This is a genomic window from Enterobacter sp. YSU (assembly GCF_016082135.1).
GTDB lineage: Bacteria > Pseudomonadota > Gammaproteobacteria > Enterobacterales > Enterobacteriaceae > Enterobacter > Enterobacter hormaechei_C.
Map to the genome: position 1 here is coordinate 4,586,586 of NZ_CP059487.1, position 101,561 is coordinate 4,688,146.

The 101,561-nt window shown below is 55.1% G+C and carries 105 protein-coding genes, 2 tRNA genes, 1 other RNA gene and 1 pseudogene; 46 read left to right on the plus strand and 63 right to left on the minus strand.

Going from position 1 to position 101,561, the window contains the following annotated elements:
* Nucleotides 1-1,165: pseudogene (gene icd / locus H2Z33_RS22040) on the minus strand (NADP-dependent isocitrate dehydrogenase); the annotation flags it as partial.
* Between the two features lie 117 nt (nt 1,166-1,282).
* Between icd and rluE the strand changes: the two are divergent.
* From rluE to purB, 5 genes are read left to right on the plus strand one after another with little or no spacing between them, the layout of a single operon-like run.
* Complete coding sequence (gene rluE / locus H2Z33_RS22045) at nt 1,283-1,945, plus strand: 23S rRNA pseudouridine(2457) synthase RluE (protein WP_017693618.1); 663 nt, start codon at nt 1,283-1,285, stop codon at nt 1,943-1,945.
* A complete protein-coding gene (locus tag H2Z33_RS22050; protein WP_015570797.1) occupies nt 1,945-2,418 on the plus strand; it encodes an NUDIX hydrolase in 474 nt (157 codons plus the stop codon). The genes rluE and H2Z33_RS22050 overlap by 1 nt, the downstream gene beginning before the upstream one ends.
* Nucleotides 2,419-2,458: 40 nt before the next feature.
* Nucleotides 2,459-3,571, plus strand: a complete 1,113-nt coding sequence (gene mnmA, locus H2Z33_RS22055) for a tRNA 2-thiouridine(34) synthase MnmA (RefSeq protein WP_032103856.1) — start codon at nt 2,459-2,461, stop codon at nt 3,569-3,571.
* Nucleotides 3,572-3,598: 27 nt separating this feature from the next.
* A complete protein-coding gene (gene hflD / locus H2Z33_RS22060; RefSeq protein ID WP_006809213.1) occupies nt 3,599-4,228 on the plus strand; it encodes a high frequency lysogenization protein HflD in 630 nt (209 codons plus the stop codon).
* 19 nt (nt 4,229-4,247) lie between these two features.
* Entirely contained in the window at nt 4,248-5,618 is a 1,371-nt protein-coding gene (gene purB, locus H2Z33_RS22065) for an adenylosuccinate lyase (RefSeq protein WP_017693620.1), read from the plus strand.
* An 86-nt stretch (nt 5,619-5,704) separates the two neighbouring features.
* Here the strand turns inward: purB and H2Z33_RS22070 are convergent, their stop codons facing one another.
* The gene (locus H2Z33_RS22070) at nt 5,705-6,169 is read right to left on the minus strand and encodes a hypothetical protein (protein WP_169805005.1); all 465 of its coding nucleotides are present in this window, start codon (nt 6,167-6,169) and stop codon (nt 5,705-5,707) included.
* A 45-nt stretch (nt 6,170-6,214) separates the two neighbouring features.
* On the opposite strand from H2Z33_RS22070, the gene H2Z33_RS22075 reads away from it, so the two are divergent.
* The 4 genes from H2Z33_RS22075 to H2Z33_RS22090 all read left to right on the plus strand — a co-directional run bounded on the left by H2Z33_RS22075 (nt 6,215) and on the right by H2Z33_RS22090 (nt 9,920).
* Nucleotides 6,215-6,523, plus strand: a complete 309-nt coding sequence (locus H2Z33_RS22075) for a hypothetical protein (RefSeq protein ID WP_045338859.1) — start codon at nt 6,215-6,217, stop codon at nt 6,521-6,523.
* 48 nt (nt 6,524-6,571) lie between these two features.
* A complete protein-coding gene (gene phoP, locus H2Z33_RS22080; protein WP_026094318.1) occupies nt 6,572-7,243 on the plus strand; it encodes a two-component system response regulator PhoP in 672 nt (223 codons plus the stop codon).
* Nucleotides 7,244-8,707: a two-component system sensor histidine kinase PhoQ gene (gene phoQ, locus H2Z33_RS22085; protein WP_045141472.1), complete on the plus strand. Its 1,464-nt coding sequence runs from the start codon at nt 7,244-7,246 to the stop codon at nt 8,705-8,707.
* A 91-nt stretch (nt 8,708-8,798) separates the two neighbouring features.
* Nucleotides 8,799-9,920, plus strand: coding sequence for a cupin domain-containing protein (locus H2Z33_RS22090; protein ID WP_017384706.1), 1,122 nt, complete (start codon nt 8,799-8,801; stop codon nt 9,918-9,920).
* Nucleotides 9,921-10,008: 88 nt separating this feature from the next.
* On the opposite strand, the gene H2Z33_RS22095 is transcribed toward H2Z33_RS22090, so the two are convergent.
* Both H2Z33_RS22095 and pepT read right to left on the minus strand, forming a co-directional pair.
* Nucleotides 10,009-10,500 (minus strand): REP-associated tyrosine transposase, encoded by a 492-nt coding sequence (locus H2Z33_RS22095; RefSeq protein ID WP_017384707.1) that lies wholly within the window; start codon nt 10,498-10,500, stop codon nt 10,009-10,011.
* 97 nt (nt 10,501-10,597) lie between these two features.
* Entirely contained in the window at nt 10,598-11,821 is a 1,224-nt protein-coding gene (gene pepT / locus H2Z33_RS22100) for a peptidase T (RefSeq protein WP_006809220.1), read from the minus strand.
* Between the two features lie 237 nt (nt 11,822-12,058).
* Here pepT and potA point away from each other — a divergent pair, with 237 nt between their 5' ends.
* From potA to potD, 4 genes are read left to right on the plus strand one after another with little or no spacing between them, the layout of a single operon-like run.
* The gene (potA, locus tag H2Z33_RS22105) at nt 12,059-13,207 is read left to right on the plus strand and encodes a spermidine/putrescine ABC transporter ATP-binding protein PotA (protein ID WP_165505914.1); all 1,149 of its coding nucleotides are present in this window, start codon (nt 12,059-12,061) and stop codon (nt 13,205-13,207) included.
* Complete coding sequence (gene potB, locus H2Z33_RS22110; protein ID WP_017693625.1) at nt 13,191-14,048, plus strand: spermidine/putrescine ABC transporter permease PotB; 858 nt, start codon at nt 13,191-13,193, stop codon at nt 14,046-14,048. Before potA ends, potB begins: the two co-directional genes overlap by 17 nt.
* Nucleotides 14,045-14,836 carry a spermidine/putrescine ABC transporter permease PotC gene (gene potC, locus H2Z33_RS22115; RefSeq protein WP_015570805.1) on the plus strand — a complete coding sequence of 264 codons (792 nt, stop codon included), beginning with the start codon at nt 14,045-14,047 and terminating at the stop codon, nt 14,834-14,836. Before potB ends, potC begins: the two co-directional genes overlap by 4 nt.
* Nucleotides 14,833-15,867 carry a spermidine/putrescine ABC transporter substrate-binding protein PotD gene (potD, locus tag H2Z33_RS22120; protein ID WP_015570806.1) on the plus strand — a complete coding sequence of 345 codons (1,035 nt, stop codon included), beginning with the start codon at nt 14,833-14,835 and terminating at the stop codon, nt 15,865-15,867. Before potC ends, potD begins: the two co-directional genes overlap by 4 nt.
* Before the next feature lie 34 nt (nt 15,868-15,901).
* Here potD and cobB read toward each other — a convergent pair whose 3' ends face one another.
* The 5 genes from cobB to lolC are packed head-to-tail and all read right to left on the minus strand — an operon-like array spanning nt 15,902 to nt 20,841.
* Nucleotides 15,902-16,723, minus strand: a complete 822-nt coding sequence (gene cobB / locus H2Z33_RS22125) for a Sir2 family NAD+-dependent deacetylase (protein ID WP_006809226.1) — start codon at nt 16,721-16,723, stop codon at nt 15,902-15,904.
* A 14-nt stretch (nt 16,724-16,737) separates the two neighbouring features.
* Nucleotides 16,738-17,649: an N-acetylglucosamine kinase gene (gene nagK / locus H2Z33_RS22130; protein WP_063135243.1), complete on the minus strand. Its 912-nt coding sequence runs from the start codon at nt 17,647-17,649 to the stop codon at nt 16,738-16,740.
* Nucleotides 17,650-17,703: 54 nt separating this feature from the next.
* Nucleotides 17,704-18,948 (minus strand): lipoprotein-releasing ABC transporter permease subunit LolE, encoded by a 1,245-nt coding sequence (gene lolE / locus H2Z33_RS22135; protein ID WP_032619921.1) that lies wholly within the window; start codon nt 18,946-18,948, stop codon nt 17,704-17,706.
* On the minus strand, nt 18,948-19,649 hold the full coding sequence (lolD, locus tag H2Z33_RS22140) for a lipoprotein-releasing ABC transporter ATP-binding protein LolD (RefSeq protein ID WP_015570809.1): 702 nt from the start codon (nt 19,647-19,649) through the stop codon (nt 18,948-18,950). The genes lolE and lolD overlap by 1 nt, the downstream gene beginning before the upstream one ends.
* The gene (gene lolC, locus H2Z33_RS22145) at nt 19,642-20,841 is read right to left on the minus strand and encodes a lipoprotein-releasing ABC transporter permease subunit LolC (protein ID WP_017384712.1); all 1,200 of its coding nucleotides are present in this window, start codon (nt 20,839-20,841) and stop codon (nt 19,642-19,644) included. Before lolC ends, lolD begins: the two co-directional genes overlap by 8 nt.
* A gap of 256 nt (nt 20,842-21,097) precedes the next feature.
* Here lolC and H2Z33_RS22150 point away from each other — a divergent pair, with 256 nt between their 5' ends.
* From H2Z33_RS22150 to ldtC, 3 genes are all read left to right on the plus strand, one after another.
* A complete protein-coding gene (locus tag H2Z33_RS22150) occupies nt 21,098-22,171 on the plus strand; it encodes an acyltransferase family protein (RefSeq protein ID WP_063135244.1) in 1,074 nt (357 codons plus the stop codon).
* A gap of 567 nt (nt 22,172-22,738) precedes the next feature.
* On the plus strand, nt 22,739-26,185 hold the full coding sequence (mfd, locus tag H2Z33_RS22155) for a transcription-repair coupling factor (RefSeq protein ID WP_063135245.1): 3,447 nt from the start codon (nt 22,739-22,741) through the stop codon (nt 26,183-26,185).
* Between the two features lie 145 nt (nt 26,186-26,330).
* On the plus strand, nt 26,331-27,296 hold the full coding sequence (gene ldtC / locus H2Z33_RS22160; protein WP_063135246.1) for a L,D-transpeptidase LdtC: 966 nt from the start codon (nt 26,331-26,333) through the stop codon (nt 27,294-27,296).
* A 77-nt stretch (nt 27,297-27,373) separates the two neighbouring features.
* Here ldtC and bhsA read toward each other — a convergent pair whose 3' ends face one another.
* On the minus strand, nt 27,374-27,631 hold the full coding sequence (bhsA, locus tag H2Z33_RS22165) for a multiple stress resistance protein BhsA (protein ID WP_006809234.1): 258 nt from the start codon (nt 27,629-27,631) through the stop codon (nt 27,374-27,376).
* 245 nt (nt 27,632-27,876) lie between these two features.
* On the opposite strand from bhsA, the gene H2Z33_RS22170 reads away from it, so the two are divergent.
* Entirely contained in the window at nt 27,877-28,512 is a 636-nt protein-coding gene (locus tag H2Z33_RS22170) for a TetR/AcrR family transcriptional regulator (RefSeq protein WP_015570813.1), read from the plus strand.
* A 60-nt stretch (nt 28,513-28,572) separates the two neighbouring features.
* Here H2Z33_RS22170 and H2Z33_RS22175 read toward each other — a convergent pair whose 3' ends face one another.
* The 8 genes from H2Z33_RS22175 to hinT form a co-directional block, all read right to left on the minus strand.
* Nucleotides 28,573-29,112 (minus strand): glycine zipper 2TM domain-containing protein, encoded by a 540-nt coding sequence (locus tag H2Z33_RS22175; RefSeq protein ID WP_017384715.1) that lies wholly within the window; start codon nt 29,110-29,112, stop codon nt 28,573-28,575.
* Nucleotides 29,113-29,305: 193 nt separating this feature from the next.
* Nucleotides 29,306-30,610 carry an NAD(P)/FAD-dependent oxidoreductase gene (locus H2Z33_RS22180; RefSeq protein ID WP_017693633.1) on the minus strand — a complete coding sequence of 435 codons (1,305 nt, stop codon included), beginning with the start codon at nt 30,608-30,610 and terminating at the stop codon, nt 29,306-29,308.
* Between the two features lie 236 nt (nt 30,611-30,846).
* On the minus strand, nt 30,847-31,389 hold the full coding sequence (gene ycfP / locus H2Z33_RS22185) for an alpha/beta hydrolase YcfP (protein WP_006809239.1): 543 nt from the start codon (nt 31,387-31,389) through the stop codon (nt 30,847-30,849).
* 31 nt (nt 31,390-31,420) lie between these two features.
* Nucleotides 31,421-32,446 (minus strand): beta-N-acetylhexosaminidase, encoded by a 1,026-nt coding sequence (nagZ, locus tag H2Z33_RS22190; RefSeq protein WP_063135247.1) that lies wholly within the window; start codon nt 32,444-32,446, stop codon nt 31,421-31,423.
* Nucleotides 32,447-32,457: 11 nt separating this feature from the next.
* The gene (gene thiK, locus H2Z33_RS22195) at nt 32,458-33,282 is read right to left on the minus strand and encodes a thiamine kinase (RefSeq protein WP_017384718.1); all 825 of its coding nucleotides are present in this window, start codon (nt 33,280-33,282) and stop codon (nt 32,458-32,460) included.
* Complete coding sequence (gene lpoB, locus H2Z33_RS22200; protein ID WP_085929697.1) at nt 33,263-33,907, minus strand: penicillin-binding protein activator LpoB; 645 nt, start codon at nt 33,905-33,907, stop codon at nt 33,263-33,265. Before lpoB ends, thiK begins: the two co-directional genes overlap by 20 nt.
* Before the next feature lie 13 nt (nt 33,908-33,920).
* Nucleotides 33,921-34,295: a YcfL family protein gene (locus H2Z33_RS22205; RefSeq protein ID WP_003857939.1), complete on the minus strand. Its 375-nt coding sequence runs from the start codon at nt 34,293-34,295 to the stop codon at nt 33,921-33,923.
* A gap of 1 nt (nt 34,296) precedes the next feature.
* Nucleotides 34,297-34,656: a purine nucleoside phosphoramidase gene (gene hinT / locus H2Z33_RS22210; protein WP_006809243.1), complete on the minus strand. Its 360-nt coding sequence runs from the start codon at nt 34,654-34,656 to the stop codon at nt 34,297-34,299.
* Nucleotides 34,657-35,009: 353 nt separating this feature from the next.
* Here hinT and fhuE point away from each other — a divergent pair, with 353 nt between their 5' ends.
* Nucleotides 35,010-37,199: a ferric-rhodotorulic acid/ferric-coprogen receptor FhuE gene (gene fhuE / locus H2Z33_RS22215; protein WP_063135249.1), complete on the plus strand. Its 2,190-nt coding sequence runs from the start codon at nt 35,010-35,012 to the stop codon at nt 37,197-37,199.
* Between the two features lie 141 nt (nt 37,200-37,340).
* Here the strand turns inward: fhuE and ptsG are convergent, their stop codons facing one another.
* The 14 genes from ptsG to yceD all read right to left on the minus strand — a co-directional run bounded on the left by ptsG (nt 37,341) and on the right by yceD (nt 49,667).
* On the minus strand, nt 37,341-38,774 hold the full coding sequence (gene ptsG, locus H2Z33_RS22220; protein WP_003857942.1) for a PTS glucose transporter subunit IIBC: 1,434 nt from the start codon (nt 38,772-38,774) through the stop codon (nt 37,341-37,343).
* 297 nt (nt 38,775-39,071) lie between these two features.
* Nucleotides 39,072-39,866 carry a metal-dependent hydrolase gene (locus tag H2Z33_RS22225; RefSeq protein WP_032670936.1) on the minus strand — a complete coding sequence of 265 codons (795 nt, stop codon included), beginning with the start codon at nt 39,864-39,866 and terminating at the stop codon, nt 39,072-39,074.
* A gap of 10 nt (nt 39,867-39,876) precedes the next feature.
* A complete protein-coding gene (gene holB, locus H2Z33_RS22230; RefSeq protein ID WP_032104504.1) occupies nt 39,877-40,881 on the minus strand; it encodes a DNA polymerase III subunit delta' in 1,005 nt (334 codons plus the stop codon).
* Nucleotides 40,878-41,519, minus strand: a complete 642-nt coding sequence (gene tmk, locus H2Z33_RS22235; RefSeq protein WP_063135250.1) for a dTMP kinase — start codon at nt 41,517-41,519, stop codon at nt 40,878-40,880. Before tmk ends, holB begins: the two co-directional genes overlap by 4 nt.
* Nucleotides 41,509-42,531: a cell division protein YceG gene (gene yceG, locus H2Z33_RS22240; protein WP_017384722.1), complete on the minus strand. Its 1,023-nt coding sequence runs from the start codon at nt 42,529-42,531 to the stop codon at nt 41,509-41,511. The genes tmk and yceG overlap by 11 nt, the downstream gene beginning before the upstream one ends.
* A 2-nt stretch (nt 42,532-42,533) precedes the next feature.
* Nucleotides 42,534-43,343, minus strand: coding sequence for an aminodeoxychorismate lyase (pabC, locus tag H2Z33_RS22245; protein WP_063135251.1), 810 nt, complete (start codon nt 43,341-43,343; stop codon nt 42,534-42,536).
* Nucleotides 43,344-43,463: 120 nt separating this feature from the next.
* Nucleotides 43,464-44,705 carry a beta-ketoacyl-ACP synthase II gene (gene fabF / locus H2Z33_RS22250; protein ID WP_032104090.1) on the minus strand — a complete coding sequence of 414 codons (1,242 nt, stop codon included), beginning with the start codon at nt 44,703-44,705 and terminating at the stop codon, nt 43,464-43,466.
* A 91-nt stretch (nt 44,706-44,796) separates the two neighbouring features.
* Entirely contained in the window at nt 44,797-45,033 is a 237-nt protein-coding gene (acpP, locus tag H2Z33_RS22255) for an acyl carrier protein (protein WP_003857954.1), read from the minus strand.
* 154 nt (nt 45,034-45,187) lie between these two features.
* Nucleotides 45,188-45,922 carry a 3-oxoacyl-ACP reductase FabG gene (fabG, locus tag H2Z33_RS22260; RefSeq protein ID WP_003857956.1) on the minus strand — a complete coding sequence of 245 codons (735 nt, stop codon included), beginning with the start codon at nt 45,920-45,922 and terminating at the stop codon, nt 45,188-45,190.
* Nucleotides 45,923-45,934: 12 nt separating this feature from the next.
* Nucleotides 45,935-46,864 (minus strand): ACP S-malonyltransferase, encoded by a 930-nt coding sequence (gene fabD / locus H2Z33_RS22265; RefSeq protein ID WP_015570824.1) that lies wholly within the window; start codon nt 46,862-46,864, stop codon nt 45,935-45,937.
* 15 nt (nt 46,865-46,879) lie between these two features.
* Nucleotides 46,880-47,833 carry a beta-ketoacyl-ACP synthase III gene (locus H2Z33_RS22270; RefSeq protein ID WP_017384725.1) on the minus strand — a complete coding sequence of 318 codons (954 nt, stop codon included), beginning with the start codon at nt 47,831-47,833 and terminating at the stop codon, nt 46,880-46,882.
* A 6-nt stretch (nt 47,834-47,839) separates the two neighbouring features.
* Complete coding sequence (plsX, locus tag H2Z33_RS22275; protein ID WP_017693638.1) at nt 47,840-48,874, minus strand: phosphate acyltransferase PlsX; 1,035 nt, start codon at nt 48,872-48,874, stop codon at nt 47,840-47,842.
* Between the two features lie 81 nt (nt 48,875-48,955).
* Complete coding sequence (gene rpmF, locus H2Z33_RS22280) at nt 48,956-49,129, minus strand: 50S ribosomal protein L32 (RefSeq protein WP_003857964.1); 174 nt, start codon at nt 49,127-49,129, stop codon at nt 48,956-48,958.
* 16 nt (nt 49,130-49,145) lie between these two features.
* Complete coding sequence (gene yceD / locus H2Z33_RS22285) at nt 49,146-49,667, minus strand: 23S rRNA accumulation protein YceD (RefSeq protein ID WP_003857966.1); 522 nt, start codon at nt 49,665-49,667, stop codon at nt 49,146-49,148.
* A gap of 140 nt (nt 49,668-49,807) precedes the next feature.
* Here yceD and H2Z33_RS22290 point away from each other — a divergent pair, with 140 nt between their 5' ends.
* Nucleotides 49,808-50,392: a Maf family protein gene (locus H2Z33_RS22290; RefSeq protein ID WP_032670934.1), complete on the plus strand. Its 585-nt coding sequence runs from the start codon at nt 49,808-49,810 to the stop codon at nt 50,390-50,392.
* Between the two features lie 78 nt (nt 50,393-50,470).
* On the opposite strand, the gene rluC is transcribed toward H2Z33_RS22290, so the two are convergent.
* Complete coding sequence (gene rluC / locus H2Z33_RS22295) at nt 50,471-51,418, minus strand: 23S rRNA pseudouridine(955/2504/2580) synthase RluC (RefSeq protein WP_032670933.1); 948 nt, start codon at nt 51,416-51,418, stop codon at nt 50,471-50,473.
* A 570-nt stretch (nt 51,419-51,988) separates the two neighbouring features.
* Here rluC and rne point away from each other — a divergent pair.
* Complete coding sequence (gene rne, locus H2Z33_RS22300) at nt 51,989-55,105, plus strand: ribonuclease E (RefSeq protein ID WP_047057621.1); 3,117 nt, start codon at nt 51,989-51,991, stop codon at nt 55,103-55,105.
* A 40-nt stretch (nt 55,106-55,145) separates the two neighbouring features.
* Here rne and H2Z33_RS22305 read toward each other — a convergent pair whose 3' ends face one another.
* Complete coding sequence (locus tag H2Z33_RS22305; RefSeq protein ID WP_047733702.1) at nt 55,146-56,099, minus strand: LysR family transcriptional regulator; 954 nt, start codon at nt 56,097-56,099, stop codon at nt 55,146-55,148.
* 94 nt (nt 56,100-56,193) lie between these two features.
* Between H2Z33_RS22305 and H2Z33_RS22310 the strand changes: the two genes are divergently transcribed.
* Entirely contained in the window at nt 56,194-57,405 is a 1,212-nt protein-coding gene (locus tag H2Z33_RS22310; RefSeq protein ID WP_063135252.1) for an MFS transporter, read from the plus strand.
* Between the two features lie 75 nt (nt 57,406-57,480).
* Here the strand turns inward: H2Z33_RS22310 and flgL are convergent, their stop codons facing one another.
* The 11 genes from flgL to flgB form a co-directional block, all read right to left on the minus strand.
* The gene (gene flgL, locus H2Z33_RS22315) at nt 57,481-58,434 is read right to left on the minus strand and encodes a flagellar hook-associated protein FlgL (RefSeq protein WP_032670130.1); all 954 of its coding nucleotides are present in this window, start codon (nt 58,432-58,434) and stop codon (nt 57,481-57,483) included.
* A 15-nt stretch (nt 58,435-58,449) separates the two neighbouring features.
* Entirely contained in the window at nt 58,450-60,090 is a 1,641-nt protein-coding gene (flgK, locus tag H2Z33_RS22320; protein ID WP_032670131.1) for a flagellar hook-associated protein FlgK, read from the minus strand.
* Between the two features lie 75 nt (nt 60,091-60,165).
* On the minus strand, nt 60,166-61,119 hold the full coding sequence (gene flgJ, locus H2Z33_RS22325) for a flagellar assembly peptidoglycan hydrolase FlgJ (RefSeq protein ID WP_017384732.1): 954 nt from the start codon (nt 61,117-61,119) through the stop codon (nt 60,166-60,168).
* Nucleotides 61,120-62,217, minus strand: a complete 1,098-nt coding sequence (locus tag H2Z33_RS22330; protein WP_017384733.1) for a flagellar basal body P-ring protein FlgI — start codon at nt 62,215-62,217, stop codon at nt 61,120-61,122. It lies immediately after the preceding gene.
* Nucleotides 62,218-62,229: 12 nt separating this feature from the next.
* Entirely contained in the window at nt 62,230-62,928 is a 699-nt protein-coding gene (gene flgH, locus H2Z33_RS22335; protein WP_063135253.1) for a flagellar basal body L-ring protein FlgH, read from the minus strand.
* A gap of 57 nt (nt 62,929-62,985) precedes the next feature.
* Complete coding sequence (gene flgG, locus H2Z33_RS22340) at nt 62,986-63,768, minus strand: flagellar basal-body rod protein FlgG (protein ID WP_000625853.1); 783 nt, start codon at nt 63,766-63,768, stop codon at nt 62,986-62,988.
* Between the two features lie 11 nt (nt 63,769-63,779).
* Entirely contained in the window at nt 63,780-64,535 is a 756-nt protein-coding gene (locus tag H2Z33_RS22345; RefSeq protein WP_003857990.1) for a flagellar basal body rod protein FlgF, read from the minus strand.
* 20 nt (nt 64,536-64,555) lie between these two features.
* On the minus strand, nt 64,556-65,764 hold the full coding sequence (flgE, locus tag H2Z33_RS22350; RefSeq protein WP_063135254.1) for a flagellar hook protein FlgE: 1,209 nt from the start codon (nt 65,762-65,764) through the stop codon (nt 64,556-64,558).
* A 26-nt stretch (nt 65,765-65,790) separates the two neighbouring features.
* Nucleotides 65,791-66,501 carry a flagellar hook assembly protein FlgD gene (gene flgD, locus H2Z33_RS22355; RefSeq protein WP_063135255.1) on the minus strand — a complete coding sequence of 237 codons (711 nt, stop codon included), beginning with the start codon at nt 66,499-66,501 and terminating at the stop codon, nt 65,791-65,793.
* Between the two features lie 11 nt (nt 66,502-66,512).
* Nucleotides 66,513-66,917 carry a flagellar basal body rod protein FlgC gene (gene flgC, locus H2Z33_RS22360; protein ID WP_003857997.1) on the minus strand — a complete coding sequence of 135 codons (405 nt, stop codon included), beginning with the start codon at nt 66,915-66,917 and terminating at the stop codon, nt 66,513-66,515.
* Nucleotides 66,918-66,920: 3 nt separating this feature from the next.
* On the minus strand, nt 66,921-67,337 hold the full coding sequence (gene flgB / locus H2Z33_RS22365) for a flagellar basal body rod protein FlgB (RefSeq protein ID WP_003857999.1): 417 nt from the start codon (nt 67,335-67,337) through the stop codon (nt 66,921-66,923).
* 157 nt (nt 67,338-67,494) lie between these two features.
* Here flgB and flgA point away from each other — a divergent pair, with 157 nt between their 5' ends.
* From flgA to flgN, 3 genes are all read left to right on the plus strand, one after another.
* The gene (gene flgA, locus H2Z33_RS22370) at nt 67,495-68,154 is read left to right on the plus strand and encodes a flagellar basal body P-ring formation chaperone FlgA (RefSeq protein ID WP_023296301.1); all 660 of its coding nucleotides are present in this window, start codon (nt 67,495-67,497) and stop codon (nt 68,152-68,154) included.
* Nucleotides 68,155-68,247: 93 nt separating this feature from the next.
* Entirely contained in the window at nt 68,248-68,541 is a 294-nt protein-coding gene (gene flgM / locus H2Z33_RS22375) for a flagellar biosynthesis anti-sigma factor FlgM (RefSeq protein ID WP_003858002.1), read from the plus strand.
* Between the two features lie 4 nt (nt 68,542-68,545).
* Nucleotides 68,546-68,971 carry a flagella biosynthesis chaperone FlgN gene (gene flgN, locus H2Z33_RS22380; protein WP_003858003.1) on the plus strand — a complete coding sequence of 142 codons (426 nt, stop codon included), beginning with the start codon at nt 68,546-68,548 and terminating at the stop codon, nt 68,969-68,971.
* A 59-nt stretch (nt 68,972-69,030) separates the two neighbouring features.
* On the opposite strand, the gene murJ is transcribed toward flgN, so the two are convergent.
* From murJ to rimJ, 4 genes are all read right to left on the minus strand, one after another.
* Nucleotides 69,031-70,566, minus strand: coding sequence for a murein biosynthesis integral membrane protein MurJ (gene murJ / locus H2Z33_RS22385; protein ID WP_023303424.1), 1,536 nt, complete (start codon nt 70,564-70,566; stop codon nt 69,031-69,033).
* Nucleotides 70,567-70,695: 129 nt separating this feature from the next.
* Nucleotides 70,696-71,619: a Gfo/Idh/MocA family protein gene (locus H2Z33_RS22390; RefSeq protein ID WP_017384736.1), complete on the minus strand. Its 924-nt coding sequence runs from the start codon at nt 71,617-71,619 to the stop codon at nt 70,696-70,698.
* 2 nt (nt 71,620-71,621) lie between these two features.
* Nucleotides 71,622-72,272, minus strand: a complete 651-nt coding sequence (locus H2Z33_RS22395; protein WP_047637437.1) for a YceH family protein — start codon at nt 72,270-72,272, stop codon at nt 71,622-71,624.
* A 9-nt stretch (nt 72,273-72,281) separates the two neighbouring features.
* On the minus strand, nt 72,282-72,866 hold the full coding sequence (rimJ, locus tag H2Z33_RS22400) for a ribosomal protein S5-alanine N-acetyltransferase (protein ID WP_003858007.1): 585 nt from the start codon (nt 72,864-72,866) through the stop codon (nt 72,282-72,284).
* Nucleotides 72,867-73,102: 236 nt separating this feature from the next.
* Between rimJ and mdtH the strand changes: the two genes are divergently transcribed.
* The 9 genes from mdtH (at nt 73,103) to H2Z33_RS22445 (ending at nt 79,766) form a co-directional block, all read left to right on the plus strand.
* Nucleotides 73,103-74,311, plus strand: coding sequence for a multidrug efflux MFS transporter MdtH (gene mdtH, locus H2Z33_RS22405; protein ID WP_006809273.1), 1,209 nt, complete (start codon nt 73,103-73,105; stop codon nt 74,309-74,311).
* A 99-nt stretch (nt 74,312-74,410) separates the two neighbouring features.
* Complete coding sequence (locus tag H2Z33_RS22410; protein WP_058686326.1) at nt 74,411-74,971, plus strand: lipoprotein; 561 nt, start codon at nt 74,411-74,413, stop codon at nt 74,969-74,971.
* Nucleotides 74,972-75,099: 128 nt separating this feature from the next.
* On the plus strand, nt 75,100-76,146 hold the full coding sequence (gene pyrC, locus H2Z33_RS22415; RefSeq protein ID WP_017384740.1) for a dihydroorotase: 1,047 nt from the start codon (nt 75,100-75,102) through the stop codon (nt 76,144-76,146).
* Between the two features lie 74 nt (nt 76,147-76,220).
* Nucleotides 76,221-76,466: a DNA damage-inducible protein I gene (dinI, locus tag H2Z33_RS22420; RefSeq protein ID WP_003858011.1), complete on the plus strand. Its 246-nt coding sequence runs from the start codon at nt 76,221-76,223 to the stop codon at nt 76,464-76,466.
* A 275-nt stretch (nt 76,467-76,741) separates the two neighbouring features.
* Nucleotides 76,742-76,996 (plus strand): biofilm formation regulator BssS, encoded by a 255-nt coding sequence (gene bssS / locus H2Z33_RS22425; RefSeq protein ID WP_015570838.1) that lies wholly within the window; start codon nt 76,742-76,744, stop codon nt 76,994-76,996.
* A gap of 114 nt (nt 76,997-77,110) precedes the next feature.
* Nucleotides 77,111-78,229: an N-methyl-L-tryptophan oxidase gene (solA, locus tag H2Z33_RS22430; protein ID WP_058686327.1), complete on the plus strand. Its 1,119-nt coding sequence runs from the start codon at nt 77,111-77,113 to the stop codon at nt 78,227-78,229.
* 50 nt (nt 78,230-78,279) lie between these two features.
* Nucleotides 78,280-78,393, plus strand: coding sequence for a YceO family protein (locus H2Z33_RS22435; protein WP_003858014.1), 114 nt, complete (start codon nt 78,280-78,282; stop codon nt 78,391-78,393).
* A gap of 226 nt (nt 78,394-78,619) precedes the next feature.
* Entirely contained in the window at nt 78,620-79,186 is a 567-nt protein-coding gene (locus H2Z33_RS22440) for a cytochrome b (RefSeq protein ID WP_017384743.1), read from the plus strand.
* Nucleotide 79,187: 1 nt separating this feature from the next.
* On the plus strand, nt 79,188-79,766 hold the full coding sequence (locus tag H2Z33_RS22445; RefSeq protein WP_017384744.1) for a YceI family protein: 579 nt from the start codon (nt 79,188-79,190) through the stop codon (nt 79,764-79,766).
* Between the two features lie 38 nt (nt 79,767-79,804).
* Here the strand turns inward: H2Z33_RS22445 and H2Z33_RS22450 are convergent, their stop codons facing one another.
* Complete coding sequence (locus H2Z33_RS22450) at nt 79,805-80,854, minus strand: rhodanese-related sulfurtransferase (protein WP_063135256.1); 1,050 nt, start codon at nt 80,852-80,854, stop codon at nt 79,805-79,807.
* 218 nt (nt 80,855-81,072) lie between these two features.
* On the opposite strand from H2Z33_RS22450, the gene H2Z33_RS22455 reads away from it, so the two are divergent.
* The 3 genes from H2Z33_RS22455 (at nt 81,073) to H2Z33_RS22465 (ending at nt 83,830) form a co-directional block, all read left to right on the plus strand.
* Nucleotides 81,073-81,999: a Kdo(2)-lipid IV(A) acyltransferase gene (locus tag H2Z33_RS22455; RefSeq protein ID WP_003858019.1), complete on the plus strand. Its 927-nt coding sequence runs from the start codon at nt 81,073-81,075 to the stop codon at nt 81,997-81,999.
* Nucleotides 82,000-82,140: 141 nt separating this feature from the next.
* Complete coding sequence (gene mdtG / locus H2Z33_RS22460) at nt 82,141-83,376, plus strand: multidrug efflux MFS transporter MdtG (protein ID WP_063135257.1); 1,236 nt, start codon at nt 82,141-82,143, stop codon at nt 83,374-83,376.
* Between the two features lie 79 nt (nt 83,377-83,455).
* Complete coding sequence (locus H2Z33_RS22465; protein ID WP_015570844.1) at nt 83,456-83,830, plus strand: MysB family protein; 375 nt, start codon at nt 83,456-83,458, stop codon at nt 83,828-83,830.
* A 7-nt stretch (nt 83,831-83,837) separates the two neighbouring features.
* Here the strand turns inward: H2Z33_RS22465 and H2Z33_RS22470 are convergent, their stop codons facing one another.
* From H2Z33_RS22470 to mdoG, 3 genes are all read right to left on the minus strand, one after another.
* Nucleotides 83,838-84,065: a YceK/YidQ family lipoprotein gene (locus H2Z33_RS22470; RefSeq protein ID WP_003858030.1), complete on the minus strand. Its 228-nt coding sequence runs from the start codon at nt 84,063-84,065 to the stop codon at nt 83,838-83,840.
* Nucleotides 84,066-84,149: 84 nt separating this feature from the next.
* Nucleotides 84,150-86,678, minus strand: coding sequence for a glucans biosynthesis glucosyltransferase MdoH (mdoH, locus tag H2Z33_RS22475; protein WP_003858032.1), 2,529 nt, complete (start codon nt 86,676-86,678; stop codon nt 84,150-84,152).
* The gene (mdoG, locus tag H2Z33_RS22480) at nt 86,671-88,224 is read right to left on the minus strand and encodes a glucans biosynthesis protein MdoG (protein ID WP_015570847.1); all 1,554 of its coding nucleotides are present in this window, start codon (nt 88,222-88,224) and stop codon (nt 86,671-86,673) included. Before mdoG ends, mdoH begins: the two co-directional genes overlap by 8 nt.
* A gap of 255 nt (nt 88,225-88,479) precedes the next feature.
* On the opposite strand from mdoG, the gene mdoC reads away from it, so the two are divergent.
* Entirely contained in the window at nt 88,480-89,619 is a 1,140-nt protein-coding gene (gene mdoC / locus H2Z33_RS22485) for a glucans biosynthesis protein MdoC (RefSeq protein WP_063135258.1), read from the plus strand.
* Between the two features lie 41 nt (nt 89,620-89,660).
* On the opposite strand, the gene ymdB is transcribed toward mdoC, so the two are convergent.
* The 5 genes from ymdB to csgB all read right to left on the minus strand — a co-directional run bounded on the left by ymdB (nt 89,661) and on the right by csgB (nt 92,091).
* Nucleotides 89,661-90,197 (minus strand): O-acetyl-ADP-ribose deacetylase, encoded by a 537-nt coding sequence (gene ymdB, locus H2Z33_RS22490; protein ID WP_015570849.1) that lies wholly within the window; start codon nt 90,195-90,197, stop codon nt 89,661-89,663.
* 80 nt (nt 90,198-90,277) lie between these two features.
* A complete protein-coding gene (locus H2Z33_RS22495) occupies nt 90,278-90,598 on the minus strand; it encodes a type 1 fimbrial protein (protein WP_017384751.1) in 321 nt (106 codons plus the stop codon).
* Between the two features lie 153 nt (nt 90,599-90,751).
* Complete coding sequence (gene csgC, locus H2Z33_RS22500; RefSeq protein WP_062932050.1) at nt 90,752-91,084, minus strand: curli assembly chaperone CsgC; 333 nt, start codon at nt 91,082-91,084, stop codon at nt 90,752-90,754.
* A 56-nt stretch (nt 91,085-91,140) separates the two neighbouring features.
* The gene (csgA, locus tag H2Z33_RS22505) at nt 91,141-91,596 is read right to left on the minus strand and encodes a curli major subunit CsgA (protein ID WP_003858043.1); all 456 of its coding nucleotides are present in this window, start codon (nt 91,594-91,596) and stop codon (nt 91,141-91,143) included.
* A 39-nt stretch (nt 91,597-91,635) separates the two neighbouring features.
* Nucleotides 91,636-92,091, minus strand: a complete 456-nt coding sequence (csgB, locus tag H2Z33_RS22510) for a curli minor subunit CsgB (protein WP_032647963.1) — start codon at nt 92,089-92,091, stop codon at nt 91,636-91,638.
* 743 nt (nt 92,092-92,834) lie between these two features.
* Here csgB and csgD point away from each other — a divergent pair.
* Genes csgD through csgG form a run of 4 tightly spaced genes read left to right on the plus strand, consistent with a single transcriptional unit; the run spans nt 92,835 to nt 95,182 of the window.
* Nucleotides 92,835-93,485 carry a biofilm master transcriptional regulator CsgD gene (gene csgD, locus H2Z33_RS22515; RefSeq protein WP_063135259.1) on the plus strand — a complete coding sequence of 217 codons (651 nt, stop codon included), beginning with the start codon at nt 92,835-92,837 and terminating at the stop codon, nt 93,483-93,485.
* A gap of 4 nt (nt 93,486-93,489) precedes the next feature.
* The gene (csgE, locus tag H2Z33_RS22520) at nt 93,490-93,879 is read left to right on the plus strand and encodes a curli production assembly/transport protein CsgE (protein ID WP_058689476.1); all 390 of its coding nucleotides are present in this window, start codon (nt 93,490-93,492) and stop codon (nt 93,877-93,879) included.
* A 26-nt stretch (nt 93,880-93,905) separates the two neighbouring features.
* Nucleotides 93,906-94,322 carry a curli production assembly/transport protein CsgF gene (gene csgF, locus H2Z33_RS22525; protein WP_003858054.1) on the plus strand — a complete coding sequence of 139 codons (417 nt, stop codon included), beginning with the start codon at nt 93,906-93,908 and terminating at the stop codon, nt 94,320-94,322.
* Nucleotides 94,323-94,348: 26 nt separating this feature from the next.
* The gene (gene csgG, locus H2Z33_RS22530; RefSeq protein WP_003858055.1) at nt 94,349-95,182 is read left to right on the plus strand and encodes a curli production assembly/transport protein CsgG; all 834 of its coding nucleotides are present in this window, start codon (nt 94,349-94,351) and stop codon (nt 95,180-95,182) included.
* 43 nt (nt 95,183-95,225) lie between these two features.
* On the opposite strand, the gene H2Z33_RS22535 is transcribed toward csgG, so the two are convergent.
* The 4 genes from H2Z33_RS22535 to ghrA all read right to left on the minus strand — a co-directional run bounded on the left by H2Z33_RS22535 (nt 95,226) and on the right by ghrA (nt 98,139).
* A complete protein-coding gene (locus tag H2Z33_RS22535) occupies nt 95,226-95,708 on the minus strand; it encodes a DUF1097 domain-containing protein (protein ID WP_072159654.1) in 483 nt (160 codons plus the stop codon).
* Between the two features lie 96 nt (nt 95,709-95,804).
* A complete protein-coding gene (locus tag H2Z33_RS22540) occupies nt 95,805-96,359 on the minus strand; it encodes a molecular chaperone (protein WP_003858059.1) in 555 nt (184 codons plus the stop codon).
* Between the two features lie 19 nt (nt 96,360-96,378).
* On the minus strand, nt 96,379-97,116 hold the full coding sequence (locus H2Z33_RS22545) for a phosphatase (RefSeq protein WP_063866916.1): 738 nt from the start codon (nt 97,114-97,116) through the stop codon (nt 96,379-96,381).
* Between the two features lie 84 nt (nt 97,117-97,200).
* A complete protein-coding gene (gene ghrA / locus H2Z33_RS22550; protein WP_017384758.1) occupies nt 97,201-98,139 on the minus strand; it encodes a glyoxylate/hydroxypyruvate reductase GhrA in 939 nt (312 codons plus the stop codon).
* A gap of 229 nt (nt 98,140-98,368) precedes the next feature.
* On the opposite strand from ghrA, the gene H2Z33_RS22555 reads away from it, so the two are divergent.
* A tRNA-Ser gene (locus H2Z33_RS22555) sits at nt 98,369-98,456 on the plus strand.
* 44 nt (nt 98,457-98,500) lie between these two features.
* A non-coding RNA gene (locus H2Z33_RS22560) (RtT sRNA) lies at nt 98,501-98,637 on the plus strand.
* Between the two features lie 120 nt (nt 98,638-98,757).
* On the opposite strand, the gene H2Z33_RS22565 is transcribed toward H2Z33_RS22560, so the two are convergent.
* Nucleotides 98,758-99,663 carry a LysR family transcriptional regulator gene (locus tag H2Z33_RS22565; protein ID WP_017384759.1) on the minus strand — a complete coding sequence of 302 codons (906 nt, stop codon included), beginning with the start codon at nt 99,661-99,663 and terminating at the stop codon, nt 98,758-98,760.
* Between the two features lie 109 nt (nt 99,664-99,772).
* On the opposite strand from H2Z33_RS22565, the gene H2Z33_RS22570 reads away from it, so the two are divergent.
* From H2Z33_RS22570 to H2Z33_RS22580, 3 genes are all read left to right on the plus strand, one after another.
* Nucleotides 99,773-100,633: a pirin family protein gene (locus H2Z33_RS22570; RefSeq protein ID WP_063135261.1), complete on the plus strand. Its 861-nt coding sequence runs from the start codon at nt 99,773-99,775 to the stop codon at nt 100,631-100,633.
* Nucleotides 100,634-100,652: 19 nt separating this feature from the next.
* Nucleotides 100,653-101,330, plus strand: a complete 678-nt coding sequence (locus H2Z33_RS22575; protein ID WP_003858068.1) for an isochorismatase family protein — start codon at nt 100,653-100,655, stop codon at nt 101,328-101,330.
* A 137-nt stretch (nt 101,331-101,467) separates the two neighbouring features.
* A tRNA-Ser gene (locus tag H2Z33_RS22580) sits at nt 101,468-101,555 on the plus strand.
* Nucleotides 101,556-101,561: the final 6 nt, after the last annotated feature.

Below are 101,561 nucleotides of genomic sequence, written 5' to 3' on the forward strand. Positions count from 1 at the left end.
CGGTTTTCGCGTTAATCGCGCCTTCCATACCCTTAACGATCAGGTCTGCGGCTTCGAACCATTCCATATGACGCAGCATCATCTCTGCGGATAGAATGATAGAGCCTGGGTTGACTTTGTCCTGGCCTGCGTATTTAGGTGCAGTACCGTGAGTTGCTTCGAACAGGGCGCACTCGTCACCGATGTTCGCGCCCGGGGCGATACCGATACCACCCACCTGTGCGGCCAGCGCATCGGAGATGTAGTCACCATTCAGGTTCATACAGGCGATCACGTCATACTCAGCAGGTCGCAGCAGGATCTGTTGCAGGAACGCATCGGCAATCACATCTTTAATGATGATCTCTTTACCGGTGTTCGGGTTCTTAATTTTCTGCCATGGGCCGCCGTCGATCAGTTCACCGCCGAACTCTTCGGTCGCCAGCTGGTAGCCCCAGTCTTTGAACGCGCCTTCGGTGAACTTCATGATGTTGCCTTTGTGAACCAGGGTCACAGAGTCACGATCGTTGGTGATAGCGTATTCGATGGCGGCACGCACCAGACGCTTGGTCCCTTCTTCGGAGCATGGCTTGATGCCGATGCCGCAATGCTCAGGGAAGCGAATTTTCTTCACGCCCATCTCTTCGCGCAGGAATTTAATCACTTTTTCTGCATCAGCAGAGTCCGCTTTCCATTCGATACCGGCGTAGATGTCTTCTGAGTTTTCACGGAAGATAACCATGTCGGTCAGTTCCGGGTGCTTAACCGGGCTTGGGGTGCCCTGGTAGTAACGCACCGGACGCAGACACACATATAGATCCAGTTCCTGACGCAGCGCCACGTTCAGGGAGCGAATGCCGCCGCCAACTGGCGTGGTCAGAGGGCCTTTGATAGCAACGCGATAGTCGCGGATCAGGTCCAGCGTTTCGGCTGGCAGCCAGACGTCCTGGCCATAAACTTGAGTCGATTTTTCACCGGTGTAAATTTCCATCCAGGAAATTTTACGCTCGCCTTTGTAGGCTTTCTCAACAGCGGCATCAACCACTTTCAGCATTGCCGGGGTAACGTCTACGCCGATACCGTCGCCTTCAATGAACGGGATAATCGGGTTGTGAGGAACGTTAATCTTGCCGTTTTGCAGGGTGATCTTTTTACCTTCCGCCGGAACAACTACTTTGCTTTCCATTAACCTCTCCTTCGAGCGCTTCTGGTTGTTACTGATCTTATGTTAATAAATTGTAATGAGCCTTCCGATAGTACCTGATTGTCCGACGCCATGAAAGGTCTTCGTTATTAGGCTATAATGCGGCAATTGATAACGCCTGAAAATACCATGACGAAAACTTCTTTTAGAAAACACCGGGTTGAGCGATTCAGCTCACGACAAGCCACCAGAAGAACGCCAGAACCCCAGCCAACGCGGGTCATACTGTTCAATAAACCCTACGATGTATTGCCGCAGTTTACCGACGAGGCCGGGCGCAGCACGCTGAAGGACTTTATTCCCGTTCAGGGAGTGTACGCGGCGGGACGTCTGGATCGTGACAGCGAAGGGTTGCTGGTGCTCACCAATGACGGCGTGCTCCAGGCCAGGCTCACTCAGCCGGGCAAGCGTACCGGGAAAATTTACTTTGTGCAGGTTGAAGGCGAGCCGGACGACGCGTCGCTGGCAAAACTGCGTAACGGCGTAACGCTGAACGACGGTCCCACCCTGCCGGCTGGTATTGAGCGCGTGAATGAACCCGAGTGGCTATGGCCGCGCAACCCGCCGATTCGTGAGCGGAAATCCATTCCCACCAGCTGGCTTAAAATCACCCTTTATGAAGGCCGCAACCGACAGGTCAGGCGCATGACTGCGCATGTGGGCTTCCCTACCCTGCGACTCATTCGCTATGCCATGGGCAGCTACACGCTGGACTCGCTGGCAAACGGGGAATGGCGGGATGTTACCCCTAAGGAGAACTGATGTTTAAACCTCATGTTACGGTCGCCTGCGTGGTCCATGCGCAGGGGAAATTCCTGGTGGTGGAAGAAACCATCAACGGCAAAGCGCTGTGGAACCAGCCTGCCGGGCATCTTGAAGCCAATGAAACCTTACGCCAGGCGGCAGCCCGTGAGCTGTGGGAGGAGACGGGTATCCGCGCCGAACCGCAGCATTTTATCCGTATGCATCAGTGGATAGCGCCTGACCAGACGCCTTTCCTGCGCTTCTTATTCGCCGTTGAACTTAACGAAACGTGCGCCACTGAACCGCACGACGACGATATCGATCGCTGCCTGTGGGTGACTGCCGAGGAGATCCTGAACGCGCCAAACCTGCGTTCGCCGCTGGTGGCGGAAAGCATCCGCTGCTGGCAGTCTGCGGCGCGCCTGCCGCTGGATATCATTGCAGAGTTTAACTGGCCGTTTACAGAGGGTGTCAATGGTGGGGGGGCGTGATAGAATACGCCGCCTTGAAGTTCAATGTCGTGAGTATTCCATGTCAGATAACAGCCAGAAAAAAGTAATCGTCGGCATGTCCGGCGGTGTCGATTCCTCCGTTTCCGCCTACCTGTTGCAGCAACAGGGCTATAAGGTGGAGGGCCTGTTCATGAAGAACTGGGAGGAAGACGATGGCGAGGAATACTGCACTGCCGCTGCGGATCTCGCCGATGCGCAGGCCGTGTGCGATAAGCTCGGCATCGAACTGCACACCGTTAACTTTGCCGCAGAATACTGGGACAACGTTTTTGAACTCTTCCTCGAAGAGTACAAAGCGGGCCGCACGCCAAACCCGGATATCCTGTGCAACAAAGAGATCAAATTCAAAGCCTTCCTCGAATTCGCCGCGGAAGACCTGGGCGCAGACTACATTGCGACCGGCCACTACGTGCGTCGCGCGGATGTGAATGGCAAAAGCCAGCTGCTGCGCGGCCTGGACGGCAACAAAGATCAGAGCTACTTCCTCTATACGCTGAGCCACGAACAGATTGCCCAGAGCCTGTTCCCGGTCGGCGAGCTGGAAAAGCCGGAAGTGCGTAAGATTGCTGAAGATCTGGATCTGATTACCGCGAAGAAAAAAGACTCCACCGGTATTTGTTTTATCGGCGAGCGTAAATTCCGCGAGTTCCTGGGGCGCTACCTGCCTGCACAGCCGGGCAAAATCGTCACCGTTGACGGCGATGAGATTGGTCAGCACCAGGGGCTGATGTACCACACTCTCGGCCAGCGTAAAGGTCTGGGAATCGGCGGCACCAAAGAGGGCAGCGAAGATCCGTGGTACGTGGTCGACAAAGACGTCGAAAACAATATTCTGGTTGTGGCTCAGGGTCACGACCACCCGCGCCTGATGTCCGTTGGACTGATCGCGCAACAGCTGCACTGGGTCGATCGCGAGCCGCTGAAAGGCACGCTACGCTGCACAGTGAAAACGCGCTACCGCCAGACGGACATCCCTTGCACCGTAACCGCACTGGATGACGATCGCATTGACGTGCGTTTCGACGAGCCGGTTTCCGCCGTTACCCCTGGCCAGTCTGCTGTTTTCTACAGCGGCGAAATTTGCCTCGGCGGTGGGATCATTGAACAGCGCCTGCCGCTGCCTGCTGTTTAAACCGTTTGCACACATAAAGGAGACCGTGTGGCGAAGAACTATTATGACATCACCCTGGCGCTGGCGGGAATTTGCCAGTCAGCCCGTCTGGTGCAACAGCTGGCGCATCAGGGTCATTGCGACGCTGATGCCCTGCACGTTTCACTCAACAGCGTTATCGATCTTAACCCAGGCTCCACGCTGGGCGTCTTTGGCGGCAGTGAAACCAATCTTCGTCTCGGTCTTGAAACTCTGCTCGGCGTGCTCAACGCCAGCAACCGTCAGGGGTTGAACGCGGAACTGACCCGCTACACCTTAAGCCTGATGGTGCTGGAACGTAAGCTTAATGCGGCAAAAGGCGCAATGAATACCCTGGGCGACCGCATCGCCGGGCTACAGCGCCAGCTCGACCACTTTGACCTCCAGTCTGAAACCCTGCTCAGCGCGATGGCCGGTATCTACGTTGACGTGATTAGCCCGCTAGGCCCGCGTATTCAGGTCACCGGTTCGCCTGCCGTATTGCAAAGCCCACAGGTACAGGCGAAGGTACGCGCTTCGCTGCTGGCAGGCATCCGTGCCGCCGTGCTGTGGCAACAGGTCGGCGGTGGCCGCCTACAGTTAATGTTTTCTCGTCATCGCCTGACGACTCAGGCAAAACAAATTCTTGCTCATTGTTAACCTCCCGGAGTTGCGAATTATGGAATTATCCTCACTGACCGCCGTATCCCCTGTCGATGGACGCTACGGCGATAAAGTCAGCGCGCTGCGCGGGATCTTCAGCGAATATGGCCTGCTGAAGTTCCGTGTTCAGGTTGAAGTACGCTGGCTGCAAAAGCTGGCCGCCCAGACAGCAATCAAGGAAGTTCCTGCTTTTGACGCAAAGGCAAACGATTACCTTGATAAAATCGTTGCTGAGTTCAGCGAAGAAGATGCCGCGCGCATTAAAACCATCGAACGCACCACCAACCACGACGTGAAAGCGGTTGAATACTTCCTGAAAGAGAAAGTGGCAAGCGTCCCTGCCCTGCACGCGGTATCTGAATTTATTCACTTCGCCTGTACGTCTGAAGATATTAACAACCTGTCTCACGCGCTGATGCTCTCTACCGCGCGGAAAGAGGTAGTACTCCCTTACTGGCGTAAAATCATTGATGCGGTGAAAGCGCTGTCCGTGGAATACCGCGACATTCCGCTGCTGTCCCGTACTCACGGCCAGCCAGCAACCCCATCCACCATGGGTAAAGAGATGGCGAACGTGGCGTACCGCATGGAACGCCAGTATCGTCAGCTGGAGCAGGTTGAGATCCTCGGCAAAATCAACGGCGCGGTGGGTAACTACAACGCCCACATCGCCGCGTACCCGGAAGTGGACTGGCACCAGTTCAGCGAAGAGTTTGTGACCTCTCTGGGGATCCAGTGGAACCCGTACACCACCCAGATTGAGCCGCACGACTACATCGCCGAGCTGTTTGACTGCATTGCGCGCTTCAACACCATCCTGATCGACTTCGATCGTGACGTATGGGGTTACATCGCCCTGAACCACTTCAAGCAGAAGACCATCGCCGGGGAAATCGGTTCGTCCACCATGCCGCACAAAGTGAACCCAATCGACTTCGAAAACTCCGAAGGTAACCTGGGTCTGGCGAATGCCGTGTTGCAGCATATGGCGAGCAAGCTGCCGGTATCCCGCTGGCAGCGCGACCTGACTGACTCCACGGTGCTGCGTAACCTGGGCGTAGGTATTGGCTACGCGCTGATCGCCTACCAGTCCACCCTGAAAGGTGTGAGCAAACTGGAAGTTAACCGCGACCGTCTGCTGGACGAGCTGGATCACAACTGGGAAGTGCTGGCGGAGCCGATTCAGACCGTGATGCGTCGTTACGGCATCGAAAAACCGTACGAGAAACTCAAAGAGCTGACCCGCGGTAAACGCGTTGATGCTGAAGGTATGAAACAGTTTATCGACGGTCTGGCGCTGCCAGAAGAAGAAAAAGCGCGCCTGAAAGAGATGACCCCGGCAAACTATATTGGCCGTGCCATCGCTATGGTTGACGAGCTGAAGTAATCGCCCTTCCCCCTTTCCACCCGGAAAGGGGGCTGCTTTTCATCATCGAGCCGACATTTCACGTCACATTATCTGTTTTGCCGGGATTAGAGCCTGCCGTCAGGCTGATTGTTATTTTTTGCCGTGGAATAACTTTCCGGAATATACCGTTTTAAGCCGAACGGGCACAGTTTGAACTGGCACGGGGTTTCAGCCGTGCACGGGCGATCCATCTCCTGTCGGTTGCCTGGACACGCGTTTTTCTGTTTGAACCCCATCCAGCCTATTGATGTAAAGGGCATTGCCTGCGCTATCCATACTCTACGCCGCCGATCGTTAATCAGGATCCCCTGGTTTGAAGTGGTGATGATTTCACCTGTACGAACGTAATAATCTCCCTTTAACCACAGGATATAATTCAGGCCATACTGTGTTTCAACTTTGCAAAAGATGGTTCCGCTTTCCGGGCTCGCAATAGTCTCAACAACCTTCCATTCCATAAAGTCCTCTTTACTCGCTATATTGCTGTTTTGTTGTGTAAAAATGCTGCTTTTCTGGCACATCTTATGCAAATCTAATTTCGCACCATAAAATAAGCGTAGACAAAGCCAGGCATAGTGAGAACATCCTTACAAAAAAAAGGGCAATATTTACAAAACTGGCGTGCCCGTGCTGTCCAAAAAGCGACTCGCCTTCAACAGTTCATAAACGGATGGCTGTTTTATCGGGATTGCGAAAGCTTGCGAAAACAAGTCAGTTTATATTACCCGCGCCTGCTGGGGGCGCATGAGGCTTACGTGAGTTGGGTGGGTGATATGAACCAGGCTCAGGTCAACATACTTAATAATCAGGTGCCTGGCGTCATCCCCCCTGTGTTCGGGAGCATGAAAAAATCATTTAATTTCATTGCGCTGGTGTCAACCTGAATAATCAGCGTTAAACTATTCATACCATTTATAAAGGGAGAAGTGATGATGCGCGTACTGGTTGTTGAGGATAACGCATTGCTACGTCATCACCTGAAAGTTCAACTTCAGGAGATGGGTCATCAGGTGGATGATGCTGAAGACGCAAAAGAGGCCGATTATTATCTCAATGAACACCTGCCGGACATCGCCATTGTCGATTTAGGGCTGCCGGATGAAGACGGATTGTCCCTTATCCGCCGCTGGCGTAGCCATGACGTTTCCCTGCCGGTGCTGGTGCTGACTGCCCGCGAAGGCTGGCAGGACAAGGTTGAAGTCCTGAGCGCTGGCGCGGATGACTACGTGACCAAACCCTTCCATATTGAAGAAGTCGCTGCGCGTATGCAGGCGCTGCTGCGCCGCAACAGCGGGCTGGCGTCACAGGTTATCTCTCTGCCGCCGTTCCAGGTGGACCTCTCTCGCCGCGAATTTTCTATTAATGATGAAGTGATCAAGCTGACCGCATTCGAATACACCATCATGGAAACGCTGATCCGTAACAACGGTAAAGTGGTGAGCAAAGATTCCCTGATGCTTCAGCTCTATCCGGATGCCGAGCTGCGCGAAAGCCACACCATTGACGTACTGATGGGTCGCCTGCGTAAAAAAATTCAGGCGCAGTACCCGCATGACGTGATCACCACCGTGCGTGGTCAGGGCTACCTGTTCGAATTACGCTAAATGAAAGGGATATTGCGCCACATTTTACCCCTTTCGCTGCGGGTTCGCTTTTTGCTGGCAACCGCCGCCGTCGTGCTGGTGCTGTCGCTCTCTTACGGGATGGTGGCGTTGGTCGGTTATAGCGTGAGCTTCGATAAAACCACCTTCCGCCTGCTTCGCGGCGAAAGTAACCTGTTTTATACCCTGGCGAAGTGGGAGAACAACCGAATCACCGTCGAGATGCCGGAAAACCTGAATCAGCAGAGCCCGACGCTGGCGCTGATCTATGATGAAAAAGGGAAATTGCTGTGGGCCCAGCGCGATGTCCCGTGGTTGAAAAAGCGCATCCGTCCGGAATGGCTGAAAACCAACGGTTTTCATGAAATAGAAGCCGACCTCAACTCCACCAGCAGCCTGCTGCGTGACGATCGCGCCTTACAGATCAAGCTTAATGAGATCCGGGCCGAAGATGACGACACGGAGATGACCCACTCTGTGGCCATCAACCTTTACCCCGCCACCCTGAACATGCCGCAGTTAACCATTGTGGTGATCGATACCATACCGGTTGAGCTGAAACGCTCGTATATGGTCTGGAACTGGTTTGTGTATGTTCTGGCTGCCAACCTGCTGCTGGTGATCCCTCTCCTGTGGGTTGCTGCGTGGTGGAGCCTCCGCCCGATTGAATCCCTTGCCAAAGAGGTGCGCGAGCTGGAGGAACATCACCGCGAGAAGCTAAACCCGGAGACCACGCGTGAGCTGACCAGCCTGGTGCGCAACCTCAACCGCCTGCTGAAAAGCGAACGTGAACGCTACGACAAGTATCGCACGACGCTCACCGACCTTACGCACAGCCTGAAAACCCCGCTGGCCGTGATGCAGAGTACCCTGCGTTCCATGCGCAGTTCGAAAATGAGCATGGATGACGCCGAGCCGGTGATGCTGGAACAAATCAGCCGTATTTCACAGCAGATCGGCTATTACCTGCACCGCGCGAGCATGCGTTCCGGAAGCGCCCTGTTGAGCCGTGAACTGCACCCGGTAGCCCCGCTGCTGGATAACCTCACCTCTGCGCTGAACAAGGTGTACCAGCGTAAAGGGGTCAACATCAGTCTGGATATCTCACCGGAAATTAGCTTTGTCGGTGAGAAAAATGACTTTATGGAAGTGATGGGAAACCTGCTCGATAACGCCTGCAAATATTGTCTGGAGTTTGTCGAGGTGTCCGCGCGGGTAACGGATAACGAACTGCATATTATCGTTGAGGATGATGGTCCTGGCATTCCCCGTAATAAACGCGAAGTGGTGTTCGATCGCGGCCAGCGCGCCGATACGCTGCGGCCAGGCCAGGGCGTCGGATTATCCGTCGCCAGGGAAATCGTCGATCAGTACGAGGGCAAGATTGAAACCGGTGAAAGTTTGCTGGGCGGTGCCCGTATGGAAGTCATTTTTGGCCGCCAGCATCCCGTATCGAACGATAGTTGACCCGAAATGTGAAAAATACGCGGATCTCGCAGTCAGGGGGCGGTGCTTCCGTTATAATCCGTCTCAGTAAGAGCCTGCGGAATACAAAAATATGGATTATCAATTAACGCTTAACTGGCCCGAATTTATTGAACGTTACTGGCAAAAACGCCCGGTCGTTCTTAAACGCGGGATCAGCAATTTTATCGACCCTATTTCTCCTGACGAACTCGCTGGTCTGGCGATGGAAAACGAGGTAGACAGCCGTCTGGTGAGCCACCAGGACGGGAAATGGCAGGTCAGCCACGGTCCCTTTGAAAGCTACGATCACCTGGGCGAAAACAACTGGTCTTTACTGGTGCAGGCGGTCAACAACTGGCACGAACCCACCGCAGCCTTAATGCGTCCCTTCCGCGCCCTGCCAGACTGGCGAATGGACGATCTGATGATCTCCTTCTCCGTTCCCGGTGGCGGCGTGGGTCCGCATCTGGATCAGTACGACGTGTTTATCATTCAGGGTACCGGTCGCCGTCGCTGGCGCGTGGGCGAAAAAGTGCCAATGAAGCAGCACTGCCCGCACCCGGATCTGCTTCAGGTTGATCCGTTTGAAGGGATCATTGATGAAGAGCTGGAACCAGGCGACATTCTTTATATCCCACCGGGCTTCCCGCATGAAGGTTATTCCCTGGAGAACTCGCTGAACTATTCGGTTGGTTTCCGCGCGCCAAGCGGGCGCGAGATGATCAGCGGATTTGCTGACTATGTTTTACAGCGTGAGCTGGGCAGCTACCGTTACAGCGATCCGGACGTTCCGGCGCGTGAACACCCGGCGGATATTCTGCCAGAGGAGCTGGATAAGCTGCGCGGGATGATGCTGGATCTGATCAACGAACCGGAGCACTTCAGACAGTGGTTTGGCGAGTTTATCAGCCAGTCGCGTCACGAACTGGACGTCGCACCGCCAGAGCCGCCGTATCAGGCAGATGAAATTTATGATGCGCTCCAGCAGGGCGATAAGCTGGTTCGTCTGGGCGGATTACGCGTACTGCGCATTGGCGAAGAGGTATTCGTCAACGGCGAGCGCCTGGACTCTCCGCATCGCCCGGCGCTGGAAGCGATTGCCAGCCATATGGTGCTGACTGCGGATACCTTTGGCGACGCACTGGACGATCCCTCCTTCCTCGCCATGCTGGCCGCGCTGGTGAACAGCGGGTACTGGTTTTTTGAGGACTGAGCCGCTTTAATGCCCGGTGACGCTGCGCTTACCGGGCCTACGATCGAAATGTAGGCCGGGTAAGGCGTAGCCGCCACCCGGCTTTGTTTTACTTCCGCTCCCCCGCCGCAAAATCCTCAATCTCACCCGCCCAGTCTGCCGGATATAACCCTTCCCGCACGTCCCGATGAAACGTTGAATATGGCCAGTCGACGACTTTCCCGACATAGCCATGCTTCAGCGGATTGATGTAGACGTAATCCATATGCCGCCGATAATCCTGCTCATTGCGAATAGTGTGCTCCCAGAAACGCGGTTGCCAGACGTGGCGCATTTCAATGTTGCGGCTAAACGTTTTTTTGATGTCGCGCCAGCGCGCTGAAAAGTCACTGTCTCCTTCCGGCAGGGTCCAGATACAGTGCATATGTTCAGGCAGGATAACCCAGGCGTTAATGGTAAAGGGCTTCGCACGCTTAACCGTGGCGGTAGCGGAACGCAGGCTGTCGATGTGGCGAGTAAGTAAATCGCTCTGGCGGTTTTGCAGATTGACGGTGAAAAACCAGGTCCCACCGGGGATGTAGTGGCGGCGGTAGTTTGACATTGGCACTCCTTGCCCATTGCCCGGTGGCGCTGCGCTTACCGGGCCTACGATCGAAATGTAGGCCGGGTAAGGCGTAGCCGCCACCCGGCATAAAACATTACCGCTTCGCGGTTAACTCCGCTATCCGCACGATCACCTGCACCGCTTTCTCCATCCCTTCCAGCGTCACGAATTCATGCTTGCCGTGGTAGTTATATCCACCGGTAAACAGGTTCGGGCACGGCAGGCCCATAAACGACAGCTGTGAACCATCGGTACCGCCACGGATCGGTTTCATCACCGGCTCGATGTCACAATCGCGCATCGCCTGCTGGGCGATATCAAGAATATGCGGATGCTCCATCACCTTATCGCGCATATTGTAATAGCTGTCTTCGATGATGAGTTCAATATAGCAATCCGGATGTAGCCCCTTGCCGACCTTTTTCGCGATCTCCATCATCTTACGTTTGCGTGCTTCAAAGGCTTTGCGGTCGAAATCGCGGACAATATAGTGCATCTGCGCGCTGTCCACGGTCCCCTTGATGCTGGTCAGATGATAAAAACCCTCATACCCTTCCGTCATCTCCGGGCTCTCTTCGGCGGGCACTTCCGCATGAATACGCGCAGCCAGCGACAGCGCATTCACCATCACCCCTTTCGCAGACCCCGGGTGCACGTTATTCCCGACGATTTTGATCGTCACCGATGCCGCGTTAAAGTTTTCATACTCCAGTTCACCCACGCCGCCACCGTCGACGGTGTAGGCCCACTGCGCGTTAAACGCCTCAACGTCAAAGTGTTTTGCGCCTTTTCCAACCTCTTCATCCGGCGTGAAGGCCACGCGGATATCGCCATGTGGGATATTTTTGCCCTTCAGCACCGCCAGCGCCGTCATGATCTCGGCGATGCCCGCTTTGTCATCGGCCCCCAGCAAGGTTTTGCCGTCAGTGGTGATTAACGTCTGCCCCAGCAGCTGATGCAGTACCGGGAACATCACCGGCGACAGCACTTCGTCGCCAATGCCCAGCGCAATATCACCGCCGCGATAGTTTTCAACAATCTGCGGGTTTACGTGTTTACCGCTAAAATCAGGTGAGGTATCGACATGAGAAATAAAGCCAATTGCCGGGATATCGCCGTCAATATTCGCCGGCAGCGTTCCCATCACGGTCCCTTTTTCGCTGAGCGTGACATCAACCAGCCCCATGGCCTCCAGCTGCTCTTTCAGCAGATTTAGCAGCTTCCACTGGCCTTCGGTGCTTGGCACCTGTCGGACCCCCGGCTTAGATTGGGTATCCAGCGAAACGTAATGTAAGAAACGCTCAAGTAGTTTATCCATGCAGTCACCCTCACTTTTTGTGACAACATTATCATTAAGCAGCAAAACGCAAATATTGCGTCAGGTCACTTTTATCCCGCAAACGAGAACTTTTTACGTTTATATCGTTGTGCGTTAATAAATGTAGCTTATGAATAAGTGAGAAGGATTGGCGATTCAATAGGTTTGCCGTAGAATGTCCGCCCTCATTACGAGTCACCAAGGTGGTTACACACAAACCCCGCTTCAGTCTGCTGCCTGAGGCGTCTATATGGGACAGCGCGAAAATTGAATACACAACCCCGTTCCCTTTCACCGCTGGTGCAACTGGAACGAATTCGTAAAAGTTTCGATGGCAAAGATGTCATTTCCGACCTTAATCTGACCATCAATGACGGTGAGTTTCTCACGCTGCTCGGCCCCTCCGGCTGCGGCAAAACCACCGTCCTGCGCCTTATCGCCGGGCTGGAAAGCGTCGATAACGGCCATATCCATCTTGAGAACCAGGACATAACCCAGGTTCCAGCCGAAGATCGCCACGTCAATACCGTCTTTCAGAGCTATGCCCTGTTCCCGCACATGACCGTGTTTGAGAACGTGGCGTTTGGCCTGCGGATGCAAAAAACACCGGCCAGCGAGATCCCACCTCGGGTTACCGAAGCCCTGCGCATGGTACAGCTGGAGGCGTTCGCCCAGCGCAAGCCGCATCAACTTTCCGGTGGTCAGCAGCAGCGTGTGGCCATTGCCCGCGCCGTGGTCAACAAACCTCGCCTGCTCCTGCTGGATGAATCCCTCTCCGCGCTGGACTACAAGCTGCGCAAGCAGATGCAGAACGAGCTGAAAGCGCTTCAGCGTAAGCTCGGCATCACGTTCGTGTTTGTCACGCACGATCAGGAAGAAGCCCTGACCATGTCAGACCGTATCGTGGTGATGCGCGACGGCAAGATTGAGCAGGATGGCACCCCGCGTGAAATTTACGAAGAGCCGAAAAACCTGTTCGTCGCCAGCTTTATTGGCGAAATCAATATCTTTAACGCCACGGTGATCGAGCATCTGGACGAGCAGCGCGTTCGCGCGAACGTGGAAGGCCGCGAATGCAATATTACCGTCAACTTTGCCGTCGAGAAGGGGCAAAAGCTCAACGTCCTGCTGCGTCCGGAAGATCTCCGCGTTGATGAGATCCACGACACTGCTGACGTCGAAGGTCTGATCGGTTACGTTCGCGAACGCAACTACAAAGGGATGACCCTCGAATCCGTTGTGGAACTGGAAAACGGCAAAATGGTGATGGTCAGCGAGTTCTTTAACGAGGACGATCCGGACTTCGACCACTCGCTGGATCAGAAAATGGTCATCAACTGGGTAGAAAGCTGGGAGGTTGTACTGGCTGATGAAGAACACAAGTAAGTTCCAGAATGTGGTGATTGCCACGATCGTCGGTTGGCTTGTGTTGTTTGTCTTTCTACCCAACCTGATGATCATCGTAACCAGCTTCCTGACCCGCGACGACGCGAACTTCGTCGCGATGGTCTTTACGCTGGACAACTACGCGCGCCTGCTCGATCCGCTCTATTTTGACGTGCTGCTGCACTCGCTCAATATGGCGCTGATTGCTACCCTCGCCTGTCTGGTGCTGGGGTATCCATTCGCCTGGTTCCTGGCCCGCCTGCCGCAAAAAGTACGGCCGCTGCTGCTGTTTTTACTGATTGTACCCTTCTGGACCAACTCGTTAATCCGCATCTACGGGCTGAAAATCTTCCTCAGCACCAAAGGTTATCTGAACGAGTTTCTGCTGTGGCTGGGGGTGATCGAGACGCCGATCCGCATCATGTTCACCCCGGGCGCGGTGATTGTCGGCCTGGTCTATATCCTGCTGCCGTTTATGGTGATGCCGCTCTACTCCAGCATTGAAAAGCTCGATAAACCGCTGCTGGAAGCGGCGAAAGACCTGGGCGCCAGTAAGTTACAAACCTTTGTCCGCATCATTATTCCGCTGACCATGCCGGGTATTATCGCCGGCTGTCTGCTGGTCATGCTGCCTGCGATGGGCCTGTTCTACGTATCGGACCTGATGGGCGGGGCGAAAAACCTGCTGATCGGTAACGTGATTAAGAGCCAGTTCCTGAATATCCGCGACTGGCCGTTCGGCTCGGCCACCAGCATAACGCTGACGGTGGTGATGGGGCTGATGCTGCTGGTTTACTGGCGTGCATCACGCCTGCTGAATAAGAAGGTGGAGCTGGAATGATCGGTCGACTGCTTCGCGGCGGTTTTATGACCGCCATTTATGCGTATCTCTATATTCCGATAATCATTTTGATCGTGAACTCCTTTAACAGCTCACGCTTCGGGATCAACTGGCAAGGGTTTACCACCAAATGGTATGGCCTGCTGATGAACAATGACAGCCTGCTACAGGCCGCTCAGCACTCGCTGACGATGGCGGTATTCTCTGCCACCTTCGCGACGCTGATTGGCTCGCTGACCGCCGTGGCGCTGTACCGCTACCGTTTTCGCGGTAAGCCGTTCGTCAGTGGCATGCTGTTTGTGGTGATGATGTCCCCGGATATCGTGATGGCCATTTCACTGCTGGTGCTGTTTATGCTGCTGGGCGTCCAACTCGGTTTCTGGTCGCTGCTGTTCTCGCATATCACCTTCTGTCTGCCGTTTGTGGTGGTAACCGTCTACGCGCGTCTGAAAGGGTTCGACGTACGCATGCTGGAAGCGGCGAAAGATCTGGGTGCGAGCGAGATGACCATTCTGCGCAAAATCATTCTGCCGCTGGCGATGCCCGCCGTGGCAGCAGGATGGCTGCTCAGCTTTACCCTGTCGATGGACGACGTGGTCGTGTCCTCCTTCGTCACCGGGCCGAGCTATGAAATTCTGCCGTTGAAGATCTACTCAATGGTTAAAGTCGGTGTTTCACCCGAAGTGAACGCGCTGGCGACTATTCTGTTGGTGTTATCGCTGGTTCTGGTAATTGCCAGCCAGGTTATTGCTCGTGATAAAACAAAATCTCAGGGGACACAGAAATGAAAAAAATGCTTGCCGCTGCGGCACTGGTGCTCGGAATGGGCGCCGCGCATGCTGATGACAGCAAAACGCTCTATTTCTACAACTGGACCGAGTATGTGCCGCCGGGCCTGCTGGAGCAGTTCACCAAAGAGACGGGCATCAAGGTGATCTATTCGACCTACGAGTCGAATGAAACCATGTACGCCAAGCTCAAAACCTATAAAGATGGCGCGTATGACCTGGTGGTGCCGTCGACCTATTTCGTCGACAAGATGCGCAAAGAAGGCATGATCCAGAAGATCGACAAAACGAAGCTAACCAATTTTTCAAACCTCGATCCTGAGATGCTAAACAAGCCGTTCGACCCGAACAACGACTACTCCATTCCGTACATCTGGGGCGCGACGGCAATTGGCGTCAACAGCGATGCCATTGATCCAAAAACGGTTTCATCCTGGGCTGACCTGTGGAAGCCGGAATACAAAAGCAGCCTGCTGTTAACCGACGATGCGCGCGAAGTGTTCCAGGTTGCGCTGCGTAAACTCGGCTATTCCGGTAACACCACCGATCCGAAAGAGATCGAAGCGGCGTATAACGAACTGAAAAAGCTGATGCCAAACGTGGCGGCGTTCAACTCGGATAACCCGGCTAACCCGTATATGGAAGGTGAAGTGAATCTGGGTATGGTCTGGAACGGCTCTGCGTTTGTGGCGCGTCAGGCCGGGACGCCGCTGGAGGTGGTCTGGCCGAAGGAGGGCGGCATCTTCTGGATGGACAGCCTCGCGATCCCGGCGAATGCGAAAAACGTCGAGGGCGCCCTGAAGCTGATCAATTTCCTGCTGCGCCCGGATGTGGCAAAAGAGGTGGCGGAAACCATCGGCTACCCGACGCCAAACCTGGCCGCGCGGAAGCTGTTAAGCCCTGAAGTGGCAAATGATAAATCGCTTTATCCGGACGCTGAAACCATCAGCAAAGGGGAATGGCAGAACGACGTCGGTGACGCGAGCCGCCTGTATGAAGAGTATTATCAGAAGCTAAAAGCAGGCCGTTAATGCACAACGGGCGACGCAATGTCGCCCGTTACTCTTACAGCCCCTTCAGGAGTTTATCCACAAAGGCTGGCACCACCTCGCTCGCCAGACCGTAATGTTTCTCTTCAAACTCGCTCCCGACCTGGCTTGGCTCCAGATTAAGCTCCACCGTATGGGCACCTTGCAGTCGCGCTTCGTGAACAAATCCTGCCGCCGGATAGACATGTCCTGAGGTACCAATGGCGATAAAGACGTCCGCCATAGCCAGGGCGCTGTAGATCTCATCCATTCCCAGCGGCATTTCGCCAAACCAGACCACATGCGGACGCAGACGCGAAGGGAACTGACAGCAGTGGCAGCGGTCTTCGTCCAGCACGTCCTCTTTCCAGTCCAGCACCTGACCACTCCATGCGCACCGCACCTTGAGCAGTTCGCCGTGCATGTGAATGATGTTGTGGTTTCCGGCCCTTTCGTGAAGATTGTCGATGTTCTGCGTGACCAGCAGAAAACGATCCCCCAGCGCTTCCTCCAGCTTTGCCAGCGCCAGGTGCGCCGCATTCGGCGCAATCTCCGGCTGCTGAAGCTGGCGACGGCGGGCGTTGTAGAACGCCTGTACCAGCGCCGGGTCGCGGGCGAAACCTTCCGGCGTCGCCACATCTTCAACTCGGTGTTCTTCCCACAGTCCGTCCGCCGCGCGGAAGGTCTGAATACCGGATTCGGCGGAGATCCCCGCCCCGGTCAACACCACCACTCTGGGTTTATCCATCGCTTCTGGCATCATCCTGTCTCTGAAAAAGATCCGCTGACGCAGGCGTTCACGTAAGCGGCGTTTATTTTTGCGAAAACGGCTGAGTCGACCCTGGCGACGCGACAGCATAATAACCTCGTAAACTAATCGGTGAGATGAAGGAATGCGGCTCCGCGCATGCCTCCTGCGTCCCCGTGTCGCGCACGCTCAATGCGCGGCACGCGGGCGACCGGCAATAAATGTCGGGGCAGACGCCCGGACAACTGTTCTGTAATCGCAGTGAAATTTGACAGCCCTCCCCCGATCACCAGCAGATCCGGGTCGACGATGGTCAGGATATTCCCCAGGCACACGGCCAGCAGGTCGAGATAGCGTTCAACGTGCTCTCGCGCCTGCGCATCCCCTTGTTCCCACAGGGTAATGATTTGGGGGGCGTCATGTTTCTGATGATAGAAGTGTTCATAAAGCCATGCAAACCCACGGCCTGAAAGGTAGCTCTCAATACAGCCGTGCTGACCACAACCGCAGCGGATAAACGGGAAATCACGTCCGACAACATCCAGCGCATCCACCGGCAGACGGATATGACCAAATTCGCCGGTAATGTAGCTGCGCCCGGTAATGGGCTTACCGTTAATGATTATCCCGCCCCCCACGCCGGTTCCGAGAATCAACCCCATCACCAGCGGATAGCGACGAAACTCGTCGTCCCAGGCCTCTGAGAGAGCAAAACAGTTGGCATCGTTGTCTAAGCGCACGTCGCGCTCAAGGAGAGCAGAAAGATCGGCACGCAGCGGTTTGCCGCTGGCGGCAGGAACGTTGGCGGCATACAGCGTGCCATCGTCGGTTTCGGGCATACCCGGAATACCAATGCCGACGCTGTCTTTGACGCCAAAGCGTTCATCCGCTTGCGCCACCAGCGCGGCAATGGCGGTTAAAAATTCATCGTAGCTTTCGCGCGGCGTGGGTACGCGGGTTTCCCATTGTAGCTTAAGGTCTTTATCGAACACGCCGAGCGCAATCTTGGTGCCGCCAATATCAAATCCGTAATACATGATGCATTCCTCTGTTTGATTCAGCGGCCAAAAGACCGCTAAACCATGACGAAATTACTGGCCACTTAATACCCTCGCCGGATCAATTCGGCTTGCGCGACGCGCCGGATACCAGCTTGCCAGCAGACTCAGTAAAAGTGCTGTAACCAGCACATAAATAACGTCCAGCCAGTGCAGTTCAGACGGCAGGAAGTCAATAAAATAGATATCGCCTGACAGGAACTGATGGCCAATAAGCGCTTCAATCCCGTTGATAATCGGCGTCAGCTGAAGGGAAACCACCACGCCGATCGCCACGCCGCAGAGGCTGCCAAACAGCCCCGCCAGCAAACCGTACCAGACGAAGATGGCGCGAATAAGACCGTCTTTCGCCCCTAAGGTACGCAGCACGGCGATGTCGCCGCTCTTATCCTTAACGGCCATGACCAGCGTCGAGACGATATTAAAACACGCCACCCCAATCACCAGCACCATCGCCAGATACATAATCGCGCGGATCATCTGGATATCACGGTACATATACCCGTAAGTGCCGATCCAGCTTTTGATGTAGACATAGTTATTGGTCACGCTGCCAGCGTCACGCACCAGTTTATTGGCGTTGAAGACGTCGTTAACCTTAATGGCAATGCCCGTCACGCTGTCGCTCATATCCAGATACTGGCGCGCATCTTCCAGCGGCACCATCGCGAAGCTGTGATCGAGCTGGCCGCTCAGCTGCAAAATACCGGTGACGTGCAGACGTACGCGCTTAGGCTGCTGCAATTTGTGATCAGCGCTGGCGTTCGGGATCATGATCGAGACCCAGTCGCCCTGCTTCACCTTCAGCGCATCGGCAACGCCTTTGCCCATGATGATCTGCTGCTCGCCAGCCTTAAAGTTTGCCCATGCGCCATTTTGCACATAGCGCGGCAGCGCACTCAGACGCTCTTCCTGACGAGGATTTACCCCTTTCACCTGAATGGCGCGCAGGTTTACCCCGCTCTCTACCAGCCCGGTAAAGTTGATGTAAGGTGCAGCCGCCGCAATGCCGGGCACCTTTTCCACTTTGTTAAGGGCATCACGCCAGTTGGACCACGGCTGGTTAGCCGGCTCGATTTCACCGTGGGGGACAACGGCCAGAATGCGGTTATTCAGTTCACGCTCAAAGCCGTTCATGGCGCTTAAGCCCACGATCAACACCGCCACGCCCAGGGCGATACCGATGGTGGAGATCACGGAGATAAGGGATACCATCCCGCTCCGGCGACGACCGCGGCTAAAGCGTAACCCGATGAGTAACGATAACGGTGAAGCCATTACTCCGCTCCCATCAGCGTCAGTTCAGCATTCAGACGACCGTCGCGCATTTCCAGCTGACGCCCCATCCGCTTAGCCAGTTGTAAATCGTGGGTGACCACCAGAAACGCGGTTCCCTGCGCGGCGTTCAGTTCGCCGAGAAGCTGGAAAATGCTGTCTGCGTTACGCGCATCGAGGTTACCTGTCGGTTCATCCGCCAGCACCAGGCGCGGGTTGTTGACCAGCGCACGGGCGATGGCCACACGCTGACGCTCACCGCCGGAAAGCTCAGACGGACGGTGATTTCCGCGATGACCCAGCCCTACCGCTTTTAGCATGTCGCTGGCGCGGGCATTAATTTCCGCGGGTTTCTTTTTACCAATCAGCAGCGGCATTGCGACGTTTTCCAGCGCCGTAAAGTCCGGCAGCAGATGGTGGAACTGATAGATAAAGCCCAGCTCGCGGTTACGCAGCTCGGCTTTCGCCGTAGACGACATTTTACTCAGCGGCTGCCCGGAGAAGATCACATCGCCTTCGGTTGGCGTGTCCAGCCCGCCAAGCAGATGCAGCAACGTACTTTTACCGGAACCGGAGCTGCCGACAATCGCCATCATCTCGCCTTCGCCCACGCTAAAACTCACATTGTGCAACACGTCGGTCTGCACAGTGCCTTCCTGATAGCGTTTGGACAGGTTGTCGCACTGCAACAGGATCTTATTCATAACGTAAAGCCTCAGCGGGTTGAGTGGCGGCAGCCCGCCAGGAAGGATAAAGCGTAGAAAGCAGCGCAATGGCCATCGCGGCCAGCGCAATACCGACCACCTGGAGCGGCTCGATTGCCACCGGCAGCGCCGCGCCATCAAGCAGCGCGCCGATAATCGGCATGAGATTGTTGAGCTGGCTGGCGAGCAGCGCCCCCAGCGCCGCGCCGAGCAGCGCGCCGATGATGCCGGCGCTGGCGCCCTGGACCATAAATACCGCCATGATCTGGCGCGGAGTCAGCCCCTGAGTTTGCAGAATGGCGACTTCGCCTTGCTTCTCCATCACCATCAGCCCGAGCGAGGTGATGATATTAAACGCGGCAACGGCCACGATCAGGCTCAGCAGCAGCCCCATCATGTTTTTCTCCATGCGCACGGCCTGGAACAGTTCGCCCTTCCGGTCGCGCCAGTCCTGCCATTTCGTCCCTTCCGGTAGCGTCTGCTGGCTAAGGGTATCCACCTTCAGTGGCGCATCAAGCCACAGACGCCAGCCGGTGATATTTCCCGCCGGGTAGCGCATCAGACGCGAGGCGTCCTGAATGTTAACCAGCATCTGGTAACCATCGACTTCGCTGTTCGCCGCAAACGTGCCAATCACGTTGAACAGGCGCTGGCTTGGCAGACGCCCCATCGGCGTAAACTGACTGGCTGACGGCACCATCACACGCAGCTGATCGCCACGGTTGACCCCGAGCTGCCCGGCAAGCTGCTCGCCGAGGATGACGTTGTATTTACCCGCTTCCAGGTCGGTTTGTTTCACATTGACCAGGAACGGCGTCAGCGGATCTTTTTGCGCCGGATCGATACCCAGCATCACCCCGACCGCCACGCTACGGGCGCTTTGCAGCACCACATCGCCCGTCGTGAGCGGCGCAACGCGCGTGACACCCTGTAACTTCACCGCGCTTTCCGGCAGCTGTTGCGGATTAACGGAACCCTGAGTGGAAGAGAGAACGGCCTGCGGCATCAGCCCCAGGATATTGTTTTGCAGCTCGCGCTCGAAGCCGTTCATGACGGAAAGCACCGTCACCAGTGCCATCACGCCAAGCGTAATGCCAATAGTCGAAAGCCAGGAGACAAAGCGACCGAAGCGGTCCGCGGCGCGCCCACGCATGTAACGTAAGCCTATAAAGAGTGCGACAGGTTGATACATGAAATCCGTCTGTTTGCTGATAGCAGACCCACGAGTATATAAGCGAATCCGCTAAGCGTAAATGACTGAAACCGTAAGATTCGGTAATCATTTTTCCGAAAAATTCAGATAAATCATCATGCTACTGACTGAACTTCCGCCAGACAGCCTCCACCTTTTCCGAAAATCGTCCTGATACAGACTGTTACCCGTTACATCAGGGTTTCATTTTACAACAATCGCCCTTTCGTTTATGGCAACAAGGTCGTCACGCACAATGAAACAAAAAGCATTATGGATTAACCAGATAAAAGGTCTGTGTATCTGCCTGGTGGTGATTTACCACTCGGTGATCACCTTTTATCCTCACCTGGACGGGCTACAGCATCCGTTATCGGGCCTGCTCGCCAAATGCTGGGTCTACTTTAATCTTTACCTTGCCCCGTTCCGTATGCCGGTGTTTTTCTTTATCTCCGGCTATTTGATCCGTCGATATATTGACGAGGTGAACTGGCGCACCAGTCTCGACAAGCGGATCTGGAGCATTGTCTGGGTTTTGGCCCTGTGGGGCGTCCTGCAATGGCAGGCGCTGACTCATCTGAATGCCTGGCTCGCCCCCGAGCGAGAGCTGGCGACAGCATCCAATGCGGCCTACGCCGATTCCGTTTCAGGGTTTGTACGGGGAATGCTCACGGCCAGCACAAGCCTATGGTATTTGTACGCCTTAGTGGTCTACTTTACGCTCTGTAAGCTGCTGAGCCGCTGGAAACTGCCGATGCTGGGGCTTCTGGCGCTGGCAAGCATCGCCATCAACTTCCTGCCGTTACCGTGGTGGGGAATGAACAGCGTGGTGCGCAACATGGTCTACTACAGCCTCGGCGCATGGTACGGCGCGCAGTTGATGGCGTGGATGAAAGGGATGAATTTGCGCCGCAGCTGGCTGATCCTCATCGCCTCTGGTGCGGTGTCGGTGGTGCTGTGGTTCGCTAACGTCCCTCTGCCGCTCTCTCTGCTGTCAATCGTAGTTATCATGAAGCTCTTTTACAGCTTCGAGCAGCGTTATGCCGTTCATCTCAATAACCTGCTGAACGTCATCGGTTCAAACACCATCGCGATATATACCACCCACCGCATTTTAATCGAGGCATTTAGCCTGCTCCTGATCCGCGAAATGAATGCGGCGTACTGGCCGATCTGGGCGGAGTTAACGCTGATTCTGGTTTATCCATTTATCAGCCTGCTCGTCTGCACGCTGGTTGGGCTGGGGGCACGTAAGCTCTCGACCGCCCTCTTTGGCGATCTTTTCTTCTCCCCTCCCGCGCGGCTTTCGCCCGTGCCCACGACCCGCTAACTAACCCTGTCCCATACGGGCTACAAAATAAGGCCTGCACAGACGGCTCCCTCTCCCTATGGGAGAGGGCTGGGGTGAGGGTGAACATACAGCTGTGGTGCTCGTTCCGTTCACCTTATGTTCCTTGCTATTCTATAACCGCACGAGCGGTGAACGTGCCAGGGTGGCTCATTCGCCACCACCCTGGCAACCCGGGCTCCCGGCGGTAAATCGTCGCTTCGCGATACCCTCGGCTTATTCCTTCCGGCTATCGGGTCGGGCATGAGCCTGCATCCATGCAGGCCACGCCCTCTCGGCGCATCCCTGCGCCTCGCCCCGGCCTTCAGGAAACGCCTCAGCGATTTACAGCCGGACCAGGGCATCGCTGAAAGCCCTCAGTTAGTCTGAAGACAACGTTATTGCTTCTGCTTTCAAATTACTGAGGAACCCTCTACCCATCCGGGGGCACTTTCCCTCTTGTGCGGTTACGATTTGCTTATGTAAAACGATCGAGGATAATAAAGACATTGCGTATCAGTGATATGCCCCAATACTGTTGGTATATCCCCAAGAGACTCTGACATAGCCATGCCTGAACACTATCGTTACTCCTTGCCTGTCAAAGCGGGCGACCAGCGCCAGCTGGGCGAACTCACGGGCGCGGCCTGCGCCACCCTGGTGGCGGAAATTGCTGAGCGGCATCCTGGGCCGGTGGTGCTGGTTGCCCCGGACATGCAAAACGCCCTGCGCCTGCACGATGAAATTCGTCAGTTCACCGACAGTCTGGTATTCAGCCTGGCCGACTGGGAAACGCTTCCCTACGACAGTTTTTCTCCGCACCAGGAGATCATCTCTTCACGCCTGTCGACGCTGTATCAGCTTCCCACCATGCAGCGCGGCGTGCTGATTGTACCGGTGAATACGCTGATGCAGCGCGTCTGTCCGCACAGCTATTTGCACGGCCATGCGCTGGTGATGAAAAAAGGCCAGCGCCTGTCGCGCGATGCCCTGCGCGTGCAGCTGGACGGAGCCGGCTATCGACATGTCGACCAGGTGATGGAGCACGGCGAATACGCGACGCGCGGTGCGCTGCTGGATCTCTATCCGATGGGCAGCGATCGGCCATATCGTCTGGATTTCTTTGATGATGAGATCGACAGCCTGCGCGTGTTCGACGCTGACACCCAGCGCACGCTGGAGGAAGTGGACTCCATTAACCTACTGCCCGCCCATGAGTTCCCGACGGATAAAACCGCCATCGAGCTGTTCCGCAGCCAGTGGCGCGACAGGTTCGACGTGAAGCGCGATGCCGAACATATCTACCAGCAAGTCAGCAAGGGCACCCTTCCGGCCGGGATCGAGTACTGGCAGCCCCTGTTCTTTAACGAACCGCTGCCGGCGCTGTTCAGCTACTTCCCGGCGAATACGCTGATTGTTAACACCGGGGATATCGACGCCAGTGCCAGCCGCTTTGAAAGCGAAACGCGCGCCCGCTTTGAAAACCGGGGCGTTGACCCGATGCGTCCGCTGCTGCCGCCGGAAATGCTGTGGCTACGTACCGACGAGCTCAACGCCGAGCTGAAACGCTGGCCGCGCATGCAGCTCAAAACCGACGCGCTTGCCGAGAAGGCGGCGAACACCAATCTCGCGTTCCGGACGCTGCCTGATCTGGCCGTTCAGGCGCAGCAGAAATCCCCCCTTGATAATCTGCGTAAGTTTCTTGAGTCCTTCACCGGGCCGGTGGTCTTCTCCGTTGAAAGTGAGGGTCGCCGTGAAGCGCTGGGCGAACTGCTGGGACGGATCAAAGTTGCGCCGAAGCGCATTCTTCGCCTGAGCGAAGCGACCGGAAATGGCCGTTACCTGATGATCGGCGCCGCCGAGCACGGATTCATTGATACGCTCAATAACCTGGCGTTGATTTGTGAAAGCGACCTGCTGGGCGAGCGCGTCGCGCGCCGTCGTCAGGACAGCCGTCGCACCATCAACCCGGACACCCTGATCCGTAACCTGGCCGAACTGCACCCCGGTCAGCCGATCGTTCACCTTGAACACGGGGTGGGTCGCTATCAGGGGATGACCACCCTCGAAGCAGGCGGCATCAAAGGTGAATACCTGATGCTGACCTACGCCAACGACGCCAAACTGTACGTGCCGGTGTCGTCCCTGCACCTGATCAGTCGCTACGCCGGGGGCGCGGAAGACAACGCGCCGCTGCATAAGCTGGGCGGCGATGCCTGGGCGCGCGCGCGCCAGAAGGCGGCGGAAAAAGTACGCGACGTGGCCGCCGAGCTGCTGGATATTTACGCCCAGCGTGCGGCCAAAGAGGGCTATGCGTTTAAGCATGATAAAGAGCAGTATCAGCTGTTCTGCGACAGCTTCCCGTTTGAAACTACGCCGGATCAGGCCCAGGCCATTAACGCCGTGCTGAGCGACATGTGCCAGCCGCTGGCCATGGACCGCTTGGTCTGCGGTGACGTGGGCTTCGGCAAAACCGAAGTGGCGATGCGTGCCGCCTTCCTGGCGGTGGAAAACAACAAGCAGGTGGCGGTGCTGGTGCCGACTACCCTCCTCGCCCAGCAGCACTTCGACAACTTCCGCGACCGCTTCGCCAACTGGCCGGTGCGCATTGAGATGCTGTCGCGTTTTCGCAGCGCCAAAGAGCAGACGCACATCCTGGAACAGGCAAGCGAAGGCAAAATTGATATTCTGATCGGCACTCACAAGCTGCTGCAAAGCGACGTGAAGTGGAAAGATCTGGGGCTGCTGATCGTGGATGAAGAGCACCGCTTCGGGGTGCGCCATAAAGAGCGCATCAAAGCGATGCGCGCCGACGTCGACATTCTGACCCTGACCGCAACGCCGATCCCGCGCACCCTGAACATGGCGATGAGCGGCATGCGCGATCTGTCGATTATCGCCACCCCACCGGCGCGCCGTCTGGCGGTGAAAACCTTTGTTCGCGAGTACGACAATCTGGTGGTGCGCGAGGCGATCCTGCGCGAAGTGCTGCGCGGCGGCCAGGTGTATTACCTGTATAACGACGTTGAAAATATTCAGAAAGCCGCCGACAGGCTGGCAGAGCTGGTACCGGAAGCGCGCATCGCCATTGGTCACGGCCAGATGCGCGAGCGCGAGCTGGAGCGGGTGATGAACGATTTCCACCACCAGCGTTTCAACGTGCTGGTGTGTACCACCATCATTGAGACCGGGATCGACATTCCAACGGCGAACACCATCATTATCGAACGTGCGGATCACTTCGGCCTGGCCCAGCTGCACCAGCTGCGCGGGCGCGTCGGGCGCTCGCACCATCAGGCCTACGCCTGGCTGCTGACGCCGCATCCGAAGGCGATGACCACCGACGCGCAAAAGCGTCTGGAAGCTATCGCCTCGCTGGAAGATCTGGGCGCTGGCTTTGCGCTGGCGACCCACGACCTGGAGATCCGCGGCGCCGGTGAGCTGCTGGGTGAAGACCAGAGCGGCTCCATGGAAACCATCGGTTTCTCGCTGTATATGGAGCTGCTGGAAAATGCCGTCGATGCGCTTAAAGCCGGACGTGAACCGTCTCTGGAAGATCTCACCAGCCAGCAGACCGAAGTGGAACTGCGCATGCCTTCTCTGCTGCCGGATGATTTTATTCCTGACGTGAATACCCGTCTGTCGTTCTACAAACGCATTGCCAGCGCGAAAAGCGAAGGCGAGCTGGAAGAGATCAAAGTCGAACTGATTGACCGTTTTGGGATATTGCCCGATGCGGCGCGCAACCTGCTGGATATTGCCCGCCTGCGTCAGCAGGCGCAGAAGCTGGGCATTCGCAAACTTGAAGGCAATGAGAAAGGCGGCGTCATTGAGTTTGCCGAGAAGAACCACGTCGATCCGATGTGGCTGATTGGCCTCCTGCAAAAACAGCCGCAGCATTTCCGTCTTGATGGCCCGACGCGTCTGAAATTTACTCAGGATCTGACGGAACGTAAAACCCGCATGGACTGGGTGCGTAACTTTATGCGTCAGCTGGAAGAGAACGCCATCGCATAACGGTATCCCCCGCCAGCGCCCGGCTGGCGGGGGGACAATTTACAAACTCTTTGCACTTCGCCCGAACTTCCCGACTATACATTCGCCATAATTATCATTAACGCCTTATAAAACAATAACCTTATCATTTGCATGGATTATGATAATGATGATTTCTTCGCGTTTTACCCGCTGGTTAACTCTGTTTGCGCTGGCCGCGACGGTTGCCGTCGCGCTCCCTGCTCGCGCCAATACCTGGCCTCTTCCGCCTGCCGGCAGCAATGTCGTAGGTGAAAACCGCTTTCACGTGGTTGAAAACGATGGCGGTTCGCTGGAAGCGATTGCCAAAAAATATAACGTCGGGTTCCTGGCGCTGTTGCAGGCCAACCCGGGCGTAGATCCATACGTGCCCCGTGCAGGCAGCGTACTGACGATTCCGCTGCAAACCATCCTGCCGGACGCGCCGCGTCAGGGCATTGTGATTAACCTCGCCGAGCTGCGTCTGTATTACTACCCGCCGGGCAAGAACGAAGTGACCGTCTACCCTATCGGTATTGGTCAGCTGGGGGGCGATACGCTCACGCCTACCATGATCACCACCGTCTCTGATAAGCGCGCTAATCCAACCTGGACCCCGACGGCAAACATTCGCGCCCGTTATAAAGCTCAAGGTATCGACCTGCCTGCCGTGGTGCCTGCTGGCCCGGATAATCCGATGGGGCACCATGCGATTCGCCTGGCGGCATACGGTGGGGTTTATCTTCTGCACGGAACGAATGCGGATTTCGGGATCGGGATGCGCGTCAGCTCCGGCTGCATTCGCCTGCGCGATGACGATATCAAAACGCTCTACCGCGTGATCGCCCCTGGCACGAAAGTGAATATCATTAATACGCCGATTAAAGTGTCTAAAGAGCCGGGTGGCGTCCGTCTGGTTGAGATCCACCAGCCGCTATCGAAAAACATCAATGACGATCCGCAGACGCTGCCGATTAATCTGAATGCCTCAATGGTGAGCTTTAAAACGAATGCCAATACCGATGGCGCGGTGATGGAGCGGGCGATGGAAGCGCGCTCGGGGATGCCAACCGATGTCACGCGGCATCATGAGGTTGCTCAGCAATCAATGTAAAGCAGTAATAACGACAAACGCCCTGCATCAGCAGGGCGTTTTTTATTGCAGTGGCATAACGGAGGGTTGCGTTACGCTTATTTGTAGATAACAGCGGTACCGTGCAGGGTGTTAGGACCGGTCACAGAGGTGATGCGGAATGATTTCGCACCCATTTCGTCAGCTTTTTGTGCCAGCTGATCTTCCAGAGAGCCCAGATTAGTCCCGGCAGTGGCAGAGATGGTACCGACTTTCTGCTGGTCTGCTGGCGTGGATTGCACTTCAACAGCAGCGAAGCTTGCGAAAGAGAGTGAACTCAGAACGGCGGCAGCGATGAGGGTTTTAACGTTTTTCATGATTTTATACCTTTAGGCAGATGATGTAGTGGTCGTTAGTTATTTAGTTAACGATCGATAGGTAAATGATAGATGTGATCCAGGTCACACGTCAACCCATTTTTATAATGGTCGTTAAATTAATTTCATTTGCCTTATATTTCATAAAGATAAAATTAAATTATTTTTCAGAAATCACCGCTGGTCGTTGCAGACGTTTATTTTTATAATGACTATTCAACAAAACAACAGAGGACCAACGGCACATGACAACCGATGTCACGCGTTGCGCGAAGAAAAGCCGTGGCCGACCAAAAGTGTTCGACAGGGATGCGGCGCTCGATAAGGCCATGACGCTCTTCTGGCAGCATGGGTATGAAGCCACGTCGCTTTCCGATCTCGTGGAAGCAACGGGCGCGAAAGCCCCTACCCTGTACGCAGAGTTCACCAACAAAGAAGGCTTATTCCGGGCCGTTCTGGACAGATACATCGCGCGCTTCGCGGCAAAACATGAAGCCCAGCTGTTCTGCGAAGAAAAAACGGTTGAGCAGGCATTGCAGGATTATTTCACGGCAATCGCGACCTGCTATACCAGCAAGGACACGCCTGCGGGCTGTTTTATGATCAACACCTCCGCGACCCTCGCGGCATCGTCTAAAGAGATTGCCAACACGGTCAAATCGCGACATGCGATGCAGGAGGAGACGCTCAGCACGTTTCTGGCTCAGCGTCAGCAGCGCGGCGAAATACCGGCGCATTGCCGTCCGCAGGAGCTTTCCCAGTATCTGAGCTGTATTTTACAGGGGATGTCCATCAGCGCCCGTGAAGGCGCGACGCTGGAAAAATTGCAGGGGATTACGCAAACAACGCTGCGCCTGTGGCCTGAACTTCTTAAACTCTGACGCAAAAAAAAAGCTCCTCAGCCTGAGCGCATGAGGAGCTAAGTTCAGAGAACATCTTTTTTACACTTTGTTATTCAGTATCAGCTGACCGTTGCTGTCGAGAGGGATCTGCGTGCCAGGATCTTTATCCATGCGGATTTTGCCCTGCTGATCGCCAATTTTGTAGGTTACGTCATAGCCCAACATTTTTTCAGACTTGTCATACACGGTTTTACAGCGCTGCTGCGTTGTGGTGTAGGTATCATTTTCCTGCATCGCGCCCTGTACCTGGTTACCGGCATAACCGCCACCCAGCGCACCAACCACCGTCGCGACATCCTTACCACGGCCGCCACCAAACTGATGACCAATCACCCCACCAGCAACCGCGCCCAGCACGGAGCCAGCGATACGGTTTTCATCCTGAACCGGACGACGGTGGGTGACAGAAACATTACGGCACTCCTGACGAGGCGTCTTGACCGTCTCTTTGATCGGTGTAGCGGAAACCACCTGCGCATACTGCGGGCCACGATCAAGTACGTTCAGACTGGCAACGGCAGCCACACCTAACGCAGCTGCGACGCCAATCCCTATACCCGCCAACATTGATTTATTCACGGGACTTCCTCCTTTGTTGCAATTGGTAGCAATTTTGCAGCGCAATAAACGCTTCGCCAATAAGATAAAGGATCAAAATCAGGGCTGTTGACCGGGACAACGTGGGTTTAAGAGAACTCTTAAGCGTCAGGAGGGAAATGCACAGCATGATGTGCTAAGAATTCCCTCCGGAGGGCCCGGAGGGAGAGAGAAATTAGTGCAGCTTCAGGCGTGGACGGATCACGCGGTTGATGCGGCCAACCAGCATCATCAGGCCGGTTTTGAAGTAGCCGTGCAGCGCAATCTGGTGCATACGGTACAGAGAAATGTACACGAAGCGGGCGATGCGCCCCTCCACCATCATGGAGCCGCGCATCAGGTTACCCATCAGGCTGCCCACGGTGGAGAAGTTTGAGAGCGACACCAGAGAGCCGTGGTCTTTGTAGACATAGGCTTTCATCGGTTTGCCTTTCATCTGCGCCAGGATGTTATGCAGCACGAGGCTTGCCATCTGGTGCGCGGCCTGAGCGCGAGGCGGTACAAATCCGCCTTCCGGACGTGCGCAGGAGGCACAGTCGCCAATGGCGAAGATGTCCGGATCGCGCGTGGTTTGCAGCGTCGGCTCTGTCACCAGCTGGTTAATGCGGTTCGTCTCCAGCCCACCGATATCTTTCATGAAATCAGGCGCTTTGATCCCCGCAGCCCAAACCATCAGGTCGGCCTGGATATATTCGCCGTCTTTGGTATGCAGGCCGCCCTCATCCGCGCTGGTCACCATGGTCTGGGTCAGCACGCGCACGCCCAGTTTGGTCAGCTCGTTGTGCGCCGCGCCGGAAATACGCGGCGGCAGCGCAGGCAGAATACGTTCACCTGCTTCCACCAGCGTCACATTCAGCGCTTCGTTAGTCAGCCCTTTGTAGCCGTAGCTGTGCAGCTGTTTGACCGCATTGTGCAACTCCGCCGATAATTCAACGCCCGTTGCGCCGCCGCCCACGATAGCAATGTTGACCTTGCCGTTAGCACCCATGTTGTTGGTGTACTTCAGGAACAGGTTAAGCATCTCCTGATGGAAACGACGCGCCTGATGCGGATTATCCAGGAAGATGCAGTGCTCTTTTACGCCTGGGGTGTTGAAATCATTGGAGGTACTGCCCAGGGCCATCACCAGCGTGTCATAGGCCAGCTTGCGCTCAGGAACCAGCAACTCGCCTTTATCATCACGCAGCTCAGCCAGCGTGATGGTTTTGTTTTCACGATTGATATCCACCACCGAACCCAGCTGGAACTGGAAGTGGTGGTTACGCGCATGCGCCAGATAGCTCAGCGCATCCACGCCCTCATCCAGCGACCCGGTCGCCACTTCGTGCAGTAACGGCTTCCACAGATGACTGTGGTTACGATCCACCAGCGTGATTTTGGCTTTCTTACCGCGACCCAGCTTCTTACCCAGCTGTGTCGCGAGCTCCAGTCCGCCAGCACCACCGCCGACAATCACTATCTTTTTCAATGGCGTAGTCAACGTGACCCCCTCAAATTATTAACCAATTGTTAATTAAAAGTTATATAAATAACCCTTAATTAACAACAGGTTACTGCGCTGAAACCATTCAGATTCATTGAGAATAGCACGTCAGGCGCATTGGTCATACCAAAATTGATATGTATCAAGTTTTGATGGTTTAAAAGTAGACAACTCTGACAAAAAAGAGGCCCGGTACGCTTTCACGTACCGGGCCTTTATCAGGTTCAGGGAGATCAGCCCAGCGTTTTAAAGGCTTTAATACGCTGCAAGTGCGGGGAAATGTTTTTGAACTTGTGGGTCTGCTCTTCGTCCCAGACAATTTCGTAGTAATGGTGCAGAAGCTCGGCGGCGCGGGAGCTGTTCAGCGCTTCATCGTTGCGGGAAAGGATCACCAGACACCGATCGCGGTTCTTTTCACGGAAATTGCTCACGCATTTAGTTGCGATGTCGGCGTACTCCTCCGGGCGATCGATTTTGCCTTCCATGTTTTCGTTCGGAAAGAGGTTAGGATTAAAAATGACCTGACGGATATCGCACAAAAAACCGATGCGCTCTGCCCAGTATCCTCCTAACCCCACGCCGCAGATCAGCGGGCGATCGTCGATATTGAGCTGCAACATTTTATCCACTTCTTTAAGCAGATGCTGCATGTCATGCTTCGGATGACGTGTGCTGTAACTGATCAGCCGGACATCCGGATCGATAAACTGCAATTGCAGCACTTTCTCATGATTACCAGGACTGTTTGAGTCAAAACCGTGTAAATAAATGATCATCGTCTCACCACGCTACGCCTTCCGGGATGAATTAAAGGGCTGCTTTATGTGCCTGCCAGCGCTCGTTCAGGGCTTCAAGCCGGGCGTTTACCGTTTTCCAGCGCGCCGAGTCCATCAGCTCCTGACGACTAAATGAACCTTTATGATACAATTGTGTAACACGTTCAGCATTGATCGGCGACAGGTTATCCAGCACGCTCACCGCCCCTTTACGATTATTGCAGACGAGGATCATATCGCAACCCGCATCCAGCGAAGCCTGCCCACGTTCGGCATAGCTACCCATAATTGCCGCCCCCTCCATGGATAAATCGTCAGAGAAAATTACGCCATTGAAGCCTAATTCCTGACGCAGTACGGTTTTCAGCCAGTGCGGAGAGCCGCTGGCCGGACGCGGATCGACCTCACTGTAGATGACGTGCGCAGGCATGATGGCATCCAGCTTGTTATCAGCGATCAGCGAGCGGAAAACCGACATGTCTTTAGCGCGAATGTCTGCTTCCGAGCGCGGATCGCGCGGGGTTTCTTTATGGGAATCCGCCGTCACCGCCCCGTGGCCCGGGAAATGTTTGCCGGTGGTTTTCATGCCCGCAGCATGCATACCGTCAATAAAGCGCGTCGCCATTGCCAGCGCAATACGCGGATCGTCATGATACGAACGCTCACCAATTGCCGCGCTAATGTGTCCTACGTCCAGCACCGGGGCGAAGCTGATGTCGATATCCATGGCGATCATCTCGCTGGCCATCAGCCAGCCGGCGTCCTGCGCCAGTTGACCGCCCTCTTCGATCCCCAGCAGCGCAGCAAAAGATTGCGCGGCGGGTAAACGGGTAAACCCTTCGCGGAAACGCTGCACACGCCCACCTTCTTGGTCTACGGCCACCACCAGGTGATTGCGCGACGCCGCACGGATCTGGCGAACCAGCTCACGCAACTGCTCCGGATCAAGATAATTGCGGGTGAAAAGAATCAGCCCCCCTACCAGCGGATGCGCCAGAATTTCGCGCTCTTCCGCATCCAGCTCAAACCCTTCGACATCCAACATTACTGGACCCACACCAACCTCTCTTATCCTTTCGTTTGTAACTGACGCCAGGCATCATTTGCCAGCGCAATAAATTGTTTGTCATCTGTCTGCTGAAGGCGCATTTCAAACCATCCCGCCATCAGCATCAACACCCACGGGCGCCAGCGCGCGACCTGCCGCGCAAGGGTGAGCGCATTGATGTTGGCGTTTCGGGCATAGGCGGTTATCAGCTGCTCGCGCGACGCCTCATCAGGCATCCAGACCGCAGCGAGTTCGAGCGCCACGTCACCGTCTCCGGCATATTCCCAGTCGATAAGTTTCTCGCCTGCCGTGGTATGAACGATATTACCCGCGTGGACATCCATATGCAGCGGCGCCAGACGTAACGCCTGCGGCTCTCCCGCTCTGCGTAGCCGCTTAAGCTGCGCCAGCCAGTAGGGCGTGCGTCGTCCAGGCGCAGCCTGCTGCCAGTAGTGATCCAGCAAAGGAAGTAACGTTACCCGCCAGCCCAGACGCGGCTGGCGATGCAGATGATACAGCATGGCTGCAAGCGCAGGCGTATCGGGAAGCTCGCTTTTGATCTCACCCGCAATAAACGCCACCGCCATCCAGTCTCTGATAAAGAGATGAGGTTGTGGCGCAAGGTCGGCGGGCAGGCGCTTCAGGGCGCGGAACTGGCGACGAAAATGGGAGGCAGGCGCGGCGGCATCGTGATGCTGACGTAAAACCAGCCGATGGTCGCCACGCTCAATAATGCAACTCGCGCCGCCAAGCCCGGCGGGGGCTTGCGGCGCGATAACACGGTACTGAGGGAAATAACGCGTCAGGACGTCATGACGCGTGCGCTTATTGTTGCGTAACGGCACCTTTACCTGACCAGATAATTTCGCCGGTCTGAACCAGCATTAACTGCATCTGCAACGACGGCGTGTTCACGTTGCCTGTCGCGTTAGAATAAAGGACATACTGCGCGCCAACGTTGCGGGCAATACCAATCGCTTTACTGCGCGAGCCCAGGCTGTCCTGAGGCGACAGACCAAGCTGCTGCTTGGCGACCGCGAGCTGCTGAGCTGAGACCAGCGTAAATTTACCGTTGTTTGCCAGCGCGTTGCGCAGGGTTTCCGTCGCTTCTCCCGCATTCAGGGAACCGTTTGTACGGTTGTTCACGCTGTCCACCAGCAGCACGCTGCCGGGCGTAACGCCCTGTGCCTGCAACATTTTGCCCACCATCGGCTGCATCGCGCCGTTCCAGTCATAGTGGCGTACTCGCGGCGCAGGCTGTGCGGTGTCGTCCGGATGTTCGATCGGGCCAGGCTGCGCCGGAATGGTCGGTACAGACGGCACGGTTGGAACAGGCTGCGCTGGCGTTGTTGGCTGTTCCGTTCCCGGCTTCGCCTGATCTACCGGTGCTGGTTCTTCCGTTCGCGTCACACAACCCGCCAGAAAGAGTGCAAAAGCACTCAGGAGCGCATAACGGCTCATTGTTTTAATCAAGGTTCACTCCTTACAAATAAAGATAAAGTCTCACCTTATGTGCACCCAGATAGCTGGCGCTGCCGTAGAGCGTGACTGACGATCTTGCCGGGATGGTCACGCTGCGCGGCGCCTCAAGCGGGTGCATCTCAAGACCTCTCACGTCATACCAGTAGAAGCGATAATGCACCGTCACTGGCTCTTGCCTTTCGTTATAGAGCGTAGAGGAGGCTGAAGACTGGATTTCGCTTATGGTCAGCGAAGGTTTCTCCGCCGTGATGCCCGCAGCAAGCACTGAGGACTCCATCACCAGCGTCTGTTCTTCACTGACCGGGATGGCGGGACGCGCGCTGCACCCAACCATTACCAGCGTCACGATCAGCGCTGCAATACGCCCAGTTAACATATTAAAGACCTTTATGTGCCAGCATCGGTCCCAGTGGACGTCCACCCAGCAGATGCATATGAATATGATAGACTTCCTGGCCGCCATGGCGATTACAGTTCATGATCAGACGGTATCCGTCTTCAGCGATCCCTTCCTGCTCTGCGATTTTCGCGGCTACCGTAAGCATACGGCCCAGCGCCACTTCATGCTCGGTTTTAACGTCATTAACGGTCGGGATCAGAATATTGGGAATAATAAGGATGTGCGTCGGCGCCTGGGGAGAAATGTCGCGGAAAGCCGTGACCAGTTCATCCTGATAGACAATATCCGACGGAATTTCGCGGCGGATAATTTTACTGAAAATCGTTTCTTCAGCCATGACCTTTTCCTTTTAAGTTTAATCTGGCGTCGTGCGTCCGTTGTTAACACACATTGTCTGATTTACTGCGTGACACAAGACAAGAGTATGAGCGAGTTTCTCCTGTCCTTTCAACCTTCTCCCGTGATTTCTTTCCTGATTGTCCGCCATCTGGCTGAAGAGGCATCGCTTTAGGACATTTCTTTTCTGAAACCTTATTTCAGTTCATCCCGAAACATCTGTTTACAGCGTTAATCACAATGCGTATATTTCGCATTTGCATTTTCATGCGCATTTTTAACATAGAAAACGACGTCAGCCCGTGCTAGCGGGACTGTCGCGAATTACCTTCACCATTCACTAAGGGTTTGATGATGTCTTTCATTAATCACACCAGGGATGGGCAACATCAGCCTGCCGCAACACCTTCGTTGCTGGCCGCCTGCATTGCTATGGCATTGACGCCAACCGCCGCTTTCGCTGCTTCAACCACCGAAGATACCGTCGTCGTAGACGGGGGTTTTGACAACACACAGGATCTTTCTGCCAGCCAGGATCAGGATTACAGCGTAAAAACTACCACCACCGGCACCAAACTGTTGCTGGTTCCCCGCGACATCCCACAGTCCGTCAGCGTTATCAGCCAGCAACGTATGGCTGACCAGAATCTGCAATCCATCGGACAGGTGCTGACGAATACCACGGGCATTACGGCCCAGGTGCAGGACAGCGACCGTACCGTGTTTTACTCACGCGGCTTTTTCGTCAGCAACTACGCCTATGACGACCTGCCAACCTCCATCAGTGAAGTGTGGAACTTTGGTGATACCGCCGCGGATACCGCGATTTATGACCGCATCGAAGTGGTTCGCGGCGCCACCGGCCTGATGTCCGGCACCGGCAACCCGGCGGCGTACGTTAATATGGTGCGTAAGCACGCGGACAGCCCGGAATTTAAAGGTAACGTCTCCGCCAGCTACGGCAGCTGGGACAAGCAGCGCTACGTGCTGGATCTCCAGGCGCCGCTGGTAGAGTCAGGTAAGGTACGGGGCCGTCTGATTACCGGTTATCAGGACAACGACAGCTTCGTGGATAACTACCACTACCGGAAGAAATTCCTCTACGGTGTGATGGACGCGGATGTCACCGACAGCACCACCCTCTCGGTAGGGTATGAGTATCAGGAAAGCCATACCGCCGACCCAACCTGGGGCGGGCTGCCGACCTGGTACAGCGACGGAAGTAAGACCCACTACAATCGCAGCCAGACTGTCGCACCTGACTGGGCTTATTCAGATAAAGACAGCACCCGCATCTTCGCTAACCTGACTCAGCGTTTCGATAATGGCTGGGAAGCGCACATCAACGGTATGCACGCTGAAACCAACTTCGACTCCAAACTGATGTATATGTCCGGCTATCCGGATAAAGAGACCGGTGCGGGCCTGGTGGGTTACGGCGGCTGGAACCGTGGGGAACGTAAACAGGATGCGGTTGACGCCTTCCTGCGCGGCGGCTTCGATCTCTTTGGCCGTCAGCACGAAATGATGTTCGGCGGCAGCTTCAGCCGTCAGCGTAACCATTACGACAACTCCATGCCGGATGCGGTATACGGCATGGTTGATGTCGGCAACTTTAATAACTGGAACGGGAACATCGCCGATCCCCAGTGGACGCCGTGGAAACTCTACAGCAAGGATGATATTCGCCAGTCTTCAGCCTATTCGTCGGCTCGTTTCTCGCTGGCCGATCCGCTGCACCTGATCCTGGGCGCGCGCTACACCCAATATAACATTCGTTATAACCCGGCAGGATCGCCGAATACCCGTCTGGAAAGCACCAAAGATGATGTCACGCCGTACGCCGGCCTGGTGTATGACATCAATGAGGACTGGTCGACCTACGTCAGCTATACCTCTATCTTCCAGCCGCAGGATAAGCGCGATGCCAGCGGACGTTATCTTGACCCTACCACGGGTAAAAGCTACGAAGCCGGGGTGAAGGCGGACTGGTTTAATACCCGCCTCACCACCTCGCTGGCGATTTTCCGCATTGAGCAGGATAACGTCGCCAGCAACACCTATACCTACATGCCGAGCGGTGAGTCGATCTATGAATCGCTGGACGGGGTGGTCAGCAAAGGGGTCGAGTTCGAGCTCAACGGTGCCCTGACCGATAACTGGCAGCTGACCTTCGGCGCGACGCGTTACATCGCAGAAGATAAGAATGGCAACGCCGTCAGCTCCGATCAGCCGCGCACAACCATGAAGCTCTTCACCCGCTATCAGCTGCCAATGCTGCCGGAACTGACCGTGGGCGGTGGCGTAAACTGGCAGAACAAAGTGTGGACGGACGTGGAAGGCGGCCCGGCAGGACGTTCCCGCGCGGAGCAAGGCAGCTATGGGCTGGTGAACCTGTTCAGCCGTTATCAGGTCACCAAAGATTTTGCGGTGCAGGCTAACGTCAACAACCTGTTCGACAAAGAGTATTACGATTACGTCGGATCGTATGCGGTTTATGGCGCGCCGCTGAACGTCTCGGTGAGCGCGAGCTACGATTTCTGAGTGACAGAAGCCCGGTGGCGCTGCGCTTACCGGGCCTATCCATCACGTAGGCCCGGTAAGGTGCCGCCGCCACCCGGCACCACAAGCCGTAGTAATAAAAAAGGCAGCCATTCGGCTGCCTTAGTCTCCCCAGGTCACAGCTTAGTTGTTGCGGATGTACTCATCCATTTCGGTTTTCAGGTTATCGGATTTCGTACCGAAGATTGCCTGAACACCAGAACCTGCAACAACGACGCCCGCTGCGCCCAGTTTTTTCAGACCCGGCTGGTCTACTTTCGCAACGTCGGCAACGCTCACACGCAGACGAGTGATACACGCGTCCAGGTTAGTGATGTTCTCTTTACCACCGAAGGCAGCTACCAGAGCAGGCGCCATTTCGCTGGTCGCACCGGCTTTGCTGTCTTCCGTTGCATCTTCACGACCCGGCGTTTTCAGGTCCAGTGCTTTGATCAGCACGCGGAAGACGGTGTAGTACACCACTGCGTAGCCCGCACCCACAATTGGGAACAGCCACAGCTTGCTGCTGTTACCGGACAGAACGATGAAGTCGATCAGACCGTGAGAGAAGGACGTACCGTCACGCATACCCAGCAGGATACAGATTGGGAATGCCAGACCTGCCAGTACCGCGTGGATGATGTACAGGATCGGCGCAACGAACATGAAGGAGAACTCGATCGGCTCGGTGATACCGGTCAGGAACGAGGTCAGCGCTGCGGAGATCATGATACCGCCCACTTTTGCACGGTTCTCTGGTTTAGCAGAGTGCCAGATCGCAATTGCGGCGGCCGGCAGACCGTACATTTTGAACAGGAAGCCACCAGACAGTTTACCTGCCGTTGGGTCACCCGCCATGTAGCGTGGGATGTCGCCGTGGAACACCTGGCCTGCTGCGTTGGTGTATTCACCAATCTGCATCTGGAATGGAACGTTCCAGATGTGGTGCAGACCAAATGGTACCAGGCAGCGCTCAATGAAGCCGTAGATACCGAACGCCACAACCGGGTTCTGGTAAGCCGCCCACTGAGAGAAGGTCTGAATTGCCGTACCGATTGGTGGCCAGATGAAAGACAGAACCACACCGGTGAAAATCGCGGCCAGACCAGAAATGATCGGCACAAAACGTTTACCCGCGAAGAAGCCCAGATACTCAGGCAGCTTGATGCGATAGAAGCGGTTAAACATATACGCTGCAATCGCACCGGAGATGATACCACCGAGAACACCGGTGTCCGCCAGATGCTTAGCGGCAATCTCTTCAGCAGGTAAATGCAGTACCAGCGGCGCAACCACAGCCATGGTTTTCACCATGATGCCGTAAGCAACAACGGACGCCAGCGCGGATACACCGTCGTTATTGGTGAAGCCCAGAGCAACACCGATAGCGAAGATCAGCGGCATGTTAGCAAAAACAGAACCGCCTGCTTCGGCCATCACGTGGGAAACTACGGCTGGCAGCCAGCTGAAGTTTGCAGAACCGACACCCAGCAGGATACCTGCGATAGGCAGTACGGATACTGGCAGCATCAGCGATTTACCGACCTTTTGCAGGTTAGCAAATGCATTCTTAAACATAATTGAGAGTGCTCCTGAGTATTTGTGCTTTTTTTACGTTTTCACGCATTGGCCCGGGGGGAGTACCGCGCCGTGGACAGGACATCTAAGCGCCCTTTATTTATTACACAGAGTAAAATAATTCCCTCTGAGTTTGTTTGACGGCTATCACGTTTCAGTTCAAGACGGCCAAAAAACTTGCAGATATTTACATAAAGCATGTCTGGATGTGTCTAAAAACGCCATCACCGCCCCAAATGAGGCGGTGAACTTTACTCGTTTTACTTATTAATTACGAGCCTAAAAATAACAGGCGTATCAGACAGATTGCAGGCGGGCGGGGTCGATATGGAACAGACTGGCGAAGTTTTCCGTTGTCACGCGAGCCAGCTCTTCAATACTGACACCTTTCAGAACGGCCATATACTCAGCGACATCCCGGGTCATCGCTGGCTGATTTTCTTTGCCGCGATGAGGCACCGGTGCCAGGTACGGGGAATCGGTTTCAACCAGAATACGATCCAGCGGAACATATCGCGCCGCATCACGCAGTTGCTCAGCATTCCGGAACGTTACAATCCCCGAGAACGAGATATAAAAGCCTAAATCAAGCAGCTTACCCGCCGTTTCTCTGTCTTCAGTGAAACAGTGTAGTACGCCACCGCAATCCGTCACCTTTTCTTCCCGCAGGATCGCCAGCGTGTCGGCGCGCGCATCGCGGGTATGAACGATAACAGGCTTATTCAGTTCACGGCCAATACGGATGTGGTTGCGGAAGGATTCCTGCTGGCGAGGTTTCGTTTCCGGGGTGTAGAAATAGTCGAGACCGGTCTCGCCCATCGCCACTACGCCCTCTTCTGCGGCAAGACGGCGTAAATCCTCAATATTGTACGCTTCATCCTGATTCAGCGGATGCACGCCGCAGGAGAAGACGACATTATCGCGCTCGCCTACCAGTTCACGCATGGAGCGGTAACCCGGCAACGTGGTCGCCACGGCCAGGCAAAATTTCACATTGCGGGCGGCGGCTTTCGCCAGCACGTCGTCCACATTTTTATGCAGGGACTGATAATCCAGGCCATCAAGATGGCAGTGTGAGTCGACTAAAAACATAACGTCTCTCTCAGAGGTGGGAAACCGGCGGTATGACGCCCGGTTGCAGGTAGTGTTCGATACGCAGTAACTGGTCGGTCAGTAAAAGCTCGCGATTGAGACCGGTTACCGTCAAAAGTTGTTCACGACTCTGGCAGATATCATGAAGGATAGCGTGCAGCGACTGCCCTGACAGGCGATTCGCCAGCGTGGTGACCAGCGCCCACACGTCAGGGTTAGTCAGAAGCGTCGCCCCCTGCTGGATTTTGAGCGCATCCAGCAGCAGTGCGGCCAGCCAGTGCAGCCGTTCCGGTGCCTGATCGCTGTTCAGCGCTGGCAGCACGCTCAGCCAGTCATGGCTGTCGAGGGCTGATTCAACCGCACGACATAGCGTTTCACGCTGGGACCACACTTCCGGCTGCAATAAGGCCAGCGCAGCCGCAGGCGCACCGCTGCACAGGCGCAACGCCGAGCGCGCCGCATCTTGTGACACCGTCACTTCTCGCTCAAGCCAGGCGAGCGCCCAGGATTCCTGAGGGACAGCGAGGTGGTGAAGAAGGCAGCGACTGCGCAGCGTCGCCAGCAAGCGTTCCGGCTCGCGGCAGGAGAGGAAAAACCAGGTATTCTCTGGCGGCTCTTCCAGGGTTTTTAACAGGGCGTTGGCTGCGGCTTCCGTGAGTAGCGCGGCGTCTTTCAGCCACACCACTTTCGCCCCCCCCAGACGCGCATATTCGTACAGTTTCTCACTGACCTCACGCACCGCGTCGATACCGAGCGTATTTTTGCCCTTCTCGGGTTCGAGGGTGTAATAGTCAGGATGCGTGCCCGCCTGCATAAGCTGGCAACCCCGGCATTTACCGCAGCTTTTATGTCCTTCCGGCTGTTGGCACATCAGAAAGCGGGTGATGGCGTAAATCAACGCATCATCACCCATTCCCGGCAGCGCCTGGATCAGTAACGCATGATGCCCCCGACCAACCTGATAGCTGCCGATCAGCTGTTCAAAGTGTGGGCGCAACCATGGATACCATTTCATGCCTGCTGCTCCTGTAGCCACTGCGTAACGGTCTGCTGAATATCACGCGTAACGTCTTCAAGGGATTGCGTCGCATCGATGGTACGAATGGTCTTGTCCTGCCCGGCCAGTTCCAGATAACGCGCACGGGTGCGGTTAAAGAAATCAAAAGACTCCTGTTCAATGCGGTCCAGTTCGCCGCGGGCACGGGCGCGCTTCAGGCCCACCTCAGGGGTCACGTCCAGATACAGCGTCAGGTCAGGACGGAAATCGCCCAGAACCGCGTCGCGAAGCGTAGCCAGCATGGTCTGGTCGATACCCCGGCCACCGCCCTGATACGCCTGGGTTGAGAGATCGTGGCGATCGCCAATCACCCATTTCCTTTCTGCCAGAGCGGGTTTGATCACCGTCTCCACCAGCTGAACGCGCGCAGCATAGAACATCAGCACTTCCGCTTTGTCGGTAATAACTTCATCGCCAACGGATTTGATATCCAGAACCAGGCTGCGCAGTTTTTCCGCCAGCTGCGTACCGCCCGGCTCGCGGGTAAAGACCATGTCGGCAACGCCAAGCGACGTAAGCGTATCCACCACCACGTTACGGGCAGTTGTTTTGCCCGCCCCTTCGAGTCCCTCAATGACAATGTATTTACTGCGCATTTTTTTCCTTAAGTGCCTTCAGATAGTCCTGAACGGAGCGATTGTGGCTGGCCAGGTTGGTATTAAACGTATGCCCCCCTTTTCCGTCAGCCACAAAATAGAGATACGGCGTTTTGGCCGGGTGCGCGGCGGCCTTCAACGAAGCTTCACTCGGCGTCGCAATCGGTCCAGGCGGCAGGCCGCTAATCACGTAGGTATTATACGCCGTTGGCGTCTCCAGATCTTTTCTGGAAATCCTGCCGTTGTAGTTTTCGCCCATGCCGTAGATGACGGTAGGATCGGTTTGCAAACGCATGCCGATGCGCAGACGGTTAATAAACACCGAGGCAACCTGGTCACGTTCGGCAGCAACGGCCGTCTCTTTCTCGATGATCGAGGCCATCGTCATGAACTGGTTTTGATCTTTATAAGGCAGGCCCTCTGCTCGCCCTTTCCAGGCAGCGTCTACCGCCGCGACCATTTTGTTGTGCGCGCGCTTCAGAATGGCCACATCCGTCGTGCCTGCCGTATACATCCACGTATCGGGCCAGAACCAGCCTTCCACCCACTCGGGATGTTCGAATTTTAAGGCGTCTGCCACGGTCTGGTAGCGGTCATCTTTCAGCGTATGCTTAATGTATGGCGCGTCCCGCAGCTGCCTGAGGTAATCGCTCAGACGCATACCTTCCACAAAACGCAGCGGGAACTGGGCTTCTTTACCACTCTCCAGCAGTTGCAGCATCTCGCGCACGGTCATGCCAGGGGTAAAGCGATAGGTGCCGGCCTTGAAATGGGACAGGTCCGGTTCAATACGCAGCAGCCACTGGAATACGCGTGGGCGATTGATAATTTTGTCGTCATACAGCTGCTGACCAAGCGCCTGCCGCCCGGTCCCCGCTTTCAGGGTAAAAATCGTCTCGTCTTTTATCAGGATCTGACTCTCCGCCAGCTGACGGACTTTCCACACTCCCGCTCCGCCAGCGATACCGAACGCAACGATAAGAAGGAGGACAAAGCGTAACATTTTCTTCATGACTACCTGGTTTGCTCACATAACGGGGCCAGAAACTGGAACAGCTCGCGGGATGACCAGCATTTGCGGCCATAAGCGCGAACGGGGACAACGGGCATCAGCGCATTGCAGATTACGACTTCATCGGCAGACAGCAGCGCCTCTTCCTTAGCGTTGACTTCGACAACGCGAAAGCCTGCGCGTGCCAGCTGGTGCAGACAAAACTGCCGCATAATGCCGTTGACGCCGGCCTGCTCCAGCGAAGGCGTGAACACATCACTGCCCTTCCGCCAGAGTAAATTAGCCGCACAGCATTCCGTAATGTACCCTTCGCTGTCAAGAACCAGCGCCTCCCCGGCCTCCGTCTGCTCAAGATGAGTACGAATAAGCACCTGTTCAAGGCGGTTGAGATGTTTTATGCCAGCGAGCATCGGGTTTCGCCCCAGACGTACCGGACTTAACGCCAGGGCTACGCCCTCTTCACGCCAGTGCGCATAATGGGAAGGATAATCTGAAACGGAAAGGACCCGCGTAGGATGCAGACAGGCAGAACCGCTATAGCCCCGGCCACCGCTCCCGCGGCTGATAATGACTTTCAGGACGCCGCTTGCTTTATCTGACGCCAGCCGACGCATTTCACTTTCAAGAATGTCCCACTGCGAGAAGGGGATCAGTAATGCTTCGCAGGCTTTTTGTAAACGAAGGATATGGGTCCCGAGCAGACACACGCCACCGTCGAGAATACGCGCAGTCGTGAAACAGCCATCGCCAAACTGGGTCGCCCTGTCGCTTGCCGGCAGCGTGTCTTGCTCAAGGCCATTAATTAAAAACATGGTGGCTCCTTATGCGTGGAGGCTCAGTCTGGCAGGATGTGAGCAGCCGGACAAGGGGATTTCACCTAATAAAAAAGGCCCGGCAAGCGGACCTTTTTTATCGTCAGCGACTAACCAGACTCAGACCTTTTTGAAGATCAGAGAACCGTTAGTCCCACCGAAGCCGAAGGAGTTACACAGGGTATACTCCATACCGCTAACCTGGCGCGCTTCGTGAGGAACGAAGTCCAGATCGCAACCTTCATCCGGATTATCCAGGTTGATGGTTGGCGGTACAGCCTGATCGCGCAGCGCGAGGATAGAGTAGATTGACTCTACTGCCCCCGCAGCACCCAGCAGGTGACCGGTCATGGATTTCGTGGAGCTTACCATTACGCGGCCGGCAGATTCGCCGAAGATAGACTTAACAGCCTGCGCTTCTGCTTTATCGCCCGCAGGGGTAGACGTCCCATGGGCGTTAACGTAGCCAATCTGTGCCGGCGTAATGCCCGCATCGCGAATGGCGTTTTCCATCGCCAGCGCAGCGCCTGCGCCGTTCTCTGGAGGAGACGTCATGTGATAAGCATCGCTGCTCATGCCAAAGCCAACAACTTCAGCATAAATTTTCGCGCCACGTTTTTTCGCGTGTTCGTACTCTTCCAGTACGATCATACCTGCACCGTCACCCAGCACGAAACCATCACGGTCTTTATCCCACGGACGGCTCGCCGCCTGAGGATTATCGTTTCGGGTAGAGAGCGCACGCGCTGCACCGAAGCCACCGACGCCCAGCGGGGTACTGGCTTTTTCAGCGCCGCCCGCAACCATAGCATCTGCATCGCCGTACGCAATGATACGCGCGGCCTGGCCGATGTTATGCACGCCAGACGTACAGGCTGTCGCGATTGAGATGCTTGGGCCACGCAGGCCGAACATAATGGTCAGGTGACCTGCCACCATGTTGACAATCGTAGACGGAACGAAGAACGGGCTGATTTTACGCGGGCCGCCATTCATCAGAGATGTATGGTTTTCTTCAATCAGACCAAGACCGCCAATCCCGGAGCCGATAGCGGCGCCGATACGGGTCGCGTTCTCTTCCGTAATCTCAAGGCCAGAATCCTGCATGGCCTGAACGCCAGCGACAATTCCATATTGAATGAAGGCATCCATCTTGCGCTGTTCTTTGCGCGAGATGATCTCTTCACAGTTAAAATCCTTTACTAAGCCAGCAAATTTCGTTGCATAGGCGCTAGTATCGAAATGGTCGATTAGGCTGATGCCGCTCTGACCGGCAAGGAGAGCTTTCCAGGTGGACTCTACGGTATTGCCGACAGGAGACAACATGCCAAGTCCGGTCACAACTACACGACGCTTAGACACGCTTGTCCTCCAGGGAGGGATAAAAAAAGAGATTCGTGGGACAACAAAAGATAAAACTCAGGCGGTCGAATGACCGCCTGGAGATGTTCACTTACGCCTGGTGACCGTTGATGTAATCAATGGCAGCCTGAACGGTGGTGATTTTCTCAGCTTCTTCGTCCGGAATCTCAGTATCAAACTCTTCTTCCAGAGCCATTACCAGCTCAACGGTGTCAAGAGAATCTGCGCCCAGGTCTTCAACAAAGGAAGCGGAGTTCACAACTTCTTCCTGCTTAACGCCCAGCTGTTCGCCGATAATTTTCTTAACGCGTTCTTCGATAGTGCTCATACTCTTAAATTTCCTATCAAAACTCGCTTTCGCGATGGTTTTCGTAGTGTATAAAATGTTGAAAAATTTGCAACTAAATCCCGGCAGGTCTTACCACGATTTTACGTTATTTTGAGGCCATTTGCCCAAATAACGCAAATATTTTCGATCGTGATTAAACCATGTACATCCCGCCGTTGACGTGGAGGGTTTCACCAGTGATGTAACCCGCTTCGTCAGAGGCTAAAAATGCAACCGCGCTGGCGATTTCTTTAGGGTCGCCAAGACGACCCGCCGGAACTGCCGCCAGCGTACCCGCACGCTGCTCATCAGTCAGCGCACGCGTCATGTCCGTTTCAATAAAGCCCGGAGCAACAACGTTTACAGTAATTCCGCGGGACGCGACTTCACGCGCCAGCGACTTACTGAAACCGATCAGACCTGCTTTCGCCGCAGCGTAGTTAGCCTGACCAGCATTTCCCATGGTACCAACCACAGAACCTACAGTGATAATACGACCATGACGCTTTTTCATCATAGCGCGCATTACCGCTTTTGACAGACGGAATACAGATGACAGGTTGGTTTCGATAATATCGTTCCACTCGTCGTCTTTCATTCGCATCAGCAGGTTGTCGCGAGTGATCCCGGCATTATTGACCAGAATATCCACTTCGCCAAACTCTGCGCGAATATTTTCCAGAACAGATTCGATAGATGCTGGTTCAGTCACATTCAGTACCAGACCTTTACCGTTCGCACCCAGATAGTCGCTGATGGCCTGTGCGCCATTCTCACTGGTCGCAGTCCCGATCACCGTCGCGCCGCGCGCAACCAGTGTTTCAGCAATAGCGCGCCCAATACCGCGGCTTGCGCCGGTCACCAGGGCAATTTTTCCTTCAAAACTCATGGTATTCCTCTTTTATTGCGAGAGTGCCGCTTTCATGGCTTCCGGCTCGTTAATCGCCGAGGCAGTCAGGGTGTCTACAATACGTTTTGTCAGACCGGTAAGTACCTTACCTGGACCAACTTCATACAGATGTTCAACGCCCTGAGACGCCATAAATTCAACGGTTTTAGTCCACTGAACCGGGCTGTAGAGCTGGCGAACCAGCGCGTTACGGATAGCCTCCGGCGCGGTTTCGCACTGCACATCGACGTTATTCACAACGGAAATCGTCGGTGCGTTAAAGGTCATTTTTTCCAGCTCAACCGCCAGCTTATCGGCAGCGGGCTTCATCAGCGCGCAGTGAGACGGCACGCTCACCGGCAGGGGCAGTGCACGTTTTGCGCCCGCAGCTTTACAGGCAGCGCCTGCACGCTCAACCGCTTCTTTATGACCCGCGATAACCACCTGGCCTGGCGAGTTAAAGTTTACCGGAGAAACGACCTGACCTTCAGCAGATTCTTCACAGGCTTTAGCGATAGACGCATCATCCAGACCGATGATGGCAGACATGCCGCCCGTGCCCTCTGGCACCGCTTCCTGCATGAATTTACCACGCAATTCAACCAGGCGTACCGCGTCAGCGAAGGCAATCACCCCTGCGCAGACCAGCGCAGAGTATTCACCCAGGCTATGACCCGCCATCAGCGTCGGCGCTTTGCCGCCCTGCTGCTGCCATACGCGCCACAATGCGACGGAGGCTGCCAGCAGTGCCGGTTGAGTCTGCCAGGTTTTGTTCAGCTCTTCAGCGGGGCCCTGTTGGGTCAGCGCCCACAGATCATAACCCAGCGCGTCAGAGGCTTCACGGAAAGTCTCTTCAATAACCGGATAGTTTGCTGCCATTTCAGACAACATCCCAACAGTTTGCGAGCCCTGTCCCGGGAACACAAAAGCAAATTGCGTCATTTTTTAATCCTTATCCTAGAAACGAACCAGCGCGGAACCCCAGGTGAACCCGCCACCAAAGGCTTCAAGCAAGACCAGTTGGCCCCGTTTAATTCGTCCATCGCGTACCGCTTCGTCAAATGCGCACGGTACCGATGCCGCAGAGGTGTTGCCGTGGCGATCAAGCGTCACCACAACGTTATCCATAGACATGCCCAGCTTCTTCGCCGTCGCGCTGATGATACGCAGGTTCGCCTGATGCGGCACCAGCCAGTCGAGTGCGGTGCGTTCAAGGTTATTGGCTTCCAGCGTCTCATCGACAATATGCGCAAGCTCAGTCACCGCCACCTTGAATACTTCATTACCTGCCATGGTGAGGTAAATGGAGTTATCAGGATTAACGCGATCGGCGTTAGGCAGCGTTAACAGCTCGCCGTAGCGGCCATCGGCATGCAGGTGCGTGGAGATGATACCCGGTTCTTCGGACTGCCCCAGCAGCACCGCGCCCGCGCCATCGCCAAAAATAATGATCGTGCCGCGATCGGTTGGATCGCAGGTACGCGCCAGCACATCAGCGCCGATCACCAGCGCATATTTTACGGCGCCCGATTTTACATACTGATCGGCGATGCTCAGCGCATAGGTGAAACCCGCGCACGCTGCTGCAACATCAAATGCCGGGCAGCCTTTGATGCCGAGCATGTTCTGCACCTGGCACGCTGCGCTTGGGAAGGCATGCGTGGCAGAGGTTGTCGCCACCACAATAAGCCCGATCTGTTCTTTATCAATGCCAGCCATCTCAAGCGCTCGCTGAGCGGCTTCGTAGCCCATGGTGGACACAGTTTCGTCTGGCGCGGCGATACGACGTTCACGGATACCTGTGCGCGTGACAATCCACTCGTCAGACGTATCTACCATTTTTTCAAGATCGGCGTTGGTACGCACTTGTTTTGGCAGGTAGCTGCCGGTACCTAAAATCTTCGTATACATGTACGCTCAGTCACTTTTAGCTAATACAGATCCCAGGCGAGCGGCAATCCTCTGAGGGACTTGTCGCTGCACCGCCTGCACTGCCTGTTCAATCGCGACGGTAAATGCTCGCTGATTGGCGGCGCCATGACTCTTAATCACGATGCCGCGCAATCCTAACAGACAGGCGCCATTATACTGGTCGGGGTTGAGGTGACTGAATCGCCGCGTCAGGCTTTTTTGTAACCAACGCTTTAATAAAATCAGCCACCAGGACCTTTTTTTACCTTCTCCCTGCGATTTCAGCAGAGAAAGGAACATTCGTACGACCCCTTCCATGGTCTTCAACGTCACGTTTCCGGTGAAGCCATCACACACTAATACATCCGTTTTGCCCGTCAGCAACTCATTGGCTTCGAGATAACCAATATAGTTGATGGAGGGGACCTGTTTGAGTATTTCCGCAGCGTCGCGGATACTGTCCAGGCCTTTAGTCTCTTCTTCACCAATATTCAGTAAAGCAACGCGGGGATTGTTAATCCCGACCACGTCTTCAGCCAGCACCGACCCCATAACGGCAAACTGAGCCAGCATTGTACTATCACAATCCACGTTAGCGCCCAGATCCAGCACCACCGTTTTGCCCTTCTGCTGATGCGGTAATACCGTCACCAGCGCCGGACGCTCAATGCCCTCAATCGGCTTGAGCAATAATTTCGACAGCCCCATCAGCGCACCAGTATTTCCCGCGCTGACGCAAGCCTGCGCTCGCCCTTCTTTCACCAGCTCCAGCGCCATTCGCATAGAGCTGCCACGGCTATTACGAATAGCCTGCGATGGCCGGGCATCACTGGCAATAACTGACTGCGCAGGAATAATCTGCAGACGCGAACGTTGTTCAAAGTCAGCTTTTGCAAGTAATGGCGTGATTGTGTCGGGATTACCGACTAAAAGAAGTGTGAGTTGCGAATTAGAATTCAGTGCCTGCAATGCTGCAGGCACTGTGACGGTAGGGCCAAAATCTCCCCCCATGACATCTAACGCCAGGGTTAGACGTGTCAAGGTATCGTCGCAGCCTGGTTCGGTAAACTCCCCGTTTGCACGGGGAAGTTCCTCACTAAGCCTAATCACGCTGACGCGTGATTACTTAGTGATAACCTTGCGGCCGCGGTAGAAACCGTCAGCGGTGATGTGGTGACGCAGGTGTTTCTCACCAGAAGTCTTGTCTACAGACAGGCTGGTAACTGCGGTCAGCGCGTCATGGGAACGACGCATGCCACGTTTGGAACGGGTTGGTTTATTCTGTTGTACGGCCATGGACCTTACTCCTCAATTACTTACGCTTTAAGCTGGCTAATACGGCAAATGGGTTTGGTTTTTGCGCTTCATCAGGCAGTTCCCCAAAGACCATGTCCGCCTCGGACACTTCACAGTGTTCAGAATCATGCACCGGAACGACTGGCAGGGAGAGGATGACTTCATCTTCAACCAGCGCCAGAAGATCGATTTCACCGAATTCGTTAACCTCAATCGGCTCATACGCTTCCGGGAGTGCTTCAGCCTGTTCGTCAGAACGAACCGGACTAAAACAATACGTTGTGTGAACATGCTGTACAAACGGTTTCCCGCAACGCTGACATTCGAGCGTTACCGTCACCTTTGCATCACCGGTTAACACGGCGAGACGCTGGTTGTCGATAGCGAACGACATGGAGCATTCTACATCACTGTCCACACTGACTACAGATTCGGCAATACGCTCAGCCTGATCGGAAGAATAGATTCCTTCGTAATCGAGGCGTTTTTGAGCCGTACGAACCGGATCAAGAGTCAGGGGTAATTTTACCTTTTGCATAGGGCGCGCATATTAACTTTGTAACGTCATAGAGTCAAAGAAAAAGGCAACCAGAGCTGCCTTTTGCCAATTATTCGCACACATTGCGGCCTGTAGTTTAAAATGGCTGGCATCGATACGCTATATCTGGTGATAAAAATATGCCAAATCTCGTCCTTGCTTCCACTTCACCTTATCGCCGAATGCTGCTGGAAAAGCTCGGGATCCCGTTTGAATGCGCTGCGCCGGAGGTGGATGAAACGCCACAGCCGGGCGAGTCACCGCGTCATCTGGTGACCCGTCTCGCGAAAGAGAAAGCACAGTCGCTGGCCGTACGTTACCCCGCACATCTGATTATAGGCTCCGATCAGGTTTGTGTGCTGGACGGCGAAATCACCGGCAAACCGCATACGGAAGAAAACGCCTGCCAGCAGCTGTTGCGTGCGCGAGGCGGTATCGTGACCTTTTATACCGGCCTGGCGCTTTATAATTCGGCTTCCGGTCATCTGCAAACCGAGTGCGAGCCGTTTGATGTGCACTTCCGTCATCTTAGCGAGCAGGAGATTATGGATTATGTGCGTCGGGAACGTCCGCTAAACTGTGCAGGGAGCTTTAAAAGTGAAGGACTAGGGATTGCGTTGTTCGACAAGCTCGATGGCCGCGATCCCAACACGCTGGTGGGGTTGCCGCTGATTGCGCTGTGCCAGATGTTAAGGCGAGAAGAGTGTAATCCACTGACGGCGTGACTTTGCCCAGCGGCGCTTCGCTTGCATGGGCCTACGGATTTCGTAGGCCGGGTAAGCGCAGCGCCACCCGGCACAAAATCAGCCGCGCAGAACTTTCAGACAGCGTTTGAGCTGCTCATCCAGCGGCGCTTCAATACGGATAACTTCGCCGGTATTAGGATGGGTAAATTTCAGCGCTGCCGCGTGCAGGAACAGACGCGACAGCCCTGTTCCCGCCAGCTGCTTATCAAATTCACGATCGCCATAGCGGTCATCAAACGCAATCGGATGGCCCGCAAACTGGGTATGGACGCGAATCTGGTGGGTACGCCCCGTCACCGGACTACAGCGCACCAGCGTGGCGAATTCGTAGCGCTCTTCAACTTTAAAGCGCGTCTCAGACGGTTTCCCTTCCTGATTAACACGAACAATGCGCTCGCCGCTTTGCAGAATATTTTTCAGCAGCGGCGCCTGCACCACTTTCACGTGGGACTGCCACTGGCCGCGCACCAGCGCCAGGTAATCTTTCTGCATCCCTTTTTCGCGCAGCTGTTCATGCAGTGAACGCAGCGCAGAACGTTTTTTCGCCACCAGCAGCACGCCAGAGGTATCGCGGTCAAGACGGTGAACCAGTTCGAGGAAACGCGCTTCCGGGCGCAGCGCGCGTAACCCTTCAATCACGCCGAAGCTCAGACCGCTCCCCCCGTGTACCGCCGTTCCGGACGGTTTATTCAGCACCAGAATGTGGTCGTCCTCATAAAGGATAACGTCGCTCAGGGCCGCGACTTTTTGCAGCTTCGGAGAAACGACATCTTCTTCACGCTCTGCAACACGTACCGGTGGGATCCGGACTTCATCGCCCGCCTCGAGCTTATACTCTGGCTTCACGCGTTTTTTGTTCACCCGCACCTCGCCCTTACGCAAGATGCGATAAATCATACTTTTTGGCACGCCCTTCAACTGGGTGCGCAAAAAATTATCGATACGTTGCCCCGCCTCGTCGTCGGCGATGGCAACCATTTTTACGGCTGGAGTCTCTGTTTTCATGGTTGGCGATTCTAAATAGCGTCAGACATTAGCGCCACTCATTTTTCTATGCTTATATTTACTTTTATCCGGACCACTCCCCTTTCGCGCAATCGATTTGGTGGTTATTAAACCAATCACCCCGTTGAAGTGAAGAAACTGTGAGTAACCGGGTGATAATTGGTAAAAGTCATCTTGCTATAACCCGGCGAGCAGTGGAATAATGAATCCGTTTTCCGCGTTAAATCCGGGTTTTGTAAGGATGTCGACGGAATGACCAATTTTGTCTGACCGATCATCCACGCAGCAATGGCGTAAGACGTATTGATCTTTCAGGCAGTTAGCGGGCTGCGGGTTGCAGTACTTCCCGGTATAAGGATTGTTCTCTGGAGAGTTTTCCCAGGCAATTCCCCTGATAATTGCGCTGTGTTTCCGTATGAAACACAGGCAACCGACACTCTGCGCCTCTTAAGCGAGCGACAACCGTGAGGTTGGCGACGTGAATAGACACGAGGCCATCGGTTCATACCCCGGAAAGCGTCACCTTGCCCGCAGCTTTGTCGTCAATGTAAGAATAACGAGTAAGTTACGATGAAAAGAATGTTAATCAACGCAACTCAGCAAGAAGAGTTGCGTGTCGCCCTTGTGGATGGGCAGCGCCTGTACGATCTGGATATCGAAAGTCCTGGACACGAACAGAAAAAAGCGAACATTTACAAAGGCAAAATCACCCGCATTGAACCAAGCCTTGAAGCTGCATTTGTCGATTACGGTGCTGAGCGTCACGGTTTCCTTCCTCTCAAAGAAATCGCCCGCGAATATTTTCCTGCAAACTACAACTCCCATGGCCGTCCGAACATTAAAGATGTTCTGCGTGAAGGTCAGGAAGTTATCGTCCAGATCGATAAAGAAGAGCGTGGCAACAAAGGTGCCGCACTGACCACCTTTATCAGCCTGGCAGGAAGCTATCTGGTATTGATGCCAAACAACCCGCGTGCGGGTGGCATCTCTCGCCGTATCGAAGGCGATGACCGTACCGAGCTGAAAGAAGCGCTGGCAAGTCTCGAGCTGCCAGACGGCATGGGCCTTATCGTGCGCACCGCAGGCGTCGGCAAATCTGCCGAAGCGTTGCAGTGGGACCTGAGCTTCCGTCTGAAGCACTGGGAAGCCATCAAGAAAGCGGCTGAGAGCCGTCCTGCTCCGTTCCTGATCCACCAGGAAAGCAACGTTATTGTGCGTGCCTTCCGTGATTATCTACGTCAGGACATCGGTGAAATTCTGATTGATAACCCGAAAGTGCTTGAGCTGGCTCGCCAGCACATCGCCGCGCTGGGTCGCCCGGATTTCACCAGCAAAATTAAACTGTACACCGGTGAAATCCCGCTGTTCAGCCACTATCAGATTGAATCCCAGATCGAGTCTGCCTTCCAGCGTGAAGTGCGTCTGCCGTCCGGCGGTTCTATCGTAATTGATACCACCGAAGCGCTGACCGCTATCGACATCAACTCCGCGCGTGCAACCCGTGGCGGCGACATCGAAGAGACCGCCTTCAACACCAACCTTGAAGCCGCTGATGAAATCGCCCGCCAGCTCCGCCTGCGCGACCTGGGTGGTCTGATTGTTATCGACTTCATCGACATGACCCCGGTTCGCCACCAGCGTGCGGTTGAAAACCGTCTGCGTGAAGCGGTGCGCCAGGATCGCGCACGTATCCAGATTAGCCATATCTCGCGCTTCGGCCTGCTGGAAATGTCCCGTCAGCGTCTGAGCCCGTCACTCGGCGAGTCCAGCCATCACGTCTGCCCGCGCTGTTCCGGTACGGGTACCGTGCGTGACAATGAATCGCTCTCCCTCTCTATTCTGCGTCTGATTGAAGAAGAAGCGCTGAAAGAGAACACCAAAGAGGTTCACGCCATCGTTCCGGTGCCGATTGCCTCCTACCTGCTGAACGAAAAACGTGCAGCGGTAAGCGCAATTGAAGCGCGTCAGGGCGGTGTTCGCTGCATCATCGTGCCAAACGACGAGATGCAAACCCCGCACTATCACGTGCTGCGCGTGCGTAAAGGCGAAGAGACAAGCACCCTCAGCTACCTGCTACCGAAGCTGCATGAAGAAGAAATGGCGCTGCCATCGGATGAAGAGCCTGCCGAGCGTAAACTGCCTGAGCAGCCTGCATTAGCAACCTTCATCATGCCGGAAGCCCCGCCGGAAGCGACGCTGGAAAAACCAGCGGCAAAACCTGCCGTGCAAAAGGCGGCCCCTGCCGCGCCAAAAGCGCAGCCTGAGCAGCCGGGTCTCCTGAGCCGCATCTTCGGCGCGTTGAAAAAAATGTTTGCTGGCGAAGAAGTTCAGCCTGAGCAGCCGAAAGAAGCGCCAAAAGAAGCGAAACCAGAGCGTCAGCAGGACCGTCGTAAGCGTCAGAACAATCGTCGCGATCGTAATGACCGCAACGACCGTAGCGATCGTAACGAGCGCCGTGATAATCGTTCCGAGAACAACGAAGGTCGTGAACAACGCGAGGACAACCGTCGCAACCGTCGCGAGAAGCAACAGCAGAACGTTGAAGATCGTGAGATTCGCCAGCAGGCGGGCGATGAGTCCGAGAAGAGCAAACAGCGTGACGAGCAGCAACCTCGCCGCGAGCGTAACCGTCGTCGTAACGACGAGAAACGCCAGGCCCAGCAGGAAGTCAAAAACCTGAACCGCGAAGCGCCTGTTGAACAGCAGGACACGGAGCAGGAAGAGCGTACTCAGGTTATGCCGCGTCGTAAGCAGCGTCAGCTGACCCAGAAAGTACGTGTGGGTGCTGTTCAGACGGAAGAAAACGACATTATCGCGGTTGAAACAGCAGAAAGCACAACGGGTACCCAGGTTGCAAAAGTTGACCTACCAGCCGTAGTGGAAAATCAGGTTGAGCAGGACGAAAGCAGCGAAAACCGTGACAACGCAGGTATGCCGCGTCGCTCCCGTCGTTCTCCGCGTCACCTGCGCGTGAGCGGCCAGCGTCGTCGTCGCTACCGTGACGAGCGTTACCCGACTCAGTCGCCAATGCCGCTGACCGTGGCGTGCGCGTCACCTGAGATGGCATCCGGTAAAGTCTGGATCCGTTATCCGGTTGCTCGCCCGGAGCAGGCTGTTGAAGAACAGGCTGTGACCGAAGAGGTGATTGCACCGGTAGCAGCGGTGGAAGACGTCGTGACTGAAGCGGCAACCGTGGTTGAACCGCAGGTTGTTGACACGGCGGCACCGCAGGCTGTGGAAGTGGAAACGACCCATCCTGAAGTGATTGCTGCGCCGGTTGATGCCGCCCCGCAGATCATTGCCGAAGAAGATACCGTGGTGGCTGAAGAAGTCGCGGAGGAAGCTGAACCAGTCTCCGCAGCAGAAGAGCCCGCAGACGTTGCCGTCGAAACGGTGACGGAAGAGGTTGTTCAGGACGTCGAGATTCAGGTTGAGCCTGTTGTCGAAGAGGTCAAAGAGGCTGAAGTGAAATCCGAGCCGGTTGAGGTCGTTGCCGCTCCAGCGCCTGCTCACGTTGCTACCGCGCCGATGACTCGCGCCCCGGCACCTGAGTATGTACCTGAAGCGCCACGCCATAGCGACTGGGTTCGTCCGGCATTCAACTTCGAAGGCAAAGGTGCTGCCGGTGGTCACAGTGCAACGCACATGGCTACTGCGCCAGCGACCCGTCCTCAGCCTGTTGAATAACGCACGCTAAGACTGAAAGCCGACCTTCGGGTCGGCTTTTTTATGGCTGTTGCAGGGGCTTTCTCATTCCGGTGACCTCCGGCATTATCTTCCGCATCAGCTCCAGAAAACGCCGCAAGCGCGCCGGATAATAACGAGACCAGGGGTAAACCAGATGTACCGGTAACGCTGCCGGCTGCCACTCTGGCAGTAGATGCACCAGTCGTCCTTCCTGAATATCATCCTGTACTGTCCAGCTGGATACCACCGCCACGCCCAGCCCGGTGAGTGCCGTATTGCGCGCCACATACAGGCTGTCGGTACTCAGCCGTGGCGTAATGGTAACCCGCGCCGGGGCAGATGATGCATCGTGGAAAAGCTCCACATGGCGTTGATAAAAAGAGCTGATGGCAATCCAGGGAAGCGGTTGCAAATCTTCCGGCGTTTTAACGGCGGGATAACGGGCCAGTAATTCCGGTGAAGCCACCACCGAGCGCGGCACTTCAGCCAGCAGCACGGACACGGTTGCCGGATCGACTTCCACACCCACCCGAATAGCACAGTCAAGGTTGTCGCCGAGGAAATCAACCGAGCGATCGTTGAGCATCCACTCAACAGAAAGCTGGGGATAGCGCTGTAAAAATTCGGTTAACGGTTTCAGAAGCTGATCCTGGCCAAACGCGTGCGGGGCGCGCACCCTCAGCACCCCAACCGGTTCATCTTCCGTCTGCCCTACCTCGTCTTCCAGCGCCAGCCAGCTGTCAATCACCCGTCGGGCATGCTGATAGCAGCGTTCGCCGTCATCGGTCAGCCGGGTCGTATGGGTTGTGCGCAGCATCAGGCGTACTCCCAGCATGGTCTCAAGCGACTGCAACCGTCGGCTCACCGTGGCCTGGGTTGTTGCCAGCTGACGTGCCGCCGCAGAAAGAGACCCCGCCTCCACAATGCGAACAAACGTTCGCATCAGTTCTACCCGATCTATACGCTCAGACCTTTTCATACCATTTTTACCCATACGCCACACGTATAAGCGTTTTACCACCGCGCCCGCTACCGTCGCAAGGCGTACTGATAAAAAATAGCCGCACACGACGAATGAGGAACATCTTATGAACACAACCACCACCCGGGCCGTAAGCCGCTGGGTAATCTTAATGCTGGCGCTCGGTGCGGGCTTTAGCGTGGCATCCATCTATTATGCCCAGCCTCTTCTGCCGCTGATGGGCTCAGACCTGCATCTGAGCATCGAAGGCATGGGCATGGTCCCGACGCTTACCCAGGCAGGTTATGCCCTGGGCATCCTGTTTCTGCTCCCGCTCGGCGATCGTCATGACCGCAGAACGCTGATCCTGATAAAAAGTGCGGCCCTGGCGCTGTTCCTGCTGGGTTGTAGCCTGACCGGACAACTGCACTCCCTGCTGCTCACCAGCCTGCTGATTGGCATGGCCGCCACCATGGCGCAGGATATTGTCCCGGCCGCAGCGATCCTCGCGCCGGAAGGTAAACAGGGAAAAACGGTCGGCACGGTGATGACCGGCCTGCTGCTGGGGATTTTACTCTCCAGAACCGTCAGCGGCGTGGTGGGTGAGGCCTTTGGCTGGCGGGTGATGTATCAGCTTGCCGCCACAAGTATTGCCTTTATTGGCGTGGTGATGTGGGCCGTGCTTCCCCGCTTCGCCGTTCACTCCACGCTGAGCTATCCCGCGCTGATGCGTTCCATGGAGCACCTGTGGCGTCGTTACCCGGCACTGCGTCGCGCGGCGCTGGCTCAGGGTTTTCTGTCGATTGCCTTTAGCGCATTCTGGTCAACGCTGGCGGTCATGCTGCTGGAACGGTATCACCTTGGCAGTGCCGTAGCGGGTGGATTTAGTATTGCCGGAGCCGCTGGTGCGCTGGCTGCACCGCTGGCAGGGGGTCTTGCCGATAAGCTGGGCGCAGGTAAAGTGACCCAGTTGGGTGCCGCGCTGGTGACCCTCTCGTTTGCCCTGATGTTCATAATGCCGGCACTGGGTGTACACGGTCAGTTGATCCTGATTGCCCTCTCAGCGGTCGGTTTCGATCTCGGCTTGCAGTCCAGCCTCGTGGCCCACCAGAACCTGGTCTACAGCCTTGAGCCGCAGGCCCGCGGACGCCTGAACGCCCTGCTGTTTACCGTCATTTTCATCGGAATGGCGCTGGGTTCGGCATTAGGCAGCAATATCTATACGCTGGCAGGCTGGTCTGGCATGGTGGCTCTGGCAACCCTGTGTGGTGCCATTGCGCTGGCTATCAGAGTGATTGAAAGCGCCCGGGTGCTGTCCGCACAGGCAGAAAGTGTGTAAAAAAAATGCCCAACCCGGACGGGTTGGGCAGTCAAAACATGCCCAGTTTCAAGACATGTCAAACAGGTCAGAGTCTTATTTGTTCATCTGGAACAAAGACATACCCTGCATATCGCTAAAGGCTTTATACGAGGCCTGCAACGCCGCCTGCTGCATGGTGTAGGACGAAATCACCGAGTTCCAGTCCACGTCAACCAGGTTACTCATCTGCTGGGTCTGACCCAGCGCGCGGTCTTCACCCAGAGCGTCCAGCTTGCCCAGCTCATCCAGCTTGATGCCGAGGTCGGCGCGCACGGTCAGCACGTTGTTGAGGGAGTTGCTCAGGCCACGGTTGGCTTTATCAATAGCCGCCGTAAACGCCTCGGCTTTCGTTTCATCCTCCCCAATTGGCTTATTCAGCGCTTCAATTGCGGCGTCGAGGATCTTGAACAAATTCGTTTCCGGCGCACTACCATCTGGCTCTGGCTTGGCATTGCTGGTGAAGCTATCGAAAACTTCAGTGCCCGTATGGCTAATTTGCATCGTGCGCGCGGAGTCAACCTGCTGGCTGATTGGCGTTCCGCCGCCCTTATAATCACCCGTCGCCTGGTCGAAAGCCGCCGCTTCGGTCTTGTAACCGGAAAAAATATAGCGACCGTTACCGTCCGTGCTGTTAGCCAGGTTCATGAGCTGATCGCGAATACCTTGCAGGTTCGTGGCCAGCGAAGCGCGGTCATCGTCACTTAACGTACCGTTGCCCGCATTGACAATCTTCTCCTGAGCAGCCTGGATGGCGGTTGTCACTTGCGATAACACGTTCTCTTCCAGCGAGACTTTCGTCGTAGCGAAGGAGCGTGCCAGCGCATACTGGCTGTTTTGCGTTTGGGCCTGAGAGAGCACAACGGCCTGCGAGGCGGCAATCGGATCGTCAGACGGACGGTTGATACGCTTCCCCGTAGACATCTGCTCGCCGTAGCTGAGCCAGAGACTTTGGGAGTTCGTCACGCCGCGCATGCTTTGCTCATACATCATTTGAGTACTAATACGCATTTTTATGCCTCAGCCTTAGCGGATATTGATCAATGCATCAAACAGCGTGCTCGCCGTTTGCAGCACCTGCGCATTCGCCAGATAGTACTGCTGATAGCGTTGCAGGTTGCCATACTCTTCATCCAGGTTAACCCCGGAGATTGACTGCTGTTGTTTGGTCAGCTGCGTCACCACGTTGACTTTGGTTTCGCTGCTGGTTTTCAGCGACGCCGTGGTGCTGCCCACCGTACTGACCAGCGCGGCATAAGCATCGTTAAAGGTTTTGTTCCCTCCCACCAATTTGGCGCTCTGTAAATCCAGCAGCTTCTGGCCATTGGTATTGTCGCTTTCGCCGCTTCCTTTCGCGGAGGCCATCGCCAGTTTGGATTCGTCGCTGATCGCTACGTCCATATTCACAATGACGTCATTCACCGGTTTGACGATGAAACTGTCTTTATTATCGGCTGAGCCGCTAATCTTAACGTTGAGACCATCAAACGACAGATTACCGCTGGCGTCAGGCTTGGCCGTGAAGCTGGTATTGTCCGACAGACGCGTGATTGTCCAGTCAGTACCGTTGTACTCAACTTTATAGTTTGTCGCCTGGACCTTTGTACTGTCCGTCATCGTGGCCGTAACGGACGCGCTTCCGGTGTTTTTACCGTTACTCAGCACTGCCGGCGAGCCAAAATCAAACAGCTTGCCGCCTGCATCCCCGTTGGCATCAAAGCCAGCCTGGTGCTGGGTATTCATGGCATCCGCAAACGCCAGCGCCATCTGGTTAAGGGTGTTTCGCGCCTGATCCAGATCCTGAGAACGGAACGTTAACAGCCCCCCAAGCGACCCCGTGGTGATCTGTTTTTCTGAGATTTCCACGTTGCCCGCAGCGGCATCCACATACGCAATTGTTGTACGCGCTGGGTCCGCACTGGATTTCACCGCCGCCAGCTGGCTGGCGTTGCTGCCCTGTACCAGTGTGTAACCATTGGCGATAGAGATGTTGTAGGTGCCGCTGTCCTGTACGGTGACGTCCACACCGACAATCTTGTTCAGTTCACTCACCAGCTGATCGCGCTGATCGAGCAGTTCATTCGGGGATGCGCCCGCACCGACGCCAGTCAGCCGGGAGATCTGATCGTTAAGATTGGCAATCTGTTTCGCGTAGTTATTGATCTGATCGACGCTGGTAGAAATCGCCGTATTGACCTGCGCATCCTGATCGCGGAGATATTGATCGTTGGTTTTAAACTGGTTTACCAGACCATCCGCCTTCCCGAGTACCGTCTGGCGAGCAGCCGGATCTTCAGCGTTACTCACCAGCGTTTGCAGGCTTTTAAAGAAATCCTGGAGGTTGGCAGAAAGCGAGTTTGTGGTATCAGAAAGCACGTCGTCAATTTTTGACATCTGCTGGTAGCGCGTGGTCAGCCCACTGCTCTGGTTCTGCGCCGCGCGCAGCTGGTTGGTGATAAACGCATCATATTCACGCTGAACACCGGAGACATAGACCCCGTTACCCACCCAGCCACCGCCGGTCAGGGTGCTGTTTGATGCCCCCAGAATGGTGGTCTGGCGGGTATAACCTGCCACGTTGTAGCTTGAAATATTATTACTGACGGTATTGAGTGCCGACTGCGCAGCACTGAGGCCACTCATGGCGCTGTTAATCAAACTGGACATGGGGGTTCCTTTTATACGTTCAGACACGAGTCCTGATGAAGGTTATCGGCAACCTCCACCGGGACTTGAGAACTTTCAGAACAGATTTTCGAGATCTGTGCTATACGCTTTGCTGACCTTCTCAGACATAGATTTCAGCTGCTGGATCATGCTGGTCAGCTTGCGCGCATAGTTTGGATCGGTCGCGTAGCCAGCATTCTGCAATGCCTGAGCGCCCTGCTCTGGCGTGGCGGCCTGGGTCACGGCGGTGTAGCGCGGATTCCGGCTCAGCAGCCCGACATAATCCGACAACGCTTCCAGATACGAGCTGTAGACGCGGAATTTGGCTTTCACCTTCACTGCCGCACCGTTCTCATATTCGGTGGTGGTGATCTCGGTGGTCGGCCCTTTCCAGCTGGAGGTGGCCTTCACGCCAAAGATGTTGAAGCTCGGCTCACCGTTCTCCCTGCGGATCTGACGTTGCCCCCAGCCCGACTCCAGCGCCGCCTGCGCCAGAATCAGATGGTGCGGCACGCCGCTCTCTTCACTGGCAAGACGCGCCGGCAGGGAGAGCTGCGCCAGGAAGTCTTTGCTGTCGCCGGAGAGCGGCTCGTCACGCGTTTCTGCCGGCTTCGGCATCGCCTTACGCACCATCTGCGTCAGCGCCTGATTTTGATAACTGGTCACCTTTTCCAGATCAAACTTCAGCGGCACCTGCGGCGGGGCCTCTTCAGGCGGGAGCCCCTGAGCGGCTGCGGTCTGCTTCACAATCATGTCCGCCAGGCCGAGCCCCTTTCCGGCGGTCATTTGCTGGGCAATCTGCTGATCGTACATGCTGGTGTAAAGCCGCGTGGAATCGCTGCTGAACATGCCATCTTTCGGTAGGGTTTCACGCATGCTTTTCAACATCATTTGTACGAACATGCCTTCCACCTGACGGGCAACCGGGCGGATATTCGCCGCCGGATCCTTGCCCGCTTTGGTTTTCAGCTCGTTGAGCGACTGGGCATCCCAGGCGGCACTGGTCAACAGTTTGCTATCGGTCAGCATTTAGATGATTTCCAGTCTGGCGCGCAGGCATCCTGCACTTTGCATGGATTGCAGAATGGACATCAGATCCATTGGCGTTGCACCCAGCGCATTCAGAGCACGCACCACGCTGTTCAGGTTGGCGCTGGAGCGCACGCTCTGCAACGAACCGCCGCTCTGTCGTAAATCAATCTGCGTTTGCGGGGTCACTACCGTCTGACCGCCACCAAACGGGGTATCCGGCTGGCTGACGTTGGCCGAGCGGTTAACCGTGACGGAGAGATTGCCCTGCGCCACGGCGCAGCTGTCCAGCGTCACTTCGCGGTTCATCACCACCGAGCCGGTACGGGAGTTGATAATGACTTTCGCATCCTGCACCGGCACGTTCACTTCCATATTCTGAATATCGGCCAGCAACCGCACCTGGTTGCTGCTGCCGGTTGACGTGCGGATCTGCACGGTACGGGCATCCAGCGCGGTGGCGCTGCCGTAGCCCCGGCTGCGGTTGATGGTGTCAGCGATCTGCTGCGCCATCGTAAAGTCTTCGTTATTCAGTTGCAGGTTAATGGTGTTGCCGGTGCCGAACTGGGTCGGCAGCTCACGTTCGATGATCGCGCCGTTGGTAATACGTCCCCCGTTCAGCTGGTTCACCTGCACGCTGCTGCCACCCGCCGACGCGCCTGCTCCGCCAACCAGAATGTTGCCCTGCGCCAGAGCATACACCTGGCTGTCGACGCCTTTCAGCGGCGTCATCAGCAACGTACCGCCGCGCAGGCTTTTGGCGTTACCCATCGACGAGACAACCACGTCGATGGTCTGTCCCTGACGCGCAAAGGCCGGATAAGACGCGGTCACCATCACGGCCGCCACGTTTTTCAGCTGCATGTTGGTCCCGGCCGGTACGGTAATACCGAGCTGCGAGAGCATGTTGTTCAGGCTCTGGGTGGTGAACGGCGTCTGGGTCGTCTGGTCACCCGTCCCATCCAGCCCCACCACCAGGCCGTAGCCAATCAGCGAGTTTTCGCGCACGCCCTGCACGCTGGTGAGATCGCGTATGCGATCGGCCTGCGCAACGGTAGCGACCAGCGACAGCGCCACGGCGAAGAGAAATTTATACATAGGTCACCTCGCTTACATCGGCGATAAGTTAAGGAAGAAGCGTTGCAGCCAGCCCATATTTTGCGCTTCGTTGATGTAGCCGTTGCCGACGTACTCAATGCGCGCATCCGCCACCTGAGTGGACGGTACGGTATTGGTGCCGCTGATGGTGCGAGGGTTAACCACACCGGAGAAGCGAATGAATTCCGTACCCTGGTTAATGGCGATCTGTTTTTCGCCCACCACGTGCAGGTTGCCGTTCACCAGAACCTGGTCAACCGTTACCGTCAGCGTTCCGCTGAAGGTGTTGCTGGCGTTAGCGCCACCCTTACCGTTAAAGGTGTTGCCGCCGGAGGCTTCCACATCCGCACGGGCGTTGCCGAACAGCCCTTGCAGATAGCGCGGCACGGTGTCGAAGCCAAAATTGATTTTGCCGTCGCGGCTGGCGTTCGCCGACGAGCTCTTACTCGCACTGACGTTTTCCTGCAACACAATGGTCAGCGTATCGCCAACGTTACGCGGACGACGGTCTTCAAACAGCGGCTGATAACCGTAGTTAATCGGCTGCGCGGTCTGGAAAATAGAGCCGTTCACCACCGGCGCGGGGCCGGGAACGGGTTGGGCGGTAGTCGCACCCTGTACCAATGGTTTAGACGGGATCCAGGCACACCCGCTGAGGGTGACGGCCAGAACAGTCAGGATCGGATAACGAAACGCCGCGTTTTTTTGCATTGCCTTCATCTTCGAAAACAGGGAGCCGGTGCGACGTTTACCGCACCGGGCTACACCTTAGAGTTGCGTCAGTTTTTGCAGCATCTGGTCGGTCGTCGACACTGCTTTACTGTTAATTTCATAGGCGCGCTGGACCTGGATCATATTCACCAGCTCTTCCGCCACGTTAACGTTCGAGGTTTCCACATACCCCTGATACAGCAGCCCCGCCCCGTTCAGGCCCGGGGTACTTTCATTTGGCGTGCCGGAAGACTGCGTTTCGGTGTAGAGGTTCTCGCCGATGCTTTCCAGTCCGGTATCGTTCATGAAGGTGGTCAGGTTGAGCTGTCCAACCTGGACCGGCGCGGCCTGACCTTGCTGAGTGACGCTGACGATACCGTCACGACCAATGGTGATACTCAGCGCGTTCGCCGGGATGGTGATCGCAGGCTGAACCTGGAAACCGCCCGCCGTCACCAGCTGACCATTCTGATCCACCTGGAACGAACCATCGCGGGTATAGGCGGAGGTCCCGTCAGGCAGCTGCACCTGGAAGAAACCCTGACCTTTAATGGCAACGTCTTTACTGTTGTTGGTCTGGGACAGGTTGCCCTGGCTGTGCAGACGCTCGGTGGCGACCGGGCGCACGCCGGTACCAATTTGCAGACCGGACGGCAGCGTGGTTTGCTCAGAAGACTGCGCCCCTGGCTGACGAATCGTTTGATAAAGCAAATCTTCGAAAACCGCACGCTGGCGCTTGAAACCATTGGTGCTGACGTTTGCCAGGTTGTTGGCAATCACATCCATATTGGTTTGCTGTGCGTCCAGACCGGTTTTCGCGATCCATAAAGAACTGATCATAGGGAGTCCTGTTAACTCATAGCCAGAAGTTGGTTAGCCTTGCCTGCGTTTTCATCGACGCTGCTGATGATTTTCATCTGCATTTCGAAGCGGCGGGCGCTGGCGATCATGTCGGTCATGGCTTCCACCGGTTTGACGTTACTGCCTTCCAGCACGCCGGACATCACGCGGATGGTCGGGTCGGCCTGTAACGTGGCGCCACGCGTGGCCTGCGCCGCCTGGGTCAGACGGAACATCCCGTCATCGCCACGCTGCACTTCGTTGCCTTCCGCTTTCACCAGCTTCAGACGACCGACAGGCGCAACGGTGTTCGCCGGGTCGCCCGGGTTTAACGCCGAGATCGTCCCGTCTGCCGCAATGGTCAGCTCTGACCCTTCCGGCACCGTCAACGGACCGGCTTCGCCCATAACCGGATGCCCCTGAATCGTCAGCTGCCCGGTGGCGCTCACCTGGATATTACCGTTGCGGGTATACCCTTCCCCGCCGTCAGCCGTTTGCACCGCCAGCCAGCCGTCCTGCTGAAGGGCAACGTCCAGCGGACGCGCGGTGTAATCCATCTGACCTGGCGTCATGTCGGCGCCCGGCGTGGAGGCGGTGACCAGCGTACGCGTGGGCAATGACAGCCCTTCTACCGGCACCGCACGCAGCGCGTTGAGCTGCGCACGAAAACCTGGCGTGGAAGCGTTCGCAAGGTTGCTGGCGGTAACAGCTTGCTGATTGAGCGTCTGGCTTGCTGCGCCCATCGCTGTATATATTGCGTGATCCATTGCGCTTTCCCGTCAGCTGCTTAACGCAGGTTAACCAGCGTGTTGAGGATCTGATCCTGGGTTTTGATGGTCTGCGCGTTGGACTGGTAGTTACGTTGCGCGACGATCATGTTCACCAGCTCTTTACTCAGATCGACGTTGGAGGCTTCCAGCGCACCGTTAGTCAGCGTGCCGAAGTTACCGGAACCCGCGGTTCCCAGCAGGGCAACCCCGGAAGACTGCGTGGCAGACCAGACGTTATCCCCTTCGGATTTCAGGCCTTCGTTGTTGGCGAAGTTTGCCAGCACGATCTGGCCCAGCACCTGGGTCTGTTCGTTCGAATAGTTACCGACAACGGTACCGTCATCGTTGATCTGGTAGCTCACCAGATCGCCCGGCTTATAGCCGTTCTGGCTCGTCGCCACGATGTTGTTCGCACCGGTGTTTTGCTGCATGGAGTTGGCGAAACTCATTTTGAATGTTGCCGCCGTTGCACCAGGGATCTCTCCGGTCTTGATGTCGGCTTCCGCACCACCGGTCAACACACCGCTCTCATTAAAGACCAATGTGGTTGCCAGCTGAGCTTTATCTCCCGCTACGCTGCCGTCCTGCGCATACACTTTCCAGGAGTTAGCTGGAGTTGCATCCTTGACATAAAACAGGTTCATGTTGTGCGCATTACCCTGGCTGTCAAACACCGTCACGGTGCCTTTCTTGTTGTAAGAGTCAGGGTTGGACGGATCGAAGGCGACGGTTGGCGCGGTATCGGTGGAGTTCAGGTTGATCTGCTGAGAGGCCGTGGTGGTGGACTTCGCCGCCATCAGCGTCGTTGGGATGGAGATCGCCTGCGGATTCGCACCGGTTTGCACCGTAGGCGGCGTGCCGGCAACCGGATAACCGGTTAACTGAAGCCCCTGCATGTTCACCAGGTTACGGTTTTCATCCAGCTTGAACTGGCCGTTGCGGCTGTAGAACACGGAACCGTTGGCATCCACCATACGGAAGAAACCGTTCTGGCTGATGGCGACGTCCAGACCGCGACCGGTGTTGGTGGTCGTCCCGTCGGTGAAGTCCTGGGTGATACCCGCAACCTTCACGCCCAGGCCCACTTTAGAGCCTGCAAACATATCTGCAAAAGACGCAGAACCGGATTTAAAACCATAGGTCGCGGAGTTGGCGATGTTGTTGCCAATGACGTCCAGGTTGGTGGCCGCAGCATTCAGGCCGCTGACCGCTTGAGAAAAGGCCATGACTTACTCCTGATAAGTATTAAGGCTTAGATAATCTGCCGAACTTCGTCGAGTGTGGTGGTACCGGAGGTACCCAAATCCAGTTTGTTGCCATCGCTATCCTTGATGACGCCCTGAACCAGGGCAAACTGTAGCGGCTGAGCCACCAGCTGAGTGGTGCCGTTGCTGGCGCTAATCGCAACCTGATACGAGCCGTTAGGCGCTTTAGTGCCGTCGGTCAGGCTGCCATCCCAGGTAAAGGTATGAACGCCCGCTTTAAGCTCGCCAATCTCAATCGTGCGCACCACGTTGCCGCTGGCGTCTTTGATTGTGGCGGTGACTTTGTCGGCCGGCTGCTGCAACTCAACGCCAAACGGCGTCGTGGTGGTGGTGGACGTGCCATCGGTAGTGCTGGTGCCCGCCAGAATCGTGGTCCCCGGGATCATCACCCCGTGACCGATCAGGTTGGCGGCCTGCAAGGACTGGCTGTTATCGATTTGACCGGAGACCGAGCCGAGCGTGGTGTTCAGTTTCTCAATGCCGCTGACGGTACTGATCTGCGCAAGCTGCGTGGTCAGTTCGTTGTTCTGCATCGGATTGGTCGGGTCCTGATTTTTCAGCTGCGCCACCAGCAGGGTCAGAAAACTGCTCTGTAAATCGGAGGCATTGCTCCCGGTGAGAGAGCTGGAACCGGTCGCACTGCTGGTGCTGTTGACGCCGGTATTTGTCGGGTCATTCACGTTTACGGCGATGGACATGCGTGTCTCCTTTACTGGCCGAGAGTGAGTGTTTTGAGCATCATGCTCTTCACGGTATTAAGCACTTCGACGTTTGCCTGGTAGCTACGCGACGCGGACATGGAGTTCACCATCTCCCCGACCACATCCACGTTCGGCATTTTCACGTAGCCGCTGGCATCCGCGAGCGGGTTGCCTGGCTCGTAAACCAGCTTGTCGGGTGCCTGGCTCTCAACCACGTCCGCCACTTTTACGCCGCCCGTTGCCGCACCCGGTGCAGCATCAACCTGGAAGACAACCTGTTTAGCGCGATACGGTTGCCCGTCAGGGCCGGTCACGCTGTCGGCGTTGGCCAGGTTACTGGCGGCCACGTTCAGTCGTTTGGACTGCGCCGTTAATGCCGAACCGGCGATATCAAAAATATTCAGCAAGGCCATTTACTAATTGCCCCCCTGTAGGACGGTCATCATGCCTTTAATTTGCCCGCCGAGTAGCGTCAGACCTGTCTGGTATTGCAGGCTGTTATCGGCAAACTGTGTGCGCTCCCGGTCCATGTCGACGGTATTGCCATCAAGTGAGGGCTGATCGGGAATACGGTAAAGCAGGTCGGTCGTTGGCGCGGTCATCGCCTGAGCGGGAATATGACGTGAGGATGTCAGGGCCAGTGAGACACCCGTTCCTTCGGCACGTCCACGCTCCATCACTTTTTTGAGTTCACTGGAAAAATCAATATCGCGCGCCTGATACCCGGGGGTATCCGCGTTGGCGATATTGGCGGCTAAAATCTCCTGCCGCTGGGCGCGTAAATTGAGCGCTTCCTGCTGAAAACGTAACGCGGCGTCGAGTTTATCGAGCATGTCTCCTCCGCTGATGAGAAAATTTCAGTTCACAGCTTAAATCTCACCCCGTCTCCCCTATCGACGGAATAAGCGCAAAATGCGTCGCTATTTGTTGCGTTGATGGAAAACCACTGCGGGTAGAATTTGCTAAATTCTGGACATGGTGGAACGTGCGATGCGGACTTTTAAACGTGGCCTGGCGGCGACCCTGCTGCTTTTAAGCCCTCTGGTGCAGGCTGAGGGGTTAGAGGACCAGCTCAATGCATTCTTTGCGCAGAAGCTGGCCGGTTTCAGCGATGACGTACGCGTGACCGTGCGCACCCCGCCTAACCTTTATCCTTCCTGCGAAGCCCCGTCATTTAGCGTGACCGGCAGCACCCGCTTATGGGGCAACGTGAACGTGCTGGCGCGTTGCGCCAATGAAAAACGCTACTTACAGGTTGCGGTTCAGGCGACGGGCAATTATGTTGTCGCCGCCGTTCCCATTCCCCGGGGCAGCCTGCTGCAACCTGACAGCGTAACGCTGAAGCGAGGCCGTCTGGATCAGCTTCCACCGCGGACGATGCTGGATATCAACCAGGCTCAGGAGGCGGTCAGCCTGCGCGATGTCGCTCCTGGACAGGCGATACAGCTATCCATGCTGCGCCAGGCGTGGCGGGTGAAAGCGGGACAACAGGTGATGGTGGTCGCCAATGGCGAAGGCTTTAGTATCAACAGTGAAGGAAAAGCGCTGAATAATGCCGCAGTGGCGCAAAATGCCCGGGTCAGAATGTCCTCAGGCCAGGTGGTCAGCGGCACGGTCGGTCCTGATGGGAATATTCTGATTAACCTGTAATCTTTTTAAAGATTTCGCGGCGACTGCCGATAAATATTCAACAAATGATGATGTCAGGCGCAAACGCCGCGAACCCTCGATGAGGACAACACTATGAGCATTGATCGTACATCAGCCCTGAAGCCGGTTAGCACTGTACAACCTCGCGAAACGAATGAGGCTGCCCCGCAAAAAACGCGTCTGGAAAAAACGTCGACGGCTAACAGCACCAGCGTCACGCTGAGCGATGCGCAGTCGAAGCTGATGCAGCCAGGCAGCAGCGATATCAATATGGAACGTGTTGAAGCGCTGAAAACGGCTATCCGTAACGGCGAACTGAAAATGGATACCAGCAAAATCGCTGATGCGCTGATTCAGGACGCACAGAGTTTCCTCCAGAGTAACTAACCGTATGAGTCGACTGTCAGAAATACTGGATCAGATGACGGTGGTCCTGAACGACCTGAAAACGGTGATGGATGCAGAACAGCACCACCTCTCTTCTGGTCAAATCAACGGCAGCGCGTTGCAACGCATAACTGAAGATAAAAGCTCGCTGCTGGCGACCCTGGATTATCTGGAAAAACAGCGACGCGCTGAGCAAGACGCGAAACGCAGCGCCAATGATGAGATCAACGAACGCTGGCAGACCATTACAGAAAAAACCCAGCATCTTCGCGATCTCAACCAGCATAACGGCTGGCTGCTGGAAGGACAGATTATCCGTAATCAGCAGGCGCTTGAAGTGTTAAAGCCCTATAAAGAGCCGGGGCTGTACGGTGCGGATGGTCAGACGGCCACGGCACGTATCACGGGTGGGAAAAAGATTTCGATTTGACGCAGTAGCGGCACGTCATGAAGCGGGGAGCACCTTCTGGTGAACTCCCCTTTTGGCGTTTATACCGTGCGGCGGGTGAACTCTTTCACTTTGAAGCCAAGCACCGCCAGCGTGGCAAAGTACGCCACCACACCGACCACCACCACGGCCATCAGACGCATCAGGCGGTAAGGCATGGTGCCCTGCGCCCACTCAGGCATGACATACAACATGCCAACCAGCGCGGCCGCCATCACCACTACCGCAATCGCCAGACGCAGCAGGAAGCTTGCCCAGCCCGGCTGCGGTGTGAAGATATCCTGCTTGCGCAGCTGCCAGTACAGCAGCCCGGCGTTCAGACAGGCCGCCAGACCAATCGACAATGACAGCCCCGCGTGTTTCAGCGGTCCAATAAACGCCAGGTTCATCAGCTGCGTCATGATCAGCGTCACAATGGCAATCTTAACCGGCGTTTTGATGTCCTGACGTGAATAGAAACCGGGCGCAAGCACCTTCACGACAATCAGCCCCATCAGCCCCACCGAGTAGGCTACGAGCGCACGCTGGGTCATAGCGGCATCAAAGGCGGTGAACTTTCCATACTGGAACAACGACACCGTCAGCGGTTTCGCCAGGATCCCCAGCGCCACCGCGCTTGGCAGCGCCAGCAGAAAACAGAGACGCAGGCCCCAGTCCATCAGGCGGCAGTATTCATCGTGGTTGCCGCTGGCGAAACTTTTCGACAGCGACGGCAGCAGAATAGTCCCCAGCGCCACGCCCAGCACCCCGGATGGAAACTCCATCAGACGATCGGCGTAGTACATCCAGGACACCGAGCCCGACACCAGGAAAGAGGCGAAGATGGTATTGATGATCAGAGAGATCTGGCTAACGGACACGCCGAGTATCGCCGGTCCCATCTGTTTGATAACGCGCATTGCGCCCGCATCTTTGAAATTAATGCGCGGCAGAACCAGCATGCCGATCTTTTTCAGGTGCGGAAGCTGGTAAGCAAGCTGTAACACGCCGCCGACGGTCACGGCCCAGGCCAGCGCCAGCACCGGTGGGTTAAAATGCGGCGCGGCGAACAGCGCAAAGCCAATCATGCTGACGTTGAGGAACGTGGGGGCAAAGGCCGGAACGGAGAAGCGGTTCCAGGTATTCAGGATGGCACCCACCAGCGACGCCAGCGAAATCAGCAGAATATAGGGGAAGGTTATACGCAGCAGTTGGGTGGTCAGGGTAAATTTATCCGCTGTGTCAGCAAAACCCGGCGCCGTCACCATGATCACCCAGGGCGCTGCCAGCATCCCCAGGACGGTCACGATCGCCAGCGCCAGCGTCAGTAATCCGGAAACGTAGGCCACAAAGACGCGGGTGGCATCTTCGCCCTGTTTGCTTTTATATTCTGCGAGGATCGGAACAAATGCCTGTGAAAAGGCCCCTTCGGCAAAAATACGGCGCAGCAGGTTTGGCAGCTTAAAGGCGACGAAAAAGGCGTCAGTCGCCATCCCGGCGCCAAAAACCCTAGCCACAATGGCATCGCGCGCAAAGCCAAGCACGCGGGAAAACATGGTCATCGAGCTGACGGCCGCCAGCGATTTTAATAAGTTCATTAACGTGAAGTTCCACAACCCTACGGATTTCCAGGACGGGCAAGCGTTAGCGCCACCCGGCAAAGCCAACAAGCGGCGCTTAGTCTAACCGGATTTCAACGAATTACTATCGGCAGATGTTACAACGCGTTATTCCGACATGGCTTCGCGCCAGAGTCGTTCCACAATGCGCTGCGCCAGAATAGCCTGCTCCCCGGACGTTTCAGGAACCGTCTGATTCTGCACGCAGGTGATGAAGTGACGCGCGCAGCCCACAAAGCCACGCTGCTCCAGGGTGCTTTGCCAGCCGGGAACCGGTAACGCGACCACGCCATTGCCCTTCTCTTCCCGCCACTCTCGCATATCGGTGACGTCATACAGCGCGCCATCCGTAACGGCCTGCACGGACTCGCGCTGGCTGCCCGCCCGACGATGCATGCTGGTCGTCACCTGCAAATGCTCAACGGCAAAATGATGTTCGGCGTAAACCATCTCACCCTGCTCGTTGGTCAGCAGCGTGCCGCTTTGCAGCTGGGCTTTTCCGTTACTCAGCCACAGGGCCGTATCCACGACGTGGAGATAATCATCCAGCAGCGTGAAGCGCAGGTCGTTAGGCCCCACGCTGTCGGTACGGTGCTTATCCATACGCAGAGAGGCGAACGAGCCGGACTGCGCTTTAAGCTGCTGATAGAGCGGCGCAAAACGGCGGTTGAAGCCGACCATCAGCGTCAGCTTTTTACGCGCGGCCAGCTCAATCAGTCGTTCAGCATCCTGTACATTTTCCGCAAGGGGTTTATCCACGCAGACGTGAACGCCTGCGTTAAGCAACTCGCTCACCACCTGGTAGTGCGTCGCGGTTGAAGTATGCACAAATACCGCATCACATTCACGGGCTAAATCCTGTAGCGAACCGGCATAAGGGATGCGCCAGGTTTTGCAGATGCGCTCTGCTTTCTCGCGGGTGGGCGACCACGCCCCTTGCAGCGTCCAGTCGGACGCTGCGCCTAAAACGGGCAGCCAGGCTTTTTGCGCGATCCCTCCCAGCCCCACAACACCAATGCGTAATGTTGTCACGATTAATCTCCCAGATGTGCGAGTAACGCATCCAGACGCTGCTTCAGCCCGGCAACCTCGTCTTCCAGGGCTGCCACGCGCGCGGTCAGGCTGTCGTTTGATGCTGGCGTGTCGGATTCTACGGCCAGCGCAGAGGGCTCAACGTCGCCGCTAAAAAGGTGCATGTAGCGGCTTTCACGCTTGCCCGGCTCGCGGGGCAGACGCACCACGTAAGGACCGTCCTCGCGTGAGGCTAATCGCTCCAGCGTCTGTTCAACGTCCTGCATATCCTGAAACTCATGCATGCGGGAGGCGCGTGTGCGCAGTTCACCCGGCGTCTGCGCCCCGCGCAGCAGCAGCGTGGTGATCACTGCCACTTCTGCGGCGCTGAGTTTTAAATCGCCAAATTCGGAATTACAAAAGCGCTGTTCATATTTAGTGACGCGATTACCGAAGCCGCTGACGGTGCGCAGGTAGTGGCGCTTCACCAGCTCGTCAAGGGTATCCTGCACCTCGTGCTCGCCAAGGTTCATCACCGGCTCACGGTTCGTCTTCTGGTTGCAGGCCATCGTGACGGCATTCACGGACAGAGGATACTGTTCCGGCGTGGTGACCTGCTTTTCCAGAAGGCAGCCGACCACGCGCGCTTCGGCGCCATTTAACTGATATTTCATTTTTTCTCCTTAACGACCCGCGGTCCACTCCTGCGTGGTGAGCGCGGTGAGCACATGGTCCCGCCACTCGCCGTCAATCAGCAGATAATCTTTGGCATAGCCCTCTTTCTCAAACCCCAGGCGGGCCAGCAGATCGCCGCTGCGCTTATTGTGCGGCATGTAGTTGGCCATAATGCGATGGATATGTTGCGTGCGCTGCATGTAGCGAATCGCCGCCGTCAGCGCCTCAAACATGAGCCCCTGCCCCTGCCATTTCTGACCGATGGAATACCCGAGGTAACAGGCGTGAAACGACCCGCGTACCACGTTTGAAAAATTGGCAATGCCAACGATCTCTTTCTCCTCCGGATCGAGAAGCGCGAAATAAAACGCACTTCCCTGTTTATGAAATTCCGCAATCATACTGAGGCGCGCCTGCCAGCCAGAGGGGTAGCAGTGGCTCTCGTCCCGAACGGGTTCCCAGGGTTTTAAAAACTGGCGATTCTCGGCGTAATAATCCGCCAGACGCCAGGCATCACGCTCATGCACCAGACGAACGACCAGCCTGTCCGTCGTCAGACGCACTTTTGGCACATTACTGCGATAGCCAAACATCGTTACCACTCCTTCCCGTCGCTTCTGCTCTGCCTGTTAGCTTTACTATACCTGTGCCTGTGCCTTCTGTGAAAACAGTGACATACCATTTTGATCGCTTTTCACATTTTTCGATGAGAACTCTCTATCAAAGCACCTTTTTGATAAAAAAATATTGTCGCCAGCGGGTATGGGAAAAAGCCCGGCGACACCGCAGAATGTTAGCGTGCACATCTTTTATTTTCCCTGGAGGGAAAATGTCCCGCGTATCACAGGCCAGGAGCCTGGGTAAATATTTCCTGCTCATCGATAACATGCTGGTCGTGCTCGGCTTTTTTGTCGTTTTTCCGCTTATATCGATTCGTTTTGTCGATCAAATGGGCTGGGCGGCATTGATGGTCGGGATCGCGCTGGGTCTACGCCAGTTTGTACAACAGGGTCTGGGCGTGTTTGGCGGCGCAATAGCCGACCGCTTCGGCGCGAAACCGATGATCGTCACCGGCATGCTGTTACGTGCGGCGGGATTCGCCACCATGGCAATCGCTCATGAACCCTGGCTGCTGTGGTTCTCCTGTTTCCTTTCCGGGATTGGCGGCACCCTTTTCGACCCACCGCGTACCGCGCTGGTGGTTAAGCTTATCCGTCCGCAACACCGGGGGCGCTTCTTCTCCATTTTGATGATGCAGGACAGCGCTGGCGCGGTGGTGGGCGCCCTGCTGGGAAGCTGGCTGCTGCAATACGATTTCCGCCTGGTTTGCGCCACCGGCGCGGTGTTGTTTATTCTCTGCGCGCTGTTTAACGGTCTGTTTCTGCCCGCGTGGAAGCTGTCGACGGTGAAGGCGCCTGTGCGGGAAGGGCTTGACCGCGTGCTGAGCGATAAACGCTTCGTCACCTATGTGTTAACCCTGACCGGCTACTACATGCTCGCCGTGCAGGTCATGCTGATGCTGCCCATTATGGTTAACGATATTGCCGGCACGCCGGCAGCGGTGAAATGGATGTATGCCATTGAGGCCTGCCTCTCTCTGACGCTGCTCTATCCGATTGCCCGCTGGAGCGAGCGCCGTTTCCGGCTTGAGCACCGTCTGATGGCCGGGCTGTTGCTGATGACGCTGAGCATGATGCCCATCGGCCTGGTGAGTTCGCTTCAGCAACTGTTTATGCTCATCTGCACCTTCTATATTGGTTCAATCATTGCCGAGCCAGCCCGTGAAACGCTGAGCGCGTCACTTGCCGACGCCCGGGCCCGAGGCAGCTACATGGGCTTCAGCCGTCTCGGGCTGGCGCTTGGCGGCGCACTGGGTTACACCGGTGGCGGCTGGCTGTTTGATGCCGGAAAAGCGCTCCATCAGCCGGAGCTGCCGTGGGTCATGCTCGGCATGGTCGGCTTTATGACGCTGATTGCCCTCTGGTGGCAGTTCAGTGATAAACGCAGCACCCGCGGGATGCTGGAGCCTGGCGCCTGACCCTCTTTCACTATCAGTTTTTTCTGCTGGTTTCTGTTGGATCACCCTGACATACTGGCGTATCAGGACAGATGCGCCGATTTTATGTTGAGGAACGCCATGAAAAAGATCGTTATTGCCGCTGCGTTAATTGTCAGTGGTCTGCTGGTGGGATGTAACCAGCTTACGCAGTACACCGTCAGTGAGCAGGAAATTAATCAGGCGCTGGAAAAACATAATAACTTTTCAAAAGATATCGGCGTGCCCGGCCTTGCGGATGCGCATATCGTCCTGACGAATCTCGCCAGCCAGATTGGGCGCGAGGAGCCTAACAAAGTCACCCTTTCCGGCGATGCCAGCCTCGATATGACCTCGCTCTTCGGCAATCAGAAAGCGGATATCAAGCTGAAGCTCAAGGCGCTGCCGGTCTTGAATAAAGAGAAAGGGGCCATTTTCCTGCATGAGATGGAAATCGTCGATGCAGTTGTGACGCCGGAAAAAATGAAACCGGTGCTGCAAACGCTGATGCCGTATCTCAACCAGTCGTTGCAGAACTACTTTAACCAACAGCCTGCCTATGTTCTGAGCGAAGACAAGAGCAAAGGCGAATCCCTGGCGAAAAAATATGCCAAAGGGATAGAGGTGAAACCGGGTGAAATCATCATCCCTTTCACCGACTAAACACTCCGGGCGCTCAGGCGCCCGTTTTTTTTAACGGAATAGTGTGCAAACGAAAACGTTTCCGCTTATGATTTGTGTCCGGCAAAAACAGCCCTCTTATGACTGATCTCTTTCAAGCCGGAGCTTCCATGACTGTACAATCCCAGGTTCTCAAAATCCGCCGCCCAGACGACTGGCATATCCATCTTCGTGATGGCGACATGCTGAAAACCGTCGTGCCGTATACCAGCGAAATTTATGGCCGTGCGATTGTTATGCCTAACCTGGTTCCGCCAGTCACTACCGTCGAGGCCGCGATTGCCTATCGCCAGCGTATCCTTGACGCCGTTCCGGCCGGACACGATTTTACCCCATTGATGACCTGCTACCTGACGGACTCGCTGGATCCGAATGAAGTTGAGCGCGGGTTTAACGAAGGTGTATTCACCGCCGCGAAGCTCTACCCGGCGAATGCCACCACCAACTCCAGCCATGGGGTGACCAGTATTGATGCCATCATGCCTGTTCTGGAGCGTATGCAAAAACTGGGCATGCCGCTGCTGGTGCACGGGGAAGTGACCCACGCTGACATTGATATTTTCGATCGCGAAGCACGTTTTATCGAAACGGTCATGGAGCCGCTGCGCCAGCGTCTTCCGGGGCTGAAAGTGGTGTTTGAACACATTACGACTAAAGATGCCGCAGAGTATGTCCGGGATGGAAACGAGCTGATTGCCGCCACCATCACCCCGCAGCACCTGATGTTTAACCGTAACCACATGCTGGTGGGCGGCGTTCGCCCACATCTGTATTGTCTGCCAATCCTCAAGCGCAACATCCACCAGCAGGCGCTACGTGAGCTGGTCGCCAGCGGCTTCCCGCGCGCGTTCCTCGGCACGGATTCCGCCCCGCATGCCCGTCACCGTAAAGAGGCGAGCTGCGGCTGTGCAGGCTGTTTTAACGCCCCGACCGCCCTGGCAAGTTACGCAACCGTGTTTGAAGAGATGAATGCGTTAGACCATTTCGAAGCCTTCTGCTCCCTTAACGGCCCGCGTTTCTACGGTCTGCCGGTCAATGACACGTTCATTGAGCTGGAGCGCAAAGAAAGCCAGGTTGAAGCGTCGATTGCGCTCACCGACGATACGCTGATCCCCTTCCTGGCCGGTGAAACCGTAAACTGGACGGTAAAACGCTAAAAAAATCGCGCCCCCTGTTGTCAAAGCGACAATATAACTGTATAAATAAACAGTATATTACACAGGGGGCATTTATGCGTATCGAAGTCACCATAGCCAAATCCACCGTCCTGCCTGCTGGCGCACTCGACGCTCTGGCGGGTGAACTATCCCGACGTATTAACAGCACTTTTCCAGAAAACGATGGCGCCGTAACGGTACGTTATGCGACAGCAAACCATCTTTCCGTCATCGGCGGTGCGAAAGAAGACAAAGAACGCATCAGCGAAATTTTGCAGGAAACATGGGAAAGCGCCGACGACTGGTTCATCACTGATTAAAATTTGCTCCCTCATTGTGTTTTTTTGCCGGGTCGCCCCGGCTTTTTTTTCGTTTCGTCTCCTGAAAGTTCAAAATATTTCAGCATCTTCTTAGAAAATCGTGAACAAGATGGCGTTTTATTGTTCGAACAATCCTAAAAAGCATAAAAATGTGTTGCTACCCGTTTATTTTTCCCTTCTGAACCCTTATTAATTGATATACTGAAATTGCTTTCAGAAAAACATGCATTGAACCTCAAAGTCGTTGTCTTCTAACACGCATTAAGGGGGTTATAATGGAAAAGAATAGTGAAGTCATCCAGACCCATCCGCTTGTTGGCTGGGATATCAGCACCGTAGACAGCTACGATGCGCTGATGCTGCGTTTGCACTACCAGACCCCAAATCAGCAAAACCGTGATGAAGCGGAAGTTGGACAGACGCTGTGGCTTACAACAGACGTCGCCCGTCAGTTTATCTCTATTTTAGAAGCAGGCATCGCAAAAATAGAATCTGGCGACTATCAGGAAAATGAGTATAAACGGCATTGACCTTTTGCCCCTTTTCACTCAACAGGCACCCTCGCGGTGCCTTATTTATTTCGCTCTTGTATAAGCCCGCTTAGTTAATTACTCTGCTAACAAAGCGTTAGTTAAGAGAAGCCTATGAAATACGATTTAATCATTATCGGAAGCGGCTCCGTAGGATCTGCCGCCGGTTATTACGCCACGCAGGCGGGTCTGAAAGTGCTGATGATTGACGCCCACCTTCCCCCCCACTCTGAAGGAAGCCATCACGGCGATACCCGTCTGATCCGTCACGCTTACGGTGAAGGTGAACGTTATGTACCGCTGGTGCTTCGGGCTCAGACGCTGTGGGATGAGCTGGCCACACTCACCGAAGATCGCATTTTTGAGCGCACCGGGGTCGTTAACCTGGGGCCAGCCAGCTCCACGTTTCTGGCGACCGTCGAGGAGAGCGCGAAAGCCTACCGCCTGGACGTCGAGCGTCTGGATGCAAACGGCATCATGGCGCGCTGGCCGGAAATTTCTGTTCCTGAAGACTACATTGGATTGTTTGAAGCCAATTCCGGGGTACTGCACAGCGAAACGGCCATTAAGACCTGGATTGATCTCGCCGCCAAAGCGGGCTGCGCACAGTTGTTCAACTGTCCGGTCACGGGCATCACCCACCATGCAGAGGGTTCAACCGTCACCACCTCTGAAGGTGAATATACCGCCACGCGTCTGCTGGTGAGTGCGGGAACGTGGGTGACGAAACTGCTGCCGGACCTGCCCATCCAGCCGGTGCGAAAAGTCTTCTCCTGGTTCCAGTCTGACGGGCGTTACAGCAGTCAGAACAAATTCCCGGCGTTTACAGGCGAGTTACCCAATGGCGACCAGTTCTACGGTTTTCCCTCGGAAAAAGACGCGCTCAAGATTGGCAAACATAACGGCGGGCAGGTAATTTCCTCTGCGGAAGAACGCAAGCCGTACGGCGCTTATCCGCAGGATGGTTCCGAAGCCTTCACATTCCTGCGTAATATCCTGCCGGGCGTAGGCGGGTTGCTTTACGGCGCAGCGTGCACCTACGACAACACCCCGGATGAAGATTTTATCATCGACACCCTGCCGGGACACGATAACACCCTGCTCGTAACCGGGCTCAGCGGTCACGGGTTTAAATTTGCCTCTGTGTTAGGTGAAATCGCCGCCCAGTTTGCGCAGGGGATCGCGCCTTCGTTTGATCTCAAGCCCTTCGCGCTCTCGCGCTTTAACCGATAATACCTCTACAGGCTCCGAATAACCGGGGCCTGTTTAGCGAGAGGGGCATGATGCGCAGACTGGTGAATTACCTTATCAATAACATCCGCGAGCATTTCATGCTCTACATTGTTCTTTGGTCGCTGCTGGCGATCATTGACGTTATCTATATTGTATTCTTCTGAAAATCCTCGCTGACGTTTATTGACACTCCTTTAAATTTATTTAACTTATATTTTTTAAAAAACGTCACCTCAAATTTATTGAACGAAGCGATTGAAATACATTGCGGAAACACATTCAAATTCGCTGAAATAAATTAAATAAAAAGCATTATTCATTTTTTTCAGTTGCATTATTTATTTAACCCGTCCATTTTTATTGCTCAGTCATTTGAGAACGGAAATTCATATGCAATGGCGTAACTCCTCCCGTCGCTACGGAATAATATCCATGTGTTTACACTGGCTTTTTGCACTTGCCGTCTATGCCATGTTTGGTCTTGGCCTCTGGATGGTGACATTAAGCTATTATGACGGTTGGTATCATCAGGCCCCCGAATTGCACAAAAGCATTGGGGTTCTGCTGATGATGGGTCTGGTTTTTCGCGTGATCTGGCGACATATCTCTCCGCCCCCTCCAGCGCCCAAAAGCCATGGCCGACTTACCCGCATAAGCGCTGTTGGCGCACATATCGCACTCTATGCCCTGCTGTTCGCCATTCTGATCAGCGGCTATCTCATTTCGACCGCAGACGGTAAACCGATCAGCGTGTTTGGGCTTTTTGACGTCCCAGCCACGCTGGCTGACGCCGGTTCACAGGCTGACACCGCAGGTGTGGTTCATCTGTGGCTGGCATGGAGCGTTGTGATCCTGTCTGTCCTGCATGGCCTTGCGGCCCTGAAACATCACTTTATTGATAAAGACGATACGCTGAAGCGCATGCTTGGCCGTTCGTCAGTTGACTCTGGAGCATAAAATGAAAAAACGCCTGTTGGGTATCGCATTAGGTTCGCTGCTATTTACCACCGGTTCGGCCATTGCCGCTGACTATAAAATTGATAAGGAGGGCCAGCATGCCTTTGTCAATTTCCGTATTCAGCATCTGGGTTACAGCTGGTTATATGGCACATTCAATGATTTCGATGGCACATTTACTTTCGACGAGAAAAACCCTGCTGCCGATAAAGTGAACGTCACCATTAATACCAACAGCGTCGACACTAATCACGCCGAGCGTGATAAACATCTGCGCAGCGCTGAATTTCTGAACGTGGGCAAATTCCCGCAAGCTACTTTCGCGTCGACAGAGGTGAAGAAAGACGGTGATAAGCTCGCTATTACCGGTAATCTGACGCTGAACGGCGTAACAAAACCGGTCACACTGGATGCCAAATTAATTGGACAGGGCGACGATCCGTGGGGTGGCAAACGTGCTGGCTTTGAAGCCGCAGGCAAAATTCATCTGAAAGATTTTAATATCACCACGGATTTAGGCCCGGCATCGCAGGATGTTGAGTTGATTATTTCGGTGGAAGGCGTTCAGCAGAAGTCATAAAACAGGCCCGGCAGGCTTTCGCGCCGCCGGGCAGTGTTTTACTCCGGGTCCGGAATACCCAGTTTGGTATTCAGTCGGCCCCGGGATTTATTAAAGATCTTATTCCCGTTCTCGCGTCCGGCACGGCGACGACGTTGCTCTTCTTCAGGCAAGATACTCTCTTCACTGCACAGCTCGCTACAGCAGCCATTAAACTTCTCGGCACATGCAGGGCACTGAATAAACAGCAGATGACATCCGTCGTTTTTGCAGTTGGTATGCGTATCGCACGGTGTTCCACACTGGTGGCAGTGCGCGATCACGTCCTCTGAAATTCGCTCGCCCATACGCTCGTCAAACACAAAGTTCTTACCGATAAAACGCACCGGTAAACCCTGCTCACGGGCGCGACGGGCATACTCAATGATCCCACCCTCAATGTGCCAGACTTTATTAAACCCGTTGTGCTTCATCCAGGCGCTGGCTTTTTCACAGCGGATCCCCCCGGTGCAGTACATAACGATCTTTTTGTCTTTATGCTCATGCATCATCTCAACGGCTTTTGGCAGTTGCTCGCGGAAGGTGTCGGCAGGAATTTCCATCGCATTCTCGAAGTGACCCACTTCATATTCGTAGTGGTTACGCATATCAATGAACACCGCATCCGGATCGTCGAGCATCGCGTTCACTTCAGCGGCCTTCAGGTACTCCCCCACATTAGCGGCATTGAAGCTCGGATCGTCAATGCCATCCGCCACAATACGCTCGCGCACCTTCATGCGCAGCACCCAGAATGATTTACCGTCATCATCCAGCGCAATGTTCAGGCGTAAGCCGTTAAGCGCCGGATCAAACCCGTAAAGGAGGTCGCGGAAGGCGCTGACCTTGCTTTCCGGCACGCTGATCTGCGCGTTAATCCCCTCACGCGCCAGATAGACGCGACCAAACACGTTCAGGGCGGTGAAAGCCTGGTAAAGCGCATCGCGGGTCGCCTGGGGATCATCGATGGTGAAATACTTATAGAAAGAGATCGTTGTGCGCGGTTCGGTTTCGGCCAACATACGCGCTTTCAACATCTCATTCGAAACGCGGTTGTGTAACACTGGCATGGTGTACAAGTCCTGCAATCGTTGAGAATTAAAAATCGGTCGGCATGATATAGCAAACAAAGACAATTTACATCCACACAATTTACGCTACATTTCAGTCAACCTGATTAATCAGACTTAACATTTGCATATTCTTTCATGTTTCGATGACAGACATTTTGGCTATGCCTTAAAAAATGAGACAATATCCTTTCAGGACGTTAGAACACAGGACAGACATGACCCAGTTACCGAAATTTACTGCCGCGCTTTTGCATCCCCGCTATTGGTTAACATGGTCAGGCATTGGCTTGTTGTGGCTAATTGTACAGTTGCCTTATCCCGTCATTTTCCGCATGGGTAAAGGACTGGGCCGCATTGCTCAGCAGTTTATGAAGCGTCGCGCCAGGATCGCGTATCGTAACCTTGAGCTTTGCTTCCCTCAGATGAGTGAATCTGAGCGCCACGACATGGTGGTTAAAAACTTCGAATCTGTTGGCATGGGGCTGATGGAGACCGGTATGGCCTGGTTCTGGTCGGATAAGCGCATGGCGCGCTGGACGGAAGTGGCCGGGACCGGCATGGAGCCGGTGCATACTCTTCAGGCCAACCAGACTGGCGTCCTGCTGATTGGCGTTCATTTCCTGACGCTCGAAATTGGCGCGCGCATGTTCGGCATGCAGGCCCCGGGTATTGGCGTTTATCGTCCTAACGATAATCCGGTGATCGATTTGATCCAGACCAACGGACGCATGCGCTCCAATAAAAGCATGATCGATCGCAAAGACCTGAAAGGGATGATCCGCGCCCTGAAATCAGGTGAAGTGGTCTGGTATGCCCCGGATCATGACTATGGCCCGCAATCCAGCGTGTTTGTCCCGTTCTTTGCGGTGGAAGATGCCGCGACGACCACCGGGACCTGGATGCTGGCGCGGATGTCCAAAGCGGCTATCGTGCCGTTTGTGCCGCGCCGTAAACCAGACGGTTCAGGCTATCAGCTCATCATGCTGGAGCCGGAACTCGCGCCACCGCTGATTGATGCAGAAACCACCGCGCGCTGGATGAACGGCGTTGTCGAGAAATGCATTATGCTCGCCCCGGAGCAGTACATGTGGTTGCATCGCCGCTTTAAAACCCGGCCTCAGGGCGTTCCTTCCCGGTATTAACCTGCGTGCGGCCTTCCGGGCCGCATGTTGTTTTAGCTTTAAAAGCTCCCCGTCATTGCGGCAATCATACCCCGGGCGCATAATTAGCAGGCTTATTACCTCACTGTTCACGGTGCCCTGCACCTCATTATGCGGATAGTTATGTCCCCCACAGATGCTCCCATAAACTGGAAACGTAACCTGACGGTTGCGTGGCTGGGTTGTTTTCTTACTGGCGCCGCCTTTAGCCTGGTGATGCCCTTCCTGCCCCTCTACGTTGAACAGCTCGGCGTCACCGGATATAGCGCCCTGAATATGTGGTCCGGCCTGGTGTTCAGCATTACGTTCCTGTTCTCCGCCATTGCGTCGCCTTTCTGGGGTGGGCTGGCGGATCGCAAAGGCCGCAAAATTATGCTGCTGCGCTCCGCGCTCGGCATGGCGATCATTATGCTGCTGATGGGGGTGGCGCAGAATGTCTGGCAGTTCCTGATACTACGCGCGCTTCTGGGCCTGCTCGGGGGATTTATCCCTAACGCCAACGCCCTGATCGCCACCCAAATCCCGCGCCAGAAAAGCGGCTGGGCGTTGGGCACGCTATCCACTGGCGGAGTAAGCGGCGCACTGCTGGGCCCACTGGCGGGCGGGCTGCTGGCCGACCACTACGGACTGCGGCCGGTATTCTTCATTACCGCCAGCGTGCTGTTCCTCTGCTTCCTGGTGACGCTTATCTGTATCCGCGAGAATTTCACGCCCGTGGCCAAAAAAGAGATGCTGCACGCCCGGGATGTGCTGGCCTCGCTGAAAAACCCAAAGCTGGTGCTGAGCCTGTTTGTAACCACCATGATTATCCAGGTGGCCACCGGTTCAATCGCGCCTATACTGACGCTCTACGTACGCGACCTGGCAGGAAACGTCAGCAATATCGCCTTTATCAGCGGCCTGATCGCCTCTGTTCCCGGCGTGGCGGCGCTACTGAGCGCGCCGCGGCTCGGCAAGCTGGGAGACCGGATCGGCCCGGAAAAGATCCTGATCTGCGCCCTGATCGTCTCCGTCCTGCTGCTGATCCCCATGGCGTTGGTGCAGTCTCCGTGGCAGCTCGGCGTCCTGCGCTTCCTGCTGGGGGCTGCGGATGGTGCGCTACTCCCGGCTGTACAGACGCTGCTGGTCTATAACTCCACCAACCAGATAGCCGGTCGTATTTTCAGTTATAACCAGTCGTTTCGCGATCTGGGTAACGTCACCGGACCGCTGGTCGGCGCGGGGATTTCGGCCAGCTTCGGTTTCCGGGCAGTCTTTATCGTGACGGCAGGCGTCGTGCTGTTCAACGCCGTTTATTCGTGGCTCAGCTTATCCCGGGCGCTACGCCCGGCGCGAATAAGACAACATCGTGACGGCTAATTTTCGCATTCATACTTGCAAAATCACATAATCAGCTATTCTTTCCCTGAATACCTTCACGAAAAACAGGGAGACACCAATGACCATGTACGCCACGCTGGAAGAAGCAATTGATGCCGCTCGCGAAGAGTTCCTCGCCGATAATCCCGGCGTTGAGGAAGAAGATGCTGACGTGCAACAACTCAATATCCAAAAATACGTCCTACAGGACGGTGATATTATGTGGCAGGCCGAATTCTTTGCTGATGAAGGTGAAGATGGTGAATGTCTGCCGATACTGAGTGGTGAAGGTGCGCAGGCGGTATTCGACGGCGACTATGACGAAATTGAGTTACGTCAGGAGTGGCTGGAAGAAAATACGCTGCACGAATGGGACGAAGGTGAGTTTCAGCTCGAACCGCCGCTGGATACCGAAGAGGGTCAGGCCGCAGCGGACGAATGGGACGAGCGATAAGTCACCGCTACTCGTAGGGGCCGTGGCTGGCATCGATGGGCAGCAGTAGCGTGTCGAAAATCAGCGAAAACGGCAGATCGAGCACGGTGAGATAGCGCCATGCGGAATCACGGACATCCCACTGTACGCCGGGGTAGTACTGATTCCCGTGGCCCTGCCCGGGGATGGTGCGGCTGATAATGCTGCCGCAACCGCTGAGCAGGCATGCCATCATGACGACAATGATTACTTTCATTTCTGACCTCTAAAAAAATACCGGCGATTAAGCCGGTATTTTATTTGGCGGGTGGCGCTTCGCTTACCCGCCCTACTTAACAACTTACTTCGCCTTCAGGGCCAGCGGATTGAGCTTCACGTCCTTGTAGTAGTTCACCCACGAAGAGTATCTCTCCGGAGAGGACCACACGCGGTAGTGAAGCCGTGCCATCGTCACCGGATCGCTCAACAACACCAGACGACGGTCGCGGTTAAGCTTTTCTGGCGTCTCGTTCAGCGCCTGCTCAACGTGGCGATCGCGGGCGATCTCCAGCACCTGGCTGGCGCGGTGACGCGCCGTCGCCATCGCGGTTGCCAGCGCGTTGAATGACGGGTTAAACACGGCATGCATAAAGCCATCATCCAGCGTGCGTTTGCGGTTCTGCTCCAGATAGGTATCGGTATCCACCAGCACCTGCGGCGGAGAATACTCTTCCGGGATCAGGAACAGCTTCCAGCGTTTGGTACGCAGGCCCACCGTGGAACGGCTGGAGATCACCGACACAAACGGCGACAGGATCAGCGAGAAGACGATTGGCGCCAGCCAGAACAGGAAACGCAGATCCAGCCAGGCCATACCAACGGCCCACACCAGGCCCAGCAGCAGCTGAGAGCCGTGGCGCATAAAGGCTTCACTCCACGGCGTAGAGTCATCGTCACGCTGCGGTGAATTCCACACCACTTCCCATCCCAGGAACGCGCTCACCACAAACACCGTATGGAACAGCATACGCACCGGCGCCAGCAGGACCGAGAACAGCACTTCCAGCAGCAGTGAAAGGGTCACGCGGCAGAAACCACCGTACTCCTTCGAACCTTTGCACCAGATCAGAATGATACTGAGCAGCTTAGGCAGGAACAGCAGCACCATGGTCGACGCGAACAGCGCGATCGCCAGCTCCGGACGCCACTGCGGCCACACCGGGAACAGCTGGCGCGGTTGCAGGAAATACTGCGGCTCCGTCAGAGCATGCACAACCTGCAACGCGGTTGAGAGCGCCAGGAACATAAACCACAGCGGCGCAGACAGATAGGACATAACGCCCGTCAGGAACACCGCACGGTGAACAGGGTGCATCCCTTTCACCAGGAACAGGCGGAAGTTCATCAGGTTACCGTGACACCAGCGGCGGTCGCGTTTGAGCTCATCCAGCAGGTTCGGCGGCAGCTCTTCATACGAGCCAGGCAGATCGTAGGCAATCCAGACGCCCCACCCTGCGCGACGCATCAGCGCAGCTTCCACAAAGTCATGCGACAGAATGGACCCGGCAAACGACCCTTCGCCCGGCAGCGGCGCCAGGGCGCAGTGCTCGATGAATGGCTTCACGCGGATAATGGCGTTGTGGCCCCAGTAGTGGGATTCACCCAACTGCCAGAAGTGCAGACCGGCAGTAAACAGCGGCCCGTAGACGCGGGTCGCAAACTGCTGGCAGCGCGCATACAGCGTGTCCATACCGGACGCTTTTGGCGAGGACTGAATAATTCCCGCGTTCGGGTTGGCTTCCATCAGACGGACCAGCCCGCTCAGGCAGTCGCCGCTCATCACGGAGTCTGCATCCAGTACCACCATGTAGCTGTACTGGTTACCCCAGCGACGACAGAAGTCATCGATGTTTCCGCTCTTACGCTTAACACGACGACGACGACGACGGTAGAAGATCTGCCCTTCGCCCTGCACCTCGGCAATCAGCTCCATCCAGGCTTTTTGCTCCGCCACGCAGATATCAGGATTGTAGCTGTCGCTCAGGATATAGACGTCGAAATGCGCCGCGTTACCGGTCGCCTTCACGGACTCCCAGGTAGCACGCAGCCCGGCGAATACGCGGTCAACGTCTTCGTTACAGATAGGCATGATCAGCGCGGTACGGTGCTCAGGATTGAGGGGCTCATCCCCGACCGTCGACGCGGAAATGCTGTATTTGTCACGCCCCATCAGCAGTTGCAGGAAGCCCATCAGCGCCGTCCAGAACCCGGCGGAGACCCAACAGAACAGCACCGCGAACAGCAGAAGAATGCCGCTCTGTAAAATATACGGCAGCAGCTGCATGAAGGAGACCCAGATATCCTGGCCAATCATGTCAGCAGGGTTAATCAACGCCCAGCCCTGGTACGGCAGAATGGTTTTCATGTACCAGGTGGCGACAACCGTCTGCGCCAGCGTCAGCAGCAGCAGAATGTAACGACGAATCGTTCCCACGGTACGCCATTTCTGCTCGGATGCCTGCTGTTCTTTGGTCAGACGTGACAGATAGCGCGGCGTCACGTCACGCCCACGCAGGCGATCCCAGAAGCGGCCCACCGGGTTGGTGCGCCACGGATCGGGGAACATGGAGGAACGCGTGGCCTTCGGCATCGCCTGTAGCTGGTCACGCCCTTCGTCATCCTTGATTAGCTGCCCTTCTGCCAGCGAGTCCGGCCATGCCTGCTCCAGACGTGCCTTCACTGACCCCAGCGGCGTATCATCATCACGGGAAAAGTGACGATGTTCACCATCCAGCGCGGTGTGAACCGCGCGGATGTCGCTCGCAGGGAGTGCCGCTTTTTCAATGTCCGTCAGCGGCATGGCATCAATATATTCAGATGTATTATTCATTGGCAGGTAGCTGATAGCTCCAGGTTTCACTCAGCGGCTTATCGTTACTGACCAGCGCGGCGCGCATTTCAGTGGTCTGTTTCGGATCTTTCACCTTCACGCGCAGGGTCAAACGCCACCCTTTGGTGACCGGGTTGTAACGCACGGCGTTCTCAACGATTTCACCGTTATCGCCAATGCTGGCCTGTGCCGTCACGGCAGTATCCGGGGCCAGTTTTTTCATATCCTGCCCGGTGAAGTCCACGATAAATGCCAGCGTGCCATCCGGCTGACGAATCAGGTTGGACTGCTTCACGTCACCCGTCGAACGACGCGTCTGCATCACATACGCGTTATCCGGTGCGTGCAGCTTGTCTTCGTCACGGCTGAAGGTGATCGCATACTTGAAGTTCATCTCTTTACCGGCTTCCGGCAGCTGATCCGGTGTCCAGTACGCCACAATGTTATCGTTGGTTTCATCGTTAGTTGGAATTTCAACCAGCTCAACCTTGCCTTTACCCCAGTCGCCTTTCGGCGTAACCCAGGCGCTTGGACGCAGATCGTAGCGGTCATCCAGATCTTCAAAGCGGGAGAACTGACGGCCACGTTGCAGCAGACCAAAGCCCTGCGGGTTTTCCATCGCAAAGCTGCTGACGGCGAGGTGTTTCGGGTTGTTCAGCGGACGCCAGATCCACTCGCCGTTACCCGCATGAATGGAGAGGCCGTTGGAATCATGCAGTTCAGGACGGAAATTGGTCGCCGGAGAGGGCTGGTTCGGCCCGAACAGGAACATGCTGGTCAGCGGCGCGACGCCCAGTTTGCCCACTTTATCGCGCAGGTAAACTTTAGACTGTACGTCAACCACCGTGTCACGCCCTGGCATGATCACGAAGCGATAAGCGCCTGTCGCACGAGGGGAGTCCAGCAGCGCATAAATTGTCAGACGTTTGTCGGTTGGTTTTGGACGTTCGATCCAGAACTCGCGAAAACGTGGAAATTCTTCACCTGATGGCAGCGCGGTATCAATTGCCAGACCGCGCGCAGAAAGCCCGTACACCTGCCCCGCGCCAATCACGCGGAAGTAGCTGGCGCCAAGCATGCTGACGATTTCGTCGTTTTTATCTTTGCTGTTAATCGGATAAAGCACCTTGAAGCCTGCGAAGCCGAGGTCTTTTACCGTGTCTTTATCGTGTTGCACATCGCCAAAATTGAAATAATCCGGGCTGTACTTGATTTTGCGTACCGCGGTCGCCGTCACTTCGTTGATGGCAACCGGCGTGTCGAAGTACATACCCTGGTGGTAAAATTCAAGCTTGAACGGGGTTTTAATATTGTTCCAGTACGCTTTATCGTGATTGAACTGGATCTGCTGATAGTCCGCGTATTTCATGTCGCGGAAAACGGAGGGCAGGTTACTTTTTGGCGCTTCGTAGCTCTTGCCCGCCATCGATTTAGCCTGTTTTGCGACATCATCGATGTTAAAGGCCAGTGCAGATGAGGTATACAGTGACAACAGCACTGCTACACCCAACCAACGCATTTTCATCATTTGTGGTTTATGTTTCATAATAAGTAAGCACTTCCCCCTTTGTGTGCTTATATCGATCCGATCCATTTTAATGGAAACTCAGGCAATCCGACAACATTATCACTGCTTTGTTCAGCTCGCTGGCTCATGGATTAAGCAAATGAAAGAACCCGCTTTTCACTTTGCGTGCTTATCCTGGAGACAGGGTGTCGGTCTTGGTGTAGGGTTGGCTCCGAATGTAACCATTATGAGCCTTAGGGATAAGGCGAAAAGTCTGAGAATGCGCAAAGTTATATGAGCACAATCCCTGTACAACGTGAATATTTCCTCGACTCGATCCGCGCATGGCTCATGCTATTGGGGATCCCTTTTCATATTTCACTGATCTATTCCAGCCACACCTGGCACGTGAACAGCCAGATGCCCTCCTGGTGGCTGACGCTGTTTAATGATTTTATCCATGCCTTCCGCATGCAGGTGTTTTTTGTCATTTCCGGTTATTTCTCTTACATGCTCTTCTTGCGTTATCCCCTCAAACGATGGTGGAAAGTGCGCGTGGAGCGCGTGGGCATACCGATGTTGACGGCCATTCCGCTGCTGACGCTGCCGCAGTTCATCATGTTGCAGCATGTTAAAGGCAAGGCGGAAAACTGGCCGAATCTCTCCTTCTATGAGAAATACAACACCCTGGTCTGGGAGCTGATTTCCCACCTCTGGTTCCTGCTGGTACTGGTGGTGCTAACCACGGTGAGTTTGTTGATCTTCAGCCAGCTGCGCCAGCGCGCGAGCACCGCATCCTCGACCTTCTTCGCCAACATCACCCTGGGCAAGCTGTCGCTGCTGTTTCTTGCGCTGGGGGTCGCGTATGCCGCCGTCAGGCGTACCCTGCTCATTGTCTACCCTCCCATTCTGAGCGATGGGCTGTTTAATTTCGTGGTGATGCAGACCCTGTTTTACATTCCCTTCTTCCTGATTGGGGCGCTGGCATTTATTCATCCCCGGCTTAAAGCGCTGTTTACCACCCCCTCCCCCTGGTGTGCGGTGGGTGCTGCGCTGGCCTTTGCCGCCTATCTTCTCAATCAGCGCTATGGCAGCGGGGACGCGTGGATGTATGAGACAGAGAGCGTGATAACGATGCTGATGGGCCTGTGGATGGTTAACGTGGTGTTCGCCCTTGGCCATCGTCTGCTGAATTTTAAATCCAGTCGCGTCACCTATTTCGTTAATGCTTCGCTGTTTATCTACCTGGTTCACCATCCGCTGACGCTGTTTTTCGGGGCGTACATTACGCCGCATATCGCCTCGAATGCGCTGGGCTTCTTCACCGGCCTGGTCTTTGTAGTTGGCATTGCCATCGTGTTGTATGAAATCCATCTGCGGATCCCGCTTTTGCGTTTCCTGTTCTCAGGCAAACCTCAGGTTAAAGCGGGATAACAAAACGGCGCCTCCAGGGCGCCGTTTTTGCACTTCAGACATCAAAATGCCTGGCTGCGCGCGGTCAAAATCCGCTGATACAGGTCGGCGGTGTGCTCATCGAAACAGACAAAAATGACTTTTTCCGGCATGGGTTTGAGGGAAAGGTAGTGATAAACGGTATTCACGGCGATTGTAGCTGCCGCTTCCTTTGGATAACCGTACACCCCGGTGCTAATGGCGGGGAACGCCATGGTCTTATACCCGTTATCCGCCGCAAGCCGCAGGCAGTTACGATACGCCTGCTCCAGAATCTCAGCCTCATGGCGGTCGCCACCGTGCCAGACGGGTCCAACGGTATGGATCACCGCCTTGGCCGGGAGATCGCCCGCAAGCGTAATAACAGCATGCCCCGGCGGGCACTCTCCCTGCTGCTGACGCACGGTTTTGCATGCTTCAAGGAGTTGAGGGCCTGCGGCCCGGTGAATGGCACCGTCCACCCCGCCCCCACCCATCAGGGAGGAATTGGCTGCGTTGACGATCACGTCAACGTGTACCGTCGTGATATCGCCATGAATTACGTCGATTTGCGGTCTCATAAACACCCTCTGCAACCCGCCTTTTTCATCAGTGTATCGCAGAGGGAGAAGGAGAAAAACTGCCGCGAATAAAACGTCGGTTAGCGGTAATCCACCTGAACGACCGCAAGCGTTTTCTGTTCATTCAGGTATTTCATGCTGACAGCGGCCAGAGCTGAATGAGGATGATGGCCCCGGAGCGCCTCGTCATAACTGATGGTATGCGTTTTCATACGGTTATTTTCCGGACAGGAGATCGCAAACTGCTGATGCCGGGGCGTGACTTCGCACGGGTCAGCGACCACCGCGCCACGAAAATGAATCACCCCACCATTTTCTATAGTTGCTGAATAAGCCGGAGATAAAAAAGAGGACAGGATCAGTCCCAGACCAGAAATAATACACGCTGCGGATTTGAACATTATTTGTACTCCTCAATGAAATTCGTCCTTGAGGGGTAAAAACGCTCCGTTATGACGTATCAATTTAAGCAACCCGATGACTGGGTTCTTGATATCAGCATAGCTTACCTGTGCAGCGCCGCCACTTTATTAAATCATTGATTTCATGAATTATTAAAGCGTACTTGCCGGTGCGTTCCACTGCTGTGATAAATGAAGCGATTTTCCATCGGAAACGGTGACGATTATTTTTACCGCATCCCCTGAACGAATATTTAAACTGATTCGCGTTAAATCAATCGGCTGATTAGCGGGTATAAAAAGAGTATTTTTCTGCCGCGATGTACTTTGTCCCGCTTGCCCCTGTCGGACAGATAACACCTCAACCTGACATTCGCAGGCGTCTGCCAGCGTGACCTGAGGAATAATGATTGTCATATTTGCCTGCTGTGAGGTGCTGAACGTTATCTGGCTGGCAAGCGCGGCAAGGAGAATGAAGGTGCTCATGAGATCCTCCCGAAAAAAAACAGGGCACATGCCCTGTTTTTTGGTACAGAAATGAATCAGTACTGATGTGCGGTCGCGTTGTTGCCAAAGCCAACCTGGTGCACAGTCACCGTTGAGCCGGACGCTGTCTGGTCTACCGCCGCGCCGTTGCCGCCGCCGAACTGTTTCACGTTGATAACAGAGTCTTTGCTATTCCACTGGTCGATGGTGGCGCTGTTACCAAAGCCTTTTTGCAGCAGATCGATAGAACTGTCATCAGAGCCCTGACCAACATCTGCGCCGTTACCGCCACCGTGCTGGGTAATGGTCAATTCAGAATCTCGGGCGTCCGTCTGCAAAGCAAGCGCGGAGTTACCGCCGCCGTACTGGTAAATGCTCAGGGTTGAGTCAGGGCCGTTATTGCCGCCACCCCAGCCACCTCCGTGGCCGCCGCCAAATTGTGGTACCGCACCTGCGAAAGCACTGCCAGAAACTACGATTGCTGCAATAACTGCCACTTTGAAAAGTTTCATGGTAAACCCCCATCGGATTGATTAAGGCGTCACACATCGCTAGCGTTGAATAACGCGAATAGCCATTTGCGACTGTCTCTGTACTACAACTGCTGTTTTCTGCGTACCATACTGCGTTATATTCGCCCTGTTACCCGAGCCTTTCTGGATAATCATGGCGGTGTTGCCAAAAGCGCCCTGCTTAATACTCGCATCGTTGCCGTTACCGGTCTGATCGATATAAGCAAGGTTATACGTCCCTGACTGATCAACATGCGCGCGGTTATTCCCGCCCTCCTGGGAAATAATGGACAGCAATTTAGAACCGCCCTGGCGTACATCAGCATTATTACCTGAACCCTGTTGACCAATAATGGCTGCCTGATTGTATGAAGCTTTACTTAATTCATTTATCGCAAAATTATATTCAGAACTGGCTAAATCTGAATCACCTGCGATTACAAACCCAGGCGCACCCAGTAATGTAAACATCATAAACAACGTTTTGTTTTTCATGCTGTCACCCTGGACCTGGCTATAAAATAGGTATTTCTTTACCCGTTAACGCGATTCGTTTTGTTAACGCCGCGTTACGGAAAAGAGTATGTCTGCCGAAACATATTTAATATCTCACCCGTGTGCCTTATTTTTATATGCTCATTCACCTCAAAGTCGTAAATCTCGCCTGAAACGACGCGACACACCACTAATGCAGAAATAAATTCTTGTCTGTGCGCCTGGACAACAGCGAGACAGGCTGTCCAACCTGTACCGGCTTCTACAGACAAACACGGCAATGTCTTTTGCCAGGTGCGTGACACGAAGCAAGTTTTCTTAAGAAAATTCTCCGGCTTAGAGAAGTCTTAACTTTTTAGCTGAGTTCATACTTTTTACCGGCTGGCTTACAATAATTAAAAGCCCAACAATTCAATCCGTTATAATATATTGTATGACTTTCAAAATCTGTGCACGTTTATACACCTGTACAACTTTCCCCTTATCTTAAAATCTATTCGCCCTGCAAAATACACAACTTAATATCGAATTTTACATTCTGTTACATGATTAACACTTGCTTTAAAGTTTGCAATAGCTAGATTGAAAACAGCAGTATGTTATTTGTTTTTAATTTTACCGCCTCCTTTGGAGGAAGGTTTTTTAACTACACACAGCAGTGCCACACCTGTCAGTACTTCTGGTGCCCTTTTCAATAATACGAGGGCAGCTGCCGGGTGTCATAAATAACGTGGGGTTTCATCATGTTTAATGAAGTCCATAGCTTACCCGGTCATACATTATTGTTGATCACAAAACCTTCCTTACAAGCGACAGCGTTATTGCAGCATTTAAAACAATGCCTCTCGCTTAACGGGAAACTGCATAATATTCAACGTTCTTTTGATGATATCGCTCCTGGCAGCATCATTCTTCTCGATATGATGGAAGCGGATAAAAAACTGATCCATTACTGGCAGGATAATTTAAGCAGGAAAAACAATAATATCCGCGTATTGTTATTAAATACGCCTGATGAGTATCCTTTCCGCGATATTGAGAGCTGGCCGCATATTAACGGCGTGTTTTACGTCACTGAAGAAGAAAACCGTGTCGTGGAGGGTTTGCAGGGCATATTGCGGGGGGAGTGTTATTTCTCGCAAAAACTGGCCAGCTACCTCATTACCCACTCCGGAAATTATCGCTATAACAGTTCAGAATCTGCACTTCTGACGCACCGTGAGAAAGAGATCCTGAACAAACTGCGTATTGGTGCTTCAAATATTGAAATCGCCCGTTCGTTATTTATCAGCGAAAATACGGTTAAGACGCATCTTTATAATCTTTTCAAAAAGATAGCTGTTAAAAATCGCACGCAGGCGGTGTCGTGGGCAAACGATAACCTCAGGCGTTAATAGCATGAAACGCACCCTAAGTTGGATTGCCGCCGCAGGCATTATGCTTGCTGCCGGAAACCTTCAGGCTGTTGAGGTGGAAGTTCCCGGACTGTTGACCGACCACACCGTCACCTCTGTCGGACACGATTTTTATCGTGCCTTCAGCGATAAGTGGGAAAGCGATTATCCGGGTAACTTAACCATCAACGAACGGCCCAGTGCGCGGTGGGGAAGCTGGATCACAATAACCGCTAATCAGGACGTTATTTACCAGACTTTTCTATTCCCAACGAAAAGAGACTTCGATCAGAACGTCGCTTTCGCGCTGGCACAAACAGAAGACGCTATTAACCGCCTACAGTTAGACAAAGCCCTTTTGAGCACAGGCGATTTAGCAAAAGATGAGTTCTAGCAACGACACCTATTTCGGAGGCTGTAATGCGTCTCGCACACACAGTGATTTCGTTAATGCTCATTGCGCCGTTGAGCTGGGCCGGAAATATGACATTCCAGTTCCGCAACCCTAATTTTGGCGGCAACCCGAATAACGGAGCCTTTATGCTTAACCAGGCTCAGGCTCAAAACTCTTATAAAGACCCCAGCTATGACGATGATTTCGGTATCGAGACCCCGTCGGCCCTGGATAATTTCACTCAGGCCATCCAGTCGCAAATATTAGGTGGCTTATTAACCAACATTAATACCGGAAAACCCGGCCGGATGGTCACTAACGACTTTATCGTCGATATTGCCAATAAAGACGGGCAGCTTCAGTTAAATGTGACAGACCGAAAAACCGGTAAAACGTCGACAATCCAGGTTTCCGGTTTGCAGACCAGTTCAACTGATTTCTAAACAACCCCGAAATAAGGACAATTATTATGCAGCGCTTTTTTATTTTAGTTGCAGTGTGCTTATTAAGCGGTTGTTTAACTGCCCCGCCAAAAGAAGCCGCTAAACCCACCCTGATGCCTCGTGCCCAGAGCTACCGGGATCTGACGCATCTGCCGGTCCCTACCGGGAAGATATTCGTCTCGGTCTATAACATTCAGGATGAGACGGGCCAGTTCAAACCGTATCCGGCCAGTAACTTCTCGACGGCCGTACCGCAGAGCGCCACCGCGATGCTGGTCACCGCCCTGAAAGATTCTCGCTGGTTTATCCCGCTGGAACGTCAGGGGCTGCAAAACCTGCTTAACGAACGAAAAATCATTCGTGCCGCGCAGGAGAATGGTACCGTTGGCGTCAATAACCGCATGCCGCTACAGTCTCTCACCGCAGCCAATATCATGGTGGAAGGCTCGATTATCGGCTACGAAAGTAACGTGAAATCGGGCGGCGCGGGTGCGCGTTACTTTGGCATCGGGGCCGATACGCAGTATCAGCTGGATCAGATTGCCGTCAACCTGCGCGTGGTTAACGTGAGCACGGGTGAGATATTATCCTCCGTGACCACCAGCAAAACGATTCTCTCTTATGAAGTGCAGGCCGGGGTGTTCCGCTTTATCGATTACCAGCGTCTGCTGGAGGGTGAAATTGGCTATACCTCTAACGAGCCGGTCATGCTGTGTCTGATGTCGGCCATCGAAACCGGCGTGATTTTCCTGATTAATGACGGTATCGATCGCGGCTTGTGGGATCTTCAGAATAAAAGTGACGTGAGTAATGCGGTGCTGGTGAAATACCGTGAGATGTCGGTGCCGCCGGAGTCATAATCGGCGGCGCATAAAAAAGGCGAGATTTCCGTCTCGCCTTTTTTTATTTACTTACCGCAGGAACGCTCTGGCTCTTCTCGCGTCGGGCCGCAAGCCAGAGGCCGCTGTTCTTCATGGCGTAGCCAAACAGTAATCCCAGCATGAGCGAAGGGACCACCAGCTTCCAGTCCCCCTGCCCCGCAAAGGTCGCGCAGGCACCCATGAACGTGCCGGGCACAAAGGACAACAGCAGATGTTTTGCCTGAACGCACATCAGGAAGGCCACAATGCCGGTGATGGCGTACCCCAGGATTTCCACATGCGGCGCCAGCGCGCTGCCTTTCATAATGACCAGCGCCCAAATCACACCGCTCATCAGAGTACAGCCGGAGATGAAGAGCCCTTTGAGACCACCCTGCGGGCAGGCGAAATAGGCCGTGCAGCCAAGAAAACCAGCCCAGCTCAACAAGCCGAGAGAGACAGCCACCCAACCCCAGAGGCCGGAGAGGATGCCAGTCGTGATTGCAATACAAAGTAGTATGTTCATGGTGCGCATCTTAGCAGATGCGCACCTTAGAAATGAGATCAGAAGCACATTACGTGCAAGTTGAAATGTATCGTTGCAGGATTTTTGTGATTCGAATCACTCTTCGTTCTCTTCTTCCAGCTCGTCCCACATGGCAGCGATAGCGTCACGCGTCAGCGGAGCCAGCGTTCTCCAGAACGGCGAGGTGGCATGGGCTTCAACTTTACCCAGGAAGGTGCCAACCCACGGAAGCAAATACGTTTCGAACAGGGTTTCAATCGCCTCGTTCTCATCATCACCTGCATTATCTTCAATCCAGGAGGCCGCCAGCAGCAGGGTACCGATATGATCGGCAGGCATATCCGTCAGCGGCATGCCCCGTTCTGAAAGAAACGCCCGAACTTCCGCTTCGGTCGCACCTTCCTGCCAGGCAGAACGATACGGCGACACGCGACACTCTTCTCCCACAAACAGCGCGTTGTAATCCGTTGAAATCTGCTGCATATCGCAGCTTTTTTGCAAGCGTTCCAGCAACTCATCCTGTTCCAGCGGCCAGCTCTGCGCCAGTTTACCTTCACGAATCAGGGTAAACAGCGGAACCAGCAGCGGATCCTGCGGCTGGCGGTAATATAAGGTGCCCAGCACGCGGCAAAGGATGGAAAACTCATTCATGTTTTTATTCCGTTATTAATTAAAGATCGGCAAATTCATTAATCGGCGCCATGCCGCGCGACTCAAGGAAGTCGAGCATACGACGCGGCGTGACGTTCAGGATCTGTTCTTCCGGGAAATTCACGTCCCGCAATATTTTCAGGCACTCGCTGAAATCACCCAGCGTGAAGGCCGTGTGTGAATCAGAGCCCAGCGCCACCATGCCGCCCGCGTCACGCACGGTCGCCGCCACTTCGCGGCAGTTGGCTTCACTGCCCTTACGCGAGTGAACAAAGGAGGAGTTGTTAATCTCCAGCGCCACGCGGTGCTTCGCTGCCGCCTGCGCCACGGCCTGAATATCAATCGGGTATTTCGGATTTCCCGGGTGGCTGATAATGTGCACGTTGCCGCTGGCAATAGTGGCAATCATCGCTGCGGTGTTAGTCTCTTTATCCTGGGGCGCAAAGACCGGCTCGTGGAAGCCGGCGAGGATCAGATCTAACGAGGACAGCATCGGGCCGGTGCAGTCAATCTCACCGTCAGTATTTTTGATGTTCGCTTCGATGCCGCGCAGTATCCCGATACCGTCCACCAGGCGTGGCCAGATACGCATATTCACAAAATGCCAGTAGTGCGGCGCATCCGCCATATCCGGACCGTGATCGGTTATCGCAAACAGTTTAATGCCTTTCAGCTTCGCCTGAGCGATATAATCATGGAGGTTACTGTAAGCGTGGGTACTGGCGACGGTGTGCATATGCAGGTCAACGGGATACATCTTTCTCTCCTCTGCGGTTTTTCCAAAGGATAGCAGTTATCAGCGGCGAATATTAGCAAAAACCCGGCGAACGCCGGGTTTCTCTCAGTAGCCTCGCTGTCTGTCGACCTGTCCGGTCACCGCGTTGCCCTTCTCTATTTCGCTGATGGTATGCGAGATGTACGCCACGGCCTCCGCCGGTCGCGTCACGGCCGCAATATGAGGCGTCATCGCCACGCGCGGATGTGCCCAGAGCGGGCTGTCTGTCGGCAGCGGTTCGCGGCTATAGACATCCAGCATTGCGCCTTTCAGTTTACCGCTATCCAGCGCTTTCAGCAGATCGTCTTCCACAACGTGTACCCCGCGCGCCAGGTTCATTAAGTAGCTGTCTTCTGCCAACTGGTTGAGGAGCGTGCCATTGATAATGCCGACCGTTTCCGCCGTATTCGGCAGCAGGTTAATGAGGACGCGAGTCCCTTTCAGGAACGCCGGGAGTTCGTCCGTTCCGGCAAAGCTCTCGACGCCTGGATAATCCTTACGGCTCCGGCTCCAGCAGCGCAGTGGGAAGCCCCACGGCGCGAGCGCTTCGGCGACTTTCGAACCCAGTACACCCGCGCCGAGGATGCCGATGGTGAAATCTTCATGCTGATAATCCGGAAGCGGTTCCCAGTGGGATTGCTGTTTAAACGCCTGATAATCGTCGAAACGTCGGAACCAGTGCAGCACCTGGCTCACGGCATATTCCTGCATCTGCTGCCCCATACCGGTATCTTCCAGACGAAACAGGGGAATATCTTCCGGCAGCATTTCAGGGTGTGCCTTCAGCTTACTGAGAATGGAATCCACACCCGCACCAAGAGCAAACACCGCCTTCAAACGGCGTCCCTGAAGCATTTCGACCGGGGGATGCCAGACCAGCGCGTAGTCGGCATGTTCATTATCGCCCTGTTTCCATTCGCGAACGCGTGCGCCAGGCAGTGCCGCCGTAAGCGCGTTAATCCAGTAAGCCGTATCAAAAGTGGGGTGATAGAAGATAATATCCATAGTCATTGCCTTTTATTGCGCTGTTTTATTTTCATTTTCAACTGGCTTGCCAGCATAACAAATTTATCGCTAAACCGCGTTGCTGATAAAAGAGGCGCATTTCGCACATTTCGGAATCAGGTTGCCTGAAGTTTGTCTAAACACGCTAAATTACTGAAAAAGTGGGTTGACGGCAGTACGGCTTTTCCTTACATTAGCGCCCGTCCCGACAACAACGGGATGACAATATGGTGAGGTGTCCGAGTGGCTGAAGGAGCACGCCTGGAAAGTGTGTATACGGCAACGTATCGGGGGTTCGAATCCCCCCCTCACCGCCATATTTGAAGAAGAGCTCGCATGAAAATGCGGGCTTTTTTTTCGCATGTTGCACGCCTTTGGGGGGATGAGAACCCCCGACCGGGGTTCGACAACTGGCGCAGCCAGTTGGACAGACTGACAGCGTATCGAACAGGCTGCCCGAAGGGCGAGCGAAGCGAGTCAATCCCCCCCTCACCGCCATATTCAAGACAAGAGCTCGTACGAAAGTACGGGCTTTTTTCTTTTATATTCTCCGTAAGGAGATTCGCTCCCTGCGTTCTTTATGTCGGGTGGCGCTACGCTTACCCGACCTACAAAAAGCTAGTCTTCAACCATCTTTGCATACTCTTCGGTGAGAAAATCCACCAGCGTCCTGACCGATGGCAGCAGGCCGCGCCGGGATGGATACACCGCGTGGATCACTTCCCGTCTGGGTTCCCAGGCATTCAGCACCCGAACAAGTTCACCTGAAGCCAGCTGATCCTTCACCATCAAAATGGGCAGCTGTACCACGCCCACGCCCGCCATCGCCGCCTCCCGCAGCGCCAGCATGTCGGTAGTCACCAGGCGCGGCGTGAAGTGAATTTCTGCCTTTGCGCCCTCTGGCCCGCTCAATTCCCACTTATGCAGGTGCTTACCCGCCCCCATACTTAACCCCGGCCACTCGCTGAGTTCAGAGGGCATCGCCGGGTTGCCCATCCGTTCAATCAGTGCCGGCCCGGCAACCAGACAGTGCCCCCTGTCCGCCAGCACCCTTAATACCAGATCGCTGTCATCAAACGGGCGCGGACGAACGCGGATCGCCACATCCACCCCCTCCGCCACCAGATCGACCCGGCGGTTGGTGGCTTCGAGCTGGAGGTTGATCCCTGGATAGCGCGCCATAAACCGCGCCAGCATGGGCCCCACGTGAACGTGCAGCAAGGTGACAGGACAGGTGATCCGGACCATACCGCGCGGCTCAGCCTGTAAAGCAGCCACCGCCTCCTCCGCAGCTTCAGCTTCCACCAGCATGGCTTTACAGTGCTGATAGAACGTCTGCCCCACCTCCGTCACCGCAAACTGCCGCGTGGTACGTTGGATCAACCGAACGCCCAGGCGTTCTTCCAGCTGAGCAATCCGACGGCTCAGTTTCGACTTAGGCTGATCGAGCGCCCGACCCGCCGCCGCAAAGCCACCATGCTCCACCACCTTCACAAACCATACGAAATCATTGAGATCCTGCATACGCCTCCATTGTTCCATTTAAGGAACAGTGTATGTCATTTTTGCTATCTACCGGGATATTAACCCTGAATATAAGCTAATTCCATCAACAGGACATCAGGAGTTAATCATGAAAAACGTAACAGGCGTGTATACCGCACCTCGTCCGCACTGGGTCGGTGACGGTTTTCCGGTTCGTTCGATGTTTTCTTACCAGACGCACGGCGAGCCCCTGAGCCCGTTCCTGCTGCTGGACTACGCCGGACCGCATACCTTCCCGGCGGACGGCGCGAAACGCGGCGTGGGCGAGCACCCTCATCGCGGTTTTGAAACGGTGACCATCGTCTACTCAGGCGAAGTGGAGCACCGTGATTCCACCGGCAGAGGCGGCGTTATTGGCCCAGGCGACGTGCAGTGGATGACGGCAGGCGCAGGCATTTTGCACGAGGAGTTCCACTCCAGCGCGTTTTCGCAGAAAGGCGGTGAACTGAAAATGATGCAGCTGTGGGTCAACCTGCCCGCCAAAGACAAAATGGCGACGCCTGGCTACCAGAGCATCACTCAGTCGGATATCCCGGTGGTCACCCTGCCGGATAACAGCGGAACATTGCGCGTGATTGCTGGCCGTTTTGGAGAGGTAACCGGCCCGGCGCATACCTTCTCACCGCTGAACGTGTGGGATCTCGCGCTGCGCCAGGGTAGCCATCTGACGCTCAATCAGCCCGAAGGCTGGAGCACGGCGCTGGTTGTCGTTGAAGGCAGCGTGACGGTGAACGGCACCACGCCTGCCGGTGAGGCGCAACTGGTCGTGCTGAGTCAGAGCGGTGACAAACTGCATTTCGAAGCCAGCAGCGATGCCAAAGTGCTGCTGATGGCTGGGGAGCCGCTGAATGAACCCATCGTGGGCTATGGCCCGTTTGTGATGAACAGTAAAACCGAAATTGCCGAGGCTATTCGCGATTTCAACTCCGGCCGCTTTGGCCAAATCTAAACGTAATAAGGAGCGCATTATGTCTACCCCTGCAAACTTCAACGGTGCACGTCCCGTTATTGACGTAAACGATGCCGTTATGCTGCTTATCGATCACCAGAGCGGGCTGTTCCAGACCGTAGGAGACATGCCAATGCCTGAGCTGCGCGCCCGTGCAGCAGCGCTGGCAAAAATCGCCTCGCTGGCGAAGATCCCGGTGATCACCACGGCGTCGGTTCCACAGGGACCGAACGGCCCGCTTATCCCGGAGATCCACGCCAACGCGCCGCACGCACAGTATGTGGCACGCAAGGGTGAGATCAACGCCTGGGATAACCCGGAGTTCGTGGCGGCGGTGAAAGCCACCGGGCGCAAAACGCTGATTATCGCGGGGACGATCACCAGCGTCTGCATGGCCTTCCCGTCCATCAGCGCGGTGGCGGACGGATATAAAGTGTTTGCGGTGATTGATGCCTCCGGCACCTACAGCAAAATGGCGCAGGAGATCACCCTGGCGCGCGTAGTGCAGGCAGGCGTGGTGCCGATGGACACGGCTGCTGTTGCTTCCGAAATTCAGCGCACGTGGAACCGTGAAGATGCGGGTGAATGGGCTGAGGTGTACACACACATCTTCCCGGCCTACCAGCTGCTGATCGAAAGCTACAGCAAAGCGCAGGACGTGGTGAAAAATAGCGAAGTGCTCGATTCGCAGCGTTAATCCTGCGCGCTGCGACATAAGCTGATTAAGGCTTAACCGAACAAGCACGAATGCTGAAAATCTGCTTGACCGTTTTAGCGCAACTCCCTATAGTAGCGCCCCGTTGCCCCCCAAGCGGTCAGGCAGCAAAACAATATGGTGAGGTGTCCGAGTGGCTGAAGGAGCACGCCTGGAAAGTGTGTATACGGCAACGTATCGGGGGTTCGAATCCCCCCCTCACCGCCATATTTA

What these genes read in the sequence shown, in the direction of transcription:
- rluE (WP_017693618.1), top strand. Translation starts at nt 1,283, where the DNA reads ATGCGGCAATTGATAACGCCTGAAAATACCATGACGAAAACTTCTTTT.
- H2Z33_RS22050 (WP_015570797.1), top strand. Translation starts at nt 1,945, where the DNA reads ATGTTTAAACCTCATGTTACGGTCGCCTGCGTGGTCCATGCGCAGGGG.
- mnmA (WP_032103856.1), top strand. Translation starts at nt 2,459, where the DNA reads ATGTCAGATAACAGCCAGAAAAAAGTAATCGTCGGCATGTCCGGCGGT.
- purB (WP_017693620.1), top strand. Translation starts at nt 4,248, where the DNA reads ATGGAATTATCCTCACTGACCGCCGTATCCCCTGTCGATGGACGCTAC.
- phoP (WP_026094318.1), top strand. Translation starts at nt 6,572, where the DNA reads ATGCGCGTACTGGTTGTTGAGGATAACGCATTGCTACGTCATCACCTG.
- phoQ (WP_045141472.1), top strand. Translation starts at nt 7,244, where the DNA reads ATGAAAGGGATATTGCGCCACATTTTACCCCTTTCGCTGCGGGTTCGC.
- H2Z33_RS22090 (WP_017384706.1), top strand. Translation starts at nt 8,799, where the DNA reads ATGGATTATCAATTAACGCTTAACTGGCCCGAATTTATTGAACGTTAC.
- H2Z33_RS22095 (WP_017384707.1), bottom strand. Translation starts at nt 10,500, where the DNA reads ATGTCAAACTACCGCCGCCACTACATCCCCGGTGGGACCTGGTTTTTC.
- pepT (WP_006809220.1), bottom strand. Translation starts at nt 11,821, where the DNA reads ATGGATAAACTACTTGAGCGTTTCTTACATTACGTTTCGCTGGATACC.
- potB (WP_017693625.1), top strand. Translation starts at nt 13,191, where the DNA reads ATGAAGAACACAAGTAAGTTCCAGAATGTGGTGATTGCCACGATCGTC.
- potC (WP_015570805.1), top strand. Translation starts at nt 14,045, where the DNA reads ATGATCGGTCGACTGCTTCGCGGCGGTTTTATGACCGCCATTTATGCG.
- potD (WP_015570806.1), top strand. Translation starts at nt 14,833, where the DNA reads ATGAAAAAAATGCTTGCCGCTGCGGCACTGGTGCTCGGAATGGGCGCC.
- cobB (WP_006809226.1), bottom strand. Translation starts at nt 16,723, where the DNA reads ATGCTGTCGCGTCGCCAGGGTCGACTCAGCCGTTTTCGCAAAAATAAA.
- nagK (WP_063135243.1), bottom strand. Translation starts at nt 17,649, where the DNA reads ATGTATTACGGATTTGATATTGGCGGCACCAAGATTGCGCTCGGCGTG.
- lolE (WP_032619921.1), bottom strand. Translation starts at nt 18,948, where the DNA reads ATGGCTTCACCGTTATCGTTACTCATCGGGTTACGCTTTAGCCGCGGT.
- lolD (WP_015570809.1), bottom strand. Translation starts at nt 19,649, where the DNA reads ATGAATAAGATCCTGTTGCAGTGCGACAACCTGTCCAAACGCTATCAG.
- lolC (WP_017384712.1), bottom strand. Translation starts at nt 20,841, where the DNA reads ATGTATCAACCTGTCGCACTCTTTATAGGCTTACGTTACATGCGTGGG.
- H2Z33_RS22150 (WP_063135244.1), top strand. Translation starts at nt 21,098, where the DNA reads ATGAAACAAAAAGCATTATGGATTAACCAGATAAAAGGTCTGTGTATC.
- mfd (WP_063135245.1), top strand. Translation starts at nt 22,739, where the DNA reads ATGCCTGAACACTATCGTTACTCCTTGCCTGTCAAAGCGGGCGACCAG.
- ldtC (WP_063135246.1), top strand. Translation starts at nt 26,331, where the DNA reads ATGATGATTTCTTCGCGTTTTACCCGCTGGTTAACTCTGTTTGCGCTG.
- bhsA (WP_006809234.1), bottom strand. Translation starts at nt 27,631, where the DNA reads ATGAAAAACGTTAAAACCCTCATCGCTGCCGCCGTTCTGAGTTCACTC.
- H2Z33_RS22170 (WP_015570813.1), top strand. Translation starts at nt 27,877, where the DNA reads ATGACAACCGATGTCACGCGTTGCGCGAAGAAAAGCCGTGGCCGACCA.
- ycfP (WP_006809239.1), bottom strand. Translation starts at nt 31,389, where the DNA reads ATGATCATTTATTTACACGGTTTTGACTCAAACAGTCCTGGTAATCAT.
- H2Z33_RS22205 (WP_003857939.1), bottom strand. Translation starts at nt 34,295, where the DNA reads ATGTTAACTGGGCGTATTGCAGCGCTGATCGTGACGCTGGTAATGGTT.
- hinT (WP_006809243.1), bottom strand. Translation starts at nt 34,656, where the DNA reads ATGGCTGAAGAAACGATTTTCAGTAAAATTATCCGCCGCGAAATTCCG.
- fhuE (WP_063135249.1), top strand. Translation starts at nt 35,010, where the DNA reads ATGTCTTTCATTAATCACACCAGGGATGGGCAACATCAGCCTGCCGCA.
- ptsG (WP_003857942.1), bottom strand. Translation starts at nt 38,774, where the DNA reads ATGTTTAAGAATGCATTTGCTAACCTGCAAAAGGTCGGTAAATCGCTG.
- H2Z33_RS22225 (WP_032670936.1), bottom strand. Translation starts at nt 39,866, where the DNA reads ATGTTTTTAGTCGACTCACACTGCCATCTTGATGGCCTGGATTATCAG.
- holB (WP_032104504.1), bottom strand. Translation starts at nt 40,881, where the DNA reads ATGAAATGGTATCCATGGTTGCGCCCACACTTTGAACAGCTGATCGGC.
- tmk (WP_063135250.1), bottom strand. Translation starts at nt 41,519, where the DNA reads ATGCGCAGTAAATACATTGTCATTGAGGGACTCGAAGGGGCGGGCAAA.
- yceG (WP_017384722.1), bottom strand. Translation starts at nt 42,531, where the DNA reads ATGAAGAAAATGTTACGCTTTGTCCTCCTTCTTATCGTTGCGTTCGGT.
- pabC (WP_063135251.1), bottom strand. Translation starts at nt 43,343, where the DNA reads ATGTTTTTAATTAATGGCCTTGAGCAAGACACGCTGCCGGCAAGCGAC.
- acpP (WP_003857954.1), bottom strand. Translation starts at nt 45,033, where the DNA reads ATGAGCACTATCGAAGAACGCGTTAAGAAAATTATCGGCGAACAGCTG.
- fabG (WP_003857956.1), bottom strand. Translation starts at nt 45,922, where the DNA reads ATGAGTTTTGAAGGAAAAATTGCCCTGGTGACCGGCGCAAGCCGCGGT.
- fabD (WP_015570824.1), bottom strand. Translation starts at nt 46,864, where the DNA reads ATGACGCAATTTGCTTTTGTGTTCCCGGGACAGGGCTCGCAAACTGTT.
- H2Z33_RS22270 (WP_017384725.1), bottom strand. Translation starts at nt 47,833, where the DNA reads ATGTATACGAAGATTTTAGGTACCGGCAGCTACCTGCCAAAACAAGTG.
- rpmF (WP_003857964.1), bottom strand. Translation starts at nt 49,129, where the DNA reads ATGGCCGTACAACAGAATAAACCAACCCGTTCCAAACGTGGCATGCGT.
- yceD (WP_003857966.1), bottom strand. Translation starts at nt 49,667, where the DNA reads ATGCAAAAGGTAAAATTACCCCTGACTCTTGATCCGGTTCGTACGGCT.
- H2Z33_RS22290 (WP_032670934.1), top strand. Translation starts at nt 49,808, where the DNA reads ATGCCAAATCTCGTCCTTGCTTCCACTTCACCTTATCGCCGAATGCTG.
- rluC (WP_032670933.1), bottom strand. Translation starts at nt 51,418, where the DNA reads ATGAAAACAGAGACTCCAGCCGTAAAAATGGTTGCCATCGCCGACGAC.
- rne (WP_047057621.1), top strand. Translation starts at nt 51,989, where the DNA reads ATGAAAAGAATGTTAATCAACGCAACTCAGCAAGAAGAGTTGCGTGTC.
- H2Z33_RS22305 (WP_047733702.1), bottom strand. Translation starts at nt 56,099, where the DNA reads ATGGGTAAAAATGGTATGAAAAGGTCTGAGCGTATAGATCGGGTAGAA.
- H2Z33_RS22310 (WP_063135252.1), top strand. Translation starts at nt 56,194, where the DNA reads ATGAACACAACCACCACCCGGGCCGTAAGCCGCTGGGTAATCTTAATG.
- flgL (WP_032670130.1), bottom strand. Translation starts at nt 58,434, where the DNA reads ATGCGTATTAGTACTCAAATGATGTATGAGCAAAGCATGCGCGGCGTG.
- flgK (WP_032670131.1), bottom strand. Translation starts at nt 60,090, where the DNA reads ATGTCCAGTTTGATTAACAGCGCCATGAGTGGCCTCAGTGCTGCGCAG.
- flgJ (WP_017384732.1), bottom strand. Translation starts at nt 61,119, where the DNA reads ATGCTGACCGATAGCAAACTGTTGACCAGTGCCGCCTGGGATGCCCAG.
- H2Z33_RS22330 (WP_017384733.1), bottom strand. Translation starts at nt 62,217, where the DNA reads ATGTATAAATTTCTCTTCGCCGTGGCGCTGTCGCTGGTCGCTACCGTT.
- flgH (WP_063135253.1), bottom strand. Translation starts at nt 62,928, where the DNA reads ATGCAAAAAAACGCGGCGTTTCGTTATCCGATCCTGACTGTTCTGGCC.
- flgG (WP_000625853.1), bottom strand. Translation starts at nt 63,768, where the DNA reads ATGATCAGTTCTTTATGGATCGCGAAAACCGGTCTGGACGCACAGCAA.
- H2Z33_RS22345 (WP_003857990.1), bottom strand. Translation starts at nt 64,535, where the DNA reads ATGGATCACGCAATATATACAGCGATGGGCGCAGCAAGCCAGACGCTC.
- flgE (WP_063135254.1), bottom strand. Translation starts at nt 65,764, where the DNA reads ATGGCCTTTTCTCAAGCGGTCAGCGGCCTGAATGCTGCGGCCACCAAC.
- flgD (WP_063135255.1), bottom strand. Translation starts at nt 66,501, where the DNA reads ATGTCCATCGCCGTAAACGTGAATGACCCGACAAATACCGGCGTCAAC.
- flgC (WP_003857997.1), bottom strand. Translation starts at nt 66,917, where the DNA reads ATGGCCTTGCTGAATATTTTTGATATCGCCGGTTCGGCATTAACGGCG.
- flgB (WP_003857999.1), bottom strand. Translation starts at nt 67,337, where the DNA reads ATGCTCGATAAACTCGACGCCGCGTTACGTTTTCAGCAGGAAGCGCTC.
- flgA (WP_023296301.1), top strand. Translation starts at nt 67,495, where the DNA reads ATGCGGACTTTTAAACGTGGCCTGGCGGCGACCCTGCTGCTTTTAAGC.
- flgM (WP_003858002.1), top strand. Translation starts at nt 68,248, where the DNA reads ATGAGCATTGATCGTACATCAGCCCTGAAGCCGGTTAGCACTGTACAA.
- flgN (WP_003858003.1), top strand. Translation starts at nt 68,546, where the DNA reads ATGAGTCGACTGTCAGAAATACTGGATCAGATGACGGTGGTCCTGAAC.
- murJ (WP_023303424.1), bottom strand. Translation starts at nt 70,566, where the DNA reads ATGAACTTATTAAAATCGCTGGCGGCCGTCAGCTCGATGACCATGTTT.
- H2Z33_RS22395 (WP_047637437.1), bottom strand. Translation starts at nt 72,272, where the DNA reads ATGAAATATCAGTTAAATGGCGCCGAAGCGCGCGTGGTCGGCTGCCTT.
- rimJ (WP_003858007.1), bottom strand. Translation starts at nt 72,866, where the DNA reads ATGTTTGGCTATCGCAGTAATGTGCCAAAAGTGCGTCTGACGACGGAC.
- mdtH (WP_006809273.1), top strand. Translation starts at nt 73,103, where the DNA reads ATGTCCCGCGTATCACAGGCCAGGAGCCTGGGTAAATATTTCCTGCTC.
- H2Z33_RS22410 (WP_058686326.1), top strand. Translation starts at nt 74,411, where the DNA reads ATGAAAAAGATCGTTATTGCCGCTGCGTTAATTGTCAGTGGTCTGCTG.
- pyrC (WP_017384740.1), top strand. Translation starts at nt 75,100, where the DNA reads ATGACTGTACAATCCCAGGTTCTCAAAATCCGCCGCCCAGACGACTGG.
- dinI (WP_003858011.1), top strand. Translation starts at nt 76,221, where the DNA reads ATGCGTATCGAAGTCACCATAGCCAAATCCACCGTCCTGCCTGCTGGC.
- bssS (WP_015570838.1), top strand. Translation starts at nt 76,742, where the DNA reads ATGGAAAAGAATAGTGAAGTCATCCAGACCCATCCGCTTGTTGGCTGG.
- solA (WP_058686327.1), top strand. Translation starts at nt 77,111, where the DNA reads ATGAAATACGATTTAATCATTATCGGAAGCGGCTCCGTAGGATCTGCC.
- H2Z33_RS22435 (WP_003858014.1), top strand. Translation starts at nt 78,280, where the DNA reads ATGCGCAGACTGGTGAATTACCTTATCAATAACATCCGCGAGCATTTC.
- H2Z33_RS22440 (WP_017384743.1), top strand. Translation starts at nt 78,620, where the DNA reads ATGCAATGGCGTAACTCCTCCCGTCGCTACGGAATAATATCCATGTGT.
- H2Z33_RS22445 (WP_017384744.1), top strand. Translation starts at nt 79,188, where the DNA reads ATGAAAAAACGCCTGTTGGGTATCGCATTAGGTTCGCTGCTATTTACC.
- H2Z33_RS22450 (WP_063135256.1), bottom strand. Translation starts at nt 80,854, where the DNA reads ATGCCAGTGTTACACAACCGCGTTTCGAATGAGATGTTGAAAGCGCGT.
- H2Z33_RS22455 (WP_003858019.1), top strand. Translation starts at nt 81,073, where the DNA reads ATGACCCAGTTACCGAAATTTACTGCCGCGCTTTTGCATCCCCGCTAT.
- mdtG (WP_063135257.1), top strand. Translation starts at nt 82,141, where the DNA reads ATGTCCCCCACAGATGCTCCCATAAACTGGAAACGTAACCTGACGGTT.
- H2Z33_RS22465 (WP_015570844.1), top strand. Translation starts at nt 83,456, where the DNA reads ATGACCATGTACGCCACGCTGGAAGAAGCAATTGATGCCGCTCGCGAA.
- H2Z33_RS22470 (WP_003858030.1), bottom strand. Translation starts at nt 84,065, where the DNA reads ATGAAAGTAATCATTGTCGTCATGATGGCATGCCTGCTCAGCGGTTGC.
- mdoH (WP_003858032.1), bottom strand. Translation starts at nt 86,678, where the DNA reads ATGAATAATACATCTGAATATATTGATGCCATGCCGCTGACGGACATT.
- mdoG (WP_015570847.1), bottom strand. Translation starts at nt 88,224, where the DNA reads ATGAAACATAAACCACAAATGATGAAAATGCGTTGGTTGGGTGTAGCA.
- mdoC (WP_063135258.1), top strand. Translation starts at nt 88,480, where the DNA reads ATGAGCACAATCCCTGTACAACGTGAATATTTCCTCGACTCGATCCGC.
- ymdB (WP_015570849.1), bottom strand. Translation starts at nt 90,197, where the DNA reads ATGAGACCGCAAATCGACGTAATTCATGGCGATATCACGACGGTACAC.
- H2Z33_RS22495 (WP_017384751.1), bottom strand. Translation starts at nt 90,598, where the DNA reads ATGTTCAAATCCGCAGCGTGTATTATTTCTGGTCTGGGACTGATCCTG.
- csgC (WP_062932050.1), bottom strand. Translation starts at nt 91,084, where the DNA reads ATGAGCACCTTCATTCTCCTTGCCGCGCTTGCCAGCCAGATAACGTTC.
- csgA (WP_003858043.1), bottom strand. Translation starts at nt 91,596, where the DNA reads ATGAAACTTTTCAAAGTGGCAGTTATTGCAGCAATCGTAGTTTCTGGC.
- csgB (WP_032647963.1), bottom strand. Translation starts at nt 92,091, where the DNA reads ATGAAAAACAAAACGTTGTTTATGATGTTTACATTACTGGGTGCGCCT.
- csgD (WP_063135259.1), top strand. Translation starts at nt 92,835, where the DNA reads ATGTTTAATGAAGTCCATAGCTTACCCGGTCATACATTATTGTTGATC.
- csgE (WP_058689476.1), top strand. Translation starts at nt 93,490, where the DNA reads ATGAAACGCACCCTAAGTTGGATTGCCGCCGCAGGCATTATGCTTGCT.
- csgF (WP_003858054.1), top strand. Translation starts at nt 93,906, where the DNA reads ATGCGTCTCGCACACACAGTGATTTCGTTAATGCTCATTGCGCCGTTG.
- csgG (WP_003858055.1), top strand. Translation starts at nt 94,349, where the DNA reads ATGCAGCGCTTTTTTATTTTAGTTGCAGTGTGCTTATTAAGCGGTTGT.
- H2Z33_RS22535 (WP_072159654.1), bottom strand. Translation starts at nt 95,708, where the DNA reads ATGAACATACTACTTTGTATTGCAATCACGACTGGCATCCTCTCCGGC.
- H2Z33_RS22540 (WP_003858059.1), bottom strand. Translation starts at nt 96,359, where the DNA reads ATGAATGAGTTTTCCATCCTTTGCCGCGTGCTGGGCACCTTATATTAC.
- H2Z33_RS22545 (WP_063866916.1), bottom strand. Translation starts at nt 97,116, where the DNA reads ATGTATCCCGTTGACCTGCATATGCACACCGTCGCCAGTACCCACGCT.
- ghrA (WP_017384758.1), bottom strand. Translation starts at nt 98,139, where the DNA reads ATGGATATTATCTTCTATCACCCCACTTTTGATACGGCTTACTGGATT.
- H2Z33_RS22565 (WP_017384759.1), bottom strand. Translation starts at nt 99,663, where the DNA reads ATGCAGGATCTCAATGATTTCGTATGGTTTGTGAAGGTGGTGGAGCAT.
- H2Z33_RS22570 (WP_063135261.1), top strand. Translation starts at nt 99,773, where the DNA reads ATGAAAAACGTAACAGGCGTGTATACCGCACCTCGTCCGCACTGGGTC.
- H2Z33_RS22575 (WP_003858068.1), top strand. Translation starts at nt 100,653, where the DNA reads ATGTCTACCCCTGCAAACTTCAACGGTGCACGTCCCGTTATTGACGTA.